The 112641-nt window shown below is 65.0% G+C and carries 107 protein-coding genes, 1 tRNA gene, 2 pseudogenes and 1 riboswitch (2 of these 111 running past the window's edge); of the genes and pseudogenes, 62 read left to right on the top strand and 48 right to left on the bottom strand.

Annotation, left to right across the window (positions count from 1 at the left end; genetic code table 11):
- The 4 genes from AXW83_RS00785 to AXW83_RS00770 form a co-directional block, all read right to left on the bottom strand.
- Positions 1 to 324, bottom strand: the 5' portion of a protein-coding gene (locus tag AXW83_RS00785; protein WP_066609788.1) for a chemotaxis protein CheW. The gene continues 2256 nt to the left of window position 1, outside the view; the window shows 324 of its 2580 coding nt (coding positions 1-324); its start codon is at positions 322 to 324; its stop codon lies off the left edge, out of view.
- 394 nt (positions 325 to 718) lie between these two features.
- Entirely contained in the window at positions 719 to 1450 is a 732-nt protein-coding gene (locus tag AXW83_RS00780; protein ID WP_210179632.1) for an aldolase, read from the bottom strand.
- Positions 1451 to 1565: 115 nt separating this feature from the next.
- Complete coding sequence (gene infC, locus AXW83_RS00775) at positions 1566 to 2108, bottom strand: translation initiation factor IF-3 (protein WP_066619582.1); 543 nt, start codon at positions 2106 to 2108, stop codon at positions 1566 to 1568.
- Positions 2109 to 2260: 152 nt separating this feature from the next.
- Positions 2261 to 3478 (bottom strand): glycosyltransferase family 4 protein, encoded by a 1218-nt coding sequence (locus AXW83_RS00770; RefSeq protein ID WP_066609787.1) that lies wholly within the window; start codon positions 3476 to 3478, stop codon positions 2261 to 2263.
- Between the two features lie 109 nt (positions 3479 to 3587).
- Here AXW83_RS00770 and AXW83_RS00765 point away from each other — a divergent pair, with 109 nt between their 5' ends.
- The gene (locus AXW83_RS00765) at positions 3588 to 4364 is read left to right on the top strand and encodes an alpha/beta hydrolase (RefSeq protein ID WP_066609785.1); all 777 of its coding nucleotides are present in this window, start codon (positions 3588 to 3590) and stop codon (positions 4362 to 4364) included.
- 7 nt (positions 4365 to 4371) lie between these two features.
- Here the strand turns inward: AXW83_RS00765 and AXW83_RS00760 are convergent, their stop codons facing one another.
- Both AXW83_RS00760 and AXW83_RS00755 read right to left on the bottom strand, forming a co-directional pair.
- Positions 4372 to 4638, bottom strand: coding sequence for a BQ00720 family protein (locus AXW83_RS00760; protein ID WP_156639658.1), 267 nt, complete (start codon positions 4636 to 4638; stop codon positions 4372 to 4374).
- Between the two features lie 97 nt (positions 4639 to 4735).
- Positions 4736 to 5164, bottom strand: coding sequence for an Hsp20 family protein (locus AXW83_RS00755; RefSeq protein WP_066609783.1), 429 nt, complete (start codon positions 5162 to 5164; stop codon positions 4736 to 4738).
- Positions 5165 to 5557: 393 nt separating this feature from the next.
- On the opposite strand from AXW83_RS00755, the gene AXW83_RS00750 reads away from it, so the two are divergent.
- The 5 genes from AXW83_RS00750 to AXW83_RS00735 all read left to right on the top strand — a co-directional run bounded on the left by AXW83_RS00750 (position 5558) and on the right by AXW83_RS00735 (position 10605).
- Entirely contained in the window at positions 5558 to 6808 is a 1251-nt protein-coding gene (locus AXW83_RS00750) for a tyrosine-type recombinase/integrase (protein WP_066609781.1), read from the top strand.
- Between the two features lie 407 nt (positions 6809 to 7215).
- Positions 7216 to 7443, top strand: a complete 228-nt coding sequence (locus AXW83_RS26880) for a hypothetical protein (RefSeq protein ID WP_156639654.1) — start codon at positions 7216 to 7218, stop codon at positions 7441 to 7443.
- A gap of 73 nt (positions 7444 to 7516) precedes the next feature.
- Positions 7517 to 7777: a helix-turn-helix transcriptional regulator gene (locus AXW83_RS28185; protein ID WP_082766871.1), complete on the top strand. Its 261-nt coding sequence runs from the start codon at positions 7517 to 7519 to the stop codon at positions 7775 to 7777.
- Positions 7778 to 7888: 111 nt separating this feature from the next.
- Positions 7889 to 8320, top strand: a complete 432-nt coding sequence (locus tag AXW83_RS00740; RefSeq protein ID WP_066609779.1) for a hypothetical protein — start codon at positions 7889 to 7891, stop codon at positions 8318 to 8320.
- On the top strand, positions 8317 to 10605 hold the full coding sequence (locus AXW83_RS00735) for a VapE domain-containing protein (protein ID WP_066609778.1): 2289 nt from the start codon (positions 8317 to 8319) through the stop codon (positions 10603 to 10605). The genes AXW83_RS00740 and AXW83_RS00735 overlap by 4 nt, the downstream gene beginning before the upstream one ends.
- Before the next feature lie 834 nt (positions 10606 to 11439).
- On the opposite strand, the gene AXW83_RS26335 is transcribed toward AXW83_RS00735, so the two are convergent.
- Positions 11440 to 12039 (bottom strand): ATP-dependent Clp protease proteolytic subunit, encoded by a 600-nt coding sequence (locus AXW83_RS26335; protein WP_082766870.1) that lies wholly within the window; start codon positions 12037 to 12039, stop codon positions 11440 to 11442.
- A gap of 860 nt (positions 12040 to 12899) precedes the next feature.
- Between AXW83_RS26335 and AXW83_RS26330 the strand changes: the two genes are divergently transcribed.
- The 6 genes from AXW83_RS26330 to AXW83_RS00700 all read left to right on the top strand — a co-directional run bounded on the left by AXW83_RS26330 (position 12900) and on the right by AXW83_RS00700 (position 23086).
- Positions 12900 to 13781: an HNH endonuclease gene (locus AXW83_RS26330; protein ID WP_082766869.1), complete on the top strand. Its 882-nt coding sequence runs from the start codon at positions 12900 to 12902 to the stop codon at positions 13779 to 13781.
- Positions 13782 to 13854: 73 nt separating this feature from the next.
- A complete protein-coding gene (locus tag AXW83_RS00730; protein WP_066609777.1) occupies positions 13855 to 16470 on the top strand; it encodes a Z1 domain-containing protein in 2616 nt (871 codons plus the stop codon).
- Entirely contained in the window at positions 16463 to 17473 is a 1011-nt protein-coding gene (locus AXW83_RS28180; protein ID WP_082766868.1) for a PD-(D/E)XK motif protein, read from the top strand. Before AXW83_RS00730 ends, AXW83_RS28180 begins: the two co-directional genes overlap by 8 nt.
- A gap of 3000 nt (positions 17474 to 20473) precedes the next feature.
- Positions 20474 to 21019, top strand: coding sequence for a DUF6339 family protein (locus AXW83_RS00710; RefSeq protein ID WP_066609770.1), 546 nt, complete (start codon positions 20474 to 20476; stop codon positions 21017 to 21019).
- A gap of 356 nt (positions 21020 to 21375) precedes the next feature.
- On the top strand, positions 21376 to 22626 hold the full coding sequence (gene dcm / locus AXW83_RS00705) for a DNA (cytosine-5-)-methyltransferase (RefSeq protein ID WP_066609768.1): 1251 nt from the start codon (positions 21376 to 21378) through the stop codon (positions 22624 to 22626).
- A gap of 28 nt (positions 22627 to 22654) precedes the next feature.
- On the top strand, positions 22655 to 23086 hold the full coding sequence (locus AXW83_RS00700) for a very short patch repair endonuclease (RefSeq protein ID WP_335339332.1): 432 nt from the start codon (positions 22655 to 22657) through the stop codon (positions 23084 to 23086).
- Between the two features lie 883 nt (positions 23087 to 23969).
- On the opposite strand, the gene AXW83_RS00695 is transcribed toward AXW83_RS00700, so the two are convergent.
- From AXW83_RS00695 to AXW83_RS00685, 3 genes are all read right to left on the bottom strand, one after another.
- A tRNA-His gene (locus AXW83_RS00695) sits at positions 23970 to 24046 on the bottom strand.
- A 135-nt stretch (positions 24047 to 24181) separates the two neighbouring features.
- Positions 24182 to 25300, bottom strand: a complete 1119-nt coding sequence (locus AXW83_RS00690; RefSeq protein ID WP_066609764.1) for a phasin family protein — start codon at positions 25298 to 25300, stop codon at positions 24182 to 24184.
- Between the two features lie 109 nt (positions 25301 to 25409).
- Positions 25410 to 25805 (bottom strand): phasin, encoded by a 396-nt coding sequence (locus tag AXW83_RS00685; protein WP_066609763.1) that lies wholly within the window; start codon positions 25803 to 25805, stop codon positions 25410 to 25412.
- A gap of 222 nt (positions 25806 to 26027) precedes the next feature.
- On the opposite strand from AXW83_RS00685, the gene AXW83_RS00680 reads away from it, so the two are divergent.
- Positions 26028 to 29030: a PAS domain-containing sensor histidine kinase gene (locus tag AXW83_RS00680; protein ID WP_066609762.1), complete on the top strand. Its 3003-nt coding sequence runs from the start codon at positions 26028 to 26030 to the stop codon at positions 29028 to 29030.
- A gap of 63 nt (positions 29031 to 29093) precedes the next feature.
- On the opposite strand, the gene AXW83_RS00675 is transcribed toward AXW83_RS00680, so the two are convergent.
- The gene (locus AXW83_RS00675) at positions 29094 to 29954 is read right to left on the bottom strand and encodes a LysR substrate-binding domain-containing protein (protein WP_168166038.1); all 861 of its coding nucleotides are present in this window, start codon (positions 29952 to 29954) and stop codon (positions 29094 to 29096) included.
- A 152-nt stretch (positions 29955 to 30106) separates the two neighbouring features.
- On the opposite strand from AXW83_RS00675, the gene AXW83_RS00670 reads away from it, so the two are divergent.
- From AXW83_RS00670 to AXW83_RS00635, 8 genes are all read left to right on the top strand, one after another.
- Complete coding sequence (locus AXW83_RS00670) at positions 30107 to 31495, top strand: MFS transporter (RefSeq protein WP_066609760.1); 1389 nt, start codon at positions 30107 to 30109, stop codon at positions 31493 to 31495.
- 144 nt (positions 31496 to 31639) lie between these two features.
- Positions 31640 to 32302 carry a glutathione S-transferase family protein gene (locus AXW83_RS00665; protein WP_066609758.1) on the top strand — a complete coding sequence of 221 codons (663 nt, stop codon included), beginning with the start codon at positions 31640 to 31642 and terminating at the stop codon, positions 32300 to 32302.
- Positions 32303 to 32387: 85 nt separating this feature from the next.
- The gene (locus tag AXW83_RS00660) at positions 32388 to 33323 is read left to right on the top strand and encodes a DMT family transporter (RefSeq protein ID WP_066609757.1); all 936 of its coding nucleotides are present in this window, start codon (positions 32388 to 32390) and stop codon (positions 33321 to 33323) included.
- 137 nt (positions 33324 to 33460) lie between these two features.
- On the top strand, positions 33461 to 34468 hold the full coding sequence (locus tag AXW83_RS00655) for a LysR family transcriptional regulator (RefSeq protein WP_066609756.1): 1008 nt from the start codon (positions 33461 to 33463) through the stop codon (positions 34466 to 34468).
- Positions 34468 to 34986 carry a tripartite tricarboxylate transporter TctB family protein gene (locus tag AXW83_RS00650; protein ID WP_082766866.1) on the top strand — a complete coding sequence of 173 codons (519 nt, stop codon included), beginning with the start codon at positions 34468 to 34470 and terminating at the stop codon, positions 34984 to 34986. Before AXW83_RS00655 ends, AXW83_RS00650 begins: the two co-directional genes overlap by 1 nt.
- Before the next feature lie 4 nt (positions 34987 to 34990).
- The gene (locus AXW83_RS00645) at positions 34991 to 36490 is read left to right on the top strand and encodes a tripartite tricarboxylate transporter permease (protein WP_066609747.1); all 1500 of its coding nucleotides are present in this window, start codon (positions 34991 to 34993) and stop codon (positions 36488 to 36490) included.
- Between the two features lie 64 nt (positions 36491 to 36554).
- Positions 36555 to 37526 carry a tripartite tricarboxylate transporter substrate-binding protein gene (locus tag AXW83_RS00640; RefSeq protein ID WP_066609745.1) on the top strand — a complete coding sequence of 324 codons (972 nt, stop codon included), beginning with the start codon at positions 36555 to 36557 and terminating at the stop codon, positions 37524 to 37526.
- 222 nt (positions 37527 to 37748) lie between these two features.
- Complete coding sequence (locus tag AXW83_RS00635) at positions 37749 to 38171, top strand: DUF1236 domain-containing protein (RefSeq protein WP_066609743.1); 423 nt, start codon at positions 37749 to 37751, stop codon at positions 38169 to 38171.
- An 85-nt stretch (positions 38172 to 38256) separates the two neighbouring features.
- Here AXW83_RS00635 and upp read toward each other — a convergent pair whose 3' ends face one another.
- The 8 genes and pseudogenes from upp to AXW83_RS00610 form a co-directional block, all read right to left on the bottom strand.
- Positions 38257 to 38898 carry a uracil phosphoribosyltransferase gene (upp, locus tag AXW83_RS00630; RefSeq protein WP_066609741.1) on the bottom strand — a complete coding sequence of 214 codons (642 nt, stop codon included), beginning with the start codon at positions 38896 to 38898 and terminating at the stop codon, positions 38257 to 38259.
- A 192-nt stretch (positions 38899 to 39090) separates the two neighbouring features.
- Complete coding sequence (locus AXW83_RS00625) at positions 39091 to 40308, bottom strand: URC4/urg3 family protein (RefSeq protein WP_066619579.1); 1218 nt, start codon at positions 40306 to 40308, stop codon at positions 39091 to 39093.
- Positions 40309 to 40317: 9 nt separating this feature from the next.
- Positions 40318 to 41580 (bottom strand): GTP cyclohydrolase II, encoded by a 1263-nt coding sequence (locus tag AXW83_RS00620; protein ID WP_066609739.1) that lies wholly within the window; start codon positions 41578 to 41580, stop codon positions 40318 to 40320.
- A gap of 129 nt (positions 41581 to 41709) precedes the next feature.
- Positions 41710 to 41871 (bottom strand): Thivi_2564 family membrane protein, encoded by a 162-nt coding sequence (locus AXW83_RS27455; protein ID WP_168166037.1) that lies wholly within the window; start codon positions 41869 to 41871, stop codon positions 41710 to 41712.
- Positions 41872 to 42020: 149 nt separating this feature from the next.
- Positions 42021 to 42353: a DALR anticodon-binding domain-containing protein gene (locus AXW83_RS28175; RefSeq protein WP_442855237.1), complete on the bottom strand. Its 333-nt coding sequence runs from the start codon at positions 42351 to 42353 to the stop codon at positions 42021 to 42023.
- 257 nt (positions 42354 to 42610) lie between these two features.
- A pseudogene (locus AXW83_RS28170) lies at positions 42611 to 43586 on the bottom strand (glycine--tRNA ligase subunit beta); the annotation flags it as partial.
- 165 nt (positions 43587 to 43751) lie between these two features.
- Positions 43752 to 44627 (bottom strand): annotated as a pseudogene (locus AXW83_RS28165) (glycine--tRNA ligase subunit beta); the annotation flags it as partial.
- Entirely contained in the window at positions 44627 to 45544 is a 918-nt protein-coding gene (locus AXW83_RS00610) for a glycine--tRNA ligase subunit alpha (protein WP_066609735.1), read from the bottom strand. The pseudogene AXW83_RS28165 and the gene AXW83_RS00610, both read right to left, overlap by 1 nt.
- A gap of 414 nt (positions 45545 to 45958) precedes the next feature.
- Between AXW83_RS00610 and AXW83_RS26325 the strand changes: the two genes are divergently transcribed.
- Positions 45959 to 46258: a hypothetical protein gene (locus AXW83_RS26325; protein WP_082766865.1), complete on the top strand. Its 300-nt coding sequence runs from the start codon at positions 45959 to 45961 to the stop codon at positions 46256 to 46258.
- Here the strand turns inward: AXW83_RS26325 and AXW83_RS00605 are convergent.
- A complete protein-coding gene (locus AXW83_RS00605) occupies positions 46252 to 47055 on the bottom strand; it encodes a tRNA1(Val) (adenine(37)-N6)-methyltransferase (protein ID WP_066609733.1) in 804 nt (267 codons plus the stop codon). The genes AXW83_RS26325 and AXW83_RS00605 overlap by 7 nt on opposite strands.
- Positions 47048 to 47374: a putative signal transducing protein gene (locus AXW83_RS00600; RefSeq protein WP_442855212.1), complete on the bottom strand. Its 327-nt coding sequence runs from the start codon at positions 47372 to 47374 to the stop codon at positions 47048 to 47050. The genes AXW83_RS00605 and AXW83_RS00600 overlap by 8 nt, the downstream gene beginning before the upstream one ends.
- A 62-nt stretch (positions 47375 to 47436) precedes the next feature.
- Here AXW83_RS00600 and AXW83_RS00595 point away from each other — a divergent pair, with 62 nt between their 5' ends.
- Both AXW83_RS00595 and AXW83_RS00590 read left to right on the top strand, forming a co-directional pair.
- Positions 47437 to 48453 (top strand): polyprenyl synthetase family protein, encoded by a 1017-nt coding sequence (locus tag AXW83_RS00595; RefSeq protein WP_066609731.1) that lies wholly within the window; start codon positions 47437 to 47439, stop codon positions 48451 to 48453.
- Between the two features lie 57 nt (positions 48454 to 48510).
- Entirely contained in the window at positions 48511 to 48714 is a 204-nt protein-coding gene (locus AXW83_RS00590; protein ID WP_066609730.1) for a hypothetical protein, read from the top strand.
- A gap of 36 nt (positions 48715 to 48750) precedes the next feature.
- Here AXW83_RS00590 and AXW83_RS00585 read toward each other — a convergent pair whose 3' ends face one another.
- Both AXW83_RS00585 and AXW83_RS00580 read right to left on the bottom strand, forming a co-directional pair.
- Positions 48751 to 49626 (bottom strand): 4-(cytidine 5'-diphospho)-2-C-methyl-D-erythritol kinase, encoded by an 876-nt coding sequence (locus AXW83_RS00585; RefSeq protein ID WP_156639651.1) that lies wholly within the window; start codon positions 49624 to 49626, stop codon positions 48751 to 48753.
- Positions 49627 to 49659: 33 nt separating this feature from the next.
- The gene (locus AXW83_RS00580) at positions 49660 to 51435 is read right to left on the bottom strand and encodes a tetratricopeptide repeat protein (RefSeq protein ID WP_082766864.1); all 1776 of its coding nucleotides are present in this window, start codon (positions 51433 to 51435) and stop codon (positions 49660 to 49662) included.
- Positions 51436 to 51482: 47 nt separating this feature from the next.
- Here AXW83_RS00580 and AXW83_RS00575 point away from each other — a divergent pair, with 47 nt between their 5' ends.
- Positions 51483 to 51818: a hypothetical protein gene (locus AXW83_RS00575; protein WP_066609728.1), complete on the top strand. Its 336-nt coding sequence runs from the start codon at positions 51483 to 51485 to the stop codon at positions 51816 to 51818.
- Between the two features lie 137 nt (positions 51819 to 51955).
- On the opposite strand, the gene AXW83_RS00570 is transcribed toward AXW83_RS00575, so the two are convergent.
- A complete protein-coding gene (locus AXW83_RS00570; protein WP_236841784.1) occupies positions 51956 to 53635 on the bottom strand; it encodes an electron transfer flavoprotein-ubiquinone oxidoreductase in 1680 nt (559 codons plus the stop codon).
- Positions 53636 to 53813: 178 nt separating this feature from the next.
- Here AXW83_RS00570 and AXW83_RS00565 point away from each other — a divergent pair, with 178 nt between their 5' ends.
- The 3 genes from AXW83_RS00565 (at position 53814) to cydB (ending at position 57192) form a co-directional block, all read left to right on the top strand.
- A complete protein-coding gene (locus AXW83_RS00565; RefSeq protein WP_066609727.1) occupies positions 53814 to 54632 on the top strand; it encodes a uracil-DNA glycosylase in 819 nt (272 codons plus the stop codon).
- 112 nt (positions 54633 to 54744) lie between these two features.
- Positions 54745 to 56175, top strand: coding sequence for a cytochrome ubiquinol oxidase subunit I (locus AXW83_RS00560; protein ID WP_066609725.1), 1431 nt, complete (start codon positions 54745 to 54747; stop codon positions 56173 to 56175).
- Between the two features lie 12 nt (positions 56176 to 56187).
- Positions 56188 to 57192 carry a cytochrome d ubiquinol oxidase subunit II gene (cydB, locus tag AXW83_RS00555; RefSeq protein WP_066609723.1) on the top strand — a complete coding sequence of 335 codons (1005 nt, stop codon included), beginning with the start codon at positions 56188 to 56190 and terminating at the stop codon, positions 57190 to 57192.
- On the opposite strand, the gene AXW83_RS00550 is transcribed toward cydB, so the two are convergent.
- Positions 57186 to 57521 carry a type II toxin-antitoxin system RelE/ParE family toxin gene (locus AXW83_RS00550; RefSeq protein WP_442855211.1) on the bottom strand — a complete coding sequence of 112 codons (336 nt, stop codon included), beginning with the start codon at positions 57519 to 57521 and terminating at the stop codon, positions 57186 to 57188. The genes cydB and AXW83_RS00550 overlap by 7 nt on opposite strands.
- On the bottom strand, positions 57518 to 57823 hold the full coding sequence (locus tag AXW83_RS00545) for a type II toxin-antitoxin system RelB/DinJ family antitoxin (RefSeq protein WP_066609721.1): 306 nt from the start codon (positions 57821 to 57823) through the stop codon (positions 57518 to 57520). Before AXW83_RS00545 ends, AXW83_RS00550 begins: the two co-directional genes overlap by 4 nt.
- A gap of 194 nt (positions 57824 to 58017) precedes the next feature.
- Between AXW83_RS00545 and ypfJ the strand changes: the two genes are divergently transcribed.
- On the top strand, positions 58018 to 58905 hold the full coding sequence (gene ypfJ / locus AXW83_RS00540; RefSeq protein ID WP_066609719.1) for a KPN_02809 family neutral zinc metallopeptidase: 888 nt from the start codon (positions 58018 to 58020) through the stop codon (positions 58903 to 58905).
- On the opposite strand, the gene AXW83_RS00535 is transcribed toward ypfJ, so the two are convergent.
- Positions 58902 to 59390 (bottom strand): glycosyltransferase family A protein, encoded by a 489-nt coding sequence (locus AXW83_RS00535; protein ID WP_066609714.1) that lies wholly within the window; start codon positions 59388 to 59390, stop codon positions 58902 to 58904. The genes ypfJ and AXW83_RS00535 overlap by 4 nt on opposite strands.
- A 122-nt stretch (positions 59391 to 59512) precedes the next feature.
- On the opposite strand from AXW83_RS00535, the gene AXW83_RS00530 reads away from it, so the two are divergent.
- The 3 genes from AXW83_RS00530 (at position 59513) to AXW83_RS00520 (ending at position 62851) form a co-directional block, all read left to right on the top strand.
- Positions 59513 to 60715 (top strand): PA0069 family radical SAM protein, encoded by a 1203-nt coding sequence (locus AXW83_RS00530; protein ID WP_082766863.1) that lies wholly within the window; start codon positions 59513 to 59515, stop codon positions 60713 to 60715.
- Between the two features lie 132 nt (positions 60716 to 60847).
- The gene (gene rnhB, locus AXW83_RS00525) at positions 60848 to 61459 is read left to right on the top strand and encodes a ribonuclease HII (RefSeq protein ID WP_066619563.1); all 612 of its coding nucleotides are present in this window, start codon (positions 60848 to 60850) and stop codon (positions 61457 to 61459) included.
- 183 nt (positions 61460 to 61642) lie between these two features.
- Positions 61643 to 62851, top strand: a complete 1209-nt coding sequence (locus tag AXW83_RS00520; RefSeq protein WP_082766862.1) for a site-specific DNA-methyltransferase — start codon at positions 61643 to 61645, stop codon at positions 62849 to 62851.
- Here AXW83_RS00520 and mutY read toward each other — a convergent pair.
- On the bottom strand, positions 62826 to 63893 hold the full coding sequence (mutY, locus tag AXW83_RS00515) for an A/G-specific adenine glycosylase (protein WP_066609711.1): 1068 nt from the start codon (positions 63891 to 63893) through the stop codon (positions 62826 to 62828). The two genes, AXW83_RS00520 and mutY, sit on opposite strands and share 26 nt — an antisense overlap.
- 100 nt (positions 63894 to 63993) lie before the next feature.
- Entirely contained in the window at positions 63994 to 64908 is a 915-nt protein-coding gene (locus AXW83_RS00510) for a cell wall hydrolase (RefSeq protein ID WP_066609709.1), read from the bottom strand.
- A gap of 225 nt (positions 64909 to 65133) precedes the next feature.
- On the opposite strand from AXW83_RS00510, the gene AXW83_RS00505 reads away from it, so the two are divergent.
- The 8 genes from AXW83_RS00505 (at position 65134) to AXW83_RS00470 (ending at position 72840) form a co-directional block, all read left to right on the top strand.
- On the top strand, positions 65134 to 65631 hold the full coding sequence (locus AXW83_RS00505; protein ID WP_066609708.1) for a DUF721 domain-containing protein: 498 nt from the start codon (positions 65134 to 65136) through the stop codon (positions 65629 to 65631).
- Between the two features lie 109 nt (positions 65632 to 65740).
- Complete coding sequence (locus tag AXW83_RS00500; RefSeq protein WP_066609706.1) at positions 65741 to 66361, top strand: DsbA family protein; 621 nt, start codon at positions 65741 to 65743, stop codon at positions 66359 to 66361.
- Between the two features lie 159 nt (positions 66362 to 66520).
- Positions 66521 to 69976: a chromosome segregation SMC family protein gene (locus tag AXW83_RS00495; protein ID WP_066609704.1), complete on the top strand. Its 3456-nt coding sequence runs from the start codon at positions 66521 to 66523 to the stop codon at positions 69974 to 69976.
- A gap of 232 nt (positions 69977 to 70208) precedes the next feature.
- Positions 70209 to 70559, top strand: coding sequence for an AtpZ/AtpI family protein (locus AXW83_RS00490; RefSeq protein WP_066609703.1), 351 nt, complete (start codon positions 70209 to 70211; stop codon positions 70557 to 70559).
- A 45-nt stretch (positions 70560 to 70604) separates the two neighbouring features.
- Positions 70605 to 71366 (top strand): F0F1 ATP synthase subunit A, encoded by a 762-nt coding sequence (locus AXW83_RS00485; protein ID WP_066609702.1) that lies wholly within the window; start codon positions 70605 to 70607, stop codon positions 71364 to 71366.
- 63 nt (positions 71367 to 71429) lie between these two features.
- Positions 71430 to 71657 carry a F0F1 ATP synthase subunit C gene (locus AXW83_RS00480; protein ID WP_066609701.1) on the top strand — a complete coding sequence of 76 codons (228 nt, stop codon included), beginning with the start codon at positions 71430 to 71432 and terminating at the stop codon, positions 71655 to 71657.
- A 95-nt stretch (positions 71658 to 71752) separates the two neighbouring features.
- Positions 71753 to 72352 (top strand): F0F1 ATP synthase subunit B family protein, encoded by a 600-nt coding sequence (locus AXW83_RS00475; RefSeq protein WP_082766861.1) that lies wholly within the window; start codon positions 71753 to 71755, stop codon positions 72350 to 72352.
- Positions 72353 to 72363: 11 nt separating this feature from the next.
- Positions 72364 to 72840, top strand: coding sequence for a F0F1 ATP synthase subunit B family protein (locus AXW83_RS00470; protein WP_066609699.1), 477 nt, complete (start codon positions 72364 to 72366; stop codon positions 72838 to 72840).
- A 299-nt stretch (positions 72841 to 73139) separates the two neighbouring features.
- On the opposite strand, the gene AXW83_RS00465 is transcribed toward AXW83_RS00470, so the two are convergent.
- Positions 73140 to 74381 (bottom strand): L,D-transpeptidase family protein, encoded by a 1242-nt coding sequence (locus AXW83_RS00465; RefSeq protein ID WP_066609698.1) that lies wholly within the window; start codon positions 74379 to 74381, stop codon positions 73140 to 73142.
- A gap of 173 nt (positions 74382 to 74554) precedes the next feature.
- Here AXW83_RS00465 and AXW83_RS00460 point away from each other — a divergent pair, with 173 nt between their 5' ends.
- A complete protein-coding gene (locus tag AXW83_RS00460) occupies positions 74555 to 74818 on the top strand; it encodes a type II toxin-antitoxin system Phd/YefM family antitoxin (protein ID WP_066609693.1) in 264 nt (87 codons plus the stop codon).
- Positions 74815 to 75240, top strand: coding sequence for a type II toxin-antitoxin system VapC family toxin (locus AXW83_RS00455; RefSeq protein ID WP_066609692.1), 426 nt, complete (start codon positions 74815 to 74817; stop codon positions 75238 to 75240). The genes AXW83_RS00460 and AXW83_RS00455 overlap by 4 nt, the downstream gene beginning before the upstream one ends.
- Before the next feature lie 7 nt (positions 75241 to 75247).
- Here AXW83_RS00455 and gcvPB read toward each other — a convergent pair whose 3' ends face one another.
- From gcvPB to AXW83_RS00425, 6 genes are all read right to left on the bottom strand, one after another.
- Complete coding sequence (gcvPB, locus tag AXW83_RS00450; protein WP_066609690.1) at positions 75248 to 76822, bottom strand: aminomethyl-transferring glycine dehydrogenase subunit GcvPB; 1575 nt, start codon at positions 76820 to 76822, stop codon at positions 75248 to 75250.
- Positions 76816 to 78162, bottom strand: a complete 1347-nt coding sequence (gene gcvPA, locus AXW83_RS00445) for an aminomethyl-transferring glycine dehydrogenase subunit GcvPA (RefSeq protein WP_066609686.1) — start codon at positions 78160 to 78162, stop codon at positions 76816 to 76818. The genes gcvPB and gcvPA overlap by 7 nt, the downstream gene beginning before the upstream one ends.
- Positions 78163 to 78322: 160 nt before the next feature.
- The gene (gcvH, locus tag AXW83_RS00440) at positions 78323 to 78697 is read right to left on the bottom strand and encodes a glycine cleavage system protein GcvH (RefSeq protein WP_066609684.1); all 375 of its coding nucleotides are present in this window, start codon (positions 78695 to 78697) and stop codon (positions 78323 to 78325) included.
- A gap of 37 nt (positions 78698 to 78734) precedes the next feature.
- Complete coding sequence (gene gcvT / locus AXW83_RS00435) at positions 78735 to 79910, bottom strand: glycine cleavage system aminomethyltransferase GcvT (RefSeq protein WP_066609682.1); 1176 nt, start codon at positions 79908 to 79910, stop codon at positions 78735 to 78737.
- Between the two features lie 161 nt (positions 79911 to 80071).
- A riboswitch (glycine riboswitch) is annotated at positions 80072 to 80171 on the bottom strand.
- 76 nt (positions 80172 to 80247) lie between these two features.
- Positions 80248 to 80862: a hypothetical protein gene (locus AXW83_RS00430; RefSeq protein WP_066609679.1), complete on the bottom strand. Its 615-nt coding sequence runs from the start codon at positions 80860 to 80862 to the stop codon at positions 80248 to 80250.
- Positions 80859 to 81338 (bottom strand): invasion associated locus B family protein, encoded by a 480-nt coding sequence (locus tag AXW83_RS00425; protein WP_236841997.1) that lies wholly within the window; start codon positions 81336 to 81338, stop codon positions 80859 to 80861. The genes AXW83_RS00430 and AXW83_RS00425 overlap by 4 nt, the downstream gene beginning before the upstream one ends.
- 426 nt (positions 81339 to 81764) lie before the next feature.
- On the opposite strand from AXW83_RS00425, the gene coxB reads away from it, so the two are divergent.
- The 12 genes from coxB to AXW83_RS00370 all read left to right on the top strand — a co-directional run bounded on the left by coxB (position 81765) and on the right by AXW83_RS00370 (position 94823).
- Positions 81765 to 82646 (top strand): cytochrome c oxidase subunit II, encoded by an 882-nt coding sequence (gene coxB / locus AXW83_RS00420; RefSeq protein ID WP_066619556.1) that lies wholly within the window; start codon positions 81765 to 81767, stop codon positions 82644 to 82646.
- An 89-nt stretch (positions 82647 to 82735) separates the two neighbouring features.
- Positions 82736 to 84367 carry a cytochrome c oxidase subunit I gene (ctaD, locus tag AXW83_RS00415; RefSeq protein ID WP_066609673.1) on the top strand — a complete coding sequence of 544 codons (1632 nt, stop codon included), beginning with the start codon at positions 82736 to 82738 and terminating at the stop codon, positions 84365 to 84367.
- A gap of 147 nt (positions 84368 to 84514) precedes the next feature.
- Entirely contained in the window at positions 84515 to 85471 is a 957-nt protein-coding gene (locus AXW83_RS00410; protein ID WP_066609672.1) for a heme o synthase, read from the top strand.
- On the top strand, positions 85468 to 85635 hold the full coding sequence (locus AXW83_RS27450) for a hypothetical protein (RefSeq protein ID WP_168166036.1): 168 nt from the start codon (positions 85468 to 85470) through the stop codon (positions 85633 to 85635). Before AXW83_RS00410 ends, AXW83_RS27450 begins: the two co-directional genes overlap by 4 nt.
- Entirely contained in the window at positions 85635 to 86240 is a 606-nt protein-coding gene (locus AXW83_RS00405; protein WP_066609669.1) for a cytochrome c oxidase assembly protein, read from the top strand. Before AXW83_RS27450 ends, AXW83_RS00405 begins: the two co-directional genes overlap by 1 nt.
- Positions 86241 to 86297: 57 nt before the next feature.
- Entirely contained in the window at positions 86298 to 87164 is an 867-nt protein-coding gene (locus AXW83_RS00400; protein ID WP_066609667.1) for a cytochrome c oxidase subunit 3, read from the top strand.
- A gap of 81 nt (positions 87165 to 87245) precedes the next feature.
- A complete protein-coding gene (locus AXW83_RS00395) occupies positions 87246 to 87620 on the top strand; it encodes a DUF983 domain-containing protein (RefSeq protein WP_066609664.1) in 375 nt (124 codons plus the stop codon).
- A complete protein-coding gene (locus tag AXW83_RS00390; protein WP_066609662.1) occupies positions 87617 to 88384 on the top strand; it encodes an SURF1 family protein in 768 nt (255 codons plus the stop codon). Before AXW83_RS00395 ends, AXW83_RS00390 begins: the two co-directional genes overlap by 4 nt.
- Positions 88385 to 88453: 69 nt before the next feature.
- Positions 88454 to 89869 (top strand): threonine synthase, encoded by a 1416-nt coding sequence (gene thrC / locus AXW83_RS00385; RefSeq protein WP_066609660.1) that lies wholly within the window; start codon positions 88454 to 88456, stop codon positions 89867 to 89869.
- Positions 89866 to 91206 carry a M16 family metallopeptidase gene (locus AXW83_RS00380; RefSeq protein WP_066609659.1) on the top strand — a complete coding sequence of 447 codons (1341 nt, stop codon included), beginning with the start codon at positions 89866 to 89868 and terminating at the stop codon, positions 91204 to 91206. The genes thrC and AXW83_RS00380 overlap by 4 nt, the downstream gene beginning before the upstream one ends.
- A gap of 6 nt (positions 91207 to 91212) precedes the next feature.
- Complete coding sequence (locus AXW83_RS00375; RefSeq protein ID WP_066609657.1) at positions 91213 to 91818, top strand: GNAT family N-acetyltransferase; 606 nt, start codon at positions 91213 to 91215, stop codon at positions 91816 to 91818.
- A gap of 62 nt (positions 91819 to 91880) precedes the next feature.
- The gene (locus AXW83_RS00370; RefSeq protein ID WP_082766860.1) at positions 91881 to 94823 is read left to right on the top strand and encodes an EAL domain-containing protein; all 2943 of its coding nucleotides are present in this window, start codon (positions 91881 to 91883) and stop codon (positions 94821 to 94823) included.
- Between the two features lie 3 nt (positions 94824 to 94826).
- On the opposite strand, the gene AXW83_RS00365 is transcribed toward AXW83_RS00370, so the two are convergent.
- The gene (locus AXW83_RS00365; RefSeq protein ID WP_066609656.1) at positions 94827 to 95438 is read right to left on the bottom strand and encodes a YqgE/AlgH family protein; all 612 of its coding nucleotides are present in this window, start codon (positions 95436 to 95438) and stop codon (positions 94827 to 94829) included.
- Positions 95439 to 95617: 179 nt separating this feature from the next.
- Between AXW83_RS00365 and AXW83_RS00360 the strand changes: the two genes are divergently transcribed.
- The 4 genes from AXW83_RS00360 to AXW83_RS00345 all read left to right on the top strand — a co-directional run bounded on the left by AXW83_RS00360 (position 95618) and on the right by AXW83_RS00345 (position 98193).
- Complete coding sequence (locus tag AXW83_RS00360) at positions 95618 to 96469, top strand: protein-disulfide reductase DsbD domain-containing protein (RefSeq protein ID WP_168166035.1); 852 nt, start codon at positions 95618 to 95620, stop codon at positions 96467 to 96469.
- A gap of 50 nt (positions 96470 to 96519) precedes the next feature.
- Entirely contained in the window at positions 96520 to 97005 is a 486-nt protein-coding gene (locus AXW83_RS00355) for a peroxiredoxin (RefSeq protein ID WP_066609654.1), read from the top strand.
- A gap of 145 nt (positions 97006 to 97150) precedes the next feature.
- Entirely contained in the window at positions 97151 to 97600 is a 450-nt protein-coding gene (locus AXW83_RS00350) for a GNAT family N-acetyltransferase (protein ID WP_066609652.1), read from the top strand.
- A gap of 113 nt (positions 97601 to 97713) precedes the next feature.
- Positions 97714 to 98193 (top strand): YqhA family protein, encoded by a 480-nt coding sequence (locus AXW83_RS00345; protein WP_156639648.1) that lies wholly within the window; start codon positions 97714 to 97716, stop codon positions 98191 to 98193.
- Between the two features lie 14 nt (positions 98194 to 98207).
- Here the strand turns inward: AXW83_RS00345 and rnhA are convergent, their stop codons facing one another.
- Genes rnhA through ispH form a run of 3 tightly spaced genes read right to left on the bottom strand, consistent with a single transcriptional unit; the run spans position 98208 to position 100588 of the window.
- Positions 98208 to 98654, bottom strand: a complete 447-nt coding sequence (gene rnhA, locus AXW83_RS00340; RefSeq protein WP_066609649.1) for a ribonuclease HI — start codon at positions 98652 to 98654, stop codon at positions 98208 to 98210.
- Entirely contained in the window at positions 98651 to 99616 is a 966-nt protein-coding gene (locus tag AXW83_RS00335; RefSeq protein WP_066609647.1) for a homoserine kinase, read from the bottom strand. Before AXW83_RS00335 ends, rnhA begins: the two co-directional genes overlap by 4 nt.
- A gap of 9 nt (positions 99617 to 99625) precedes the next feature.
- Positions 99626 to 100588: a 4-hydroxy-3-methylbut-2-enyl diphosphate reductase gene (gene ispH / locus AXW83_RS00330; RefSeq protein WP_082766858.1), complete on the bottom strand. Its 963-nt coding sequence runs from the start codon at positions 100586 to 100588 to the stop codon at positions 99626 to 99628.
- A 204-nt stretch (positions 100589 to 100792) separates the two neighbouring features.
- Between ispH and AXW83_RS00325 the strand changes: the two genes are divergently transcribed.
- Genes AXW83_RS00325 through AXW83_RS00315 form a run of 3 tightly spaced genes read left to right on the top strand, consistent with a single transcriptional unit; the run spans position 100793 to position 104999 of the window.
- A complete protein-coding gene (locus AXW83_RS00325; RefSeq protein ID WP_066609645.1) occupies positions 100793 to 102655 on the top strand; it encodes a monovalent cation:proton antiporter-2 (CPA2) family protein in 1863 nt (620 codons plus the stop codon).
- Positions 102652 to 104091 (top strand): MATE family efflux transporter, encoded by a 1440-nt coding sequence (locus tag AXW83_RS00320; RefSeq protein ID WP_236841782.1) that lies wholly within the window; start codon positions 102652 to 102654, stop codon positions 104089 to 104091. The genes AXW83_RS00325 and AXW83_RS00320 overlap by 4 nt, the downstream gene beginning before the upstream one ends.
- Positions 104088 to 104999, top strand: coding sequence for a DUF937 domain-containing protein (locus tag AXW83_RS00315; protein WP_066609643.1), 912 nt, complete (start codon positions 104088 to 104090; stop codon positions 104997 to 104999). The genes AXW83_RS00320 and AXW83_RS00315 overlap by 4 nt, the downstream gene beginning before the upstream one ends.
- 65 nt (positions 105000 to 105064) lie before the next feature.
- Here AXW83_RS00315 and AXW83_RS00310 read toward each other — a convergent pair whose 3' ends face one another.
- Positions 105065 to 105577 carry a YjiS-like domain-containing protein gene (locus AXW83_RS00310; RefSeq protein ID WP_168166034.1) on the bottom strand — a complete coding sequence of 171 codons (513 nt, stop codon included), beginning with the start codon at positions 105575 to 105577 and terminating at the stop codon, positions 105065 to 105067.
- A gap of 64 nt (positions 105578 to 105641) precedes the next feature.
- On the opposite strand from AXW83_RS00310, the gene AXW83_RS00305 reads away from it, so the two are divergent.
- Complete coding sequence (locus AXW83_RS00305; RefSeq protein ID WP_066609641.1) at positions 105642 to 106523, top strand: LysR substrate-binding domain-containing protein; 882 nt, start codon at positions 105642 to 105644, stop codon at positions 106521 to 106523.
- A 12-nt stretch (positions 106524 to 106535) separates the two neighbouring features.
- Here AXW83_RS00305 and AXW83_RS00300 read toward each other — a convergent pair whose 3' ends face one another.
- The 7 genes from AXW83_RS00300 to AXW83_RS00270 form a co-directional block, all read right to left on the bottom strand.
- Complete coding sequence (locus AXW83_RS00300) at positions 106536 to 107072, bottom strand: TadE/TadG family type IV pilus assembly protein (RefSeq protein ID WP_082766857.1); 537 nt, start codon at positions 107070 to 107072, stop codon at positions 106536 to 106538.
- Positions 107069 to 107560 carry a TadE/TadG family type IV pilus assembly protein gene (locus AXW83_RS00295; RefSeq protein ID WP_066609639.1) on the bottom strand — a complete coding sequence of 164 codons (492 nt, stop codon included), beginning with the start codon at positions 107558 to 107560 and terminating at the stop codon, positions 107069 to 107071. Before AXW83_RS00295 ends, AXW83_RS00300 begins: the two co-directional genes overlap by 4 nt.
- Positions 107561 to 107567: 7 nt before the next feature.
- On the bottom strand, positions 107568 to 108611 hold the full coding sequence (locus AXW83_RS00290; RefSeq protein WP_066609637.1) for a TadE/TadG family type IV pilus assembly protein: 1044 nt from the start codon (positions 108609 to 108611) through the stop codon (positions 107568 to 107570).
- 301 nt (positions 108612 to 108912) lie between these two features.
- Positions 108913 to 109098 carry a Flp family type IVb pilin gene (locus AXW83_RS00285; RefSeq protein ID WP_066609632.1) on the bottom strand — a complete coding sequence of 62 codons (186 nt, stop codon included), beginning with the start codon at positions 109096 to 109098 and terminating at the stop codon, positions 108913 to 108915.
- A 102-nt stretch (positions 109099 to 109200) separates the two neighbouring features.
- Complete coding sequence (locus AXW83_RS00280) at positions 109201 to 110586, bottom strand: glutamate--cysteine ligase (protein WP_066609630.1); 1386 nt, start codon at positions 110584 to 110586, stop codon at positions 109201 to 109203.
- 189 nt (positions 110587 to 110775) lie between these two features.
- On the bottom strand, positions 110776 to 111948 hold the full coding sequence (locus tag AXW83_RS00275) for a carboxylate-amine ligase (protein WP_066609628.1): 1173 nt from the start codon (positions 111946 to 111948) through the stop codon (positions 110776 to 110778).
- Positions 111949 to 112153: 205 nt separating this feature from the next.
- A protein-coding gene (locus AXW83_RS00270) for a 16S rRNA (uracil(1498)-N(3))-methyltransferase (protein WP_066619550.1) crosses the window boundary here: on the bottom strand, positions 112154 to 112641 show its 3' portion. It continues 259 nt past the right edge of the window; 488 of the gene's 747 nt are visible here — the last part of the coding sequence; its start codon lies beyond the right edge, outside the window; the stop codon is at positions 112154 to 112156.

The following is a 112641-nucleotide window of genomic DNA, read 5'->3' as shown; positions in this document are numbered from 1 at the left end:
GAAGCCGATATCGGCGGTCCGTTCGAACAGGTTGCGCACGAGTACGTCGATGGTGTTCTGCGCCTTGGTGCGCAGGTCGGTCACCACCTTGTCGCGCGTCTCCATCGCCAGGTGGTTGAGCAGGCTGCCGGTCAGGTCCTCGAAGGCCGAGCGGGTGCCCGACATCTCGGTGGCATTGCCGGAGAGCTGCCCGAGCAGGGTCAGGGTGTCCCATGAACCCTGAAGGCGGTCGAAAACCTGCCGGTAGTCGTCGATCGCGTGCATGTGACGGATCAAGCCGGCCAGAGAGGGGTCGATCTCGATGCCCTTGTGTAAGGTTGCCAAGGCTTGTGCTCTTTCGGTCGAGACATCGCCGCACCGGCGATACCGGCCCGTCAATCAGAATGATGCGTATGGACGCTACTTCAGCCAACTCGAACCAAATCATCAGACGTCGTGATTCGCATCACGGCAAAGCTTCCCGTATCGAATAAATTTACGCCAGATGCAGGAATGGACTGGGAAGCTGTCCTCGACCTTGCGCAACGTCACAGGTGCCGCCGCGCGCGCTGAAGAGGATGTCACCCTACGACGAAGAACCTCTTCCGAAAGGATAGAGAGGGAGGTGAAGGCCGCACCGGCAGAATTACAAACCTGAGCGCTCTGTTTCTGCCTTGGTGGATCGCGGGCCGTCCCTGCCCTCTCCTCTCGCAGAGATCCCATGCCTGGCCGGCGGGCTTCAAACGCCCTCCATCCGCCGCAGCGCCTCAAAATGCTTCTCCGACTGGAAGACCAGCACCTGGCTCCAGTCGCGCGCCGTGGCCTCGATCGCCGGCTGCGAGATGAGCTTGAGGGGCCTGCCGGTCGACATCGCCAGCACCTGCTGCCTGCAGGCGCGTTCGAGGAAATACAGATCGTCGAAGGCGACCGCGACCGAGGGGCCGCCGATGGTGACGCCATGATGGGCGAGGAAGATGATGTCGGCGCCAGCTTCGGCCTTGTTGGCGGCGACGATCGCCTCGCCCTCGGTCTCGTCGAGCGCAAGGCCGCCGAAATGATCGACATAGAGCGTGCGGCCATAGAAGCGGCAGGCGGTCTGATGCGCCATTTCCAGACGGCCGCCCTCGACCATGGTCAGCGCGGTGGCATAGGGCATGTGGACATGCAGTACCGCGACATGGCGTGGATTGGCCTTGTGCGCGGCGACATGGATGTTTCGGGCTGTCGCCTCGACCTCGCCCTCCCCTTCCAGAACCTGGCCGCGCTCGTCGATCAGCAGCAGGTCGGAGGGCTTCATCTCTGACCAGTGCACGCCATAGGGGTTGATCAGGTAGCGCGGGCCGCCGTCCGGGCAATCGGGGAGCGCGACCGAGAAATGGTTGCAGATGCCCTCGTTCAGTTCGAACTTCGCGGCGAGGCGCAGGGCGGCAGCAAGGTCGCGGCGCTGGTGGGTGATGCTGGGCTGGGTCACGAAACGACTCTCGACGGATTGGAACAGGCCGGATCGAAGCATTGCGAGGCCCGACATGACAAGGCCCGGCGCAGGGGCCGGGCCTTCAGTCGAATCGCATGACGCAGCGATGCGATTATTTCGGCGCCAGCACCATGACCATCTGACGGCCTTCGAGCTGCCAGTCGCTCTCGACCTTGGCGACGTCGACGAGGTCGACCTTGACGCGTTCCAGCACCTTCACGCCGAGATCCTGGTGGGCCATCTCGCGGCCGCGGAAGCGCAGGGTCACCTTGACCTTGTCGCCCTCATCGAAGAAGCCGTGCATGGCCTTCATCTTGACGTCGTAGTCATGCTTGTCGATGCCCGGACGGAGCTTGATCTCCTTGATCTCGATGGTGCGCTGCTTCTTGCGCGCCTCCGCAGCCTTCTTCTGCTCCAGAAAGCGGAAGCGGCCGTAATCGAGAATCTTGCAGACCGGCGGTTCGGAATTGGGGGAGATCTCGACAAGATCGAGACCAGCATCCTCGGCAATCTTCAACGCCTCGAAGAACGAGACCACGCCACGGTTGGCGCCGGTATCGTCGATGAGCTGTACATCGCGGACGCCGCGAATGTCGCGGTTGGAGCGCGGGCCGTCTTTGGTCGGGGTCGGGGCAGCACGGAAAGGACGACGAATGGGGGTATTCTCCTGTTTCAGGCGCCAGCAGCGCCGCTGAGCAGACACATTGCACAAAGATGCGCGATGTCAATGGAAACCGGGCAATGAGGCAGTAGGCAGTAGGCAGTAGGCAATCGATGAATAAACCCTACTGGCGACTGCCTATTGCCCTATCGCCCTAGAAGCGCACAATAGACGTCGAGCGTATCAGTCACCATCGTATCGAGCGAGAAATGCCGCTCGACATGCAGTCTGGCCCGTTGGGCCAGCGCATCGCGGGCCGAAGGGCGGAGCGCCAGCGCCTCGGTCAGGCTCGCAGCCAATGCCGGCGCATCTCCCGGCGGCACGCGCCAGCCGGTGCGCTGACCGGGGTCGACCTGCGGCGGGGCCAGCACGGTTTCCGGCACCGCGCCGAGATCGGAGACCACCACGGGCGCACCCATCGCCTGCGCCTCGACTGCGACACGGCCGAAGGCCTCCGGCTCGGTCGAGGGCATGGTGACGACGGCCGCGCAAAGCAGGGCTGCGGGCATGTCGCTGCAATGGCCGACGCGCCTGACGCGGCCCTCGAGCCCCGCCTTGGCGACGAGCTGGTCGAGTTCCCTAACATAGCCGTCGCGACCCTGGGCATCGCCGGCGAGGATGAAAGCCGTGTCGGTGTCGCCGGCGTCGCGCATGATGCGGGCGGCCTCGATCAGCACGCGCTGGCCCTTCCAGCCGGTGAGCCGGCCGGGCAGGAGCACGATGCGCTGATGCGGCTCGACGCCCCAGGCCTTGCGCAGGGCCTGCACGCGCTCCGAACCGACGGCGGCAGGTGCGAAGGCGGAAAAGTTGGTGCCGCGATGAACGACGCGAATCCGTTCGCGTGCGAAGGCGTGCTTCGCCAGGATCAGATCGGCGGTGTAGGCGGAGTTGGCGATGACCACGTCGCCGCGCGCCATGACCGAGTTGTAGAGCGTCTTGACGGCCGAGCGGCTGGCATAGGAGCCGTGATAGGTCGTGACGAAGGGCAGCTTGAGCGACCGCGACGCCGCAAGCGCCACCCAGGCTGGCGCACGCGAGCGGGCATGGACCAGTTCGACACCCTCGTGGCGGCACAGCTTCACCAGCTTGCGCACGTTGATCAGCATCGCCAGCGGGTTCTTGGCGGCAGCTGGAAAAGGCAGCCAGACGCCGCCCTTGGCCTGAAGTTCGGCAACGAGGCGGCCGCCTTCCGTGGCGACGAGTGCGCGCGCGCCGACATCCGTCAGGCCCCTGGCGATATCCACCGCGGTGCGCTCGGCGCCGCCGGCTTCGAGCTCCGGGATGATCTGCAGGATGGTGCGCCCGCTGAGCGGGTGGTTCTCGGTGGAGGGCAGCGCCAGAGGCGCGCCTGGCTGCAAGGACATGCTCACCGCTTCAAACGATTCCGTTTCGACCGGTCATTATGACCACGTGCGCCGGCCGACCGCAGCCTGTAATGGCCTCGTCAGGCCGATTCGTCACAGGAGATTTCAGGTGGAGCCAGTCGCCCCGCAATGTTTCGAGCTCGGCGAAGGCGCCGACCGACGCCGGCTCGCCTTCCTGGCGCAGGAGGGCAAGGGGCCGCCTGTGGTCTGGCTCGGCGGCTTCCGGTCCGACATGCGGGCCACCAAGGCGGAGGCGCTCGCAGCCTGGGCCGAGACGAACGGACGCGGCTTCCTGCGCTTCGACTATGCCGGCCACGGTGAATCCGGCAGCGACTTTTCGCGCTGGACCCTGTCGCACTGGCTGGAGGACGCGCTGGCCATCATCGCGGCTCATTGCAAGGAGCCGCCGATCCTCGTCGGCTCGTCCATGGGCGGATGGATCGCACTGCTGGCCGCCCGGCATCTGCTCGGAACGAAACATGCGCCGATCGGGCTCGTGCTGATCGCGCCGGCCGTCGATTTTTCCGAAGAGCTGATGTGGGCGCAGATGCCGGCCGCGATCCAGGAGACGATCATGCGCGACGGCGTCTGGATGCGGCCTTCCGCCTATGCGCCCGAGCCGACGCCGATCACGCGGGCGCTCATCGAGGACGGGCGCCGGCATCTGATGTTCGGATCGGAGATCAGGATCGGTTGCCCCGTCCATATCCTGCAGGGAATGGCCGACCCGGACGTGCCATGGCGGCAGGCGGTCAAGCTGGTCGAGCATCTGAGCAGCGACCCGGTCGTGCTGACGCTCGTGAAGGACGGCGATCACCGGCTGTCGACGCCGGCCGACATCGCCAGGCTGGAGGCGGCCGTCGCGGGTGTCGCGACAGCCGCCTGAGCCAGCTTCAATGCACGCTCACCATCCGGAGATCATGTTCCCAGGCATTGGCCGTCGCGGCCTCGCGGGAATCGGTCACCAGGATCGGTGCGCCATCGGCCGACAGCAGCGCGAAGAGCTGCAGGCCGGGCTTGATCTGCGGCGCCTGCGGGAAAATCCGCACGAGTTCTTCCGAGCTCATCGGCTTCAGATAGGCGACCTCGCCGGTGCCCAGCGCCGCGAATTCGGCGGGGGTCAGGGGGTTGGCCTGAATCATCATCTTGTTCTCGTGCATCGCGCCCTCCTTCAGAGCAGTGCGAGTAGCGGTTCGAAGTCTGCCACCACGAAGGCGACCGGATGCAAGAACCGCGCTGCATCCGTTTTTCGTGTCGTCAGTCCCGATTGACGATATCGATACGCCGGATGAGACGTTCCGGTTCCGGCCTGACGAGATCTATCGCAAGAAGACCATTGGAAAGATCGGCGCCCATCACCTGCATGCCTTCCGCGAGCAGGAAGCTGCGCTGGAACTGCCGCGCGGCGATGCCGCGATGCAGGAACTGCCGGCTCTTGTCGTCGGTCTGCCGGCCGCGGATGGTGAGCTGGTTTTCCTCCAGCGTGATTTCGAGCTGGTCGCGCGCAAAGCCCGCAACGGCCAATGTGATCCTCAGGCGATCCGGCTCGTCATCGGTGCGTGGCATCCGCTCGATATTGTAGGGCGGATAGCCCTCGCTCGCGCCTTTGGTGACCCGGTCCAGCGCCCGTTCGATATCGTCGAAACCGAGCAGGAACGGATGGGACAAACTTGGCATACGCGTCATTCGAAGCCCCCGAAAGGCGCCTCCTCGTCGTTCGAAGCCCGCCGGTCGCAGCACCCCGAAGGCGGGAAGCGGACCCTCTCGCCTGTCGTCGATATGGCGAGCGGAACGACGCGGTTCAAGGGTGGCCGATTGGGGCGGACCGGTCGAGGGGGTGCGGGTGGTACAGCCACCCCGGCTTGAACGGGGGACCTCTAGATCCACAATCTAGGTGCCGGTTGCTTCAAGGTTGGATCACATTGTCTTATAATGTTCCAATATGGTCTTAAAATACATTGGCTTAGTTCCTATGTTCCACTCATGGCATCTTACAAATATCCACCGTGACTCGCTGACGGTGGAACCCCAGTGGAGCCCAAATAGCCCTAAAACAGGATAGAGGACATTGAGCGATCGATGGCAAAAGAGATACCACCACTCAACGCCCGGCAGATCGAGGCTTGGAAACCAGCGGGCCATCGGCAGGAACTCGCTGATGGCAAGGTTCCCGGCTTACGGGCCCGGCTATCGCCAGCGGGGAAAATAAGTTGGTCACTGTCGGTCAACCTAAACGGGGTCCGCCGGCGCTTCGACATTGGCTCTGGCCATGGACTTGCCGAAGCGCGGCGGCGGGCCGAGGTGGCAAGACGGCAGGTTAGCGACGGGGTAGACCCAGCAGCGGCCAAGCATGCGGCACGGCAGCGCGCCCGGGACGCTGCCGCAGGTTTGGGGACGCTTGGCAGTGTCGTCAGGGCCTATTTTGAGAATGGCCCGGGGGCAGCCCTTAAATCCGGCGCTGCGCAGCGGGCGCACATCGAGGTCGTATTTCGCGCCCACCTCGAGCGTGCCAGTAACGATGCGACGCCCGGGTCGCTGCAGTTGGCCATCGACGCATGGCCCTCGCGGTCATCAGGGGCCCATGCTGCGGCTTATATCCGCCCGCTGGCACGGTGGGCTAGTAAACGCGGCCTGATGGCGCCGGGATTCGAGGCGCTTGAAGCACCAGCGCTGGCGGCTGATGGGGCCACGGGGCAGCGCGTACTTGATCGGGAGGAGACAGGCCGGCTGCTGGCAGCCCTCGACAGCCAAGGCCACGACGGCGCAGCGCGCTTCATGTTGCTCACCGGCGCAAGGCGTGGGGAGGTCTGCGGAGCGACATGGGGCGAGATCGATCTCACAACCCGCCAATGGACGATTACGGCTGCGCGGCGCAAGGACACCCGTCCGGTGGTGCGCCGCCGGCGGCGTGCTGAACAGGACCATGTGATTGGCCTGTCCCGGCAGGCTGTGGCGTTGCTGCAGGGGATGGACTGCGGCGATGCCATGTCACTGGTCTTTCCCGGTGACCGTGGAGCGACGCTGGTGAATTGGCCACGCTGGACGACGCGGCAGAAGGCGAAACTGGGTATCAGTGGGGTCACCCCGCACACGCTGCGTCGCACTTGTGCCACGTTGGCAGGCGACTGCGGTGCGCCGCCCCATGTAATCTCCGCCCTGCTGGGCCACAGGGCCATTGGCGGATCACTGGTCGCAGGCTACTCGGCAGCGCGCTACACTGGCGAGGTGGCCGGGGCGCTGCAGCGGGTCGGTGACCTGACTGAGGCGCTTGCGGCTGGACGCGAAAATGTATCGGCCATGGTTAGCTCTATAGGTAACGGGCGGGCCTGATGGTTATGGATATCCGGAGAAGTAAGCGCGGCAGGCCACATGTGCAGCTGGCGGTACACCCAGACAGGTTCAGAGTCGCATGGGTGCATTCGCGAATGACTATGCTGTCTACCGGGCCAGCCCTCAGGCAGACCGTGCGGCAGATACTGGCTGCTGGCCCAGCCTATGTAAGCGAGCCTGGGCAGGACCGCGTTGAGCCTGTCCTGCTTGCCGGTAGCTATGCCGGCAGGGGCCAGAGGCGGAGCGCGACTCTTGAAGGCCAGCCAGCTGGCTATAACGAGGTCGTCTTCGCACCAGTCAAAAGGGGGGAGCAGGGTCATGACCCTCGGCGGCAGTCCTTAAACGCGGATGTGAAACGACTTGAGAGACTTTACAACCATGCCATGGCCACCGCGGAGGGCAAGGCTATGCTCGGTATACTGGCGGAAACTTGGCGCCTTTTGGCCGACGCTGGCGCGGCTGAGCTAAAATATGAACAACCGGTCAAAAAAACTATCGACGACTTACTGCGTTCAGCCGGTGAAACGGACGAAGGTGTCAGGGAGTTCTGGCATCAATTTATTAGTCTTCCAACGACCGCTAATTTGGCAGAGAGCCGCGTGCGCCGCAGTCAAAGTGAATTGAGGCGCAGTTAACGATTTAATGTCCCCAGCGAAGCTGGTGATTGGGTGACTACTAGGGCGCTTCTGAACATAACAGGAGCGCGACATGCACACCTCACCCACAATCACATCACCTTTGGGCACACCACCCGCAACTGTGCTGCGTCTGAAGCAGGTCATCGCCATGACCGGGCTGAGTGGCCCTACAATCTACCGACTGACAGGCACGGGCATGTTCCCGCGCCCATTCAAGCTCACGCACACGGGATCGACAATGCGCTCGGCCAGCGGGTGGCTGTTGAGCGAAATTCAAGACTGGATTTGCGAGCGCGTTTCATCCCGCGATGAGGACAGCCACTCCGCTTAACGAAATGCGCCCGCCCGGTTGAGGCGAGCGTGCGCCGTGGTTTGCAGGTGCTGTCAACCCGTTAACCACAGTCACTCTGCCTCGTCGGGACCCTCGAATTGGAGAGCCACGATGATCATGAAAATGAACTTTCTAGAACCCTCGGCTGAGCTGCACGCGCTGATTGAGACTCTTTGCCCGGCCCCCTGTCCTCGGTTGCAGGTGGGCGGGCTGTTGGTGCTTTCTGGTGAGCCAATGCAGCTCCTTCTTGCAGCGTCAGCGGCGCACGACGCTGTTGGCAAGGTGCTGGCCAATTCCGGAGCGTCGCTGGAGGAACAAGGTCAGGCAATCAGATTGGCTCACCAGTTTCGCAACGAGGATGTTGATGGGTTTCCCACCGTTAGCGGCACTGACCGGCAGAGCCAGTGCATCAAGCTGGCCATGGACGTACTCCGCGCCGCGCACTCGGCCGTGCCGGAATATCCGGGTCTTATAGGCCGCTTGTTCGACTGGCACATGGCTAGGGCAGAGACAAGGGAAGAAGCAGGCGAGTTGTCGTCATGAGCAACGCACAACACGCGCAATTCATCGCAGCAGCGGGGCTCCGCCCCTTCCCTTGCAAGCCGGACAAGTCTCCCATGTGCAAGTGGACGACGGACGGACTACCGGACCACTGGCTCTATATGTGGGACGACAACCCCGACGCCATGCCGGGATTAGGTTGCGGCCCCGCCGGGCTGGTCGTGGTGGACTGCGACGTCAAGAGGGGTGTGGACGGTATTACGGCCTTCAAAGATCTCTGTTGTCACCATGGCGTGGCGCTGGACAGCGTTCCTTGCGTGACGACCCCTTCGGGCGGATGTCACTACTATTTCCGGCAGCCGACGGGCGCTGCCATCGGCAACAGTGCCGGCATGCTGGCGCCGGGAGTCGACGTACGTGGTAAGCAGGGTTACGTCATCGCGCCCGGGGCCATCAATGTAACCGGTGGGGCTTACGGCCCGCTGGCGCTATCACAAATCATTGGGGCACCAGTCCTGCCCGACGCTCTGGCTCAACTGATGCGCCAGCACGCAGCTCCCGCCACTCTACCTCAGGTAGCAGACGTCCGTCTGCCTCAATCCTTGGTAGCAGACGCGATTCCGCTCTTAGAGGGCAAATTGCCGGCCGCCCTGCGGCTCGTCACTGGCGCCGGGCACGACGAACTGTCGGCGGGCATCCCCATGCGCTGGACGCTGGATGACGCCCTGGAGCGCATCGCCACAGCCCCTCCGGGGACTAGGAACCACACACTAAATCGCGAGGCCTTTATTGCCTTGAGGAGGGTAGGTGCTGGCGTCCTTTTCGAGGCGAAAACTGTCGAAGCGCTCAAGCGTGCTGCGCTGACTGCCGGGCTGGACACGATCGAGATCGACCAGACACTTGCGTCAGCGTACAAAGCTGCCGTGAAGGCACCTGCTGCCTCGGCACCGACGGGTGTGGCTCAGATTGCTGGAGCCTCTGCCGCGAGTAGGGGTGCGACAGGAAAAAACGTCACCCCGCTGGCCCAGCCGGCCGCACCGGCCAGTACTGCCGCAAAGACGGGCTCGCTCGCCAATGCCCTATCTATGCTTGGCTCGCTGGGCATCGTGGCAAGGCACGATACATTCGCGGACAAGTTCACGCTGGGCAACGAGAACGGCCACGCTGCCTTGCCGCAGGAGCATTGTGGGGACATCAGCGACAACGCCTTGATCGCCCTCCGGGCGGCATGCCTGCGCGTGTTCAAAACCGACCCCGGGAAAGAATCTCTGCAGGATGCAGCCAATACACTTGCCGTTGCGGGACGATACAACCCCGTCACCGACTGGCTGAACGAGTTGGCATGGGATGGCACGCCACGACTGGCGAAGTGGCTGCCGCGGTTGACTGGAGCTCAAGCTACCCGGTTGAACTACGCCGCAGGGGTGCTGTTGCTCATGGCCATGTGCGCCCGGGCCCGCTATCCCGGTACTAAATTTGACGTGTGTATCGTGCTGGAGGGGAAGCAGGGCGTTGGCAAGTCTTCGCTTGTGGCCACTTTGGCGGGCGGACCGGGGATGGGCTACGTTGCCGACACCCCCGGGCTGATCGGCATGGAGCCCAAGCAGTTGGGCGAGTTGTTGGCAGGCAAGTGGATAGCCGAGCTGTCCGAGCTGTCGGGACTTCGCCAGCGCGACGCCGAACATGTGAAAACTGCCCTGACGGTCACGGCAGATAAATATCGCGCCGCCTACAACAGGCACGTGACCGAGCGGCAACGGACGTGCGTTTTTGTAGGCACGACAAACGACACGACATATCTCCCTGACACCACTGGCAACCGGCGTTTCCTGCCTGTGGCTTGCGGTGTGATCGACCTCCCTGGACTGGCGGCGGAGCGCGGCCAGCTCTTCGCCGAGGCCGAGATGCTCCTCCAGAAGTGTATCAACATGGCGAAGGGAAAGGGGATAAGTATTGTAGAAGGCAAGCCCCTGCCCCCCGAGGTGGCATCAATCTTAGCTTTACCAACATCTCTCTGGGATGCAGCGAAGTCACATACCGAGAGCCGCCGTGCCGTCAGTCTTTTAGAGGTGTACTTGGACGCTATGCTCGCTGACGCCAAGATGTATGGTGCTCTGGAGACCCTGCCCGATGGCAGGCAGGCGCTGCGCACGCTCAGGATATCTGAAATACTGCACCCACGTCTGCCGGCAGGACATCGCATCAACCTGCGTGAAGTGGCGGCGCTTATGGCGGCGCGTGGCTGGATCGAAGACAGGTTTGGGGCGCGCGACGCCCGGTGTCGGGGCTACACCAAGACGCCACCGCGGGGGGTAACAGAGCCCTGAGGAGCGACGAGTGCGGCCATTCACAATCGCCCTTTTTTCTGCCCCATAGGGGATGAAAGAACCACGGGTGGGCGCAGCCCGTGGCTCTACACAAGAAGCCGCTTTCAATTGTTTCGTTAGTTTTCTCTGTTCCGTTCGTATGCTCGATGTTTTGCAGCCTGATACGATTGGCGCTGCTTCTGTCCACCGCTGTCCACGAGAAACGATGTATTTATCCCCACAGCGCCAAAAAAGCCCCTTTTTTTACCGGTGGCCACGTGGCCAGATGGACAGATGTTTTTATAATGACTGGGTAGATATCAGGACGTACCCCCAGAGATAGTAGATTATATAGGGTAAATCCTCCACATCTGGCCACGTGTCCCCGGACGCCCAGTCGCTGGCCAGAATGGTTGGGCATAGCTGCCACTAGTGCCTGCAACGATCCTCCAAGGGCCATACTCGGCCTAGCGTCAACTTCTCTCAGACAGCCGAGAATGTCGTCGAGGGGCAGCAGCGTGCGACGTCGAACTCAACGACTGTCGCTTCCTCAGCGAAGGTGAGAACCGCGCTGCGTGGATCGCCGGGCACATCCAAGCATCTGACGTCGACATCCGCTCACGTCATTTCGCAAATAGTGGTTTGGCCCAGACCATCTCGAACACTGGGCGTCTCTTGAGACGCTTGGAGCTCGGCTCGAACTCGCGGCGTTGTGCGGGCGCTGCCATGAAGAAGTACTGTTATAACGCATCCCCGCCTCCGGCTCAGGTAGCGTCTCGTCCCTCCGAGGTCAAACATCTAGTTGAGGAAGACTGCAACAATCTGCGCTGCGAAGTCAGAAATTATTAGCTCGTTTTAATTATCGAAATGATGTCTACTTGCATCGTTCGACATAAGCCTAATTTCAAACCTATTTAATAATTTAATTTCTTCGCCGGTAAATATTAATTTATCAACAACACTTTCTGGCACACCCCATCGCATGAACTCTTCGATCATTTTACCTGTTGCACTAACACCTGGCTTCCAGTCGCCGTTGACTGAAGCCCAGTGAACACCTAGTTTAGCACTAGGTTCCGCAAATCGTCTTTTTGATCCCGCAAAAATCAAAAAGCAAGCTGAGTGACATTCGTTCATTGATCTAACAACAACACGAATGTTGTTTTTGTTTATCATTTCTATTATTTGATATGCTGCACGAACACTTCCGCCCGGCGATTTCAAATAAATAGTATCAACTTTGGTACCGGCACGTTCTGCGAGATAGAGTCCGCGCTCCATATTATCGACAGTGTCTTCGTTTATTTCACCATATTGATAGATATATTTCCAGTTTTTTCCCATAATCCAACCTGAATCAGCATGGGAGGCGGTAGCGCATATAACCAAAACTAGAAGAATCGATATTGCCTTTAAAGCAATGAACCTAATTGTTGTTTGTAACTGTTCGATCATGTTTTTTCGCCTATTTAGTGCACTGTCCACCTGCGAGCACGGACTCAGAGATTATCTTACATTGCATATCAAAAAAAGCCATATTTGGAGATATGAACAGGTGGACACATGGACGTCAATTTTGGTATCTTGAACTCTATTGGCTAGTCATGGGATTTGGAAGATGGCGTGACTGCCCGTCCCGCCGTCTACCGCATTTTACAGCTAGTCACGGTACGCTCTCCTCGCGGAAGCTAATACGTCAACACTTGCGGTCATTGTCAAATGTCTTTCCTTTCAGAACTTCACTCTATTCGTCAGAGGGTAAATGCTGAAGAACGGGCCCCTCCCGCTCCGGACCCGTGGCGCTCTCAAGTCAGAGTACTGCTTGAAACCGTAAAGGTCGACTCAGATGGTATCGCGTTCCTCAGTGGAAAAGTGATTTTTAATTATCTTGGCATACCGCATCAACGCCGGAGAAGTGCAGCGCGGAGATTAGCACGCCTCATGCGTGACCTAGGCTGGGTCCGTAGCAGACACGGCGGTCGAACCGATCGCATACGTGGATATACTCGCCATGTAATATCTATGGAGCCTGAACTAGGCGTGCAATTAGAACATCGGACTCCAGTTACTTTCAGGGGTAACTAATGCGCTTGAACGGGCATGTCGTTTCACTCAGTATCTCAGACTTATAGCAATCTACCTTCCCGATAGGCGGCACTGTCCAACGCTGATATGCAAAATCAGATCGCTCTGTAGCTTCCAGTCATAAATAATGGAATGGGTGTTATTCGGTCCGTTGGGGTAGCAGCCTGCACCAGCACAATAACTGGACCGCAGCCTGACCGAGCCGCCAACTCAGGGGACCGTAAGAGATCATGAAGGTCGAGGAACTGTTCGAGCTTTCGAAGGGCAAAAGGATTTCTAAGGGAACGCTGTTCGATCTCATCCAGTATTCGAAACAGCCAGGCTCAGAGCATTGGAGTGGCACTTATGGTCGGATCGGGAACACACCGCAGCAAGGCATCAACTGGATTGGACTTCCGCCTCACGTCAGGGGTGTGATCATTAAGACCAGTCTAGGCTTGTATGCGCATGACGGATGGTCTGACGACGACCACGTTAGCTATCGTTATTCCTTCAAAGCCAGAAAGTCCGTGATCAACCATGGCGAACTCGCAAACCGAGTCCTCATCGACCAGCCGCTGGGGCTCTACCCGCTCTTGCTCTTTACTGATGTTGGATCAGAATGGCAGTTCGAAGGTCGTTTCGACGTCTCCGAGGTTGCAGATAGCCATGTTGTGCTGCGTCACCAATCGCCGGTCTCTGATCAAAGCCCGGAGTCCACGAGTATTGTATGGCGCGAAGGACATAAACGATATGTCACGCACCTCCTAACCGAACGCAGCGGGTCGTTAGTTGCTTGGCTTAAACGCGTTATGTCGCCCGCTTGCGACGTTTGCTGTGACAATCCAGGGGAGCGCTATGGGGTGGCCGTGATAGAGGCGCACCATACGACGCCGCTTTCTACCTCGCTGGGTGACCACGAGGTGACCCCAGATGACATCGCCCTAGTCTGCCCGAACTGCCATCGGGCGGTCCACGCATGTATGCGCCAAGGAATGGCCTCGTACGATGCTATCCGCGAGCATCTTCGCGAGCGTCTTTCGCTCTCGGGCTGGTCGTCAACGGTGCAAGACGGACGGCCTCCGACGGAAAGCCAAAAGCGGCGCTCGTCGTCTCTAAAATCCGACGAATGATTGAGTGCGCTTCTCGTTGTCGCGAATCGGTCCATACAGACGGACCGACATCCTAAAACGAGGAGTCCACGCATTGCCGTCCCCTCAAGCCCTGAAGTTTTTGACGCTCATTAGAGGCGCCCTACCCGGCTCAGGTGATGTCGACGCGGCCGCACTCGTCGTACGCAGTAGTCTAGAAAATGTTCTGCCACCTGATGCCTCTGCTTGGGCCGACCTTGAGGAGGCGACACAACTCCTGCGACAGGAGTTCCGCATCACCATCCTGCGCCGCAACTCCATCCTGCGGGAGCGAGCAGAATGGTACAAAGGCCCGCTGCCAGGTGACCATCATTGGCCAGCGTTGAAGACCTACCTCACTGGGCCCAAAGGCTGGGACGGCGCCGCCGTAGATGCCATCGATGAGGCGTCAAACGAGGTGGTGTCGCTGCTTGAGAACCCGACTCAGCAGACCTTCTCATCGCGCGGGCTGGTCGTGGGATATGTCCAGTCGGGCAAAACCGCCAACATGGCGGCTGTGATCTCGAAGGCCGTCGATCGCGGCTACAGCCTGATCCTCGTACTTGCGGGCCTCACTGACAAGCTGCGCCAGCAGACCCAGCGGCGGATGGAAGCTGATATCGTAAACCGTCATTCGAACCTTTGGCAGAAGCTCACCACTACCAACATTAAAGGGGAGTTTCACACGCCGGCCCAAGGCCATTTGATTGGGATGAAAGAACGTGCCCAGATCGCCGTGATGAAAAAAAACGTTGCGCCGCTTCAACGTCTTCTCGACGTGATCGAGAAGACGCCAGCGTCAGACATGCGCCGCCTCAAGGTGCTTTTGATTGACGACGAATGCGATCAGGCGACGGTAAACTCGGCCTCCCGCGAGATGGACATGTCCGCGATCAATGAGAAGATACGGCTTATCCTTAAGGCACTGCCGTCAGTCTCATATGTTGGCTACACCGCCACACCCTTCGCTAACGTGCTGATCAATCCCTACGCGGACCAATCAGGAACCTTGGACGATTTGTATCCGAGGGATTTTATCACGGCCTTGCCGCTCCCCGACAGCTACTTTGGCACACAAAAACTGTTCGGTCGCACGCCGGCGGACCCGGCTGACCCACAGCCGGACGAAGAAGGCCTGGATGTCATCCGCGAGGTGACCTCGAAGGATGAAGCCAAGCTCCAAGCACCGAACCAGAAAGCTCAAACAGGTTTTGTGGTGCAAATGACTCCGAGCCTTCAAGAGGCCATCCTCTACTTCATCGCATCATGCGCCGCGCGTCGTTCGCGCGGACAGGCTCAAGAACACATGACGATGCTGGTTCACACCTCGTCCGCCATCATCATGCACGAGAAGGTCGCAGCGACGATCGAAGAATGGCTTACGGCTAACTCAAAATCCCTCATCGCCGGCGATGGCCCGATGTGGGCCGAGTTGGAGAAGACTTGGAATACCGAGCGCGTCCGTGCACCGGTCACCGCAACCCCCGAGACATTTGCCCAGATTAGCGGGTTCGTGGCCGATGTGATCCAAGCTTTGCACGTGCCCGTTGAAAACGGCGCCAGCGACGACCGCATCGACTATACAGCCTCTCCCATGACGTACATTGTTGTAGGCGGCAGTATCCTCGCTCGCGGCCTGACCCTCGAAGGGCTCTGCGTCAGCTACTTCCTCCGAACCTCCAGCCAGTATGACACCCTGCTTCAGATGGGCCGCTGGTTCGGATATCGTCATGGCTACGAGGATCTGCCGCGGCTTTGGATGCCGGAGATCATGCGGGTGCGGTTCCAGTCGCTGGCGGCGATAGAAGCAGAGATCCGCGAGGATATCGGAAACTATAGCCGAAGGCCGACGGTAACGCCTATGGATTTCGCCGTCCGTATCCGTAACATCCCGGGTATGGCGATTGTTGCTCGAAGCAAGATGCGGCATGCCCGGCGGTCCAGCATCGGCTACTGGGGACGCCATCTGCAGACGATACGCTTCGCTCGCAAAGACCGGGCACTTCTTGAAGCGAATTGGAATGCGGCCAGCCAGCTCATCAACGCCGCCCAAGCGGAAGGAATTAAAGATGAGACCCGCCTAATATTCCGCGATGTGCCCCGTACTGCTGTTATCCGTTTTTTTAGAGAATATACGATTCATCACACGCATCAAGACTTGGACAAAGGGCTTCTATTGCAGTTTCTGGAACAAGATCATCCCGCGTTATTGAAATGGAATGTAGGGATTGTCACAACGGACAGTGGAACCTCTGAGATGGACCTTGGATCTCTCGGAAAGGTCCATATGGTACGACGCTCGCGCCTTCGCGGGGTCGATGACCTTGCGGACATCAAGGCACTGATGTCGCGAGCTGATATCTCTCTTGACACTTCGGCAGCCCCCAGCGATGGCGACTGGGAAGAGCTCAAGAAGGCACGTCGCGATGAGCTGGGCGAGCGCCCGCTCCTGCTGCTTTATCCCATCGACCGCACGTCGTCGGCACGCTGTGGCAGTGCGTCGCGCGTCGCGCTCGACGCCGCAGCCGACATACTCGGGGTCGGTCTGGTTATACCGCTTTCGAAAGATCATGGTGGAGACTTTGTTAGCGTCGAACTCGCGCCGCCATCACCCGAGGAACTCGAAGCGATGGAGCAGGAAGATATGGACGCGATGGTAGCCGCGGGCTTGGAGGAACTGGTCAGTGTCTAGCCTCGTTGCAGAGATCCAGTCGCGCTGGACCTCATTACGGGGACGCGAGGCGCTTGGCGCAGAAGCGCTTGAGGTTAGCAATCTAAGCGTGGGCACAGGTCATGGCCCCGCGGCCCTCGCACTAGATCCGCTGGGACATGTACAGCTGTTGTTACCGGTCGCCCCCGGCGAACGTCGTCCCGCCATGGACGTTCCGCCGGCGCTGGAGATTTCTGCCACCTCACTTACAGAGGGCGAAAGCCGCCGCGCCTATATAGTCGTGACGTGTCTCGAACCCGCCCTAGACAGGGGGTTCGCTGATCTAGTGGAGGCCGTGTTAACGCGCATAAGCGCGGGGGCACCAGCGAAGGAAGCTTTGGCCACATCCCTCTCGGATCTAGCTGCCCTGTTCGCCCGTGTTTCGGTGGGCAGTGTCGATGACGGTGTGATCCGAGGATTGGTGGCAGAGCTCATCGTACTACGCCGCCTCGCAGCGCGTCACACTGGCGCTCCCGCGCTTTGGTTTGGCCCGATCCCCGAACGTCATGACTTCCGCGGAGGGCATCACGCAATCGAGGTAAAATCAGTGAGCCGGAAGACCGGGCGGGTTATTATCTCATCGGTCGATCAACTGGACCCCCCCGTGGGCGGCACGCTGCAGCTTTGGAGGGTAGCGCTTGAGCGTACCCAAGGTGGAACCGCAAGCGTGGCCCGCCTCGTGAGCGACATCGAAGCTCTAACGGGTCCATCCCGAGAGCTGCGCCGAGGGCTTGCAGCGCTTGGCTGTTCCGATCCGCAGGAAACGGAATGGAACAGACTGTCCTTCAACTGCGAAGCGATTGACGCATGGGCCGTGGAGCCAGGCTTTCCGAGGATCGTGCCGTCCATATTCCCTGATGGCGTCCTACCGGCTGGCATCCACTCGCTCACTTACGAGCTCGATCCCGCGGTCGCCGCTTCATTCCAAGCTAATGAGACCGCCATGACAGATGCCGAAACTAGGCTTCTGGCGGCTCTGACATGACTCCACTCGGTCTTTATTCTGAACCTTATGCGCCCAGTGGCAACATGGGCGACGGCGGCTTCGAGCGCTTGCTGGGCGCGCCGGGCTTGGACGGCCTTCAGCTAGTGCTGCGTGAGGCCATTCAGAACAGCTGCGATGCGGCCAAGCTTGGAAGCGGTCCGCGAATCCTGATCCGTCTACGCACGTTGACCGCAGGCCAGATCGCAATCTTCCGGGACGTTGTGCTGAAGGCGAGACCCTTTGTTGCGTCCTCGGCCGCGGCTCTGGAAACTTTCTTGGCATCGGACGGGCCGAAGGTTCTGGAAATCTGTGACTTCGGAACGACAGGTCTGGGCGGCCCTACACGGGCAGACCGCGTACTGCCAGGCGGCGGGCGGACCGACTTTATTGATTTCATGCGCAATGTTGGAACGCGCAGGAAAACTGATCTAGGCGGCGGGACTTACGGCTTTGGCAAGGCCTCACTGTACCGTATGAGCCGATGCTCTACGGTCATAGTCGATACCTTGGCCCACGAGCCCGGCAACGGCACGGAGGCGCGCAGACTTATCGGATGTCATCTGGGAAACTCCGGAGAACAAGACGGAGGCGACGGGTATCTCCGGCGTTACACCGGCCGACACTGGTGGGGAGCGAACAGCGGGGCTGACGATGGTGCGGGCGAACCGCTCACTGGAAACGATGCCGCGACGCTCTGGGAAGCGTTGGGCGGGCCAAGCCGAAACTGCGCAGGCGAGACCGGTACTACGATTATGATCTTGGATCCTGAGCTACGAATGGACACTGCAGGTCAGGAGCCGGAGGGCGAAGTTCGGGGCGGAAATTTTTCTGACTTTGGGATCCAAATCTTGGAGCGGGTGCTCTGGAACTTTTGGCCACGGATGCTGACGACTACCCCAGACGACAGGCGCATCGACCTGACCGTCGAGGTTGAAGGTGTGAAACTCGAGACCCCCCGTCCAGAGAACTGTCCCCCTCTAGACCTCTTTGCGAGAGCGATTAACACGATCCGGAGCGGGAACTGCAACAAGATACTCTGTCATAGGCCCTTCGCCACGCTCGGAGCGCTAGCCATCAATCGTGGCATAAGGGCGGATCGTTTGCCGGCCTTTCGGGGGTCAAGCCTCTTCCCCGCACGCGCCGCTCACATCGCTCTTATGCGCCCGGCTGAAATGGTCGTGTGCTATCTTCCAGGACCGCCCCTTCCGGACGAACGGACCGAATGGGCAGGCGTTTTTGTGACGAGCAATCAGCGGGCTATTGAGGAAGCCTTCGCTAGTGCTGAGCCCGCGGCCCATGAAACTTGGGATCCCACCGCCCTGCCGAAGGGGCACGCCCGGACGTACGTGAATGTCGCAATAACCCGCCTGAAGGAAGCAGCAATCAATGTTACTGCTGCAAGCGGGGCCACAGGAGGCGGCCAAAGCTCGGATCATTCGGTCGCATCGGTGGCCGGAAAGCTGGGCGCTTTTTTGGCCGGGATCGAGGACGACCGCTCCGATCGCGGCAGCAGCAACGAAGGGGGAGGAGGCGGAGGAGGACGAGGTGGAGACCCGCAGCGGCGACGCATCAACAATCCGGTATTCAAGCGACTGGAGACCCATCAGGGTCAGCGAACTGCCCTTTTTGCTATGACGGTCTCAGGGAAGGGTCACTCGCCTTGGCTGAACTTAACGCCCACAATATCTATAGACGGGGGCGGGGTCCCTGCGGCAGCCTTAGATGTGGGCTGGCTGCCTAGGGTTCTCGGAATCGAGGGCCAAAAAGGGCACATTTTCATTCCCGGGACGGCTTCTGACATTGGAGACTACGAGGGAGAGTTGACGGTTCGGCTCACGGTGCCGGACAACTGCGCCGTTGGTCTTCGCGCGTCTCTTCTGCCGGAGACGTCTCAGTGACACGCAGAACCGCCGCCCCCTTCCACCGCCTTGATGCGGCGGTCAGGGCCGAACCCTGGATGATTACGGTCGGCGACTCTGCGCAGGCACCTCTTCAGGACGTCACCCGCGACTGGGACTACGCGACTCCGGTCACTGTCGAACGGGTGATCACTATTAGCAAGGCTGAGGCTGCTGCGGAACTTGGATACGGGCCGACAGAAGCCCTGCGCCTTGACGTAATTGTGGAGGCAGGAACTGGGCCGGGTGATCTCCCGCGAGAAATTATAGTACGGGACCGAGCCGCGCTGGATGACGGCTCTCCTTGCACGATCATACTGCGTCTTGATCCGGCCCGGATGTCGACACAACTCACGCTGAGGACGTCCATCATCCTAGCGACAGGGTCACCACCAGCTGACCCGCTTGCGCCTCGGATACTTGGTGCCCGACTGTGGGATGACCGCATTTCATCGCGGATTGAGGGCGACGACCTCCGCTTCCCGATGGAGATCTTCAGCTTTAGTGAAGCCTTCGCGGGCCGCCCCCATGCAGCCGCGCCTTGGCTGCTTTCATGGAGTACTGACAGCCCCAGCCGGGACTTTCACGGTGCAGCACGACTTTATGTGAATGCCGACGAAAGTGTTTTGGTTGCTCGCCTTAAGGCAGAGGATGAGCTGACGCTGCAGGCACTTATGGGAGATGTTGTATCACAAATGTGCGAGGCAGCCTTGGTCGCGGGATGGGATCATGACTTCAGCAGCGCCGAGCCCGGATCTGTGGCAGGTCGAGTGTCCCACTGGTTAGAACGCGCCTTCTCAGACGTCGCGGTTGCCCGTGCGCTTTTTGAAAGTAGGCCTGGCGAGTTTCGATCCGCCATACTCGCCAGCGCAAAGTTATAACCGTGCCGAGCCCGGTGATTCTCCTTCCACGTCTTAGCGCTGCGGTGGTTGATCAACTTCTGACAACGCCCGGCCCAGCAAGAGACCTAGCTGACGACCTTAATGACCTGCCGGACTCGATCACCTACGGAGCTGTGGGCGGCAGCCGCGTGGGGTCGACAGTGCTCAGAGATTTAAGGGTTGGCGTTGAGGCGGTTGCCCGCGCCGTAGGATATCCTGAGGTGGGTACACTCGCGGCACGTTCCGCTTTCGACGTCAGCTGCGCCCTGCACCTCGCCCAGCTTCCCGTCCTCCAATCGGGTGAAGCTCACAGAAGCGATGTCTGGGCATTTCTAGCGACCTATCTCCTAAGGCCAATCACGCTCTGGCGGTACGGGACGTCGCCCGAGCGTTACCATGGCGGCGTCCGCAACACATTTCAGCGGCTCTGGATGCGAGGGACCACTCTTGATCGCGGCGAAGGCCATCCGGCGCGCTGGGGCTTGGTTGAGGGACTAACAGAAGATGCGTTCGTTGCCATACTTGAGCGGCCGACTGTGGCAGCAGATCGTAGGTTGGCCCTTGCGCTAGCGGAAGGCTGGCTTGCGGCTTCCACATGGTACGGCCAAGCGGCCATGCAACCGGTGATGCGCTCTGCGATCATCCGGATCCGGATGCGCAACGAGATCTTTGCCTTGGCCGAACTGACGCCTGACCAGCTGAAGGCCACGGTCGGCGCGGTGTTTATGGAAGCCGAAGCAGCTATACGCGCAGCGCGCTCGGCTTGACGATTTTCACGCCGGTGGGGCTTTTGAGATGCGCTGGGTGGCCAACGTGGCATGAGCATAAACTTCAGAACTAGAGCGCGAGCAAAGGCAGGGGTCGGTGCCTTTCAGTTTCTCGAGAACGTTGGACCTCTTTTGATAAGGAACACCGGCTTCCGCGGTGATCCTATGAAGTCAGAGTGGCGGATCCGCTGGCTCGGCTCCTGATCGGTGGAGGGAACTACCCAGTTCCCTTGGCCTGTATTTTTGTCTCTTCCGGCTGCCGGCCGGACCTAAACAAAACCGGAACTGGTAATTGCTGTCTGGGTGCGATCGTGTCATCCCGTCCACAAGACTCCCAGTTTTTGAAGTGATCCGATATGAGCGCCGAAAAACCGTTCGCCCTATGGCTCCGGCAGTCCGGCATTACGGCAGAGACCGCTCCGGATGAACTCGGCTACTCTTGGAAACAAATCCGGCGGTACGCCGCTGGGGAAGCGCCGGTGCCTAAGCTGGTGATGGAGCGCGTGCGTACACTCGCACGCGCGCGACTATCGGAACGGCCCGTGGCAAAATTCCGATTTATCGACCTTTTTGCGGGGATTGGCGGTCTGAGGCTGGGGTTCGATTCCATTGGCGGCCGCTGCGTCTTCACCAGTGAGTGGGACCGTTGGTCGAGCCGGACTTATGCAGCTAATTTCTTGGATGGCGATGACCATGTGTTCGCGGGCGACATCCGCCCGTATGGTGATAATCCCTCTTTAGTCCCAGCCCATGACGTTCTTTTGGCGGGCTTCCCCTGCCAGCCGTTCTCATTGGCGGGTGTGTGTAAGAAGAACTCGCTCGGGCGTGCGCACGGCTTTGACGACGAAAAGCAGGGAAACCTGTTTTTTTTCATAAGGGACATCCTAAAGCATCATAAACCGGCGGCATTCCTGCTGGAAAATGTCAAGCATCTCGAGCGCCATAACGGAAGGCGGACGTTCGCCGTGATCCGAGACATTCTCGAAAACGAACTTGGCTACCGGATTGACTTTCGGGTCATCAGCTCCGAGCCATGGGTGCCGCAAAAGCGCGAACGGATTTTCATCGTCGGCTTTCGGGAAGATGTTGGGTTCAGTTTTGGGGGCTTTGACCGGATGATCCCGAAACCAACAACTTGGCCGAAGCTGGACTCGATCCTACAGCCGCACAACGAGGTTGATGACAAGTACACCCTGTCCCCGAAGCTGTGGCAATACCTGCAGGACTATCGCGTGAAGCACAAAAAGGCTGGCAATGGTTTCGGCTATAGCTTATTTGGCCCCGACAGAGTGACCCGTACCCTGTCGGCTCGCTACCACAAGGACGGCTCGGAGATTTTGATTGACCAAAAGCCGCGCCCCCGTCGTCTGACGCCGACGGAATGCGCGCGTTTGATGGGCTTCGAGTACGTAACCGCGGAGGGCGACCATTGCCGGGTTCGAGAGTGGACCATCCCGCCCGAGGTGTCAGATACCCAAGCATACCGGCAGTTCGGTAACGCCGTGGTCGTGCCAGTGATAGAAGCGATTGCCCGCTATATTGAGCCGTCGCTATGCGAGGCTCTAGCTCGTGGGCGGGCTCGGGAGGCAATGAAAGCCGTTGCCTGATGTCGTTAGCCCAAAGGTCCGCAGCCAGATGATGGCTGGCATCAGAGCTCGGGACACTCGCCCGGAGATGATGATCCGGCGGGGGCTGCATCGAATGGGATATCGCTACCGACTCCACGATCAGCGGCTGCCGGGGAGGCCGGACTTGGTGTTTCCATCTCGGCGCGCAATAATTTTCATCCACGGCTGCTTTTGGCATGGTCACGACTGCAAGCTGTTTCGCTGGCCGGGAACGCGGCCGCAATTCTGGCGGGAAAAAATCGGCGGCAACATCGCGCGTGATGCAAAGGTGCGGTTAGCGCTAATGACTGCGGGTTGGCGGGTGATGGACGTGTGGGAATGCACACTGCTGGGCCGCGAGCGGCGGACGACCGAAACTGTGCTGGCCGACTGCACTACGTTCCTAGACGGCGATGCTGCCTTTGCATCTGTCGGAGCTGATCGGAATGTGGTGGCCTAACTGCAGGCTGCTGGCGCGAATTCCGCGCTCGCGAAGGCTCCGTAGGAGAAACTACGCGATAGGCCCAACCTTGGCGCATGCCCGACTAACCGGGACTATAAACCGGCGGAGGCATCACTATTGGCCCCGTACTACGAGCAACCAATAGCGACTAAGTGATTTCAGCTGCCGGATATGCCGTTATGCAACGGCGATGAGCAGATGGGCTCTTCCAGCAGAGCGCAGATGAATTTTAAGATTGGATTCGGGTAACTGTGAACGCGAGTGGCATCCGTTTCCGGAAAAAACCGGACCGCGTTGGCTAAGAGATAGCGCGAGAAGATCACAACAGGGCCGGCTATAACCTTTTTTATTTTATTTTATTTTTGCTGCACGTGAGAGCGGGTCCCATAGACACTACCGCCCCCCTCCCCCCCCCCGATGGTCCCTTACCCCCCAGGGTAATCCAGCCGCCTAGGTGTATGTCTTCCAGAGTGACCTTTGTCGCAGACAACCGCCTCCCCCGTCCAGGTGGTCCGTTACCCCCAGGGTAATCCAACCGCCCAGGTGTATGTCTTCCAGAGTGACCTTTGTCGCAGACAACCGCATCCCCCGTCCAGGTGGTCCGTTACCCCCAAGGTAATCCAACCGCCCACGTGTATGTCTTCCAGAGTGACCTTTGTCGCAGACAACCGCCTCCCCCAGTCCAGCTGTTCCGTTAGCCCCCATGAAAATCTAGCCCCCTAGGTGTTTGTCTCCCAGAGGGGCCTTAATCGCTTACGGTCGGATACCAACAGGCGACGTTGGAACCCTAGTGGAACCCCAGCCCATAACAACGGCAACTGGGTTCCAAAATCCAGCGCCGCATCTGATAAAAATATCAACATTTTCAACGGGGTGCGGGTGGTACAGCCACCCCGGCTTGAACGGGGGACCTCTAGATCCACAATCTAGCGCTCTAACCAACTGAGCTATGGCTGCCCGCACCCGGCGCTGGCGATCGCTTGCGATCGCACGGTCGGCGGCGGCGCGGAACCTAGAACCGACGCCACCTGATTGCAACCGGGGAATTCGCACTGCACCGGATGAAATCCGACAGGGCGTCCCAGTGTTTCCTTACCGCTGACGGAGTGGTGTGCTGGCGATCCGGGCGAGCTCCTTCAGATGCGCCGAATAGGCTTCGTAACCACGGCGGACGGCCTTGGCCTGCAGCGCAACCGCGTCGGCGGCGCTGTCGGAGCGGGCGAGCGTTTCGGCATCGTCCAGCGTCGCCTTGAGCGAAGCGCAGGCGTGATCGAGCATTTTGGCCTGAAGCGCGCCGAAGGTGCGCGCCATGGTCAGTGTCTGCGTTATCAGCGCCGTGGCGCTCAGCTGGGCGAATTCCGGAACGGGCGGCATTGGGGTCGTCAGCGGCGTGGCTTTGGATGGAATCGGCTTGGCTGCCACCTTGGCGCTCTCGATCGTCTTTGCAACTATCTTCCGGGTCGTCTCGGCCGCCTGCTTCGTGAGGGCGGCACCGGCATCGACGACCGGCCTGGCCGCGGGGGCGAGCTTTGCAGGAGCTGTGGACGCGGCTTTTACCACCGCCTCCGCAGAGGACGCAGCCTTGGCCATGCCAGCAGCCGGGGCCGACTTGGTCGCGGGGGATTTCGGCGCAACAGACTGGGCTGCGGCCGATTTGGCTCCAGCAGACTTCGCTGCGGCCGACTTGGCCCCAGCAGACTTGGCTGCTGCCTTGGGTGGCGGCGCCTTTTCGATGCGGGTCTTGAAGGGCGGCACGCGCATCGTCGTGGATTCCGCCTTGGCCTTCTTGGCGGGAGCGGAATGTTTCGCGGGGGCAGCAGCCGCTTTTGGAGTGGCTTTCGCGGGCTCGGGAGCCGAAGCAGCCGCTGGCTTCGCCGATACGGGCGCAGGCGACGGCGCGGCGGGCTTTACCTCTGCAGGCTTGGCTTCCACGGGCTTGGCTTCCGGGATCTTGGCCTCAGGGATTTTGGCCTCAGGGATTTTGGCTTCGGGCATCTTGGCCTCGATAGGCTTGGCCTCGGGGATCTTGGCCTCGACAGGCTTGGCTTCGGCCGCCTTGACCTCGATGGGCTTCGGATCGGGCGTCTTGGCGACGGGCTCGGCGGTCTTGACGGACGCAGGCTGCGCCTTCGTCTCGATCGCCGTGACACCGGACATCGCGGTGACGGGCGCAAGACTGATCGGCATCTTGATCGGAGCGGGCTTGACCATCGCGGTTCTCCTTCAACGATGTAACAGCGGAGGCCGGGCTTGAGGCCCGGCCGATTCGGCTATCGTGCGGTCGCCGGATGCGATGGACCGAGGCCCGCCGGCTACCGACTCATTTCATCTTCGTCGCCTTGGCGGCCGTGTCGGCCGCCTTGCGCGCGACATCCTGAGCAGCCGAACCCATTTCCTTGATCTGGGTCTGGAGCGAAGCCATCTGCGACTTCATGAATTCCGACTGGTGCTGCATGACTTCGGTCAGGTCCTTTGACCGGACCATCTTCTGGGCGAGGTCGAAGGCGGCCGCGACATTGGTCTCCGCATAGGTCATCGCCTTGCGGGTCATGTCCTGGGCGTTGACGCGAGCGGTTTCGGCAGAACCATGGGCGGTATCGACCGCTTTCGTCGCGGCGCCGATGAATCCGTCGAAGGCCTTGCGGGCCTGGTCGACGCTCTTCTCGGCGAACTCACGCATCTCGGTCGGGACTTCGTTGGGAAACTTGGCGTTCATCGGGGCATCCTCCTTGGGTTAGCGACTGGCCGTTCCGGCTATTGTGCACTGCAATATCATTGTTGCGCTGCAATGACAACGCCGGAGCGGACGTCACGTTCCCACGTTAACGCTGTTTTGACGAGACGCGGGACAGCGACGCAAGGTTCCATGGATTTGCAATCGTTTGGAGGCTATTAAGGAGTTGTTAGCCTTAATGGCGCGGACCAGACGAGCGGGCGGATGAACGAAGCCGAAGAGAACTGGGCGCGCCTTGGCGCGGCGGTCGCGAGCGATGCCGCAATGGCGTCTTTCGCGAACGGCGCCCTGCTGCTCTGGGACAACGACACGGCACGGCCGGGCTATCTCGACGCGGCCGCGCGCGCGCTGCTCGGCGCGGACAAGGCCGAGGCCCACCTGCCGCCGGCGACGCTGCAGCGCTTCGCGCTTCTGGCCGCCGGGCTGGCGCCGCGCAATGCCGTGCGGCTCGAACGGCTGAGACTGACCTCAGGCTTTGCCGCGACGATGGTCACCTGCGGCTGCATGCTCGCGACCGGCGCCGATGGCGCGCCGGTGCTGGCCGTGGCAGTGGCTGCGTCCGAATTGCGCCGCCTTGGGATCGTGGTTCCCTCTTCCGAAGTGCCGGCCGCCGCGAGCACCGCCCCGCAGGATGGCGTGCCTGCGCCGGCTGTGGCCGATGTTCCCCAGGCCGCACCGAAGCGCGCCCTTGTCCGTTTCCTTTGGCAAAGCGATGCGGCCGGCCTGCTGACACGGGTCTCGCCCGACATCGCCGAGGTGATCGAACGCGCTCCTGACACCTTAATAGGGCGCAACTGGAGCGATCTCGTCGCCGGCGACGTGCTCGACGAGGACGGCAAGCTCGCCCACCTGCTGGCCACACCCGCGACTTGGAGCGGCCATAGCGTGCTGTGGCGCGTGGGGTCGTCCGACGAGGGCGTGCGGGTCGAGCTCTCCGGCGTGCCGGTTCTGGATGCCGACAGGCAGCTCGCCGGATTTCGCGGCTTCGGCATGGCCCGACCGCAGGAGCGCGAAGCGTTCCCTCTCGCCCAAGCCTCCGATCCAGGGCCGGACGCGATCGCGCCCGAGCCCGATATGACGGTGGTTGTGGCCGAGGACCTTGCGACGGCGGAGATCCGGCCGGAGCCGGCCTTTTCCGAAGCCGAAACGGGCATCGACAGCGACACGATCGAAGCCGCCGGGGACTTCGCCCCCGAGACGGCCGAGATTCTTGATGCGGACGCGCCCCCGGCTTTGCCCGAAGCCGACGAGCTTGCCAACGACGAGGCTCCGCCAGCCGCGCCTGCCGAGGCCCCGTCTCCGGTTGCTGCCAGAACAGGTAGCGAGCGTGTGCCGCCTTCGCCCGGCGCCAACATCGTGCCGCTGCGCAATGGTCATCTGGCGTCGGTCCGGCCGATGCTGGAGCCGTCGAAGCCCAATCTCAGTTCGGCCGAGCGCAATGCCTTTCGCGAAATCGCCAAGGCGCTGGGCGCACGGATCGCTGGCGACGACGAGGTTGCCCCACGCCTGCCGCCGGCTGCCTCGCTGCAGCTGAGGGAGGACCGCCGCCGGCCTGCGCTCCCGGCTCCTGCGGACATCGAGCCCCGGATCCCTGCCGTCGCGACGCCAGGAAGCGAGGTCGTAGCGCCGCCCCCCGCCGCGCCTGTCCCCGAGACGCGCTCGCGGCTGCCAAACTCCCATGCCGACGTGCTCGACCGGCTGCCGGTCGCTGTGCTGGTCAATCGCGGCGACACGGCACTCTATGCCAACCGGACGCTGCTCGACCTGCTCGACTATGCCGATCTCGACGATCTCATCGCTGGCGGCGGCGTCAGCCGCCTGATCAAGGAGGCGACGCGTGCCGATGGCGGCGCAATGATCCTGATCGACCGGCTGAGCCATCTCGTCAGCGTCGATGCGGTGATCTCCACCGTCTCCTGGCAAGGCGAGCCGGCGACGCTGATGGCCTTCCGCCATCCCGGCGGTGGCGGCGAGGTCAAGGCTCTGACACCGGAGGAGGCGGAGGAAGCCGAGCTTGCAGCCGAGTTCGAGGCCGAGGACGCCGAGAGCGCGGCGCGTGTCGAGGCGCTTCGACTTGATGTCGATGCCCGCGAAGGTCGCATCGCCGAACTCGTGGCGATGCTCGACACCGCGACCGACGGCGTCGTCACCGTGGACGAGCGCGGCCGTGTGCTCTCGCTCAACCGGACGGCCGAGGCGCTGTTCGGCTACGACCAGCGCGAGGTCACGGGCGAATTGTTCACGCTGCTGTTCTCGGCGGAGAGCCATGGGCCGGCGCTCGACTATCTCGAAGGGCTGAAGGGCGGCGGCGTCGCCTCGGTGATGAACGACGGTCGCGAGGTTATCGGCCGCGTGCGCCAGGGCGGCAGGATTCCGCTGTTCATGACGATGGGCCAGATCGCCGACGGCGCCGAGCGGCGCTATTGCGCGGTGCTGCGTGACATCACGGCCTGGAAAAAGACCGAGGGCGAACTGGTCGAGGCGCGCAAGGCGGCGGAGAAGGCGAGCGCGCAAAAATCCGACGTGCTCGCCAAGATCAGCCATGAGATCAGGACGCCGCTGAATGCCATTATTGGCTTCGCCGAGGTGATGGCGGAGGAGCGCTTCGGGCCGATCGCCAATGAGCGCTACAAGGAATATCTGCGCGATATCCACCAGTCGGGCGGCTACGTCATCAGCCTCGTCAACGACCTGCTCGACCTCGCCAAGATCGAGGCCGGCAAGCTCGATCTCGATTTCGAGAGCGTCAACCTGAACGAGATCGCGCTCTCGGCCGTCGCTTTGCTCCAGCCCGAGGCCCAGCGCGGCCGGGTGGTGCTGCGCTCGGGGCTTTCGCCGAAACTGCCGCCGGTCGTCGCCGACCAGCGCTCGATCCGGCAGATCGTGATCAACCTGCTCTCGAACGCCGTGAAGTTCACCGACGCAGGCGGGCAGGTCATCGTCTCGACGGCGCTCGGCGATCAGGGCGAGGCGATCCTGCGGGTGCGCGACACCGGCATCGGCATGGACGACAGCGAGATCGCGCTGGCGCTGGAGCCCTTCCGCCAGGTGCCGACGACGCGTCGCAAGGGTGGCACGGGGCTCGGACTGCCGCTGACCAAGGCGCTGGTCGAGGCCAACCGGGCGGCGATGACGATCACCAGCGTCAAGAAGGAAGGCACGCTGGTGGAGATTACATTTCCGCCGCAGCGGGTACTGGCGGGGTAGGAGGTGGGAGTGGCGCCTCAGGGTCAACAGCAGACATAGCGTGCGATGTTCACGACTTGCGGATCAGGGCGCATCAGCCGACATACCTTTCTCTGCCATAACCTCCAGTCTTGCTGACGACACGAGCCACATCGCCATGCGCTCGGCTGTTTTGTCCCGGGGATCCCTCCAACGGGCGACTTGCATCTTGGAGCAGGCGTGCACCTCACCCGGCTCAGCCAGACGCACAAGGCGTTGTTGACGTCGAGCATCGGCGACGAGAAGCGACCGCGCTAGAGCCACACCATTGCCGTCCATCGCCGCCTGGAGGGAGCTACCGATATCGGGAAAGCGCATCGATTCGTGGCCTGCAGCTCCCCGCAGCCAAGTCGCCCAGGACCATTCCCGCCCTGTTTCTTCGCCCCGACGCCCCTTCGCCAGGAGCGGAAGCGCCTGCCAGTCCAGCCCAGGCCGAATTGTTCTGAGGAGCTTCGGTGTGGCAACGGGGAAAACACTCTCCGGTGGAAATGGCAGATCGCAAGCTCCTTCGATCCTGCCCGCGTGCGGCAGCCATAACAGGGCGAGGTCAACCTCGGCGCGCGCAGCCGCGCCCGCCGTGTCCCAGGTACAAACCTCAATGGACAGGTCCGGGAAGGCGCCGCAGAGAGCCGGAAGGCGGGGCGACAGCCACCAAGCCAGCAGTGACGTGCTGAGACCGAGCCGGAAGGCGCGGGGCCCCGACTGGTTGGCGACCCGGCGTCGCATACCTGCGAGTGTGCCTAGCAGCGGAGCGAGTTCGCCGGCGAGTCGCAAGCCGGCCTCGGTCGCGCGCAGGCCGGGGTTGAGCCGCTCAAGCAGAGGGACGCCGAAGAAGCTTTCCAACGCCCGTATCCGGCGACTGACGGCGCTCTGCGTCAGGCCGAGTTCATCGGCGGCGAGCGTCATGCTGCCTAGCCGTAGCACAGCCTCGAAAGTCAGCAGGCCCGCGAAGGGCGGCATCTGGGCTGAGATCGAAAGCACATCGCATGAAATAACTTCATGGCGTGCAAAGCAATGCTCATTTGCCCTGGGGGTGCCTGACAAGCCATGCCGGAACCATGCAGCACTCTCCGGAACACGATGCCTGGAATGCCCGTGGCCGGCTAACCGCGGCCACGCTCGGCCTCGGAGCCTTCCTGGCGAATTTCGACGTGACCTCAGTCGTGGTCGTCATGCCGGCAATCGGGACGGACCTCGGCATCCGCGTGGACGTCTTGGCCTGGATCATCGACGCCTACAGCCTCGCCTTTACCGCGACCTTGCTCGTGGCGGGCGCCCTGGCCGACCGCTTCGGCCGGCGTCGGTCGCTCATCATCGGGAATGCATGGTTCCTCTTGGCATCCCTTGCCTGCGGCCTCGCGTGGAACAGTCCGCTCTTCCTGATGGCCCGCGCGGCGCAGGGCTGCGGTGCGGCCTTTCTGGTGACCGGGGCTTTCGCCTCAATCGCGACCGCGTTTCCGGCTCCGGGAACGCGTGCGCGGGCCTTCGGTATCGTCGGCGTCGTTTCCGGGGTCGCCATGGCTCTGGGGCCCAGCTTGGGCGGCATGATCGGATCCGGGCTGGGATGGCGATGGATCTTCCTGGCCAACCTGCCATTCTGCATCCTGATTGCGCTCGTGGTGCCGCGTGTCGTGGCCGAGATGCGCGACAGTACGGACAAGCCGCTGGACTTGGTCGGGGTCGCTATCCTGACCCTGGCGCTAGGGCTGGTGATCGAAGGTATTCTGGAAGCCCGCTATTCGCTGATCCGCATGGCGATCGGGCTCGCTGGGGGTGCCGGACTTCTCGCGTTGTTCGCCGTCCGCCAACGGCGGCAGCCCCGGCCGATGCTCGATCCGGCCGTTTTCGCGAGCCGACCGATGGCGGGCGTCGCTGCCCTGCTGCTGGCCGTCTCGGCGGGATACTGGGCCGTCCTCGTCTACCTGCCGCTTTTCCTGGGCACTGCCTTCGGCTGGACGGCCAGTTCGGCCGGGCTGGCGCTGCTGGCCGCGACCCTCCCCATGCTTGTCATCCCGCCCTTCGGCGGTCGCCTCGCGTCCCGGCTAGGCTGGCGGCGGCTGTTCGCAACAGCGCTGACGCTGATAGCGATCGGTGGATGCGCCCTCGCCGCAGCGGCGCTCACGGAACCCACGGTGCTGGCCCTCGCGTGGGCCTTCGCCGGGATGATGCTGATCGGCACAGGGGCAGCGCTGTCCCATCCGCAACTCTCCGGGTCCGTGATGGCGCTCGCGCCGCCGGAGGCCAGCGGCATGGCATCGGCCGTCACCGTAGTCGCGAGGCAGGCCGGTTTTGCGATGGGCGTCGCTGCGCTTGGCGCCCTTACGCCCGCCGACCTATCTGCAACCGGCTTCGTTTGGCCCTTCGGGTTTGCGACCGCTGCGTCGGCGTGCGGAGTACTAGCCTGCCTTCTGCTCCCAAACTCACCCAGCCGCAGGGACAGGCGCTGATTCTGGGGTGGCGTGGCGACAAATCTATATCCGGTCAGGGTCGCAAGCGGATGCGCCCTCCTCCCCAGTTCCGGACATGATGCGCGCAAAACAACTCTCCTGTAAGAAGCGTCGTCGCATCCCTCCTCCGAAGGCCTGCTCCACATGTCCCTGACCATCTATGGCTGCTACCGCTCGCGCGCCTCGCGCAATATCTGGTTCGCCCACGAACTTGGCCTGCGCTTCACCCATGTCCCGGTGATCCAGGTCTATCGCCTGCCGGAGCCGGATGCTCCCGATGCGCCGCTGCACACCCAGAACCCGGACTTCCTGAAGATCAATCCCAACGGGCAGATCCCGGCGATCGACGATGACGGCTTCGTCCTGTCGGAATCGCTGGCGATCAATCTCTATCTCGCGCGCAAGCATGGCGGGCCGCTGGCCCCCAAGGATGCGCAGGAGGAGGGTTTGGCGGTGATGTGGTCGCTCTGGGCGGCGACGGCCTGCGAAGGCCATGCGCTGAACCTGCAATATCATCTGGCGGCGTATCCGCCCGAGAAGCGCAAGCCCGAACTGGTCGAGGCCGCGCTGGCCGCCCTTCCCGGTCCCTTCGCCGTTCTGGACAAGGCCATCGCAGCCAATGGCGGCTTCGTCATGGGCGGGCGCTTCACCGTCGCGGACATCAACGTCGCCGAGATCATCCGCTATGCCAAGCCGGGAACGCAGCTGTTCGAGGCGGCACCGCATGTGAAGGCCTGGCTCGATGCCTGCCATGCCCGCCCCGCCTTCAAGGCGATGTGGCAGGCGCGGGATGCCGAGCCGGCCTGACCAGAAAGCGGGTGGTGGCGAACGGCCGAGGGTACTAGCGAAGGCTGCGCGAGCCGAACACGCCGCAACAGCCAGGAACCTCGCGATGGAACCCGCTCCGACCTCTTCCACGCCGTCGATGGGCCTGCGCGAGTGGGTCCTGCTCCTGACTCTCTCGCTTTTGTGGGGCGGCTCGTTCTTCTTCGGCAAGATCGCCGTGGGGGAATGGCCGCCGCTCGTCGTCGTCCTCTCCCGCGTCGGCCTGGCTGCGCTGGTGCTCTATCTCGTTTTGCGTGCTCGGGGCCTGAGCATGGCGGTCGGCCGAACGATGTGGCTCGCCTTCTTCGGCATGGGACTGCTGAACAACCTGATTCCGTTCAGCCTGATTTTCTGGGGCCAGACCCAGCTCCAGAGCGGGGTCTCGGCGATCCTAAACGCGACCACGCCGCTGTTTGGCGTCATCGTCGCGCATCTGTTCGCAACCGATGAGAAGGCGACGCCGCTCAAGATCGCGGGCGTGCTGGCCGGGATCGCCGGTGTGGCGATCCTGATGGGGCCCGATGCGCTCGGCGGCCTGCAAGGTGCGCTGCTGCCGCAGCTCGCCTGCCTCGGGGCGGCCCTGTCCTATGGGTTCGCCGGTCTCTACGGCCGGCGCTTTCGCGGATTGCCGCCGCTGGTCACGGCGGCGGGCCAGCTCACGGCCACGACCATCATGACGCTGCCGCTCGTGCTGATCCTGACGCCGCCCTCGACATTGCCCGTGCCCTCATGGAACGCCGGTATGGCGCTCGTCGCGCTCGCCCTGCTCTCGACAGCGCTCGCCTATGTGATCTTTTTCGAGATCATGCGGCGCGCCGGCGGCAGCAACGCCATGCTCGTCACCTTCCTGATCCCTGTCAGTGCCATCCTGATGGGCGTCGGCCTGCTCGGAGAAGTGCTGCTGCCGCGCCATTTCGCCGGAATGGGCGCGATTTTCCTCGGCCTGGCCCTGATCGATGGCCGCCTTTTCAGGCGCGGTGAAAAAAACGTCCAGCGCGCGTGATTTGCGGCCAGGCTTTATTGCCAAAAAATTATGAATTGCTCTAGGGTCGCTTTCGCGACGGCAATCGCTATGCGCATCACGAGAGCGACTGGAAGATATCGGAAAACGATACGCCAGAGGGGAGCAGACGGACCATCATGGATGTGCGGCAACTGCGATGTTTCATCGCGGTGGCGGAGGAGCTTCATTTCGGCCGGGCGGCCGAACGGCTCGGACTCGCGCCACCAGCCCTTTCCAGACAGATCAGCGCGCTCGAAGACGAGCTCGGTGTCAGCCTTCTGACCCGCACGACGCGGCAGGTGGCGATGACGCGGGCCGGGCTGATCATGCTGGAGGAGGCCAAGAGCATCCTCGTCAAGATGGAGCACGCCTCGCGGGCCGTGCGGCAGGCCTCGCTGGCATCGGGCAAGGTGCTGCGCATCGGTGCGATCGACGCCGCCTCGTCGAGCTTTGTGCCCGAGGCGCTGGCGAGCTTCCGCCGGCTCTATCCCGGCATCGAGATCAAGTTCGTCGAGGCGATGACCGCGGCGCTGATCCAGATGCTGGAAGCAGGCAAACTCGACCTGGCCTTGACCCGTCCGCCGCGCAAGCCGACCGACTGCGCTTTCGAGGTGCTGCGCGTCGAACGGCCGATCGTGGTGCTCAACGAGACACACCCCCTGGCGCAGCGCGAGCACCTGACGATGCTCGATCTGGTCGGCGAGCCTTTCGTCGTTCCCTCAAAGCGGATCCGGCCCTTCGCCTATGATCTGATGATGGCCTATTTTGAAAGCGTCGGCTCGGTTCCCAACGTCATCATCGAGGCAACCGAAAAGCCGGCCATGATGTCGGCCGTGGCGGCCGGGCTCGGCATGGCGCTGGCGCCCGACTGGGTCTCGCGACTGAGCTTTCCCGGCGTGACGATGCGCAAGCTGCGCGGCGCTCTGCTCGACCCGCCACCGCCCGGTGCACTCGTCGGCATCGCCTGGCGCCCGCACCAGAAGCTCGGCGCCCGCGACGACTTCCTCGCCATCCTGCGCGAAAGCGTGACGCTGATCGACGAGCGGCACGTGCTGCCTTTCATCGTGCCACCGAGCGCAAGACGACCAACCCCGAAGATAAAATACCCAGCCCGCATCGCCGGGTCGCAAGCCGGAGGATCCTGATGAGTTTGAACCCGATCGAAAGGTCTCAAGGAGTGCGCATTCGCTCGACGCAGGATCTTGCTGCCGGGCTGTTCATGATATTGCTGGCGGCGATCGCCTTCGTCATGTCGTGGGAGCTGCCGATGGGCACGCTGCGCCAGCTCGGGCCGGGTATGCTGCCGAAGTCGTTTGCGGCGATCTGCGCGGGGCTTGGTGCGCTGCTGGTGCTGTCGAGCCTGCGCTTTCATGGCGAGGCGCTGTCGGGCTGGTCGTGGCGCGGCGTCTTCTTCGTGCTGGGTGCGGCCTGCGTCTTCGGGCTGTGCATCCGCGGCTTCGACATCGGCCCGATCCATGTGCCGCAGCTCGGGCTGGCCGTCGCCGGTCCGCTGGTCATCCTGATCTCGGGCCTGGCCGCCGACGACTACCGGCCCAGGGAACTGGTGATCTTCGCGGTGGTCATGAGCACGGCCTGCGCGCTCCTGTTCAAATACGCGCTGTCGCTGCCGATCCCGCTCGCGCCCTGGCTCCTGGGAATCTGATACGATGGACATGTTCGCCAATCTCTCCCTCGGCTTCGGCGTCGCGCTGTCGCTGCAGAACCTCGCCTTGTGCTTCGCCGGCTGCCTCGTCGGCACGCTCATCGGCGTGCTGCCCGGCGTCGGGCCCATCGCCACCATCGCCATCCTGCTGCCGATCACCTTCGGGCTCGATCCGGTCGGCGCGCTGATCATGCTGGCGGGCATCTATTACGGCGCCCAGTATGGCGGCTCGACCACCGCCATCCTGGTCAACATTCCCGGCGAGGCGACCTCGGTCGTGACCACGCTGGACGGCCACCAGATGGCCAGGCAGGGCCGCGCCGGCGTCGCGCTCGGCACCGCCGCGCTCGGCTCCTTCTTCGCCGGCTGCGTCGCGACCCTGTTCATCGCCGCGCTGGGCGCACCGCTGACCAAGCTCGCCTTGCTGTTTGGGCCGGCGGAGTATTTCTCGCTGATGGTGATGGGCCTGTGCTTCGCGGTCGTGCTGGCGCGCGGCTCGATCCTGAAGGCCTTCTGCATGATCATGCTCGGCCTGCTGCTCTCCACCGTCGGCACCGATCTCGAGACCGGCCAGGAGCGCATGACGATGGGCTTCCCGCCGCTGGCCGACGGCATCGACTTCGCCGTGCTGGCGATGGGCGTGTTCGGCTTCGCCGAGGTGCTGCGCAATCTCGAGAACACCGAAACCCGGGACGTGGTCCGCGCCAAGATCGGGCGCCTTCTGCCCGACTGGAACGACATCAAGCAGTCGACGGCTCCCGTCATCCGCGGCACGCTTCTCGGCGGCATCCTCGGCATCCTGCCGGGCAATGGCGCGGTGCTGGGGCCGTTTGCGAGCTATACGCTCGAAAAGAAACTGGCCAAGGACCCGTCCCGCTTCGGCAAGGGCGCGATCGAGGGCGTCGCGGGGCCTGAATCGGCCAATAATGCCGGCGCGCAGACGGCCTTCATCCCGCTGCTGACGCTCGGCATCCCGCCCAATGCCGTGATGGCGCTGATGGTCGGCGCCATGACGATCCACGGCATCATCCCCGGCCCGCAGGTCATGACCAAGAACCCGGAGCTGTTCTGGGGCATGATCGCCTCGATGTGGATCGGCAACCTGATGCTGCTCGTCATCAACCTGCCGCTGGTCGGCCTCTGGGTGAAGCTGCTGCAGGTGCCCTACCGGCTGATGTTCCCGTCGATCCTGATCTTCTGCTGCATCGGCATCTACTCGGTCAACAACCAGCCGGTCGACGTCGCCTTCACCGCGATGTTCGGGCTGTTCGGCTACCTGCTGATCAAGCTCGGCTTCGAGCCTGCGCCGATGCTGCTCGGCTTCGTCCTCGGCAAGCTGATGGAAGAGAAGCTGCGCCAGGCCCTGATCATCTCGCGCGGCTCCTTCATGACCTTCCTGGAGCGGCCGATCTCCGCCGGCCTCCTCCTCGTCGCCGTCGCCATCCTCGTCGTCGCCCTCCTCCCCTCAATCAATAAAAAACGCGACGAAGTCTTCACCGAATGACGGGGTTGCGACGCCTCGCGCCCTACCCCAACTCTATTCCCAACAATCTCAGGGAGGATACCCAATGAAGAACCGTGCGCTCGGCCTCGCCGCTGCGATCTCGCTTGCCCTGATGGGCGGCGCGCAGGCGCAAGGCTACCCCACCCGTCCGGTCACCATGATCGTACCGTTCGCGGCCGGCGGCCCGACCGATATCGGCGCGCGCATCGTCGGCGACCACATGTCGAAGACGCTCGGCCAGCAGGTCGTGATCGAGAACGTCGCCGGCGCCGGCGGCACCACTGGCATCACCCGCGCGATGAGCGCCCCGGCCGATGGCTACACTATTGCGATGGGGCATCTGGGCACCTTCTCGGCGGCGCCAGCAACCTATCCGGGCCTGAAATATGACCCGATCAACGGTATCCAGCCTATCGGGCTTGCCGGCGGCATCCCGATCGTGATCGTGGCCAAAAAGAATTTTCCAGCCAAGGATCTGAAAGAATTCGTCGCTGCCGTGAAGGGGGCGCCTGACAAGTTCAACGAGGCTCATGCCGGCGTGGGCTCGGTCTCGTGGACGACCTGCACGCTGCTCAAGGGCCAACTTGGCGTGCCGAAGCTCAACGCCGTCGCCTATCGCGGCACGGGACCGGCCCTGAACGATCTCGTCTCCGGCCAGGTCGATTTCATGTGCGACCAGATCGTCAGCGTCGCCGAGCAGGTCAAGGCCGACACGATCCGCGCCTATGCGATTGCCTCGGCCGAGCGCTCTCCCGCACTGCCGAACGTGCCGACCACCAAGGAAGCCGGCCTGCCAGACTACCAGATCGAGGCCTGGAACGGCGTCGTCGCGCCGAAGGGCACGCCCAAGGAGGTCGTCGACAGGCTCGTCGATGCGTTGAACAAGGCGCTGAACGACGAGGCCACGAAGAAGCGCCTGCTCGATCTCGGCACGGTCCTGCCCACCGCCGAGGAACGCACGCCGGCGGGCTTTGCCGCCCTGATCAAGCGTGACGCCGACAAGTTGAGCCCGGTTCTGTCCGCCGCGCCTAAATAGGCGGTTTGCAGCAGGCAGCCGGAGGATGGCGGGCCTTGCGGCCCGCCATTTTTGTATGCCACTGCCGCCTGGCGGTGATGGCCCCAACCTCTGATCGAAGCCGGTAATCGGGACGTTGTCACACATCGTCACATCTCGTGACGGGCGCGGGGGAACAGAGTCACGCGCTGTCGGTTGTGCTTCCAGGCCGCTTCGGTGGCTGAGTTGGAAAGGAAACTGACCATGATCAAGACAATCGTTCTCATCACGGCGCTCGCTGCCGTTCCCGCGACAGCCTTCGCCCAGAACCAGCAGGGTGCAACCGGCGGAGCTGCTGCCGGCGCGACATCCGGCGCTGTTGGCGGCGCCATCGTCGGCGGGCCTGTCGGCGCCGTCGTGGGTGGTGTCGGTGGCGCCGTCGTTGGTGCCATCATCGGCGACCAGACCCCGCGCTTCCGGACCTATGTCGTCGAGCAGCGCCGGCCATCCTATACCTACGCCGAGCCAGTCGCGGTCGGCACCGTGCTGCCGAACGACGGCGTGACCTATTACGAGGTGCCGCGCGAATACGGTCCGAGCGCCAGCGAGTACCGCTATACGGTCATCAACAACCGCCCGGTGATCGTCGAGCCGCAGAGCCGCCGCGTCGTACAGATCATCGAGTGATCCAGTCCGACGAAGACACGCCATCGCCACGATGACCGTAACTCAGATCATAGCCCGCCCCGGCAACGGGGCGGGTTTTGCGTCTTCAGCGCGTCCCGAACATGCGGTCGCCGGCATCGCCGAGGCCGGGCACGATATAGCCATGGTCGTTCAGGCATTCGTCGATGGCCGCCGTCCAGATATGGACGTCGGGATGGGCGGCGCGTAGCCGCGCGATCCCTTCCGGCGCCGCCAGCAGGCAGACGAAGCGCAAATCCTTGGCGCCGCGCTCCTTCAGACGGTCGATCGCCGCCACGGCGGAATTGGCCGTCGCCAGCATTGGGTCCATCACCACGATCATGCGCTCGGCGACATCGGATGGCGCCTTGAAGTAGTATTCGACCGCCTGCAGCGTGTCTGGGTCGCGATACAAGCCGATATGGGCGACGCGGGCGGCCGGAACCAGTTCGAGCATGCCGTCGAGGAAACCGACGCCGGCCCGCAGGATCGGCGCGAAGACCATTTTCTTGCCGGCGATGATCGGTTGCATGGTCTTCGTCAGCGGCGTCTCGATCTCGATCATCTCGATCGGCAGGTCGCGCGTGACCTCGTAGCAGAGCAGCATGCCGATCTCGTTGAGGAGCTGGCGGAAGCTCTTGGTCGAGCGGTCCTTCTCACGCATCAACGTCAGCTTGTGCCGCACCAGCGGGTGATCGACGACGGTGACGCCGTCCGAATGCGTGCTCATGCGACCAAGACCCTTTTCTGTTGCCATGGCGGATCACGCCTCAAGCATATCCGCCGTCATCCCGGACGGAGCGAAGCGCAGATCCGGGATCCATCGTAAGGCATGATCGCGCCCTATGATGGATCCCGGATCGGCGCCGCTGACGCGGCTTGTCCGGGATGACGGGGTGGATCCGAGCGAGCCCACCAAATTTCAGAATACCGTGCCGTCGCTGACGATGGTCAAGGGCGGACCGCCATCCGCGCGCTTCTCGCGGGCGATCCGGCGCCCGGCGGCCCAGGTGCCGCCCTCCAGAACCTTGGCGAGCGGCAGTTCCTCACGCGTGCGGCCCAGCCGCTTGCGGATGATCGCGCCGATCTCGTCGAGCAGGGCGACCGTCAGCGCCCGCCATTCCACCACGAGCGGAGAACCGACCTCATGAGAACGAGCGGCGGCGCTTTCGTCCTTGAGCGCGAGCACGCCGATGTCGAGGAACAGCCCGCCATTGCGGTATTCGGGCAGGCCGGTCAGGTCGTCGATGTCGATGACCGAAATGCCGGCCCATTGCAGCGGTTCGATCAGCGAATAGGAGAGCCATTGCGAGAGCTTGTGGAAAGGTACGAGACCCGCGGTGGATTCGCCCGGTGCGATCAGCGGGTGACGCCAGGTGTCGCCGAGCGCGACGCCCGCGAGCGTCAATCGCGACGGCCAGATGCCGCCGAAGGTGGCCAGCACCTCGCTGAGGATATGGCCGGCCCGGATCGTGCCCGTCTCGGCAACGGAGCGGAAGCGGTCAAACAGGTCGCCCGGACGCGCCAGACCATGGCGCTCGAGTTCCTCGCCGAGCCGGTTCAGCAGCGCCGCGCGGCCCTCGACCGCGAGCAGCGTGTTGCCGGGCCCGACCTGGAAGCCTTCCGCCAGCGCGTCCGCATCGAGGCGCTTGAGAGCGGCCGCATCGGCGCGCAGGTGCTGCTGCGGATCGCTCGAGAACAGTCCGGCCGCGAACATGTCGAGCGAGGCCAGGGCCAGACCCTCCGAACGTCCGATCGACTGGCCGCTGACGGCGTCGCGATAGACCCAGTCCGGTCCCGCGCCGGCATCGAGCAGGACGCTGACCACCGCCAGATCATAGGCGGCGCGGCCGCGCGCATCGGCGTCGGTGAAGCCCGCGCCGCGGTCGAGCACGCTCCAGCGGTCGATGCCGGCGACGTTGAAATGGCGCCAGCGGGCGTGAAAGGGGATGTCGAGTGTCGGGTAGTTAGTGCGGATCACGTCGAGCACATAGTCGGCGCAGGTCTCCAACCGTGCCGGATCGACGGTGAAATGGAGGAGCCGGCCCGCGAGGCCGAGCGCCAGCATCTCCTGGGCGCGGGCGCGGATCGCCGCAGGCTTGAGCAGCAGGCGCAGCGCCTCGGGGTCACGTTCGGGCATCATGCAGCTTCAAAACTTGTCGAGGTCGCGACCCACCGTCGCCTTCAATGCGTTGTCGCCGGGCACGCCGTCGGGCGCATAGTAACCCGCCGCCTTCTTGGCTTCCATCTCGACGGAGGCATCGGGCGGGATCAACTCGGGCGGAATCGCGACGCGTTCGCCGATCTCGATGCCGCTTTCGACCATGGCGTCGTATTTCATGTTCGACATCGACATCAGCCTGTCGATCCTGGTGATACCGAGCCAGTGCAGCACGTCGGGCATCAATTGCTGGAAGCGGGCGTCCTGGACGCCCGCGACGCATTCGGTGCGCTCGAAATAGGTCGCGGCCGAATCGCCGCCCTCCTGGCGCTTGCGGGCGTTGTAAACGAGGAACTTCGTCACCTCGCCAAGCGCCCGGCCCTCCTTGCGGTTGTAGACGATCAGGCCGACGCCGCCGCCCTGCGCCTCCTTCACCGCCTCCTCGATGCCGTGCACGAGGTAGGGCCGGCAAGTGCAGATGTCGGAGCCGAACACGTCGGAGCCGTTGCATTCGTCATGAACGCGGCAGGCGACGCGGCTTTTGCCATCCGACAGCGCCAAAACCTCGCCGATGACATAGGCCGTGATCGAGCCGATCGGCGGCAGGAAGACGCGCAGGTCAGGCCGCGTCACCAGTTCAGGATACATGCCGCCGGTCTGCTCGAAGAGCGTGCGGCGCAGTTCCTGCTCGCTCGTGCCGAAGCGCTCGGCGATGCCCGGCAGATGCCAGACCGGGTCGATCGCGACCTTGGTGACACTGACATCGCCGGATTTGTGCAGGATGTGGTCGTCGGGCGCCAGCCTGTGGGCCGCCATGGCGGCGAGGATCTCGGGCAGGTTGAGCCTTGCCTTGGTGACCGCGATGGTCGGGCGGATATCGATGCCCTCGCCGATCAGCTGCCCGAAATCCTGCGCCACGCGATGGCCGAACGGGTCCATCGAGACGATGCGCCCGGGAGCGAACCATTGCGACTGCGGCGCGATCTCGGCCGTCGGGTGGGTGTTGTGCAGATCGGGGCGCTGCGAGGGGTTCATCGCGCGGGCCGAGATCGCGAGCGCGCGATAGATCGAATAGGAGCCGCCATGGGCGCCGATGACGTTGCGGTCGCCGGGGCTGGTGGTCGAGGCGATGACCGGACCGCGCTCCGCCGCGCTGCCTGCGCCCCAGCGGATCGGGAAGCGCATCGCGGCATTGCCGGGCTCGGGATGCGAGGTCAGGCGGATATGCGTGGTGCGGTTTTGCGAATTCATCGCGGGTTTCGCTCTGCCAACAGGAAAGGCCCCCGGGACGGAAATCGTCCGGGGGCCTCTGGACCTGCGAAAATGTGGCTCAATCAGCGGCTTGCGTCAATCTCGCGCGCGCCGAAGGCTTTGCGGTCCTCAGAAAACGGCGAGGTAGCGCAGCAGCGAGATGATGCCGATCACGATGACGATGATCTGGACGACGTTCTTGATCTGGCTGTCGAGCGGCAGCATCCGCACCAGATAGAGGATCAGACCGATCACCAGGACGGTAATAAGAAGCGAAATCAGCAATGACATAATGGATTCCTTTGTCTCGGCCGGAAGCCGGCCCCCCGGCGCATCCACACAGCGAACCGCTCGCAGCATGTCGGCACCGCTGACAGAACGTCGCAGGGGCAGGATAGGTTCCGGCTCGGCGAAAAGCGAGACGGAATCACGAGACAGGTTCAGCCGGCGATGCGGCCGAAATCGGCGACGGCGCGGGTCGCCTCGCGCAACTGGTTCAGGAGTTTCAGCCGGTTGGCGCGCAGGGCTGCGTCGGCATCATTGACCGTGACCTTGTCGAAGAAGGCATCGACCGCCGGGCGAAGCTCGGCCAGTGCCGCCATCGCGCCCTCATAGTCTTCTGCCGCGACGGCGGCTGCGGCCACGGGCGCGACCTTGTGCAGGCCGACGGCGAGCGCCTTTTCCTCAATCAGCCCGGCCTGCTCGATCAACGGATAGTCGACGGCGCCGGCAAAGGCGCCCTCGCCGTCCTTCTTCTCCTCGGCCTTGAGGATGTTGGCGGCGCGCTTGTAGCCGGCGAGCAGGCTCTTGCCATCCTCCGTTTCGAGGAAGCGCCCGAGCGCCGCGACGCGGCGGGTGATCAGGAGGAGGTCGTCGGCGGCCTCCCCTTCTCCCCTTGCGGGAGAAGGTGGCTGCGCAGCAGACGGATGAGGGGTGGTCGTGCCCTCTCCGGAGATGTGGTGCGACCCCTCATCCGCCCTTCGGGCACCTTCTCCCGCAAGGGGAGAAGGGGAGCCCGCGCTTGCGCCCGCTAGGACGGCATCGACGAGATCATGCCGCGCGCCCGAGTCACGGAGGAGGACTTTCAGGCGGTCGTGGAAGAAGGAGAGGAGGTCAGCAGTAGTGCGAGGAGCGAGTCCAGCTACTTGGTCGAACGCCCAATCAGCGGAGGGCATTCTTTCCATCGCATCGAAAGCCAAAGCGATTGCATTGCGAACTGACATCCCGGCGTCCTTCAAATCTAGGACGCTACTCACCTGCTCGCGCTGGGAACGTGTCACATTCCACGTTACGACGGCACGGAGGTGGTCAAGAAATACACCCGAAAGAGCTAACCGCACCCCATTCTCAACCACCAGCCGAATAACCCCCAGCGCCGCCCGCCGTAGCGCATAGGGATCCTTGCTCCCGGTCGGCTTCTCGTCGATGGCCCAGAAGCCGACCAGCGTGTCGAGCTTGTCGGCGAGCGCGACCGCCACGGAAACCGGGTCGGTCGGCACGCGGTCGGAGGGGCCGAGCGGCTTGTAGTGTTCCTCGATCGCGGCGCAGACCGACGGGTGCTCGCCCTGAAGTTCCGCGTATTTGCGGCCCATCAGGCCTTGCAACTCGGGGAATTCGCCGACCATCTCGGTCGGCAGATCGGCCTTGGCGAGTTTTGCCGCGCGCTCGGCGAGGTCTGGATCGGCCCCGACAATGGGGGCAAGCTCACGCGCCAGCGCCGCGATGCGCTGAACGCGCTCGCCTTGCGTGCCGAGCTTGGCGTGGAAGACGACGCCGAGCTTGTCGAGCTTTGCCATGCGCTGGTCGAGCGGCTTTGCCAGATCGAGCCCGAGCTTCTCGGCGCTCGCCTTCAGCGTATCCAGATCGGGCAGCGAGGCCTTGTCGGTCGCGAAGAAATAGGCCGCGTCGGAGAGCCGGGCGCGCACGACGCGCTCATTGCCGGCGGTGATGGCGCCGCCGCCATCGCTGGCGAGGAGGTTGGAGGTCAGCAGGAACCTATTGGCGAGAGAAGCGCCGCCCTGCCCTTCTCCCCTTGCGGGAGAAGGTGTCTGCGCAGCAGACGGATGAGGGGTCGCGCTGCCGTTTCCGGAGAGTAGGTGCGACCCCTCATCCGTCACGGCGCTGCGCGCCGCGCCACCTTCCCCCGCAAGGGGGGAAGGGAAAGGGTCGCTCAGCACGAAGCATTTCTGGTTCGCCCGGATCGTCGCCCGGATCGCCTCGCCGGGGATGTCGAGGAAGCGCTCCTCGAAGGAGCCCATCAGAACGACCGGCCATTCGACCAGCCCCGCGACCTCCTCCAGAAGACCCTCGTCCTCGACCAGTTCGAGCCCCTGCGCGAAGGCGAGTGTCTTCGCGTCCGCGAGGATGATCTCCTTGCGGCGGTCGGCATCGAGCACGACCCTGGCCTTCTCCAGCGACGCCACATAGTCGTCGAAGCGCCTGACCGTGATCGCCTGGGGCGCGTGGAAGCGGTGGCCATAGGTAACGTTGCCCGAGACGATTCCGTCGACCTCGAAAGATACGATTTCGGGCTCCTCGGTCTCGGCGCCGAAGGTGCAGAGAATCGAATGCAGCGGCCGCACCCAGCGCAGGCTGGCGCCGGCGGCCGATGCCTTGCCCCAGCGCATCGATTTCGGCCAGGGGAAGGCGCGGATGATCGCGGGTACGATCTCGGCGATGGCCGCGACCGTTTCCTGCCCCGGCTTCTCGATGACGGCGATGTAGCTGTCGCCCTTCTTCGGATCGCTGACGATCGTCGCCTTATCGAGCGAGGCCAGGCCCGCCGCCTTCAGGAAACCCTGCACGGCCGCATCGGGCGCGCCGACGCGCGGGCCCTTGCGCTCCTCGCGGACATCGCGCCCCCGCACCGGCAGCCCGGCGACATGGAGCGCCAGCCGGCGCGGTGTGGCGAAGGCTTTTGCGCCCTCGTAGACGAGGCCACGCTCGACCAGCGCATCGGTGACGAGCTTCTTCAGATCGTCGGCCGCCTTACGCTGCATGCGGGCGGGGATCTCTTCGGAGAAGAGTTCGAGAAGGAGATCAGGCATCAGTTCGCTCCCCCGCCCGCCGTCTTCAGCCAGGCGGCCCCGCACGCCTTCGCCAGTTCGCGCACGCGCAGGATGTAGCTCTGGCGTTCGGTGACCGAGATCACGCCGCGGGCGTCGAGCAGGTTGAACATGTGGCTCGCCTTGATGCACTGGTCGTAGGCCGGCAGCGCGAGCTTGTGTCTGGGATCGTTGGCGCCCTCGCCCGCTTCGCCCGCCGCGAGCAGCGCCTTGCACTCGCCCTCGGCGTCGGCGAAGTGACGGAACAGCATCTCGGTATTGGCGTATTCGAAGTTATGCCGCGAGAATTCTTGCTCAGCCTGCAGGAAGACGTCGCCATAGGCGATGCGGTCTTCGCCATCGAGACCGTTGAAGTTGAGGTCGTAGACGTTCTCGACGCCCTGCACATACATCGCCAGTCGCTCGAGGCCGTAGGTCAATTCGCCCGCGACCGGCGCGCATTCGACACCGGCGACCTGCTGGAAATAGGTGAACTGGCTGACCTCCATGCCGTCGCACCAGCATTCCCAGCCGAGACCCCAGGCTCCCAGCGTCGGGCTCTCCCAATCGTCCTCGACGAAGCGGACATCGTGCAAAGCGAGATCGACGCCGATCGCCTGGAGAGAGTCGAGATAGAGTTGCTGCAGGTCCGGCGGCGAGGGCTTCAGGATGACCTGGAACTGGTAGTAATGCTGCAGCCGGTTGGGGTTCTCGCCATAGCGACCGTCCTTGGGTCGGCGCGAAGGCTGGACATAGGCCGCCTTCCAGGGCTTCGGCCCAAGCGCGCGCAGGGTGGTCGCCGGATGGAAGGTGCCGGCGCCGACCTCCATGTCGTAAGGCTGCAGCACGACACAGCCGCGCTCGGCCCAGAAGCGCTGCAGGGTCAGCAGCAGGGCCTGGAAGGAGCGGGTCGGGTCCATCGAGGGTGATGGCGCGGCGGCGATTTGCGTTGCGATAGCGGCCAAGGGAACGGGCCTTCCAGACTGTCTCGGATGACGGCGTGCTTATGGGCTGCCACGCGCCGAGGTCAAGCATCGCGCGCTGAGCGCTCCGTCGCAAAGGGAACCTGGACGATCGATTCTTGTTGATCTGGCGATTTGTCGGTCGAGGGGAAGCCATGCCACCACGTTTCTCGTCACGAACGCAGCCGGTGCGCATTGTGGGGTATGCCGCCGAGATGCCCGAATGCGGCCCTGATGTGGCCGCGTCATGAAGGCCACCTGAACGGCACGGTCTCGATCGGTTCAGGTTCGGGTCGCTAGGTTTCAGACAGTCTTCGGCGATCGGGCCTGTGGCACACGCCGCCGATGTCACACTCAGGAAGGATCGGGTTCATGTTCCGCAAACTGGTTCTTGGTTTCGCCACCGCCGCCACTCTAGCAGGCGCATCGCTTCTTGCCGCCCCCGCCACTGCCGCCCCTGTTGGAGCGGGCAAGATGCAAGAGACTGCCGCATCCGGTGACCTACTGCAGCAGGCGCAGTATTATTACGGCCCAAGGCGCTACTACGGTCCGAGACGCTATTACGGGCCGCCGCGCTTTTATGGTCCGCGACCCTATTACGGCCCCCGGCGCTATTATGGGCCGCCGCGCTTTTACGGACCGCCGGTCTACGGTCCGCGCTATTTCTACTGAGATCGGGGCGGCAAGTCGCCGAGATCGGCGAATGTCGCCTGACCGCGATGGATGGCCTCGCTCTCCGGGGTGAAGCGGCCATCCTGGTGATGAAGAACGAAAGCCGGCAGCAAGACTGCCGGCTTTTTGCTGCCGCGTGACGCCGCGACCAGGACACGGATCGCCGGACGGTCGGCGGTCGGTTGGATCGGCCGGATTTCGACCGCACCAAATCCCTTGGCGAGTCCGGCCAGGATTTCTGCCAGCGCCTCTGCCCGATGGATGATGCAGATGCGGCCGTCAGGCTTCAGCAGGCGGCGCGCCGCCTTCAGCCAGCCTTCCAGAGTGCCGTCGGCGACGTGGGCCGCGCGGCGGTTGGGCACGGGAGACGGCCGCGTCGTCCGGGCTGCGAAGAAGGGCGGGTTCATCGCGATGCAGGCGAACTGTCCCGTGCAAAGGCCGGCCGTGGTCAACGCGGCGCTCGAACCCTCGATATCGGCGCCGAAGACTGCGACGCGTTCCGTGCACCCGTTGGCGGCAATGTTCGCCTGCGCCAGCGCGACCAGATCGGGATCGCGCTCGACCAGGACGACCCTAAGGGCAGGCTGCGCCAGCGCCACAGCGAGTCCAACGGTTCCGACACCGGCGCCCATATCAAGCAACGGCCCCTCGCCCAGCGCGGGGATCGCAGCAGCGAGCAGGATCGCGTCGCTTCCGGCGCGGTGACCCTTCCTAGGCTGGCGCAGCAGCAGGCGTCCGTCGAGGAGCCTGTCCTCGACGATCTCGCCGAGCGCCGATTCGGCTGTCGCCTCAACCATCGCGCAGTTCGGGGCCGAAGCCGGCCTCCACCAGCAGGGCGCGCGCCCGCATCCGGTCGGCCTCGCGCACCAGCAGCCGGCGGGGAAAGGCACCGATCATACCTTCCAGCGCGCTGATGTGCTGGTCGGCGATCAGGCAGTCCAGATTGGCCGAGGCCAGAAGCGCCTCGATGGCGCCGAGCAGGACGATGTCGTTGGTGCGGACGAGTTCGTGCATGAGCGTCATGGAGACGCAGGCCGGGCCGTGGCGCAAGCCCGAAAGCAGCCTGGGCGCGCGGGGTGCGGCGTCAGGCGTCGTTTGCAGGGGCTGGTCACCCATGCGACGGTTGTGGCAAGGCAATCCCGCGCCGGCGAGGCGCAAAACCGGCCGGAGCTTAGAGCGTGGGCGTCGTCGTACCCTTTGAAGACAAGGACCCGGGTCAAGCGACCATCGACAATCTCGTCGCCCTGACGCGCGGCGACATGGAGCGCGTCAATGCGATGATCCTGTCGCGCACCGGCTCCGACGTGACCATGATCCCGGAGGTCGCCAACCATCTGATCTCGTCAGGCGGCAAGCGGCTGCGGCCGATGCTGACGCTGGCGACGGCGGCGCTGTCGGGCTATGGCGGCGCGGGGCACGTCAAGCTCGCGGCCTCGGTCGAGTTCATGCACACCGCGACGCTGCTGCATGACGATGTCGTCGACCAGAGCGACATGCGCCGCGGCAAGCTCGCCGCCCGGATGCTCTGGGGCAACGAGGCGAGCGTGCTGGTCGGCGATTTCCTCCTTGGCCAGGCCTTCAAGATGATGGTCGAAGTCGGCTCGCTCAGGGCCCTCGACATCCTCTCTACGGCTGCGGCCGTGATCGCCGAGGGCGAAGTGATGCAGCTCGCAGTCGCCAAGAACACCGAGACGACCGAGGACGAATATCTCGCGGTGATTCGCGGCAAGACGGCGGAGCTGTTCGCGGCGGCCTGCGAGGTCGGCCCGGTGATCGCCGAGGCGCCGAAGGCTGCGGCCGCCGCCTGCCGCAGCTACGGCCTCAATCTCGGCATCGCCTTCCAGCTGATCGACGACGCGCTGGACTATGGCGGCGTCGCGGCCAGGCTCGGCAAGAACACCGGCGACGATTTTCGCGAGGGCAAGATCACGCTGCCGGTCGTGCTTTCGTTCCGGCGCGGCTCCGAATCCGAGCGCGCCTTCTGGCAGCGCACCTTGCAGGACGGCACGATCGGGGACGGCGATCTGGAGGAGGCGCAGAGCATCATGCGCCGCCATCGCGCGCTCGACGACACGATCGAGCGGGCCGAGCATTACGCCAAGATGGCCAAGGACGCGCTCGGCCTGTTCCCCACCTCGCCGATGAAGCAGGCGCTGAACGAGGCGGTCGATTTCTGCGTGGCAAGGGCGCATTGAGTCGGCCAATATCGACGGCAGCCATGCTTACTGCCTTCTACACGGAGAAGAGCTTCGATGGCCGACAGCGAGAAATTCAGCGCTTCCGTCTGCTCGCAAGCACCAACGGAATTGCAGAGACTATGGGATGAAGGCATCGCCAGCGGCGAGCCGGTGCGGGCGGAAGATGCCTTCGCGAGGATCAAGACAAAGATCGATCAAGCGGCTCGCAATCCCGCCAGACTGACCAATAGCCAGGTCGGCAAGCATCTCGAAAGGTAAAGGCCAACGAGGCTGGCATGTGCAGCCAGCCCTCAATCACCGCAGCACCGTCGCCTTCACCCACCAGCCGGGCTCGTCCCGCGCCAGCGTCTTCGCCGCCGCTGCACTCGTCCGGCAATCGTCGAACAGCGCCAGACAGGTCGCACCCGAGCCCGACATGCGGGCGAGCCGGCAGCCCGGGAGTTCCGCGAGCCGATGCAGAAGCGGTTCGAGAACCGGCGCGACACGCGTGGCCGGCGCTTGGAGGTCGTTGGTGCAGGAGCGGAGCGCCGCAATCAGACCGTCCCGATCCATGACATGGGCGGCCCAGTCCGTCGGCGCGTGATCGCGCGCACTCCCGAGCGGGAGGGCCAATTCGCGAAAGACGGCCATCGTCGCGACCGGGACGCCGGGATTGACCAGCACGGCAAAGAGCGGCGGCAGGCGCAAGGGCGGCCCCAGCTGCTCTCCGATGCCGGACATGATTCGTGCCCGCGATTCGAGGCAGACCGGCACGTCGGCGCCGACCTTCAGCGCAACGCGCTGCAAGACGGAATCGGCCAGGGACAACCCGTTCAGCCGCGCCAGCAGCCGCAATGCGCCGGCCGCATCGGCAGAGCCGCCGCCGATTCCGGAGGCCACCGGCAGGCGCTTGACGAGATGGAAACGGCCCCACTGGAGCGGGCCTAACTCGTCGGCGAGCGCGCGGGCGGCGCGCAGGACGAGATTGCCCTCGTCGCTTTCAAGCCCCTGCCCTTTCGGGCCGCCGATTGTCAGGCCAAGCTCCGGGCCGGGTTCGAGCGTCAGCGTGTCGCCGGTTCCGGCGAAGACGACGAGGCTTTCGAGATCATGGTAGCCGTCGGCGCGACGGCCGCGCACCGCCAGGGTCAAATTGACCTTGGCGCGGGCGCGGGTGGTCAGCGAAGCGGTCACGCGAAGTCCCGAACATTCAGCAGCGACAGCGTGTCAGCCGCCATCCTTCTTCGGCTCCGCCGCGTTGGCTGACGGGGGCTCGTCCAGCCCGCGCTCGATCTTGCGCAGGATCCTGGCGAGGTCCTCCGGCTCGGGATTGAGGTCGCGGGCGGCGTTCCACTGGAAGGTCGCCTCCAGCCGGCGGCCGACGCGCCAGTAGACATCGCCGAGATGGTCGTTGATCACCGGGTCGGAGGGGCGCAGCTCCATGGCGCGTTCAAGTTCGCGCGCGGCCTCCTCGTAGCGGCCGAGCCGGTAATAGGCCCAGCCTAGCGAATCGGTGATGTAGCCGTCGCGCGGCCGCAGTTCGACGGCACGACGCAGCATGGACAGCGCCTCGTCGAGCTTGAGATGCTGATCGACCAGCGAATAGCCGAGATAGTTCAGCACCAGCGCCCGCTCGCGGCCGAGCGGCTCGGGCATCAGTTCAAGCGCCTTGCGCAGGTCGGCCTCGCCTTCCGGCCAGCGCTTGGTGCGTTCGCGCGCGATGCCGCGGAAGTAGAACAGATCCCAGTTCGAACGCCCCGGCGAGGCGAGCTTGGAGATCGCCTTGTCGTAGGTCTCGCCGGCCTCCTCGAAACGCTTGCGCGAACGGTAGATGTTGCCCAGCGCCGAGAGGGCGTCGATGTCGTCGGGGCGGAGCGCGATCAGCTTTTCGAGATGCTTCACGGCCTCGTTGGATTTGCCCAGCGTCTCCAGCGCGAGCCCGGACTGGATCTCGGCATTGGGCAGCAGCGGGGAGCCTTCCGGCATCTTCTCGTAAACGGCGACCGCATCCTCGAACTGGCGAGCGCGTTCGAGGATATCGCCGAGCGTCAGGATGGCGAGGTCATGGGCGGGGTCGAGATAGATCGCGAGCCGCAGATAAAGCAGGGCCGCAGCCTCGTCCCCCTGGCGGTTTCCGGCGCTGGCGAGGCCATAGAGCACCTCGGCCGCGCCCTGCTGCGCCGTGCCGACCTGGCGCGGCAGCGCTTCCTTCGTGGCGAGGCGAGCGAGCCCGTCGCGGACGATGGGGTGGTTGGGCAGCAGCCGGTCGAATTCGCTATAGGTCGCGGCGGCGGCCTCGAAATCGCCGTTGCGTGCCTGGAAGCGGGCCCAGAGATCGACCAGGCGCAGCGTCGTCTTCTCGGCGTCGTAGGCACTCTTGAGCCGCTTCTCGGCATCGGCCTTGCGGCCGGCGGCATCAAGTATCAGGCCGGCATGGTAATCGCGGAAGAGATTGTAGGACGCCTCGCCCTTCAGCCGCTCCAGTGTCTCGATGGCACTCTTGGTCTGGCCGGCGCCGGCATAAGCCCAGGCCGAGAGCAGCGTCGCGGTGATATCGGCAGCCCGGCCGCGCCCGCCGCGCTGAAGGTGGTTGCGTGCGGTCTGGTAGGATTTCAGCTTGATCGAACGGATGCCGATCGCCAGCTGGGCCAGCCCGTTGCTGGGGTCGCGCTGGATCAGCTTTTCGGCGGCACGGAAGGCATCGTTCATCGCGCCGTCGGCGAGGAAGGCAACGAAGCCGCGCTCCAGCAAATCGTTGTTCTGCGGATCGCCCTTGATCGCTTCGCGCAGATAGACGGACGCCGCCCCGAGATCGCGGCCGGCCCCCGCCACGATCGCAGCCAGATAATTGCCTTCGAGGCTGTCGGCAGGCTCGATCTGCTCCGTGGTGCGCGTCGCAGTTTCGCCTTGCGCGGCTGCGCCGACCTGCAGGGCAAGCAGCAACGTCAAGGCGACGGCCGTGCGCGACCCACGGCTTCTGATTCCAAACCTCACGACTGCCATTCTCCTTCGGTCCGCCGCCTCGCTCGCCGCGTGGCGCGTGGTCCTTCATGCGCGACCGTGACCATTTCGCATATGCGGTCAAGATGGCCCTTTCCAGGCGGGCCGGCAAGCACCCGTCAAGCGCCGTCGGCGATGCTTGCCCTGACGCAACAGTCGCGCTCGGCATGAAGGCCCGCGCAACAAAATCTCTCGACCGCAACGGAAACTCAAGCTTTTCGAGCTATACCCCCGAGGTTCGCAGCTTTCGCGACGATTCGTTCAGGATCATTCCAGTGAAAAAGATCGTTCTCAGCGTTGCCACCGTCGTCCTGCTCGCCGGCTTTGCTGCCGGCTGCGCCAAGACAGAGAAGCCGACGCCTGCCCCGGTGGTCCGCAAGGGCTGAACTTCACCGGCAATCGACGACAAAGGGTGCGCCGAGCGATCGGCGCGCCCTTTTCTGTTTTCAGGCATTGCGCAGCCCGCAACACAGAATTCCGACGGCGCGATAGCCATGGGAACGCCGAATCGGCTTCTGCGCGATCACATGTTCGCGTAGCCCGGTCCGCCGCCACCCTCGGGCACGGTCCAGGTGATGTTCTGCGCCGGATCCTTGATGTCGCAGGTCTTGCAGTGGACGCAGTTCTGCGCGTTGATCACGAAGCGCGGCTCGGTCTTGGCCTCGGCGTCCTTGTAGACGACCTCGTAGACACCCGCCGGGCAATAGAGCCGCGCCGGCTCGCCATAAACAGGCAGGTTCTTTTCGACCGGGATCGACGGGTCGGTCAGCTTCAGATGGGCCGGCTGGTCTTCCTCGTGATTGGTCGAGGACAGGAAGACCGATGAGAGCTTGTCGAAGGATAGCTTGCCGTCGGGCCGCGGATAGACGATCGGCTTGACCTCGCTGATCGGCTTCAATGTCGCGTAGTCGGGCTTGCCATGCTTGAGCGTGCCGAAGGGCGACCAGCCGAAGAGCTGGTTCAGCCACATGTCGATGCCGCCGAGCGCGATGCCCGCGAGCGTGCCGTATTTCGACCAGAGCGGCTTGACGTTGCGGACCGGCTTCAGGTCGCGGCCGATCTCGGAGTCGCGCCAGCTGTTCTCGATCTCGACGACTTCGTCATGCGAGCGGCCGGCCTGCAGCGCGGGCACCAGCCCTTCCGCCGCCAGCATGCCCGACAGGATGGCGTTGTGGCTGCCCTTGATGCGCGGCACGTTGACGAAGCCGGCCGAGCAGCCGATCAGCGCGCCGCCCGGGAAGGTCAGCTTCGGCACCGACTGCCAGCCGCCCTCGGTGATGGCGCGCGAGCCATAGGACAGGCGCTTGCCGCCTTCGAACACGTCGCGGATCAGCGGATGGGTCTTGAAGCGCTGGAACTCGTCGAAGGGCGAGAGCGTCGGGTTCGTGTAATTCAGGTGCACGACGAAGCCGACAGAGACCAGATTGTCGTCGAAATGATAGAGGAAGGAGCCACCGCCGGTGGTGCCGTCGAGCGGCCATCCGAAGGAATGCTGGACGCGGCCCTTGTGGAACTTCTCCGGCTTGACCTGCCAGATCTCCTTCAGGCCGATGCCGTATTTCTGCGGCTCGCGGTCCTTGTCGAGACCGAATTTGCGGATGGCGATCTTCGAGAGCGAGCCGCGCACGCCCTCGCTCAGCAACGTATAGCGGCCGCGCAATTCCATGCCGCGCGTGTAGCGCTCGGAGACCTCGCCGTTCTTGGCGATGCCCATATCGCCAGTGGCGATGCCGAGCACCGCGCCATTTTCGTCGAAGAGCAGTTCGGCCGCGGCGAAGCCCGGATAGATCTCGACGCCCAGCGCCTCGGCGCGAGCGGCAAGAAATCGTGCCACGAGACCGAGCGAGCCGACGAAATTGCCGTGGTTGTTCATCAGCTTCGGCATACCGAAATTGGGCAGGCGAAGGCCGTTGGGCTCGGTCAGGAAATAGAAGATGTCCTCGCTGACTTCCGTGGTCAGCGGACGGTCTGGGTCGTCGCGCCAATCCGGCAGGAGCTTGTCGAGGCCGATCGGATCGATGACCGCGCCCGAGAGGATATGCGCTCCGACTTCGGCGCCCTTCTCGACCACGACCACCGTGATGTTTTCGTCGAGTTGTTTCAGGCGGATCGCCGCCGCCAGTCCGGCAGGGCCGGCGCCGACGATGACGACATCGTAGTCCATGCTCTCGCGGGGTTCGCGCTGCGCTTCCTCGAGATCCATTCCGCCCTCCGCCGGCCCGCTGCGGGCCCGACATCAATTAGTTTATATATGAACTACCGTAGAGCCGAGTTCAACCGCAGGCTTTGCCCAGTCTGGAAACCCTCTATCCAAGGGCACGTTCCATTTTGCAACTGCGCGCGGCTCGCGAAAACCTCCGCGGAGGTGTAGCCTGACCCTCATGATCCCGAGCACCGCGCCAGATCCCGCCGAGCTTGTCGCCTGGTATGCCGAGATGGGCGTGACCGAGGCGCTCGACGAGACGCCGCGCAATCATTTCGCCGAGGCCCCGCCTGCACCCGCCGCGAGGCAGCCCGCACTTCAGCGGCCCGCTTTACTGGAACGGGCTCTGGCACCAGCGCCGCGCGCGATGCCGGCGGCGGCGACCGCGCCCGACGATGCGGCGATCAGCGCCCGGGCGCTGGCGCAGGGGGCGAACACGCTTGACGAGCTGAAGGCGGCGCTCGGCCGCTTCGACGGCTGTGCGCTCAAGGCGACGGCCAAGAACCTCGTCTTCTCCGACGGCAATCCCGAAGGCCGCGTGATGCTGGTCGGCGAGGCGCCGGGCGCCGACGAGGACCGGTTCGGGCTGCCCTTCGTCGGGCGCTCGGGACAGTTGCTCGACCGGATGCTCGCTGCGATCGGCCTGAACCGCAAAGAGCATGTCTATATCGCCAATCTCCTGCCCTGGCGGCCGCCGGGCAACCGCACGCCGACGCCGCAGGAGGTGGCGATCTGCCTGCCCTTCATCCAGCGCCAGATCCAGCTTGCCGATCCCGATATCCTGATCTGCGTCGGGGCGCCCTCGACGCAAGGGCTGCTCGGCTTGTCGGGTATTCTGGCCTCACGCGGCAAATGGATGGAATACGACACCGGCCTGAGGCGCATCCGCGCGATGGCGACGCTGCATCCGGCCTATCTGCTGCGGCAGCCCTTGCAGAAGCGCCTGGCCTGGCGCGACATGCGCGCGCTGAAGGCTGCGCTCGAACAGGCTGCGTAACCGCCTGCGACACTGCGTCATCGCCTTCTGGCCTACGTCGAAGGACAAACCGTAGCTGCCGTGCAAGGGTCTCGACCAATAACGGTGGCGCGAACGCCGCGGGAGCCAGACGATGACCATCGACGCCTTTCTGTTGTCGCGGATCCAGTTTGCTTTCACGATCTCGTTCCACATCGTCTTCCCGGCCTTCACGATCGGGCTTTCGGCCTATATCGCGACGCTGCTGGGCATGTGGCTCAAGACCGACGATCTGAAATACCGGGTGCTGGCGCGGTTCTGGACCAAGATCTTCGCGGTTTCCTTCGCCATGGGCGTGGTCTCGGGCATCGTGCTGTCCTACCAGTTCGGCACCAACTGGAGCCGCTTCTCGAGCACGGTCGGCAACGTCATCGGTCCGCTGATCGGCTACGAGGTTCTCACCGCTTTCTTCCTGGAGGCCTCCTTCCTCGGCGTGATGCTGTTCGGGTGGAAGCGCGTGCCGCCCTGGCTGCATTTCATGTCGGCCTGCATCGTCGCCGGCGGCACGGCGCTGTCGGGCTTCTGGATCCTCTCGGCCAATAGCTGGATGCAGTATCCGACCGGCCACGAGATGCGCGACGGCATCGCCTACCCCGTCGACTGGATGAAGATCATCTTTAATCCGACCTTCCCGCTGCGCTTCATGCACATGATGACGGCGGCCTATCTCACGACCGCCTTCGTCGTGCTGGCGACGGGCGCGCGCCATCTGATGGCCGGGCACCGGACCGAATCGGCCAAGACCATGGTGCGCATGGCGATCCTGATGATCGCGATCACCGCGCCGGCGCAGGCGCTGATCGGCGACTTCCATGGCAAGGATACGGCCAAGTACCAGCCGGCGAAGCTCGCGGCGATCGAGGCGCATTGGGACTCCTCAAAGCCCGCGCCGCTCGTGCTCTTCGCCTGGCCCGACGAAGTCGCCGGCGTCAACCGTTTCGAGATCTCGATACCCGGATTGGCCAGCCTCCTGACCCATGGCAGCATGGACGCGCTGTTTCCGAGCCTGAACGATTTCGCCATACAGGACCGGCCGCCGGTCAAGATCCCGTTCTTCGCCTTCCGGATCATGGTCGGGATTGGCGTCTTGATGATCGGCTTCGGCTGGCTCGGCGCCTTTCTATGGTGGCGGGGCAAGGTCTTCGAGGAGCGGCGCTGGCTCTGGGTCGCACAATGGACCTGGCCGGCCGGCTTCGTCGCCATTCTCTCCGGCTGGTTCGTCACCGAGGTCGGTCGGCAGCCCTGGCTCGCGACGGGCGTGATCCGTTCGGTCGACGCGGTTTCGCCGGTAACCACCGCGCAGGTCGCGATCTCGCTCGCACTCTTCGTCTGCGTCTATTGCGTGGTGTTCTCCGCCGGGGTGGTGCTGATCAACCGCCTGATCGACAAGGGGCCCGACGAGATCACCAGCGAGGACCCGCCCGAGCAGCCGTCGAGCCGGCCGCTCAAGGCGGCGCAGGCGCCGGCGTCCGACCTGTTCGGCGACGGCCGCCCCGGCGACGACCGCATCCAGCCCCAGACCTGAGGAGAAGCCGCGATGGAATGGTATCTCCCCGTGATCTGGGCCGTGCTGATCGGCACCGCCGTGATGCTCTATGTCGTGCTCGACGGTTTCGACCTCGGCATCGCGATCCTCTTCCCGACGACGAAGGACGAGGGCGAGCGCGACCAGATGATGAATTCGGTCGCGCCGTTCTGGGACGGCAACGAGACCTGGCTGGTGCTCGGCGGCGGCGGGCTGTGGGTCGCGTTCCCGACCGCCTACGCCATCATCATGCCGGCTTTCTACCTGCCGGTCACCCTGATGTTGCTGGCCCTGATCTTCCGCGGGGTTGCCTTCGAATTCCGCTGGGTCGCCAAACCGAAGCATCAGATCTGGGACCTCGCCTTCTGGCTCGGCTCGACGCTCGCCGCGTTCTCGCAGGGGCTGATCCTGGGCGGGATGATCCAGGGCATCACCGTCGTCGACCGGCAGTTCGCCGGCGGGCCGTTCGACTGGTTCACGCCGTTCACGCTGATGTGCGGGGCGGGCGTCGTCGTCGGCTATGCGCTGCTGGGCGCGACCTGGCTGATCTACAAGACGGAAGGGCCGGTCGCGGAGCGGGCGCGCGGCCAGGCCAAGGCGCTGCTGATCGGCCTGCTCGCCTTCGCCGTCCTCGTCTCGCTATGGACGCCCTATGCCCATCCGCGCATCGCCGAGCGCTGGTTCTCGCTCTCCAACCTGGTCTGGCTCTGGCCGTTCCCGTTGCTGACGGCGTTCTGCGGTTGGATGGCGTGGAAGCGGCTGCACGGCAAGCACGAGTTCACGCCGTTCGCCTTCACGATCGCGATCTTCGTGCTGTGCTTCCTGGGGCTCGCGATCTCGAACTACCCCTATCTCGTACCGCCGAGCCTGACGATCTGGGACGTCGCCGCAACCCCGGCCTCGCATATCTTCGTGCTGATCGGGGTGAGCTTCCTGCTGCCGATGATCCTGTTCTACACCGCCTTCGTCTACTGGACCTTCCGCGGCAAGGTGAAGGCCGATAGCGGATATCATTGAGGTTCGGACGGTCGGTGTCGGCAACGCACGGCCTTGCCGGACCTACGGCAGATCCTCCGGCCATAACTGCGACATATGCAGGACACGCAGGATTCGAACGTGCCGGTATCTGCCCGATAGGCGGCGATGTAGGATGTGCCTGCAATCACCAGTTCGCGGGTGCCGTCGATCCGACCGGGGCGCCCGCTTTCCGGAAAATCGGCCAGAGTTTCGACACGGCTTTCGATCCGCTCATCCAGCATGACCGCCGCGCGCGCACTATCGGCCGCAACGTAGTCGAAGATCGCCTCGCGGTCCGCTAACGCATAGGCCGACCATTCGAGTTTCACGCCTCGGGCTCGGATTGTACCTTCAGCGCCGCCGCGCGGCGTTTGGCGAAATGCGCCTTGACCTCGTCATGCGGTATCCCCGGGCGAGGGTCGGCGATGGCCTCCAGCACTTTCGCGCGAAACCAGGCGTCGCGCTCTGCGGGATCGACAAGCTCGAAAGGCAGCGCACCTTCATTGGCTGTCCGCGTCAACAGGATGCGGACCGCGTCCGAAACCGTGAGGCCGACGCCTTCCAGCACCGCAGTCGCGCGTTCTTTCAGGATCGGATCGATTCGGGTCTGGACAAGGGCGGTCGCAGCCATGTGGTTCTCCAGTGAGTATCGACGATGTAATACGATTGACTGACAATGCCGACCTCGGCGCAATTGGCTGCCGCCCCCCTCGCTTGGCCAAACCCACTCAGGAACATGTTTAAGCCGTCCGGGTTGACCGATCTCTTCTTGAGTTCCAGCGCCCTCTCGCAGAGATTGCTCGCAACTGGATCAGAGGCCGCGCCATGCAGTGGGAAGATTACCGCCAATCCGACAATCTCGAGGACCGGCGCGGCGGAGGCGGCACCTTCGCCGGGCTGCCGGGCGGTCGTGGCGGCATGGGCATCGGCACCATGGTCGTGCTCGGCCTGCTCGGCTGGGCTCTCGGCATCGATCCGCGCATTCTGATCGGCGGGGCGGAAATGATCGGCGGCATCGGTGGGCGGCAGGCGCCGACGCAGGAGACGCGCAAGTCGTCGGGCCCACCCTCCGACGAGATGGGCCGCTTCGTCTCGGCCGTGCTGGCGCAGAACGAGGACGTCTGGACCAAGGTGCTGCCGCAGCAGGCGAATACCCGCTATCAGGCGCCGCGCCTCGTCCTGTTCAGCAATGTCGACCGCTCCGGCTGCGGCACGGCACAGGCGGCGATGGGCCCGTTCTATTGCCCGGAGGACAAGCGGGTCTATCTCGACCTGTCGTTCTTCCAGGAGATGCAGCGCAAGCTCGGCGGCGGCGGCGATTTCGCCTACGCCTATGTCATCGGCCACGAGATCGGCCACCACATCCAAAACCTGATCGGCATTCTGCCCAAGGCCAACCAGTTGCGCGAGCGCTCCTCCGAGCGCGAGGCCAACGCCATCTCGGTGCGAATCGAATTGCAGGCCGACTGCTTCGCTGGGGTCTGGGCCAACAACGTCCAAGCGATGGGCCGCATCGATGCCAGCGACATCGACGAAGCTCTCAAGACTGCCTCGGCCATCGGCGACGACCGGCTGCAAAAGGCTTCGCGGGGCCAGGTCGTGCCCGATTCCTTCACCCACGGCTCGTCGGCCCAGCGCACGCGCTGGTTCAACACCGGGTTGAAAAGCGGCTCGATGCAGAGCTGCGATACGTTCCGGACGAACCAGCTTTAGGTCGCCGCCCGCTCACGCCTGACCGACAGGCGCCGCGGCACGCTGCTGAGACGGCCGGCCAGCACCGCGCTCTTGGGCAGGATCAGCCCGGCCCGCAAACGGCGGGCGCCGAAGGAAATCGCGGCGCGCTCGCGCAGCGAGCCGGCGACGCCGCGCAGCGGGATCAGCCCCGCGGTTTCCGGCGCCAGCATGAGATGGCGTTCCACGGCCTGCGACCAGTGCGGCTGCGGCACGTCGCCGGCATCGAGCAGAATGAGCCAGTCGCCGCGCGCTTCGGCCGCCCCGAGGTGCCAGCCCTCTGCGCCGCCGACGCGCAGATAGCTCGCGCCTGTCGCATCGGCCAGGCGCTCGACATCGTCGTCGCTGCCGGCATCGACGACGACGGCGTGGCCGAGGAAGCCATCCGCGACCGCGGGAATGAGCACGGAGAATGTCGCGGCAAGCGCGTTGGCCGAGCCATCGGCCCGGATCACAGCAGTGAGCATGGCAAGTCCTTATGCCCCAGCGCGGCAGGCCGCAATCGCCCCTTGCAATTCGTTCCTGTTATGTTCACATGGCGCCATAGGAATTTGCCGATTCCCGGCGGTTTTCAGGATGGTTCAGTGCCATGGCCCAGGCCAACCCCGCTGTCAGGCTGTCTTCGCGGCCGATTTCGACGCAAGCATTGCGGCGCCACGACAGCGAACCGGCGTCCGTTTCGGCGCGCGTGGCACCGCTCGATCCGCTGGCCTATGCCGGCCACCGAATCGACCCCGAACGTCGGCGCGGACGCGGCGCAACGATCAATCCGGGCGGCCGCTTCGAGGCCGAGCAGCGCATCAGCGAGGATGATGGCTGGGGGACGCTCGGCGAATTGCCGGCCTTCAGGACCGAGGTCTCGATCGAGAAGCCGCGCACCATCATCACGAAGAACGACTCGCCGGACATTTCCTTCGACCGCTCGATCAATCCTTATCGTGGCTGCGAGCATGGCTGCGTCTACTGCTTCGCACGGCCGAGCCATGCCTATCTCGGCCTCTCGCCGGGGCTCGACTTCGAGAGCAAGCTGACGGCCAAGCCCGATGCCGCGATCCTGCTGGAGAAGGAGCTGTCGGCGGCGTCCTACCAGCCGCGGACCATCGCGATCGGCACCAACACCGACGCCTACCAGCCGATCGAGAAGAAGCTGCGCATCATGCGCTCGATCCTGGAGGTTCTGGCGAAGTTCAACCACCCGGTCGGCATCGTGACGAAATCGGCGCTGGTCCAGCGCGACATCGACATCTTGGCGCCGATGGCGGCCAAGGGGCTGGCCAAGGTCGCGATCTCGCTGACGACGCTCGACCCGAAGATCGCCCGGACGATGGAGCCGCGCGCCGCCTCGCCGGCCAAACGGCTGGAGACGATAAAAGCTCTTTCTGAGGCTGGCATTCCGGTAACGGTGCTGGTCGCGCCGATCATTCCGGCGATCAACGAGCACGAGATCGAGCGCATTCTCGACGCGGCGAAGGCGGCTGGAGCGCGCGAGGCCGGCTATGTGCTGCTGCGCCTGCCGCTGGAGGTGAAAGACCTCGTGCAGGACTGGTTGCTGACGCACCATCCCGACAAGCTGCGCCATGTCGTCTCGCTGATCCGCTCGACGCGCGGCGGCAAAGACTACGACGCTGCCTGGGGCCAGCGCCAGGTCGGCTCGGGGCCCTATGCCTGGATGATCGGCCGGCGCTTCGAGATGGCGGCCGAGCGGCTGGGCTTCAACGGCACGCGGACAAGACTGCGCAGCGACCTGTTTTTGAAGCCGGAGAAGGAGAAGGCGCAGTTGAGCTTGTTTTGAAGCGCTTTCCGTCATTGCGAGCGCAGCGAAGCAATCCAGCGTCTCGCTCTATTGCTTCGCTGCGCTCGCAATGACGGGGATGGCGGGCCGATCGGGCTGGTCTGGACGGACAGGCTTCGGCATAAGCCGCTCATGAGCGCCGATTTCAGCCGGGAACATCATGCCATCGCCAGGGGCCTGTGGCCGCTTGCCGGGGTCGACGAGGTCGGGCGCGGGCCGCTGGCAGGGCCTGTCGTGGCGGCGGCCGTGATCCTCGATCCGCGCGCGGTTCCCGCCGGGCTGGACGATTCGAAGAGGCTGAGCGCGGCGCGGCGCGAGGCGCTGTTCAAGGAGATCGCCGAGACGGCGCTTGCGGTCGGCATCGCCAGCGCCACGGCCGCCGAGATCGATGCGATCAACATCCGGCAGGCGACCCTGCTGGCGATGCGGCGCGGGGTCGCGGCGCTTGCGGTGACGCCGCTCTGCGTCTTGGTCGATGGCAACGACCCGCCGGCGCTGGCCTGCGTCTGCGAGGCGATCGTGCAGGGCGACGGTCAGGTCGCCTCGATCGCCGCGGCCTCGATCGTCGCCAAGGTGACGCGGGACGCGATGATGGCACGGCTGTGCCGACGCTTTCCGGCCTATGGCTTCTCGGCCCATGTCGGCTACGCCACGGCGCAGCATCGCGAGGCCATCGCCAGGCACGGCCCCTGCCCCGAGCACCGCTACTCCTTCGCCCCCGTCAAGGGCGTCTGGCAGCGCTGACAGGGCCGGCAAGGGCGGCCGTCGCGTTAACCACGCCTTAACGGATTCGCCTTGTCTGCCAAGGGGCTAGGCAAAAGCTGCAGCCCCAAAACGGGACGCTTTTTTTTCATCTTGGAAACCCGGCTTTTACCCTGACCCGGCAATATCGCGACTGTTGAAGTTGCGTAACGGTCTTGGGGCGTCATGGGTATTTTGCGTACCGGGACCACCAGCGCCGCCGTCCGGATTCAGGTTTCGCGTACCGGACGGCCCGCGCTGCAGTCACCGATAAAGACTGCATCGATCAAGGCTGCGCGGATTGCCGGCCTGCCCCTCGAACTCCCGCTCGATCAGGTTCTCGTCGGAGACTGCGTCGCCGCGATCGACCGCCTGCCGGCGGCGAGCGTCGATCTCGTCTTCGCCGACCCGCCCTACAACCTCCAGCTCGGCGGCGACCTGCGCCGTCCCGACGACAGCCTCGTCGATGCGGTCGACGACGACTGGGACAAGTTTTCCTCCTTCGCCGATTACGACAGCTTCACCCGCGCCTGGCTGACCGCCTGCCGGCGCGTGCTGAAGCCCGACGGCGCGCTCTGGGTGATCGGCTCCTATCACAACATCTTCCGCGTCGGCTCGATCCTGCAGGATCTCGGCTTCTGGATGCTGAACGACATCGTCTGGCGCAAGGCCAACCCGATGCCGAATTTCCGCGGCCGGCGCTTCACCAATGCCCATGAGACGCTGATCTGGGCGGCGCGCAGCGAGCGCTCGAAATACACCTTCCATTACGAGGCGCTGAAGGGCGGCAACGACGATCTGCAGATGCGTTCGGACTGGTATCTGCCGCTGTGCACAGGCGAGGAACGGCTTAAGGATGGCGCGGGCGTCAAGGTCCATCCGACGCAGAAGCCCGAGGCGCTGCTCGCCCGCGTCATGCTGTCTGCCAGCAATCCCGGCGACGTGATCCTCGATCCGTTTTTCGGCACGGGCACGACCGGCGCTGTCGCCAAGGCGCTCGGGCGGCATTTCATCGGCGTCGAGCGGGAGTCTGTCTACGCCGAAGCCGCCCGCAAGCGCATTGCGGCGATCGAACCGTTGCCGCCCGAAGCGTTCTCGACTGCGCCGTCGAAGCGCAGCGAGCCGCGCGTGCCGTTCCTCAGCCTGGTCGAGGCCGGTCTGGTGAAGCCGGGCGAAAGCGTCCTTGACGAGAAGCGGCGCCACAAGGCGACCATCCGGGCCGACGGCACGCTGGCGCTGGGACCGGCCGTGGGCTCGATCCACAAGGTCGGCGCGCTGGCGCAGGGCCTGCCTGCCTGCAATGGCTGGACGTTCTGGCATGTCGAACGGCCGGGCGGGCTGATGCTGCTCGACGTGCTGCGCAGCGAGATCAGGACGCAGATGGCCGCGGCTTGAGGGCTTCCAGCCCCATCTCCAGCACCTTCAGCATCAGGCTCGAGAACGGTTCGTCCCGCAGCTTTGCCAGCGGGGTAAAACGCATACCTTCCGGGGCCCGCGTCGTTGCGGCAGCGCTGCCGACGAAGACCGCGAGCTCCAGCGGGAAATGCGTGAAGACGTGGCGCACGGGTATCGGCAGCTTGCGCCAGCGCATCGGCACTGGCGCATCCTGCGCCGCGCCTTCGATCTCGTAGTCGCTGCGCCATTCGCTGGTCGGCACTTCGGCCATGCCGCCGAGCAGGCCTTTCGGCGGCCGGGTCCGGACCAGAACTGCGCCATCCTCGCGCTGCAGGACGAAGGCTGCGCCGTGGCGGGTCGCGCCGGTCTTCTTCGCCGCCTTGCGCGGAAAGGTCTCCTGCGTGCCCTGACTTCGCGCGCGGCAGGGCTCGCGCCAGGGACAGAGCGCGCAGGCCGGCGAACGCGGCGTGCAGATCGTCGCTCCGAGATCCATCAGGGCCTGGGCGAAATCACCGGGCCGCGCCTTCGGCAGGAGGGCGAGAACATGCTCGCGGATCAGCGGCTTTGCGCCCGGGAGCAGATCTTCCATGGCGAAAAGACGCGTCACGACGCGCTCGACATTGCCGTCGACGGCGGCGGCCGGCCGATCGAAGGCGATCGCGGCGACCGCGCCTGCGGTATAGGCGCCGATGCCGGGCAGACTGCGCAGACCGTCCTCTGTGTCCGGAAAGCGCCCAGCATGGAGTTCGACGACCGCTCTCGCGCAGGCGTGGAGATTGCGGGCGCGGGAGTAATAGCCGAGCCCGGCCCAGGCCTGCATGACATCTTCGGAGGGAGCCGCCGCCAAAGCCGCGACGGTCGGAAACCGCGCCATGAAGCGCTCGAAATAGGGTTTAACCGCTGCAATCGTGGTCTGCTGCAGCATGATCTCGGAGGCCCAGACGCGATAGGGATCCGCATGCTCGCCCGGCAGGGCACGCCATGGCAGCGCACGGCGATGCCGGTCATACCAGGCGAGGAGGTCGGAGGCTTGGGGCGTCATCGACCGGTCTATAAGCCGTCCGCCGGGCCCGGCAAGCCGGTCATGCCTACGGGCGGTCTTGGGGTCGTCATACCGTCATGGCTATCGACGCGCGCCGGCTTTACCGCAGTCGCTCCAGCGGCAGGCTGCCGCGCAGGCCGGGGGTGTCGGGCATCAGGGCAGCCAGGCGGGCGTCACCCTTCGGCGGCGCGACGAAGGCTCGTATGGTCTTCCTGGGCAGGTCGAGATCGAGTGGCCGGCCGGGCGGAAGCGGCACATTGTCAACGAGCCTCGACGCCGGACTTGCAGGCGCAGCAGCTGCCGCTGCGGGCGTTTCCGGCGCGAAGGCGAGCGGCGCGGTCGCGAAGGATGTCGGCACCATGGAGGGGTCGGAGGCGGGAGATTCAGGTGCAGCGAGCGCGGCCAGCTGATAGTTCGGCTCCTCGATGCGACGCCGCTCGGGCCGTTCGCCCTTCAGATAGAAGGCGTTCCCGCCTGCCACCGTCATGTAGTGCATGTCGGCATAGGAAAAGCGCATCCCGGCCATATGAAAGTGCTTGGCCGTCCCGACAGCTTCGTTGCGCCGACCGTCGAGGATGTCTTCCGCGATGGCCTCGACCTTCGGCAGGTCGCGCGCGGCCATCTGACGCGTCAGCACTCCCGAAGCGAACTGACGCGGTGCGCCGACGACGCCGCAGATCGTCCCAGGATATCGCGGCGACTCCACCCGGTTCATCACGACCGTGCCGACGCCGAGCAACCCGGTTTCGCTGGATCGGTTCGATTCGAAATACATCGCGCGGATAAGGCATTCCTTCTCGCGCGGGTCGGCCTTCGCCAGGGCGACGGCGCGCTTGCGAGCCTCGTGGGGCTGCTTTGCCGCGGGAGCAGCCGTCGAAGCGATCTCGACAGGCGACGTGCTGCAGGCGCCCAGAGCGGGAGCAGCCAGCACAATCAGAAGCGGGATCGCTTTGCGACCATAGCGGCCCATACCGATGGAACGGGCAGCATTCGCTGCGATCATGGCCCGCTTCATGCGGCAACCTCCTGATTACGGGCTCTGGACTGCCGGGGGCGGGCCGTCATCACCGGAAAGGAATCCGGAAACCCTTACCAGAAAGTTAAGTTCGGAAGGAAGAGCAAAAGCTGCCCTGCGGCGGACGGGCCTCGACGTGGCCAGGCTGCCAGCCCGTTCCTGCTCCCCGACGCTCGTTGCACAGCCGGCGCTTGCAGCCCGATCCCGCCGCCGGCACAATGCCTCATGGCTCCTAAACCCCTCGCAGACCTGATCGACGACTGCCTTGCGCCCGCGCTTGCCGCGCAGGGGTTTGCGGGGCGCGCCATCGTGTCGCTGTGGCCCGAGATCGTCGGCGAGCGGTTGAGCGAACGCACGCGACCGCTCAAGATCGACTGGCCGCGGCGGCGCCCGGCGCCGGGCGAGGCATCGCAGCCCGCGACCATGGTGGTGCGGGTCGAGGGCGCCTTCGCGCTGGAGATGCAGCAACTCGCACCGTTGGTGCTGGAGCGGGTCAACACGCATCTGGGTTGGCGCGCCGTTGGCAAGATCGTGCTCAAGCAGGGGCCGGTAGCGGCGCCGGTCGCGCCGAAGCGTCCCGAGCCGCCCGGACCCGAGATCGTCGCGGCGGTGGCGCGACAGGTGTCGGGCATCGCCGACCCCGATCTGCGGGCCGCGCTGGAGCGTCTGGGCCGCTCGGTGGCGCAGCGCGCGGTCCAGGCCAGAGGCGACACGGCTTCGTGAGCGGCGGCGGAACCGGCCGAACCGATCTTGCCACAATCCTGATGGTCTCTATGGTCCGCAGCGGATTCCAAGGTCCGCATCTGATTTTAGAACTTCGGGGATTTCGGCAATGACGAACAGGCGACAGCTTCTCACCGGCACGGCCGGGATCGCAGCCGCCGCGATACTGGGCGCGCGCCCGGCCCAGGCGCAGGCCGACCTGACGGCGGCCGGTCCGCTCGGGGACGTCTGGGTCGGCAATGCCGACGCCAAGGTGACGATCATCGAATACGCCTCGCTGACCTGCGGCCATTGCGCCGCCTTCCACAACGATACCTGGCCGGCGCTGAAGGCGAAATACATCGATACCGGCAAGGTGCGCTTCACGCTGCGCGAATTCCCGCTCGATCCGCTGGCGACGGCGGGCTTCATGCTGGCGCGCTGCAACGGCAACGACAAATACATGGCGATGACGGACCTGCTGTTTTCGCAGCAGCGGACCTGGGCCTTCACCGAAAAACCGGTCGATGCGCTGTCCTTGATGGTGAAACAGGCTGGTTTCACACAGGATTCGTTCGAGGCCTGCTTGAAAAGGCAGGATATCTATGACGCCGTCACAGTCGTGAAGGATCGTGGGGCCAAGGCTGGCGTCGACTCCACGCCGACCTTCTTCATCAATGGGACGAAGCGTTCTGGTGCGCTCTCGATCGCCGAATTCGACAAGATCCTGGAGCCGCTTCTGGCGGGCTGAGAGCGGCTGCCTTTTTTCCTTCTCCCCTTGGGGGAGAAGGTGGCCCGGCGTAGCCGGGTCGGATGAGGGAAGGATGACGGGCCGTCGCATGACCTCCCTCATCCGTCAGCGCTTCGCGCTGCCACCTTCTCCCCCGAGGGGAGAAGGGGAAGCGCGCCGATGCAGCTGACGCGCCTCAAGCTCACCGGCTTCAAGACCTTCGTCGAGCCGACCGACTTTCTGATCGAGCCGGGGCTGACCGGCGTCGTCGGGCCAAATGGCTGCGGCAAGTCCAATCTCGTCGAGGCCCTGCGGTGGGTGATGGGCGAAAGCTCGTTCAAGAACATGCGCGGCTCGGGGATGGACGATGTCATCTTCGCCGGCTCGAACGAGCGCCCGGGCCGCAATATGGCCGAGGTCGCGCTCACCCTCGACAATGCCGACCGGATGGCGCCGGCCGCCTTCAACGAAAGCGACGTCCTCGAAGTCACGCGCCGGATCGAGCGCGAGGAGGGCTCGACCTATCGTGTCAACGGCAAGGAGGTGCGCGCCCGCGACGTGCAGTTGCTCTTCGCGGACGCCGCCACCGGTGCGCGCTCGCCGGCGCTGGTGCGGCAGGGGCAGATCGCCGAGATCATCAGCGCCAAGCCGCAATCGCGCCGGCGCATTCTCGAGGACGCCGCCGGGATCGCCGGGCTGCACAGCCGCCGGCACGAGGCGGAGCTGCGGCTTAAGGGCGCCGAAGACAATCTGATGCGGCTGGAAGACGTGCTCGGCGAGATCGACGGGCAGATCGAGGCGCTACAGCGGCAGGCGCGGCAGGCCGGGCGCTATCGCAGCCTCGCCGCCGACATCCGGCGTGCCGAGGGCACGCTGGCGCTGATCGCCCATCACGAGGCGCGCGCGCAGGAGGCTTTGGCCGAGCGGGCGCTGGAGGCGGCGGTACGCGCCGTTGCGGATCAGACCGGTATTCAGGCGGAAGCGGCGAAACGGCAGGCGATCGCGGCGCATGCCCTGCCGGCCCTGCGCGAGAGCGAAGCGTCGGCGGCCGCCGGGCTGGTGCGGCTAAAGCGCGGGCTCGACGAACTGGAGGCGGAGAACCGCCGAGCGAAGCAGCGCGGCGAGGAACTCGGCCGGCGGCTTCTCGAATTGCAGGGCGATCTTTCGCGCCAGGACGGCGTGGCGCGGGATGCCGCCGAGAGCCTTGCCCGCCTCGGCCGCGAGGATGACGGGCTGAAAAGCGACAGCGACGCGGCGGCGTCCACGGGCGCCAGCGCGGCGAGCGCGCTGAGCGAGGCCGAAGCTGCACTGGCTGCGGCAGAGGCCGAGCACGCCGCCGTGCAGGCGCAGTTGTCCGAACTCGCAGCGCGGCGCGGTGCGATCGAGCGGGCGCTGCGCGAGACGCGCGAGCGGGAGGCCAAGGCAGCGAATGAACGCGAGCGTCTGACACGCGAGCAGGCAGCGCTCGACGCCAGCAGCGCGGCGACGCCGCTCGAAGGGTTGCGGCAGGCTGTCATTGCCGCCGAGACAAGGATGCGCGAGACCGAGGCTGCGGCGACGGCTGCGCGGACGGCGCTGGCTGCTGCCCGGGAGCGCGAAACGCAAATGCGCAGCCCGCTGGCGGAAGCCGACCGTCAGGCGCAGCGGCTGGAGACCGAAATCCGGACGCTGCGGAAGCTGCTGGCGCCGGCGACCGGCGACCTCTGGCCGGCGGTGATCGAGGCGATCACCGTCGCCAAGGGGTTCGAGACGGCGCTTGGTGCGGCACTCGGGGACGATCTCGACGCAGCCGCCGATGCCTCCGCGCCGACGCATTGGCGCGACAGCGGCGATGGCGCGGGCGATCCTGCCCTCCCCGCCGGCGTCGAGGCACTGGCGCGACAGGTGCGCGCGCCGGATGTGCTGCGCCGCCGGCTTGCGCAGATCGGCATCGTCTCGCGCGGCGACGGCCCAGGGCTGCGCGCACAACTGCAGCCGGGGCAGATGCTGGTGTCCCGCGAGGGCGATGTCTGGCGCTGGGACGGGTTCACCAGCGCGGCCGAAGCGCCCTCCCCGGCCGCGCGACGACTCGCGGAAAAGAACCGGCTCGGCGATCTGGAACGCAGCGCACAGGCCGCGCGCGAGGCGGCCGAAGCGGCGCGCGACAGACTCGATGCGGCGATGGCCGAGGCGAAGCTCGCCGCGCAGGCCGAGACGGCCGCGCTCGATGCCGCGCGCCTGTCGCGACGCACGCTCGACGAGGCCCGGGGGCACCTGGGCGGGGCCGAGCGCAAGGCCGGCGAGGCGGCGGCGCGACGCTCGGCGCTGACGGAGGCGATCGGGCGGCTCGGCCAGACGCTTGCCGAGACTTCGGCGCAGGTGCAGGTGCATCAGGAGGGTTTTGCCGCGCTGGCGCCGACCGCCGAGGTCGAGACCGTTCTACTCAAGGCGCGCGTGGCGTTGGGCGAGCGGCGTGTCGGCGCTTCGGATGCGCGGGCGCAGGTCCAGACTTTGGCGCGCGAGGCCGATCTGCGCCAGCGGCGGCGCGACGCGATCGCGACCGAGGTCGAGGCCTGGCGCAAGCGGGCGGCGGCGGGCGGCCAGACCGCCGACGAGACGCGCCGTCGCATCGAGGCCGTGCAGGCCGAGCAGGCCGAATTGCTGGCGGCGCCCGACACCTTTCTCGTCGAGCGTCGCCGGCTGGTCGCCGAGATCGAGACGGCGGAAGCCGCACGGCGCGCTGCCGCCGACGCGCTGGCCAAGGGCGAAACCACGCTCGCCGAAGCCGACCGGCAGGCACGCGCCGCGCTGGAAGGGCTTTCGGGCGCCCGCGAGCAGCGCGCTTCGGCTGAAGCGCGGCTGGAGGCTGCGCGGCAGCGCGCCGGCGATGTGGCGCGGCAGATCGAGGATGGGCTGGAGACGACCCTGGCGGGCCTGCAGGAACTGACCGGCCTGAAGCCCGGCGCCGACCTGCCGCAGGCCGGCACGGTGGAGAACCGGCTCGCGGGGCTCAAGGCCGAACGCGAGCGGTTGGGTGCGGTCAATCTGCGCGCCGAGGACGAACTCGCCGAGATCAAGGGCAAGCGCGAGGGGATGACGGCCGAGCGCGATGACCTCAGCGAGGCGATCCGCCGGCTGCGCCAGGCGATCGGCGCGCTCAACCGCGAGGGGCGCGAGCGGCTGCTGGCCGCTTTCGAGATCGTCAACGGCCATTTCCAGCGGCTCTTCGGCGTGCTGTTCGGCGGCGGAACGGCCGAGTTGACGCTGGTCGATTCCGATGATCCGCTCGAGGCGGGGCTGGAGATCGTGGCGCGCCCGCCCGGCAAGAAGCCGCAGGTGATGACGCTGCTCTCGGGCGGCGAGCAGGCCCTGACCGCGACCGCGCTGATCTTCGCCGTATTCCTGACCAACCCCTCGCCGATCTGCGTGCTCGACGAGGTCGACGCGCCGCTCGACGACGCCAATGTCGAGCGCTATTGCGACCTGCTCGACGAGATGTCCCGCGACACGCAGACGCGCTTCATCCTGATCACCCACAACCCGATTACCATGGCGCGGATGGACCGGCTCTTCGGCGTCACCATGGCCGAGCGCGGCATCAGTCAGATGGTCTCGGTCGACCTCGCGACGGCCGAACGCATCCGCGAGGCCGTCTGAGGACTGCTGAAAAAAGGCCACAATCGCCTTCGCAATGCGGCGCGAATGTCGCAGTTTGCCTGAATTTCCAAGCATTCCAATGTGTTAAGCCCAGCTGGTCTGCCTTGACAGCACGGGAGGCGGGCAATAAAGGAGGCCGTGCTGACGACGGCTCGATGCGCGGGTTTGGACAGGGATTAAGTGGTTTTTTGCTGGATCGTGGCCATTTCACGATCCGAAAGGAGCCAACGCCATGTCGGAACCTGACAAAAACGCCTCAGACTCGGAGTTGCGCGCAAGACTGGGCTCCCTGAAGACCGCGATCAAGCGGGCCGAAGAGAGCGAAAAGCCGGGCGCGAGCCGGGCTGGGAAGGACGGAGCCCTGGCAGGCGCCATGTCCTCCGGTTTCCGCGCCGCAACCGATCTCGCAGGCGGCATCATCGCGGGTGCCCTTATCGGGGTGCTGGCGGACCGGTGGCTGGGAACCTCTCCGTTCCTGCTGATCGCCTTCCTGGCGATCGGTACCATCGCCGGTTTTCGCTCCGTCTATCGGCTCGGCGCACGTCCGACCTCCGGGTCGGGACCGGCTGCGCCGAAAGAATGACCGAGGCAGGCGGCCGTCAGGCCGCGCGACGAGGGTAACGGAACCATGGCGGCTGGCGGCGGAATCGATCCGATCCACCAATTCGAAATCCGACCGATCGTGCCGCTGCGCCCGTTCGGCCTCGATCTGTCCTTCACCAATGCATCGCTGTTCATGGTCCTGACGGTCGCCGCCGTGTCGGTGATCATGATCTACGGCTCGAGCCAGCGCGCCACCGTTCCCGGCCGCCTGCAGTCGCTCGCCGAGATCATCTACGAATTCGTCGCCTCGACCGTCACTGGCGTGATGGGCAAGGACGGCATGCGCTTCTTCCCCTTCGTGTTCTCGCTGTTCATGTTCGTGCTGATGGCGAACATGCTGGGCATGGTGCCGGGCTCCTTTACCGTCACCAGCCACATCATCGTCACTGCCGCCTTCGCCTTCCTCGTGATCGGCGTCGTGCTGGTCTATGGCATCATGAAGCATGGCAGCCATTTCTTCGGCCTGTTCGTGCCGTCGGGCGTGCCAGGCTGGCTGCTGCCGTTCATGGTGCTTATCGAGGCCGTTTCCTTCGTCTCGCGGCCGATTTCGCTGTCCCTTCGCCTGTTCGGCAACATGCTGGCCGGCCATATCGCGCTCAAGGTCTTCGGCGGCTTCGTCGTCGCGCTGCTGGCGAGCGGGGGCGTCGGCCTGATCATCGCGCCGCTGCCGCTGCTGCTGGCGATCGCGCTCACCGCGCTCGAATTCCTCGTCGCCTTCCTGCAGGCCTATGTCTTCGCGATCCTGACCTGCGTCTATCTCAACGATGCGCTGCATCCGGGCCACTGAGGCCCGACCAGAGCTCGCGAGACGTCCACCCACCACTCACGCTTTTCACACCGGAGAAAGACCATGGATCCCGTTGCAGCCAAGTATCTCGGCGCTGGCCTCGCCTGCCTCGGAATGGGCCTCGCCGCCATCGGCGTCGGCACCATCTTCGGCAACTTCCTCTCGGGCGCCCTGCGCAATCCGTCGGCCGCCGACGGCCAGTTCGGTCGCGCGTTCATCGGCGCGGCGCTGGCGGAAGGCCTCGGCATCTTCTGCTTCGTCGTCGCGCTCGTCCTGATGTTCGTGCTCTGACGCTCGCGTCAGACGCCGACACCATTGAACTCCGGCGCCTCTCGATGCGCCGGAGTCGAGAAACCACCGCAACAGCCCGGCTGAAAGGCGTCTCCATGCCGCTTCGATCTGCAACTGCCTTCGGACGAGGACTGGTCGCTTGCGCCACCCTGCTCGTGGCCGCTGCCGCTCAGGCCGCGACGCCGCTCAGCGGCGAAAAGGCGGCGTTCCCGCCCTTCGATGCCAGGACCTTCGCCGGGCAGTTGTTCTGGCTCGCGATCACCTTCGGCCTGCTCTACTGGCTGATGTCGAAGGTCGCACTGCCGCGCGTCGGCGCCATCCTGGCAGACCGGGCGAGCGCGATCTCGCGCGATCTCGACGAGGCCGCCCAGATGCAGGCCAAGGCCGAGGACACCGCCAAGGCTTATGAGACGGCCCTGACCGAAGCCCGCAAGAACGCGCAGTCGATCGCGCAGGCCTCACGCGATGCCGGCGCCAAGGCTTCCGACGAGCGGCGCAAGACGGTCGAGGCGGAGCTCTCGGCCAAGCTCGACGCGGCCGAAGCCAGCATCGCCGGCACCAAGTCGGCGGCGATGTCGAATGTGCGCAGCCTCGGCAGCGAGGTCGCGATCGCGATCGTGACCAAGTTGACCGGCGAGGCCCCGAGCGCAGCCGAGGTTTCGAATGCGGTCGATCAGGCCATGGCGCGGGGCTGAGGAGACATCACATGGATACCTTCTGGGTCGGCGTCGCCTTCGTCATCTTCATGGGCATTCTCGCCAAGTTCGGCGTGCACAAGAAAATCACCGGTGCGCTCGATGCGCGTGGCGAGATGGTGGCGCGCGAACTCGCCGAAGCCCGCCGCCTGCGGCAGGACGCGGAGAAGCTGCTCGCCGAATACGAGGCCAAGCGCAAGGCCGCCGAGTCGGAGGCTGCCAGCATCATCGCCGCGGCCAATGAGGAGGCCAAGCGCCTCGCAGCGGAGGCCGAGACGAAGCTGAACGAGTTCGTCGTCCGCCGCACGAAGTCGGCCGAGGACAAGATCGCTCAGGCCGAGATCCAGGCCGAGGCCGAGGTCCGGGCCGCGGCCGCCGAGGCTGCGACACGCGCCGCCGAGACGATCCTGCGCAGCCAGATGGGCGGCAAGGCCGGCGACGCCGCTTTCAGCGCCGGGCTGCAAGAAATCAAGGCCAAGCTGAACTGAGGTCTGCGGCTTTCGCTACGAGATTGGCGCCGTGTTCCCAGAGGGGAGCACGGCGTTTTCATTACAGGCTGTCGCGCGCTTGAGAACGGCCCGGGCCCAAACGTTCCCCCTCCAAATCCAGCAGAGCGCTACGTCATCCCGGACAAGCCGCGTAGCGGCGCCGATCCGGGATCCATCGTAAGACTCCGCGGCGCTCTATGATGGATCCCGGATCTCCGCTTCGCTGCGTCCGGGATGACGGCGTGTGTGTTGGGAATGCGAGAAAGATCGAACGGACGGCGGTTGCGAAATGATCGCCTTCAGTTGATTGCCGTAACCGTCCTGGACTCGGCGGGCGAGTGCACCGCCGGCTTCTGCTCGCCCTGCGCCGCCTTCGGCCTGGGCTTGCGCGGCTGGATCGTCGAGGTGACGATGCCGTGGGGGGTGTCGAGGCCGTAGATGTCCTCGCGGAACTGGACGAGGCCGTCGGCGCCCTGCCAGCCAGTGAGATAGACCCAGGCGACCGGAACCGACTTCTTCAGCCTGATGTCCTTGCGCTCGTTCTTCGCAATCTCGGCCTCCAGCGCCGGCAGCGTCCACTCCGTTCCTTCGAGCAGCCAGGCAGCAAGATCGCGCACACCCTCGATGCGAGCGCAGCCCGATGAGTTGAAGCGAACATCGTTGCGGAACAGCGTCTGCTTGGGCGTGTCGTGCATGTAGACCGCCTCAGTGTTGGGCATGTCGATCTTGAGCTGGCCGAGCGCATTGAGGGGGCCCGGATCCTGCCTCACCGTGAAATAGGGCGAGGTCAGGCTCGCCCATTTGACCGTCGCCGGATCTATCTCGCGGTTCTCGGCGCCGAGCAGCTTCATGTGCGATTTCGTGACGAAGTCGGGCTCCCGGCGCATATGCGGGATGATGTCGGCCTTCACGATGGAGGTCGGCACCGTCCAGTAGGGGTTCAGATTGACCGAGGTGATATTGGCCTGCAGCACCGGCGAGGGCCGATCGGGCCTGCCGACGATCGCCAGATGCCGGCGCTGGACGACGCCGTTCTGCACGGCCTCGACGCTGGCGCCGGGAATGTTGACCACGACATAGCGCTCGGCAAACGGAAAGGCGGTGCTCTTCAGCCGCTCCAGGCTCGCGGTGAGCTGGTTCAGCCGCGTCTCGACAGGGGTGTTCATCGCCTTCAGCGTCAGGCGTCCGACCGTACCGAGTTCGGAGAGGCCGTGGCGACGCTGGAAGCGCTTCACCGCTGCGACCACTTCGGCATCGTAGATATCGCCGGGTAGCAACGCGGGCGGCAGGTCGCCGCTGAGCATCAGCCGCTGCTTCAGCGCCGCGACATCGGGGCCCTGTGCATCGGGCTTCAGCGCCGTGACCGCTGACGGCACCTTCGGCCATCCGCCACGGCCGGCTATGTCCTCATGTGCGATCAGCGCCTCGAGCGTGCGGTCATAGGTGTTGGGGCCGTAGCTCGGCTCATTGGCGCGCGCGGCTGCGCCGCCCAGCACGAGGGCGACGACGACGAGGGTGGCTCGGGCGGAACGCAGAGACATGAAACGATCCCAAAATGCGCCATGGACGCATCTGGAAGCTTCGGTCGCACATGGTCAAGGAAGGCTTAAGGCGGAGGGGAATTGCGTGTCAGAATGTTTCGCGTTGGACGAGCTTGCCCATCATCGTCATCGTGACTAGAATGACCATAACCGCTTAACGAAGCAGGTGAAGCATGAGCGCAGTTTCAAAGGAAACTTGGACAGTCGCCAGCGCCAAGGCTCGCTTTTCCGAGTTCATCGAGAGCGCGCGGTCGGATGGACCGCAGATCGTAACCCGGAACGGCAAACCCGCTGCGGTTCTGGTATCGTCCGAGGACTGGGAGCGAACAGCGTCTCGCGAGGAGAACCTGTTCGATTTCCTGCGGAATTCGCCGTTGCGTGGCGCCGATCTCGATCTGGAGCGGCTAGACGAAAAGCCGCGCGACCTCGACCTATGACGTTCCTGCTCGATACAAACGTCGTCTCGGAACCGCAGAAACCGCGTCCAGCTGCGGCAGTAGAGCGTTTTTTCCGAGAAACGCCGGAGCGCAACCTCTATGTCAGCGTGGTCACAACCGCAGAACTTTACCGCGGACTTGCGTTGATGACACCGGGCCATCGCCATTTCGCATTGTCGCGGTGGATTACCGAAGCGCTTCCGCGACGCTTCGGTGGACGGCTCCTGCCCGTCACGGTTTCAATTGCCGCCCGCTGGGGCGATATCATGGCCCATTCTCACCGCACCGGGCTGAACATGTCCATCATGGACGGATTCCTGGCGGCAACGGCGGCGGAACACGACCTCACGCTCGCTACCCGCAACGTCCGACATTTCGCTGATCTCGGCGTGCCCGTCTTCAACCCCTGGGACGAAGCCTGACTTCGCCCTACTCCGCTGCCTCCGATATCGGCCGGGGCGCAACCCATTTCAGCACCGGCTGTCGCGCGGCCCTCGTCTCGTCGAGACGGCGGATCGGGGCGTGGTGGGGCGCTCCGGTGAAGCGGGCCTTGTCGTTGCCCTTCGCCGCCATCGCAAGATCGCGCAGGGTCGCGATGAAGAGATCGAGCGAGGCCTTCGATTCCGATTCGGTCGGCTCGACCAGCATGGCGCCGTGGACCACGAGCGGGAAATACACCGTCATCGGGTGATAGCCCTCGTCGATCATCGCCTTGGCGAAATCGAGCGTGGTGACGCCGGTGCCCTTCAGCCATTCGTCGTCGAACAGCGCCTCGTGCATCGAGGGGTGGTCGGGATAAGGCAGCGACATCAGATCCTGCAGACCGGCGCGGATGTAATTGGCGTTCAGTACGGCATCCTCGGAGGCCTGCTTCATGCCGTCGGAGCCGTGGCTGAGCATATAGGTCAGGGCGCGGACATACATGCCCATCTGGCCGTGGAAGGCGGTGATGCGGCCGAAGGGCGCGTTGCCCTGCGGAGCATCTCCCTTGTGCTCGACGAGGCGCGGGGCATCGCCGTCGAGATGGATGAACGGCACCGGCGCGTAGGGCGCGAGCCTCGCCGACAGCACCACGGGCCCGGAGCCGGGCCCGCCGCCGCCATGGGGCGTCGAGAAGGTCTTGTGCAGATTGATGTGCATGGCGTCGACGCCGAGATCGCCGGGCCTCGCCTTGCCGACGATGGCGTTGAAGTTGGCGCCGTCGCAATAGAAATACGCGCCGGCCTCATGCATCGCGGCGGCGATCTCGACGATCTGCGGCTCGAAGATGCCGCAGGTGTTGGGGTTGGTCAGCATGATCGCGGCAATGTCGGGACCGAGCAGCGCCTTGACGTCCTCGACCGCGACCGTGCCGTCCGCGCGGGCCGGGACGGAGCGCACCGAGAAGCCGATCAGCGCGGCCGTCGCCGGGTTGGTGCCATGGGCCGATTCGGGCACGAGCACGACATTGCGGCTGGCGCCCTCGCCCTTGGCGGCGATGGCGGCCTTGATCGCCATCATGCCGCAGGCCTCGCCATGGGCGCCGGCCTTGGGCGAGAGCGCGACGGCGGGCATGGCTGTCAGCGTCATCAGGTAATGCGAGAGCTGCAGCATCACGTCGAGCGCGCCCGGCACAGTCGAGACCGGCTGGAGCGGGTGGACGTCGGAGAAGCCCGGCAGCCGCGCCATCTTCTCGTTCAGGCGGGCATTGTGCTTCATCGTGCAGGAGCCGAGCGGAAAGAGCCCGGTGTCGATGCCGTAGTTCTTCTGGCTGAGGCGGACGTAGTGGCGCATCGCCTCGGGCTCGGAGAGGCCCGGCAGGCCGATCTCGCCCTTGCGGGCGTGTGCGCCGAGGCGACTCTTGAAGGGCGCCGGCGGGTCAATGTCAACGCCGGTCGTCTCGTGATGGCCGATCTCGAAGATCAGCGGTTCGATCTGCTGCAGCGCGCGGTTGCCGGTGAAGGTGGGGTGGGATTCGGCAGCGGATTCGCCGGACTGGGTGGGACGTCCCTGACGGTTCAGCATGACAGCACCTCCGCGAGCGCTGCCACGAAGGCCGCCCGGTCCTCATCCGTATTCACTTCGGTGTTCGCCACGATCAGCAGGTCGTCGAGGCCTGCGCCCGGCAGCAGGCGCGAGACCGGGACGCCGCCGAGGATGCCCTTTCGCGCCAGCGCCTCGACGATGTCCGCGGCGGGCTTGGCGAGCTTGACCGTGAACTCGTTGAAGAAGCTCTCGTTGAGCACCGACGCGCCCTTCACCCCGGCGAGCAGGTCGGCGAGCTTGACTGCGTTGGCGTGGTTGACCTGCGCGACGCGCTCCAGACCCGCTTGCCCGAGAAGCGTCATGTGGATGGTGAAGGCGAGGCAGCAGAGCCCGGAGTTGGTGCAGATGTTGGATGTCGCCTTGTCGCGGCGGATGTGCTGCTCGCGGGTCGAGAGCGTCAGGACGAAGCCGCGCTGGCCTTCGCTGTCGACCGTCTCGCCACAAAGGCGTCCCGGCATCTGGCGGATATATTTCGATTTCGCGGCGAAGAGGCCGACATAGGGGCCGCCGAAATTCAGGGCGTTGCCGATCGACTGGCCCTCGCCGACGACGATGTCGGCGCCCATCTCGCCGGGCGCGGTGATCGCGCCCAGCGACATCACCTCGGTGAAGACCGCGATCAGCAGCGCGCCATGGGCGTGAGCCTTCTCGGCGATCGGCGCCAAGTCGCGCAGATTGCCGAAGACGTCGGGATTCTGGACGACGACGCAAGAGGTCTCGTCGTCGATCTGCGCGAGGATGTCCTCGTTTGCAGCGACATCGGCGGGAAGCGACACGACATCGTCGCTCGCCATCTCCGAGAGCGTCCTGACCACGTCGGCATAGTGCGGGTGTAGGCCTCCCGACAGCACGGCCTTGCGTCGCCTGGTGACGCGGTGGGCCATCAGCACGGCCTCGGCGGTCCCGGTCGAGCCGTCATACATCGAGGCGTTGGCGACCTCCATGCCGGTCAGCGCGGCGACCTGGGTCTGGAACTCGAAGAGATATTGCAGCGTGCCCTGCGCGATCTCGGGCTGGTAGGGCGTGTAGCTGGTGAGGAATTCCGAACGCTGGATCAGATGGTCCACGGTCGCGGGAACATGGTGCTTGTAGGCGCCGGCCCCGACGAAGAAGGGCACAGAGGAGGCCGCGACGTTGCGCGCCGCCATCCTGCCCATGATGCGCTCGACCTCAAGTTCGCCCTTGGTGCGAGGAAGATCGAGCGGCGCTTTCAGCAGCTTGTCGGCCGGCACGTCGGAGAACAGCGCGTCGATATCGGGCACGCCGACGCGCGCGAGCATGTCGAGCCGGTCGGTGTCGGTCAGGGGGAGGTAGCGCATGGGAATCCCTTGGTCATTCCGGGGCCGAGCGCAGCGAGGAGCCCGGAACCCATAAACTCGGGTGGTCGGAGGTGTGGCAAAACCGTTCGGCTTCAATCGGCATATGACAACGGATATGGGTTCCGGGCTCAGCGCTGCGCGCTGCCCCGGAATGACGGCGTCACAGCGTCTTGAGGTAGTTCTCGTACTCGGCCTCGCTCATCAAGCCTTCCAGCTCACCGGCATCTGTGAGCTTGAGCTTCAAGAACCAACCCTTGCCGGCCGGGTCCTCGTTGACGGTGCCGGGCGCCGCCTCGAGCGCGCTGTTGACCTCGACGACCTCGCCGGAGACCGGCGCATAGACCTCGGAGGCCGCCTTGACGCTCTCCACCACGGCGGCCTCGCCGCCCTTGGCGACAGCCTTGCCGAGAGCGGGAAGCTCGACGAAGACGACGTCGCCGAGCTGGCCCTGGGCATAATCGGTGATGCCGATCGTGCCGGTGTCGCCCTCGATGCGGATGTATTCGTGGTCCTTGGTGTAGCGGGTCTCGGACATGGGACTTTGGTCTCCAGGAGCAAAAACGGGGGTCGGTTCAGCGCTTGTAGCCGTTGGGGACGAAGGGCATTGCCGCAACGACCGCCGGCAGCGGCTTGCCGCGCACCAGGAGGTCGAGCCGCGTGCCCGGCGCGCTATGGGCCTTGGCGACGTAGCCCATGGCGCAGGGCGCGTTCAGCGTCGGGCCGAAGCCGCCAGAGGTGACCTTGCCGACGATCTCGCCCTCGGGTGTGACGATCTCGGCGCCCTCGCGGGCCGGCGCCCGGCCCTCGGGCAGGAGGCCTACGCGGACGCGCGCAACACCGTCAGCGAATTCGCGCTGGATGCGCGCCGCTCCCGGAAAGCCGCCCTCTTCGCGCCGACGCTTCTGGATCGACCAGGTCAGCGCGGCCTCGACCGGCGAGGTCGCAGTGTCGATATCATGGCCATAGAGGCAAAGCCCGGCTTCGAGGCGCAGCGAATCGCGGGCGCCCAGACCGATGGGCTTGACGGTCGCGTCGAGCAGCAGCGTGTCCCAGATCTCGCCGATCTTGGTGGCGGCGGCGGAAATCTCGTAGCCGTCCTCGCCGGTGTAGCCGGAGCGGCTGAGATTGGCCTTGATGCCTGCAACCTTCATGGTGCGCGAGGTCATGAAGGCCATTTCGGCAGCCTCGGGCGCGAGCTTGGCGAGCGCCGCCTCGGCGGCGGGACCCTGGATCGCGATCAGGCCGCGATGCTCGGCCTTGAGGAGCTTCACGTTCGCCGGCAGGCGCGCCTCGATATGGGCGTAGTCATCCGTCTTGCAGCCGGCGTTGACGACGAGGTAGAGCGCGCCGTCCTCGTCGGGATCGACTGAGCGCGTCACCATCAGATCATCGAGGATGCCGCCCTCCTCGTTCAGCAGCTGCGAATAGCGCTGCTTGCCGGGCGTGAGGTTGAGAATGTCGGCGGGAATCAGTGCTTCGAGCGCGCGCGCCGTGGTTTCGTGGTCGGGGCCGATCAGGAAGGCCTGGCCCATATGAGAGACGTCGAACAGGCCGGCCTTTTCGCGGGTCCAGTTGTGCTCGGTCAGGATGCCCATCGGGTACTGCACCGGCATGTCGTAGCCGGCGAAGGGCACCATGCGGGCGCCGAGCGAGACATGGCGCGCATGGAGCGGGGTCTTGAGCGGGGGAGCGGCCGGCGGCGCAGCAGCGCTCGCAGCAGTATCGGCTTCAGCGGCCTCGGCAGTCATGGACGGCCCCTTCCAGAGTCAAGCGCAAGCCCCGGACGGATGTGTCCGGAACGCGCCCCCTCTGTCTTGGAACCTGAGAGATTTCCCCATGCCGGCAAGACGAGCCGGACAGGTTACACCCGTCGGTGGACGGATTCGCATCCGCCGCTTTCCAGAGTGCCAGTTCCCACGCGGTCCGTTTGCCTGAGCGTTTCCGGGGCGGTTGCGCCTTCGGCGCCGGTGGCCAGCAGGGCTGGCTCCGGACTCTCCCGCGGGGATGTTGCGGCTGTCGGCAGAGATACAAGAGCGCTGCCTTAAGTCAATCGCACCGCTGCCTCGTTTCACGGCAATCGGCGGGCTACCTGCGGCGCGAACGGGCAGGCGCTGCTCCGCCTCCGGAACTCAGGCTGATGATGATCTCGATCTCCCCGCGACCCGGCGGAACGACGATGCCGTCCTCGACATGGGAGAAGTCGGTGCCGCCCTGGCCGGACGAAACCGTGCCGCCGACCCGCGAGGCGCGGCGGGCGACCACGGTGGTGCCGCGCAGAACCTGCGTCGTTAGCGTCCCGTAATAGGCCCCGGGTGTGCCGGCCGGTCCGAGCAGGACGCGCCCCTCGACGCCGACCTTCAGGTTGAAGCCGCCGGCGGGCGTCGGCGCGATGCATTCGCGCGCGAAATTCAGGATCGAGATCTGGTTGCGCAGGCTGCTGCTGTCGGGCCCGCCCTGGGCGCGGATCGCCGCGCCGCCATCGGCGATGATCACTTCGGGACAGATGAAGGTGTTGTCCTCGTCCTTCGGCAACTGCTCGGCCGGCGGGGGCGTCGTCGACTGGAACATCACGACATTCGCGAAGGTCCGCATCGTGCTCGGCTGTCCGGACGAGGAACTCGAGGAGCCGCAGCCCGCCAGGCCGAGGCACAGGAACGGCAAAGCGAGCAGCGGGCTTCTGCGGAACGATGCATCAATCACGGCAAGGTCTCCACGCCGGGGCCAAACCCGTTGAGCGAGACGGGAATGCCCACGCCCTCTTCGGGGGTCTGAAACACGATGAATGTGGCGCTTTTGCCGGTCTTGAGCTGGCCGAGCAACGCGTCGTCCATCACCACCTCGGCGACGCAGCCCGTCGTCAGACAGCGCACGAAACCGGCGCGGCCGATATCCTTGTCGTCGATCTTGAGACCCAGCCCCGACGGCAGCAGCACGCCGAGCGGCGCGACGACGCGCAGGAGCCGGCTCTTCTGGTCGGCGGTCTTCAGCACGATGACGAGCAATGTGAGGTTCGGCCGGTCCTCGGCCGCGACGTTCTGCACCAGCGCGCATTGCTCGGTCTTGGCACCGGGCGGCACCTCGCAGCGCATCTGCCAGTCGCCATGGGTCGACTTGACCGCCCCCTGCGCGCGAGCAGGGGCGACGCCGAGACAGGCGCCCGCGACAGCAAGGCCCATACCCAGGGCAGCCGCAAAGACAGGTCCGATGATCTTGCCCATCCCTGCCGTTCCTCCAGACCAAGGCCCGATTCCGGGCTCCAGAACTTCAATGCGTGGAATCCGGCGGATGCCGACATGCACCTTCGCGCAGGCTCGTTTCCACCACCGCATGTGCCCGTTGGGACCATGCAGGCCCGGTCCTGTCAAGGCGAGAGCCGCCGCGAGGCCGCCTCGTCATGTGTCCAGAGACCATGCCTCGCGTGATTATGCCGCACGGGCTGTGTTGAAGGCCCGCATTGCCCCTCTGGCGCAAGCGTGATCTTTGATTTATCGCAATGCCGAAGAAGGAGGCGGGCCCCGGCGGCCCGACTCGTTCACGCATGGACCGCCCTGAAGACAAGACGCGGGACGATGCGGGCATTCATGAGGAGCTATGTCGAACCGATGCGACTTCTGAGCAGGACATTCGCGACCGTCGCCGCCACGGCCCTCGCCATCGGCACGACGATGATCCCCGACAGCGTCTTGGCCGGAACCGGAATGCCGACGCCCTGGCAGTTGAACCTGCAGGGTCCGGTGACCGAGGTCGCCGAATATATCCACTGGTTCCACGACTGGCTCAACGTCATCATCTTCACGATCACGCTCTTCGTGCTGGGCCTACTGCTTTATGTGGCCTGGCGCTTCAACGAGAAGGCCAACCCGACCCCCTCCAAGACGACCCACAACGCACTGCTGGAAGTCGCCTGGACGGTGATCCCGGTCCTGATCCTGGTCGTGATCGCCATTCCCTCCTTCCGCCTGCTCAAGCTGCAGCTCGAGATTCCGCAGGCCGACGTCACCGTGAAGGTGACCGGCAAGCAATGGTACTGGTCCTATGAGTACCCGCAGGATGCCGGCGCCTTCGGCTTCGATTCGCTGATGCTGGACGAAAAGCAGCGCGCCGAGGCGATCTCCGGCAACAAGATCACCGCCGCCGAGGCGCCGCGTCTGCTCGCCGTCGACAACGAGGCGGTGGTGCCGGTCGGCAAGATCGTTCGCATCCAGGTGACCGGCGCCGACGTCATTCACAAGTTCACTGTACCGTCCTTCGGCATCAAGATCGACGCCATCCCGGGCCGGCTGAACGAAACCTGGTTCAAGGCCGATCGCGAAGGCATCTATTACGGCCAGTGCTCGTTCATCTGCGGGCAGAACCACGCCTATATGCCGATCGCGTTCCGGGTCGTCAGCGCCGAGCGCTATGCCACCTGGCTGACCGAATCGAAACAGAAATTCGCCAATGCCGACGACGCGGCCAGCAAGGTCGCGGCCGCCTCGCAGTAAGGCGACGTCCCATTCTTCGGCACGGGCTTTTCCGCGCCGCCCTCGATCGACCGACCGTGCGAAGCCTTTTCGCAAAAGGAGACCAACCCATGGCAACAGCGGCTCACGACGCCCACGGCCACGGACATGACGAGGCCCACCACGCCAACCCGACCGGGTGGCGCCGCTGGCTGCTGTCGACCAATCACAAGGACATCGGCACGCTCTATCTGTGCTTCTCGATCATGGCGGGACTGGTCGGCGGCTTCCTGTCGATCATGATGCGGATCGAGCTGCAGCAGCCGGGCCTCCAGATCTTCGCCAACGGCCAGAGCTACAACGTCTTCGTTACCGGCCACGGCCTGATCATGATCTTCTTCATGGTCATGCCCGCCGTCATCGGCGGCTTCGGCAACTGGTTCGTGCCGCTGATGATCGGCGCGCCGGACATGGCCTTCCCGCGCATGAACAACATCTCGTTCTGGCTGACGGTGGCGGGCTTCATCCTGCTGGTCACCTCGATGTTCATGGAAGGCGCACCCGGCGCCCATGGCGTCGGCACGGGCTGGACGATCTACCCGCCCTTCTCCTCGGCCGGCCACCCCGGCCCGTCGGTCGATTTCGGCATCCTGTCGCTGCATCTTGCAGGCGCGGCCTCGATCCTGGGCGCGATCAACTTCATCACCACGATCCTGAACATGCGCGCGCCCGGCATGACCATGCACAAGATGCCGCTGTTCGCCTGGGGCGTGCTGGTGACGGCCTTCCTGCTGCTGCTGGCGCTGCCGGTGCTGGCGGGCGCCATCACCATGCTGCTGACCGACCGCAATTTCGGCACGACCTTCTACGACCCGGCCGGTGGCGGCGATCCGATCCTGTACCAGCACCTGTTCTGGTTCTTCGGACACCCGGAAGTCTACATCATGATCCTGCCGGCCTTCGGCATCGTCAGCCACATTATCTCGACCTTCTCGAAGAAGCCGATCTTCGGTTATCTCGGCATGGCCTACGCCATGGTCGCGATCGGCGTCGTCGGCTTCATCGTGTGGGCGCACCACATGTACACCGCCGGCCTGTCGCTCAACACGCAGCGCTATTTCGTGTTCGCGACGATGGTGATCGCGGTGCCGACCGGCATCAAGATCTTCTCCTGGATCGCCACGATGTGGGGCGGCTCGATCCGCTTCACGGCGCCGATGGTCTGGGCGATCGGCTTTATCTTCCTGTTCACGGTCGGGGGCGTCACCGGCGTCGTGCTGGCCAATGCCGGCGTCGACCGCTCGCTGCACGCGACCTATTACGTGGTGGCGCATTTCCACTACGTGCTGTCGCTTGGCGCCGTGTTCGGCATCTTCGCGGGCTTCTACTACTGGTTCCCGAAGATGAGCGGCTATGTGATCCCCGACTGGATCGGCAAGCTGCATTTCTGGGTCGCCTTCTTCGGCGCCAACCTGCTGTTCTTCCCGCAGCACTTCCTCGGGCTTGCCGGTATGCCGCGCCATTATGCGGATTATCCGGACGCCTTCGCCGGCTGGCATTTCTGGTCGTCGATCGGCTCCTACATCTTCGCGGCCGGGCTGCTGATCTTCTTCTACGGCCTCTTCGTCGCCTTCTCCCGTAAGGAACTGGCCGGCGACAATCCGTGGGGCGAAGGCGCCACCACGCTGGAATGGACGCTGCCCTCGCCGCCGCCCTTCCACCAGTTCGAGACCCTGCCGCGCATCACCGGCTCGGACCACTGAGACAACAGGCGGCGGGCCCGACAAAGGCCCGCCGCCGCCCCTCTCCCGAGCGCCTCGACGGGCGTTCCGGAGACGGGCGGCCAGGCCGCTCCTCAAGACCACAGCGCGGCGATACCGCGTTCCAAGAAGCGAAACGGTCGTCAGTTCATGTCCGCAGCGTTCGACACCATCGAGACCCGTTCCGAAGGCGTCGCCCTGACCTCGACGGGTGAGGCGCGCGACTTCTTCGCCCTGCTCAAGCCGCGCGTGATGGTCCTGGTCATCGTCACGGCGCTGGGCGGCATGGCGACCGCTCCCGGCCACATCCACCCTGTTCTGGGTCTCGCCGCGCTGCTGGCGATCGCGGTCGGCGCCGGAGCGTCGGGCTGCCTCAACATGTGGTACGACGCCGATATCGACGCGCTGATGACGCGCACCGCCAAGCGGCCGATCCCCGCGGGACGGGTGTTGCCCTCGGAGGCGCTGGCCTTCGGGCTGACGCTGTCGGCCGGCTCGGTCATCGTGCTGGGGCTCGTCGCCAACATGCTGGCGGCGGCCATGCTGGCCTTCACGATCTTCTTCTACGCCGTGGTCTACTCGATGTGGCTGAAGCGCTCGACGCCGCAGAACATCGTCATCGGCGGCGCCGCCGGGGCCTTCCCACCGATGATCGGCGAAGCCGTGGTGACGGGCGATTTCGGCCTGCACTCGCTCGTGCTCTTCGCCATCATCTTCCTGTGGACACCGCCGCATTTCTGGGCACTGGCGCTGGTCAAGGCGCAGGACTATGCGCGCGCCGGCATTCCGATGCTGCCCAACGTCGCCGGCCCGGCCGCGACGCGCCGCCAGATCGTCGCCTATTCGCTGGTGATGGCGCCAGTCGCCGTGCTGCCGGCCCTGATGGGCTTCGGCGGGCTGGTCTATCTCGTGGTCTCGATCGCGACCGGAGCGGTCATGGTCGGCCTGTCGATCCGCGTGCTGCGGACGACCGAGGGTGAGGCCGCGAACAAGGCCGCCTATTCGCTGTTCGGCTTCTCGATCCTCTATCTGTTCCTGCTGTTTGCCGTCCTGCTGGCCGAGAACAGCCTCGGGTTGATGTGGGCGCTGCCCAAGGTGATCGGATGAACGAGCCGCGCAAGGTGCCGGTCGCCGCCTTCTCGCCGGAGGACATGGCAAGGCGTCGGCGACGTTCGGTGGCGCTCGCCCTCGTGCTCGCCGGGCTGGTCGTATTCTTCTTCGTGGTAACGCTGGTCAAGACCGGGCCCGCCATCATGAACAGGCCGCTGTGATGGCGACCGTGTCCGGGAAAACCGCCAATCTCCAGCGCACGGCGCTGGTCTGCGCGGGCGTGGCCATGGGCATGACCGGCCTCTCCTTCGCGGCCGTGCCGCTCTACGACATGTTCTGCAAGGCGACCGGCTTCGGCGGCACGCCGATGGTCGGTACGGCGGGCGCCGGGCGCATTCTCGACCGGACCATGTCCGTGCGCTTCGATGCCAATGTCGCGCCGGGGCTGGGCTGGCGCTTCGAACCGGAAAGCCCCGAGATCAACCTGCGCGTCGGGCAGACGCAGACGGTGTTCTACAAGATCACCAACCGCTCGGACAGGACCTCGACGGGTATCGCGACGTTCAACGTCACACCCGACAAGGGCGCGGCCTATTTCGTCAAGATCCAGTGCTTCTGCTTCACCGAGCACACGCTGCAGCCGGGCGAGACGCTGGAGGCGCCGGTGGTGTTCTATATCGACCCCGAGATCGCGGATAATCGCGATCTCAACGGCGTCAATTCGCTGACCCTGTCCTACACCTATTTTCCCTCGCGAGCGGGCCAGCCCGTCGCCGAGGGCAAATCAGGCGCCGTGGCGGGTGACGCGGCCAAGTCGAACCTGTAATACGAGCGAAGCCTGAGCGCTGCGCTTTTTAGAAGTCGGACGCGGAGACTGATCACGATGGCCGGGGCCCATACCAAGAACCACGACTACCACCTCGTCGATCCGAGCCCGTGGCCGATCGTCGGCGCGGGCAGCGCCACGATCATGGCCATCGGGGCCGTGATGTGGATGAAGGCGCTGATGCTGGGCGGGATGAAGCTCGGCCCGCTGGTTTTCGGCATCGGCACGCTCGGCGTGCTCTACACCATGCTGGCCTGGTGGATGGACGTGGTCCGCGAGGCTGAGCACGAGGGCCACCACACCCGCGTCGTCCAGATGCATCACCGCTACGGGATGCTGATGTTCATCGCCTCGGAGGTGATGTTCTTCGTCGCCTGGTTCTGGGCCTTCTTCGATGCGAGCCTGTATTCCAGCGAGGCGATAAACTTCACCCGCCAGGAGTTCACCGGCGGCGTCTGGCCGCCCAAGGGCATCGCAACCTTCGACCCCTGGCACCTGCCGCTGCTGAACACGCTGATCCTGCTGACCTCGGGCACCACCGTGACCTGGGCGCATCACGCGCTGATCCATGGCGATCGCGCCGGGTTGAAGCAGGGCCTGTGGCTGACGGTGATCCTCGGCATCCTGTTCACGGCCTGCCAGATCTACGAGTACTCGCATGCCAGCTTCGCTTTCAGCGGCCACATCTACGGCGCGACCTTCTTCATGGCGACCGGCTTCCACGGTTTCCATGTCTTCATCGGCACGATCTTCCTCGCGATCTGCCTGTACCGGGCCTATCTCGGCCACTTCAAGCCGGACCAGCATCTCGGCTTTGAGTTTGCCGCCTGGTACTGGCATTTCGTCGACGTGGTCTGGCTGTTCCTGTTCGCCGCGATCTATGTCTGGGCGTCCGGCTCGGGCGTGGCTGCCGCGGCCCACTGACCACGCCGCCGCATTGGGATACGGCAAAGGCGGCCGCAAGGCCGCCTTTGCGCTTTTACACGATGCCGGAAGGAGGCCGCCATGGCCGAAGACACCCCGATCCTGCCCTCGCCCTACAAGACAGGCCTGGCAGGCCGCTGCCCGCGCTGCGGGGAGGGCAAGCTGTTCGACGGCTTCCTGAAGGTGCGCCCGCGCTGCGCCGCTTGCGGGCTCGACTTTTCCTTCGCGGATTCGGCCGACGGGCCGGCGGTGTTCATCATGCTGATCGCAGGCTTCGCGGTGCTGGGCGCGGCGCTCTATGTCGAGATCGCCTATGAACCGCCGATCTGGCTGCACATGGCGATCTGGCTTCCGCTTTCGGTGATCGTGTGCCTGGCGATGCTGCGGCCGATGAAGGGCCTCGCGGTCGCGCTGCAATATGCCAACAAGGCCGAGGAAGGCAGGCTCGAGAAGTGAGCGAAGCGCTGTCCACGGCGCCTCAGCCGCGACTGCTCTGGCCGGCGATCCTGACGGTGGCAGGGACGCTGGTGCTGTGTGCGCTCGGCGGCTGGCAGTTGATGCGGATGGGTGAGAAGCGTGCCTTCATCGAGCGACTGGATTCACAGGCTTCAGGCGCACCGGCCGGAATGCCCGCGGCCTCGACATGGGCGGGTCTCGATCCCACGACGCTCGACCTCACGCGGGTGGCAGCCAGCGGGACGTTCCTCGACACCGGCTTCGCCGGCGTGCGCACGACGATCGCCTCGGGCGGCCCCGGCACGCGCCAGCTGACCGGGTTCGGGCGCTGGATCTTCCAGGGCTTCAAGCTGCAGGATGGCGGCGTCATCCTGGTCAATCGCGGCTTCGTTCCGGAGAGCCGGTTCGGCGAGATCAGGCCGGCGGCAGGGCCTGCGACCGTGACCGGCTATCTTCGCGCCGCCGAGATGCGCGGCTCGTTTACGCCTGACGATCTGCCGGCCAAGCGCGAATTCTATACGCGCGATCCAAGCGCCATCGCGGCCTCGCTGGGTCTCGGCCCGGCCGCGCCGTTCTATCTGGAGGCCGAGCGCCAGGGCGACGGGCTGACGCCGCCCGCCGGCATCGATGCGAAGGAGTTGATCGCGCGCATCCCCGACAACCACCTGCAATATGCGCTGACCTGGTTCGGGCTGGCCCTGACGCTGATCGGGGTGTTCGCGGCCTATGCCTGGCCCAGCCTGAAGGCGGCCCGTCAGGGCTGAGCCGCCATTGATTTTGCCGAATCCGGCGGACCGGCCTATAGCAACATCACGCTCATCGAGACCCAGACCGTGCTGCATGTTTCCACCCGCGGTGAAGCCCCCGCGCTCTCCTTCTCCGACGCTCTGCTGACCGGCCTCGCACGCGATGGCGGGCTCTATGTCCCCAAGGCCTGGCCGGTCCTGCCGCAGGACGAGATCGCCGGATTTTCGGGCAGGCCCTATGCCGACGTTGCCGAACGTGTCATCGGCGCGCTGACCGATGGAGACATCGACGGCAAGGCGCTGGGGGCGATGATCCGGGACGCCTATGCGACCTTCCGGCACCCGGCCGTGTGCCCGCTGACGCAGCTCGGCGACAACCTTTTCGTGCTGGAACTCTTCCATGGCCCGACGCTCGCCTTCAAGGACGTGGCGATGCAGCTGCTCGGGCGGCTGATGGACCATGTTCTGGCGCTGCGCGGCGAGCGCGCCACCATCGTCGGGGCGACCTCGGGCGACACCGGCGGGGCGGCGATCGACGCGTTCAAGGGCCTGTCGCGGGTCGACGTCTTCATCCTGTATCCGCAGGGCCGCGTCTCCGACGTGCAGCGCCGGCAGATGACCACGGTCGATGCCGACAACGTCCACGCCATCGCGGTCGAGGGCACCTTCGACGATTGCCAGAACCTGGTGAAGGCGATGTTCAACCATCATGCCTTCCGCGACGGGATCGGGCTCTCGGGCGTCAACTCGATCAACTGGGCCCGGATCGCGGCGCAGGTGGTCTACTACTTCACCTCGGCCGTGGCGCTGGGCGGCCCTGCCCGCAAGGTTTCCTTCGCGGTTCCGACCGGCAATTTCGGCGACGTGCTGGCGGGCTATGTCGCCAAGCGCATGGGTCTGCCGATCGAGCGGCTGATGATCGGGACCAACAGCAACGACATCCTGGCGCGCACGCTGGCGAGCGGCGCCTACGAGACGAAGGGCGTGCATGCGACGACCTCGCCCTCGATGGATATCCAGATCTCGTCGAACTTCGAGCGCCTGCTGTTCGAGGTTCATGGCCGCGACGGGGCCGCCGTCAGGCGGCTGATGCAGTCGCTGCAGCAATCGGGCCGCTTCGAGATCGCGCCCGGGCCGCTGGCGGCGATCCGCAGCGAGTTCGACGCCACGACTGTGGACGAGCGCGAGGTCGCAGCCGAGATCGGCGCGACGCAGCGCGAGGCCGGCTATCTGCTCGATCCGCATTCCGCCATCGGCATCGTCGCGGCGCGGCGCGCCCTGCTGGCGGACCCTGCCACGCCGGTGATCGCGCTGGGCACCGCGCATCCGGCAAAGTTCCCGGTCGCTGTCGCTGCCGCCAGCGGGATCACCCCGAAGCTGCCCGCGCATCTCGGTGATCTGATGGAGCGCCGGGAGCGCTTCACCCTGCTGCCGAACAACCAGGCTGATATCGAGGATTTCATTCGCGAGACCGCGCGCGCCGTCAAGGGAGCCGCCGCATGAGCGCCACCGGCCCCGCCGAGACGCCCGAGATTGCCGCGCCCAGCGCGACCGCCGGACTTCATGATCCAGATGTCGGCCTGACCACCCTGCCCTCGGGCCTGCGCATCGTTTCGCAGCGCATGGACCATGCCGCGACCGTTTCGCTCGGCATCTGGATCGGGGCGGGCTCACGCGACGAACTTCCCCATGAGCACGGGCTGGCGCATCTGCTGGAGCACATGGCCTTCAAGGGCACGACGCGGCGCAGTGCACTCGACATTGCCGAAGAGATCGAAAGCGTCGGCGGCGATCTCAATGCCGCGACCTCAGTCGAATACACCTGCTATACGGCGCGCGTGCTCGGCAGCGACCTGCCGCTCGCCGTGGACATCCTCAGCGACATCCTGACCTCGCCTTCGCTCACCGAAGAGGAGCTGAAGCGCGAGAAGGGCGTGATCCTGCAGGAGATCAGCGCCGTCCAGGATACGCCCGACGACCTCGTCTACGACCGCTTCCTGCAGGCGGCCTTCCCGGACCAGCCGCTCGGCCGGCCGATCCTGGGCACCGCCAAGACCGTCAAGAGCTTCACCCCCGATGCCATCCGCAGCTATCTGGCGCGGCACTACCATGCCGGGAACATGGTGCTGGCGGCATCGGGCGCCGTCGATCATGACGAATTGGTGGCTCTGGCGCGCGCGCATCTGGCGGCGCTGCCGCCGGCGCCCAACGCCCCGCCCGAGCGTGAAGAGGGGCGCTATCGCGGCGGCGAAGCCCGGGTCAAGGGCGACGAGGAGCAGGTGCATCTGGTGCTGGGTTTTCCCGGCACCGCCTTCAAGGACGGCGCGCACTACCCGCTGCAGATCTTCTCCTCGGTGCTCGGCGGCGGGTTGTCGTCGCGGCTGTTCCAGGAGGTGCGCGAGAAGCGCGGCCTCGCCTATGCGGTCGACGCCTTTCACTGGCCCTTCTCCGATTGCGGCGTGTTCGGCATCAGTGCCGGCACCTCCCCCGACGATGCCGGCGAGTTGATCGAGGTCGCGCTGGCCTGCCTGCGCCAGGCGGCCGAGGACGTCAGCGAAATCGAGGTCGCCCGCGCCCGGGCGCAGATGAAGGTCGGGCTGCTGGCCTCGCTCGAAAGTCCGGGCGGCAAGCTCGAACAGATGGCGAGGCAAGTGCTTATTTTCGGCCGGGCGATCCCGCGCGACGAGCTCGCGGCGCGGCTCGACGCCGTGACGCTGGAGAGCGTGAGGGACGCGGGCCGTTCGCTTCTCGGCCATCAGCCGACGATCGCGGCGGTCGGGCCCCTGCACGGCCTGCCGCCGGCAGCCCGGCTGCGGCAAGCAGCCCGGGCGCGGGACTGACGCGGGATGGCGCTGTTTCGCTTCTCGACCGACCCACCGGCCCGTGCGCTAATCCGCACGCGAAACCTGATCCTGCGCGCACCGCAAGCGACCGACTATGCCGCCTGGGCCGTTCTGCGGGTCGAGAGCCGGGAGTTCCTGACGCCGTGGGAGCCGGTCTGGAACGACGACGACCTGACGCGAACCTCGTTCCGCCTGCGCGTCAAGCGTGCGACGCGCGAAATCGCCAGCGACGAGGCCTATTCGGTTTTCATCACCGACGCGCATAGCGGCCTGCTACTGGGCGGGCTGACGCTGGGTCTGGTGCGCCGGGGCGTCGCGCAGGCCTGCACGCTCGGCTACTGGATGGGGCAACGCCATGCCGGCCAGGGCCACATGACCGAAGCGGTGCTGGGGGCGTTGCGCTTCGCCTTTTCCGAACTCGCGCTGCATCGCGTCGAGGCGGCCTGCCTGCCCAACAACATGCCGTCGCGGCGGCTGCTGGAGCGCGTCGGTTTCCAGCAGGAAGGTCTCGCGCGGGCCTATCTGCGCATCAACGGCGTCTGGGCCGATCATCTGCTCTACGGCATCCTGTCTTCGGACCCCCTGCCGACGATCGAAAAGCGCCGGTGATAGCGCGACGCATCGCCTTGCCCTTGCCACGAGCCGCCGATACGACTGACTCAATTGTCGCAATGACCGCATCCCGCCCCAGAGCCGAGCAGCGCTTGTCCATCCCCGACCGTCTCGTCCGGCTTGGCCTCACCAGCGCCGGCCTCGTTTTCCTGTTCGTGATTGCGCTGCTTGGCCCGGCCCATGCCGTGGACGCGGTGCGGGTTCCGGTGGATGCGCCGGTGCTCGATTTGACCAATGTTGTCGAGCGCAACAAATCCGACGGCGACGTGATCCAGATTTCGACCGCGCCCGGGCCGGACGGCATCGTGCGGCGCATCGCGGTGCGCGCGCGGGAATCGGGCGCGCGGCCCGACTGGATCGTTTTCGCGCTTACCAATGATTCCGACGAGCAGATCGACCGGCTGCTGGTGGCGCCGTTTCACCGGCTGATCGGTTCGGGCGTGGTCTGGCCCGATCTCGGCGATACCCGCATCGAGGCGGTGACGGCGAGCCAGGGCCTGAGGCCGGAGCGCGAAGAAAGCCCCGACGCCGACATCTTCATGATCACGCTCGATCCCGGCGCGACCGTGACCTTCGTCGCCGAGTTGAAATCGCCGAACCTGCCGCAGCTCTATCTGTTCGAGCAGGACGCCTACCGCCAGAAGACCAACGGGCTGACGCTCTACAAGGGCATCATCATCGGCATCGCCGGCCTGCTGGCCCTGTTCCTGACGATCATCTTCGTGGTCAAGGGCGCCGTGATCTTCCCCGCGGCGGCGGCGCTCGCCTGGGCGGTCCTGGCCTATGCGGGGCTGGATTTCGGCTTCTTCCAGCGCATCTTCCCGCTGACGCCGGCGATCGAGCGGATCTACCGCGCCGGCGCCGAGGTGGTGCTGGCGGCGACGCTTCTCGTCTTCCTGTTCGCCTATCTCAACCTGTCGCGGTGGCATGTGCGCTACAGCCACGTCACCATCGTCTGGATGCTGGGTCTCGCCGGGCTCGTGGGTCTTGCCGTCTTCGACGCGCCGATGGCGGCGGGCATCGCGCGGATCTCGATCGCGGCCGTGGCGGCGATCGGCTTCGTCCTGATCCTGCATCTGGCGACGCATGGCTACGAGCGCGCGGTGATGCTGATCCCGACCTGGTTCCTGCTCGCAGTGTGGGTCACGGCGGCGGGCTTCACCGTCACGGGGCAGTTCTCGCGCGATCTGGTGGCGCCGGCGCTGATCGGCGGGCTGGTTCTGATCGTACTCCTGATCGGCTTCACGGTGATCCAGCACGCCTTCGCCGGCGGAGCGCTGTCGCAGGGGCTCGTTTCCGATACCGAGCGGCGCGCACTCGCTTTGTCGGGCTCGGGCGACCTCGTCTTCGACTGGGACGTGACGGCCGACAAGATCTTCGTCTCGCCCCAGGTCGAGACGCTGCTCAATTTGTCGAAGGGCACGCTCGAAGGCTCGGCGGCGCGCTGGCTCGAATACATGCATGTCGCCGATCGGGACCGCTATCGCGTCACGCTCGATGCGGTGATCGAGCAGCGGCGCGGCAAGCTCAATCTCGACATCCGCCTGCGCGCGGCGACCGGCGCCTATCACTGGTTTAATCTGAAGGCGCGGCCGGTCATCGGCTCCGACGGCGAGGTCATCCGCGTCATCGGCACGCTGTCCGACGTGACCGAGCAGCGCACGGCTCAGGAGCGGCTGCTGCACGACGCCGTTCACGACAACCTGACCGGGCTGCCCAACCGCAAGCTGTTCCAGGACCGGCTCTCGGCCGTGTTCGGCTTCTGCCGCGCCGATGACAATATCCGCCCAACCGTGATCGTGATCGACATCGACCGCTTCAAGCAGGTCAACGAATCCGTCGGCTTCTCGGCCGGGGATTCGATCCTGCTGACGCTGGCGCGTCGGCTCGGACGGCTGCTGCGCGCGCAGGACACGCTGGCACGCATCGGCGGCGACACCTTCGCGATGATCCTGGTCTCCGAGCGCGATCCGGAACGCATCCTGGCGCTGGCGGAACTCGTGCGCCGCGCCGTCTCGACGCCTGTGACGTTCTCCGAGCGCGAGATCTTCCTGACGCCCTCGGTGGGCCTGGCCCTGTTCGACCCGGCGCCGGCCGCGCGCAAGGACGATGCGCTGAAAAACGCCGAGCTCGCCATGGCCCACGCCAAGCGGCAGGGCGGCAACAAGATCGAGGTCTTCGTGCCGACGATGCGGACCGACCGCAACGACCGGCTGGCGCTAGAGAGCGATCTGCGCCGTGCCATCGAACGCGGCGAGATCCAGGTGATGTACCAGCCGATCGTCAGGCTGGAGGACCGCACCATCGCGGGTTTCGAGGCGCTGGTGCGCTGGGACCATCCGCGCGAGGGGCGGCTGATGCCGCAGGACTTCCTCGCCATCGCCGAGGAGACGGGGCTGATCGTCGATCTCGGCGTCTATGTGATGGACCGCACGGCGCGCGAGCTCGAAGCCTGGCAGGCGGCACTCGAGGTCGATCCGCCGATCTTCGCCAGCGTCAACGTCTCCAGCCGGCAATTGCTGCGCCACGACCTGCTGCATGATGTGAAGACCGTGCTGGCGCGGCGGCGCGTGCTGCCGGGCACGCTGAAGCTCGAGATCACCGAGAGCCTGGTGATGGAAAACCCGGAATATGCCGCCCAGATGCTGAGCCGCATCCGCGAGTTGGGCGCCGGCCTGTCGCTCGACGATTTCGGTACGGGCTATTCCTCGCTGTCCTATCTGCAGCGCTTCCCCTTCGACACGATCAAGGTCGACCAGAGCTTCGTGCGCGCCATGGGCAACGGCAAGCCGCCGGTGATCCTGCGCTCGATCGTGCAGCTTGCGGCGGACCTGAACATGGATGTCGTCGCGGAAGGGGCAGAGAGCGAGTCCGATGCGATCGAACTCTACCAGCTCGGCTGCCAGTATGCGCAGGGCTATATCTTCGGCCAGCCGATGAGTGCGATGGAAGCGCGCCGGTTGGTGGGGGCGAGCGCGCCGTCGTCGAGCGAGGCGGCCTGAGGCTCAGGCGTGCCCCGCTTCGCTCGACAGGAAGGCCGGGTCGATGCCGATCTTGCCTAGTGCTCGGTGGTATTTCGTCTCGATACCGTCGTCGAAGAGCAGCGCCTGATCGGCTGCGCAGTGCAGCCAGCCATTCGACTGGATTTCCGCCTCAAGCTGGCCGGCAGCCCAGCCGGCATAGCCCAGGGCCAAGATGGCGTTCTCCGGCCCGCTGCCGATGGCGATGGCGCGCAGGATGTCCAGCGTCGCGGTCAGGCAGATGCCGTCGTCGATCGGCAGCGTCGCCGACTCCAGAAAGAAATCGGCGGAGTGAAGAACGAAGCCTCGTTTGGTCTCGACGGGGCCGCCGCGCAGCACCTGCATACGCTCGGCCTGGCTCGGCAGCCGAATCAGCTCCTCGGACGGGATCACGTCGAGCTGGACCAGAAGATCGGGAAATTTCGTGTCGGGGGCCGGCTTGTTGACGATGATGCCCATCGCGCCGTCCTCGGAATGGGCGCAGACATAGACGACGCTGCGGCTGAAACGGCTGTCGGACATGCCCGGCATCGCGATCAGGCACTGCCCGTCGAGATAGCTACGGCCGCCGATCCGCTGGTTCGATCCGATCTTCATCGGCACATGCTAGATCAAATCATGCGGTGCTGGAAACAGGGCCGGCAGCGAAAATGCGGCATCGCGAACGCTCCCCGAGCCCGCAGCATAACCATATCCGTTCATCCAATCACATGATCGTTGGCGGTCAGGCATCGGTTTCGTTCGCAATTCCGGCCCGAAACACCTATGTCAGGGCAGTGAAACGCATCATATCCATATTTCTGTTCAGCCTTCTCGCTTTCGCGGCGCCCGCCGGCGCGCAGGAGGCGGCGACGTCTTTATGGTCGAAGGGCGACTACTCGTCGCTGCGCCTGATCGCGGGCCCGACCGCCCCGTCGGGCAAGCAGCGCGTCGGCGTCGAGATCGTGATGGCGCCCGGCTACAAGACCTATTGGCGAAGCCCCGGCGATTTCGGCGTACCGCCGGTCTTCGACTGGAGCGGCTCGGCCAATGTCGGGGGGCTCGACGTGCGTTGGCCTGCGCCTGAACGCTTCGAGGACGCAAGTGGATATTCGGTCGGCTATATCGGCGAGGTCGTCATCCCGATTTCGGTCAAACCCGCCGATCCGGCCAAGCCGGTCACGCTCGTGCTGAAGCTGGACTACGCCGTCTGCGAGAAGATTTGCATTCCCGCCAAGGGCGAGGCGAGGCTGTGGCTGGAGCCCGGCGTGACCGCGGTGTCCTCGCCGCGGCTGGAGCGCTTCGAGGAGCAGGTTCCCAACGCGGTCAAGATCGGGCCGAACAAGGACAAGCCGTCGATCCTGGACGCGAAGATCGCCGAAGGCAGCGGCGACCCCGTTCTCAAACTCGTCCTGCGCGCCTCACCCGACGGCAGCGTCGACGACGTCTTCGTCGAGGGACCGGGCAGCTGGTCCTTCGGCAAGCCAGTGCTGCGACCGCAACCGGACGGCACGATCATTGCCACGGTCAAGATGAGCGAACGACCCAAAAGCGCGGCGGGGCCGGTGCCGTTCATCATCACGGTGCGCGGCAAACCCGCAGCGGTCGAGACGCGTCTCGAACTCGACATTCCGGCCGCCAAGCCCTAATCCGTCAGCCCGAGCGGCGAACCGCCGCGGGCTTCACGGAGACAGGCGCGATGACCATCAAGGTTGGTGACAAGCTTCCGCAGGCGACGTTCCGGGTCATGACCGCGGATGGACCTGCTCCCAAGACGACCGACGACCTGTTCGCCGGGAAGAAGATCGTCCTGTTCGCCGTGCCCGGCGCCTTCACGCCGACCTGCCACAAGAACCACCTGCCCGGCTATCTGGCCAAGGCCGACGAAATCAAGGCCAAGGGCGTCGAATCGATCATGGTGACGGGCGTCAACGACGTCTTCGTCATGGACGCATGGTCGAAGGCGACCGGCGGCGCAGGCGTGATCGAGTTCCTCTCCGACGGCAATGCCGATTTCGCCAAGGAGATCGGCCTGTCGCTCGACGGCTCGGGCTTCGGTCTCGGCACGCGCTCGCAGCGCTATTCGATGATCATCGAGGACGGCGTCGTGACCGCGCTCAACGTCGAGGACGCCCCTGGCAAGGCGGATGTTTCCGGCGCCGAGGCATTGCTGAAGCAGCTCTGAGACCAACGCATCCAGACGAGCCCGCGCCGGCTTCTGCCGCGCGGGCTTTTTTGCGCCTGCTCGCGCTGATGGATGCGATTGCGCCTTGTCATGAGACAAGCGGCCGGCCTACCGCTAGCTTTCGGCCACTTGCCTGGAGGCTGCCATGTCCGCGATCACGATTCACCCGCTCGCCCCATCCGACCGCTCGTCGTGGGAGCCGCTCTGGCATGGCTACCTGACATTCTACGAGGCAACACTGCCGGCCGGGACCGACGACGTGACCTTCGCGCGATTGACGGGCGGCTCCGAGCCGATGGGCGGCTTCGTCGCCGAGCAGAACGGCAAGCTCGTCGGCATGGTGCATTGGGTGATCCACCGCACCACCTGGCGCGAAGCCGACATCTGCTATCTGCAGGACCTCTTCACCGCACCCGAAGCGCGCGGCACCGGCGCAGGGCGCAGGCTGATCGAGGCGGTCAGGCAGATGGCGCAGGAAAAGGGCTGCTTCCGCGTCTACTGGCAGACGCATGAGAGCAATCTCCAGGCGCAGGCGCTCTACGACAAGGTGGCCGACAAGTCGGGCTTCATCGTGTATCGGCAGGCGCTCGGCTGAGAGGCTCGTCGCCGGCCGATCGCTCGGCACAGGCATGGACAGCGCGACCCATCTGTCTTTAAGCCGGCGGCGAGGATCGTCACGGAGGTGACGGCGACAGCGAGGGCATCAAGGTGCGTACAGCGAGCCTGACATTTCGTGCGGTCATCGCGGTCGCCGCCTTGGGGATGATGGCCAGCGCTCTCATCCTCCTGGCGGAAGCGGGCGAGAACATCGCCACCGCAGCGCGCGCCGCGATCAGCCACAGCGACGCCCACAGCGCCATCTCGCTGGTGATGAAGGCGATCGACGAATGCCTGTTCGCGATCATCCTCATCCTGCTCGGCGCGAAGGTGGCCGCGACATTCGTCATCAGCGAGCACGCCTTCGAGCCGGACCGCGTGCCGAAATGGATCAGGCCGAGCGATGTCGGCGAGCTGAAAAGCACGTTCTGCCAGGCGATCCTGGTCTATCTGATCGTGGACTTCGCGACCGACATGGCGACTGTCGAGAGCAAGCTCGATCCGGGTTATCTGGTGCTGCCGCTGGCCATCCTGATCATCGCGGCCGCGCTGCGGCTGATGCCGCATGGCGGAGGATCAGGCCCGCATTAGGCTGACACACCGGTTCAGCGGCGCGGCTTGAACGGCGCCATTCCGGCCCGCGCGAGCACGTCGGCGCGCTCGTTCATCGTATCGCCGGCATGGCCCTTGACCCATTTCCACTCGATCTTGTGACGGCCGAGCGCGGCGTCGAGGCGCTTCCAGAGCTCCTCGTTCTTTACCGGCTTCCTGTCGGCGGTCTTCCAGCCATTCTTCTTCCAGCCATGGATCCAGCTGGTGATGCCCTGGCGCAGGTATTGGCTGTCGGTGTTGAGCGCGACGGTGCAGGGCCGGGTCAGCGTTTCCAGCGCGGCGATCGCGCCCATCAGTTCCATGCGGTTGTTGGTGGTCATGGCCTCGCCGCCAGAGAGTTCGCGCTCCGTGCCCTTGAAGGACAAGATCGCGCCCCAGCCGCCTGGGCCGGGGTTTCCCGAACATGCGCCGTCGGTCCAGATCTCGACAGAATCGCTCATCGCCTCAGCCCATAATCGCGCGCGTCCGCCACACGCTGGTGGAAGACCAGCTTGCGGTCGTATTCCAGTGGATCGAGCGGCTTGACCAGCGCACCCGGCGGCACATTGAGCCAGTCGACCAGCCGGGTCAGCAGGAAGCGCAGGGCAGAGCCGCGACACAGCGTCGGCAACGCCGCGGCCTCGGCGGGCTCAAGCGGCCGCACGCTCTCATAGCCGGCGAGCAAAGCCTGGCCCTTGGTCAGGTTGAAAGAGGAATCGGCCTCGAAGCACCAGGAATTCAGGCAGATGGCGAGGTCGTAGGCGAAGGCGTCGGTGCAGGCGAAATAGAAGTCGATCAGCCCCGAGAGCCGGTCCTTGATGAAGAAGACGTTGTTGGGGAAGAGATCGGCGTGGACTATGCCGCGCGGCAGGCCTTGCGGCCAGTGCCGCTCATGCGTTTCGATCTCGGCCATGATGCGGTGGCTAAGACCCGGCGAAACCGTATCGGCCGCAGCGCCCGCCTGCTCGGCCAAAGGCCGCCAGTCGCACACCGATAGCGAATTGGCCCGCTCCATGCCGTAGTCCGCGCCCGCCCGGTGGAGCAGAGCCAGCCCCCGGCCGACTTCGGCACAGTGGGCGGCGTTGGGCCGGCGCACCGACAGCCCATCGAGAAAGGTGACGATCGCGGCGGGACGGCCCGCGAGCCGGCCGACGGCCGAGCCGTTCAGCGCCTTCACCGGCTGCGGGCAGATCAGCCCACGCACGGCCAGATGCTCCATCAGGCCGATGAAGAAGGGCAGGTCGGCAGCGTCGACGCGCTCCTCGTAGAGCGTCAGGATGTAGAAGGCCTGCGTCGTGTGCAGCAGGAAATTCGAGTTGGAGACGCCCTCGGCGATGCCCTTCACGGCCAGCAGATCGCCGATGCCGTAGCTCGCCACGAAGGCAGCCATCTCGTCGTCGGGAACTTCGGTATAGACGGCCAAGGCGTTCTCTCACTCGGCCGCGGTCGGCTCGCGCAATTCGCGCGGCAGCGGGAAGAAGACGTTCTCATCGGCGGTCGAGACCGTCTCCACGCGGACCTCGTAGCGATCGGCGAAGGCGTCGATGATCTCCTCGACCAGCACCTCCGGGGCGCTGGCGCCCGCCGTGATGCCGAGGCTGCGGATGTTCCCGAACACAGACCAGTCAATCTCATCCGTGCGCAGCACGAGCCGCGCCACAGGGCAGCCGGCTCGCTCGGCTACTTCGCGCAAGCGCTGCGAATTGGAAGAGTTCGGCGAGCCGACGACGATCAGGCCGTCGACCAGAGGGGCGACACGCTTGACCGCCTCCTGCCGGTTCGTGGTGGCGTAGCAGATGTCTTCCTTGTGCGGCGCGATCAGGTCCGGGAAACGGGCCTGCAGGGCTGCGACGATCTCGCGGGTGTCGTCGACCGAAAGCGTCGTCTGCGTGACATAGGCGAGCGTCCTGTCCGCCGGGGGAGCAAGCGTCGCGACATCGTCGAGCGTCTCGATCAGCGTGATCGCGCCCGGCGGCAATTGTCCCATGGTCCCGATCACCTCGGGATGGCCGGCATGGCCGACGAGCAGGATGTGGCGGCCGCGCTTGTGATGGACCTCGGCCTCGCGATGGACCTTGGTGACCAGCGGGCAGGTCGCGTCGATGGCGAAGAGATGGCGCGAGTTCGCCTCGGCCGGCACGGATTTGGCGACGCCATGGGCGGAAAAGATCACCGGACGTGTCGCATCGGGCACCTGGGACAGCTCCGAGACGAAGACCGCGCCCTTACGCTTCAGCGATTCGACGACGTATTTGTTGTGCACGATCTCGTGGCGGACATAGACCGGCGCGCCATGCAGCATCAGCGCCTTCTCGACCGCGTCGATGGCGCGCACGACGCCGGCGCAGAAGCCGCGCGGCGCGCAGAGCAGAATGTCGAGCGGCGGCTTGGTCACGCGCGAAGGGGCTCCAGAAAATACTGCGCCTTCTTTCGGCGTGAGGCGTTTGATGTCAAGGAAACCCGGCGATTTCTGAGACGGAGCCGACCCGCGTTCCGCATCTGCATTCAAACCCTCGCAGGATTGCGCGCCAGCCCCTAGATTGCAGCCTCGCGGGGGTCACGCCGCCGCGCCGACCCTGCCCTCCGGACAGATGACACCATGGCCGACGTCTCACATACCAGCTACCTGCCGCCGATCCTGACGTTCTGCGCGGGTGCCGTGATCGCGGTGCCGCTATTCAGGCGTGTGGGGCTGTCGGCGGTGCTGGGCTATCTCGCGGCGGGTGTCGTCATCGGGCCATCTGTGCTCGCGGTCATCAAGGACCCGGACGCGATCCGCGGCACGGCCGAGATCGGCGTCGTGCTGCTGCTGTTCCTGGTCGGGCTCGAACTGCAGCCGTCCCGGCTCTATTCGATGCGCAAGGACATTCTCGGCGCGGGACTGTCGCAGATGGCGCTGAGCGCCGGCGCGATCGGCTGGATCGCCTGGTGGTTCGGGCTCTCGGCCGGCGGTGCCGTCGCGGTGGGGCTCGCGCTCGCCCTGTCGGCGACTTCGATCGCGCTGCAACTGCTGGAGGAGCGCGGCGACGGCAACGAGCCCTATGGGCGGCGCACCTTCTCGATTCTGCTGTTCCAGGACATCTCTATCGCGCCCGCGCTCGCCATACTGCCGCTGCTCGCGACGACGACCGAGGCGAAATCGGGCGGTGCGGGACAGGCGCTGGCGGGCCTTGGAATCGCTTTTGCCGCGATCGCGATCATCGTCGTGGCCGGGCGCTATGTGCTGAATCCGTTCTTCCGCATCCTGGCCAAGAGCGGCGCCAAGGAGGTGATGACGGCAGCCGCGCTGCTGATCGTGCTGGGCGCCGCACTGATGATGGAGCATGTCGGGCTGTCGATGGCGATGGGCGCCTTCCTGGCCGGCGTGCTGCTGGCGGATTCGCATTTCCGGCATGAGCTCGAAGCCGATATCGAGCCGTTCCGCGGCGTGCTGCTCGGCCTGTTCTTCATGGCCGTAGGCATGTCGCTCGACCTGCAACTGGTGCTCGACAACTGGCTGCTGCTGGCGCTGGCGGCTCCCGCGCTCGTGCTGTTCAAGATCGTCGTCGCGGCATCGATCCTGCGTGCCTCCTGCTCCTCGCTGACGGAAGCCGTGCGCGCCGGTGCGCTGCTGTCGCCCGCCGGCGAATTCGCCTTCGTGCTGCTGCCGCTGGGCATTTCGCTCGGCCTGCTCGACGACCGGCAGGGTGCAATCGCCACCGCGCTGGCTGCGATCTCGATGCTGATCGGTCCCGTGGTCGCCAAGCTGATCGACATGTGGCTGCTGGCGCGCATCGAGCCCGAGACGATCGACGAAGATTTCAGCGATGCCACACAGGCATCCGTCGTGGTCGTGGGCTTCGGGCGCTTCGGACAGATCGTCACGCAGGCGCTGCTGCTCCAGCATATCGACGTCACGATCATCGATTCGGACGTGGAGCGCATCCGCTCGGCCGCGAAATTCGGCTTCAAGATCTATTACGGCGACGGCACGCGGCTCGACGTGCTGCGCGCGGCCGGGGTCGGCAAGGCCCGCGTGCTGTGCATCTGCATCGACGACAAGGATGCGGCACTGCGCATCGTCGAGATGGTCAAGGCCGAGTTCCCGAAAATTAGGCTCAATGCGCGTGCCTATGACCGCATCCACGCCATCGACCTGATGAAGGCGGGCGTCGACTACCAGATGCGAGAGACCTTCGAATCCGCGCTCGGCTTCGGCCGCGTCACGCTGGAGAGCCTCGGCCTCAATTACGACGAGGCCAGCCTGGTGATCGACAATGTCCGCGACCGGGATGCGCAGCGCATGGAGATCCAGTTCACGGAGGGGATCGCGGCGGCATTGAACAAGGTTCCGCGCGTCACGCCGGAGCCGCTGGTCAGGCCGAAGGCCAAGTCCAAGGCGCTCACGCCGGAAACGCAGGAAGTGATCGAGGATGGCGGGGCCGAGGTCGCGGTCGGCGGCGTCGGCGAGCCGGAACGGTGAAAGCTCCGGCCGGCACCTCGCAGGCGGTCTTCGTCACCGGCTCGACCTTCCGTCATGTCGCGGTGATGACCGCGACCGGCTCGATCGGCCTGATGGCGATCTTCGTCGTCGATCTGCTCTCGCTGCTCTACGTCTCCTGGCTCGGAAGGCCGGAGGCCACGGCCGGGGTCGGCTACGCCACGATCGTCCTCTACCTGATGGTTTCGATCAATATCGGCCTGATGATCGCGGTGACGGCGATGACCGCGCGCGCGCTCGGCGCAGGCGACAGGCCCGGCGCGAGGCGGATCGCGGGCTCGACCATCGCCCTGATGGCTGCCGCCTCGATCGCGCTGTCCGTCGTCGCCCTGCCCTGCCTGCCGTGGTTGCTGCGTCTGCTCGGCGCTCACGGCGAATCCTACGATGTCGCGCTGTCCTTCCTCTGGATCGTGCTGCCCTCCAATGTGCTGATGGCCGTCGGCATGGGCTTCTCGGGCATCCTGCGCGCGGTCGGCGACGCCAGGCGCGCGATGTTCGTGACGCTCGGCGGCGGGCTGGCGACGGCTGTGCTCGATCCGCTCTTCATCTTCGGGCTCGGGCTCGGTCCCAACGGCGCGGCTATCGCCATCGTGCTGTCGCGTTTCATGTTCGTCGGCGTCGGCTTCCATGGTGCGGTCAAGGTCCACGACATCGTCTCCCGGCCCTCGCTCGCCGACATCCGCACCGATGCGGCCGGCACAATGACGATTGCGGGGCCGGCGATCCTGACCAATCTCTCGACGCCGATCGCCAATGCCGTCTTTGCCAGCGTGATGGCACGCTTCGGCGATGCGGCGATCGCGGCGCTCGCGATCATGGACCGGCTGGTGCCGGTCGCCTTCGGCGTCCTGTTTGCGCTGTCGGGCGCGGTCGGGCCGATCCTGGGCCAGAACTGGGGCGCGGGCCGCTTCGACCGGATGCGGCGGGGCCTGACAGATTCGGCGATTTTCGCGGTCTCCTGCGTCGTCGTGGCCTGGCTCGCGCTGGTGCTGCTGCGCGGGCAGATTGTCTCCGTCTTCGGCGCGACGGGGCTGACCGCCGAACTGGTCGCGTTCTTCTGCCTGATCTCGGGACCGATGTGGATCTTCGTCGGGCTGCTCTTCGTCGCCAATGCCGCCTTCAACAATCTGGGGATGCCGATCCTGTCGACGGTCTTCAGCTGGGGCCGGGCGACGCTGGGGACCATGCCGTTCTCCTTCCTCGGCGCGCACTATGCCGGCCCGAAGGGTGCGCTCGTCGGCTCGGCGCTGGGCGCTGTCGTCTTCGGCATCGTCGCGCTGATCTTCGCCTATCGCGGGATCGACCGGCTGGAGCGTGAAGCTGCGGCCAGGGCTGAGGCGCTTGCCTCGGGTTCGCGCCCTGTTATCGTCCCGGTGCAGGCGGCAGCAGACCGCGAGATAGCCGGAGGTGTGCCATGATGAACCTGTTCGAGATGATGCAGTCGGCCCAGAACGGCCAGGCGATGCAGAATCTCGCCCGGCAATACGGCCTGAGCCAGCAACAGACGCAATCGGCGATCGAGGCGCTGCTGCCGGCTTTCTCGATGGGGCTACAGCGCCAGACGCAGGATCCCTATGCCTTCGGCAATCTGGCGCAGATGATGACGGCGACGCCGTTCGCCAAGATGTTCGAAACGCCTTCCACCGGCATTCCGGGCAATGCCACAGCCATGGGCAACGACGTGCTGAGTCAGCTCTTCGGCTCGAAAGAGGTCAGCCAGGCCGTGGCGGCGCAGGCGGCCGCGACCAGCGGCGTCAGTCAGGCGATCCTGAAGCAGATGCTGCCCGTGATCGCCTCGATGGTGATGGGCGGACTGTTCAAATCCACCAGCAGCCAGGGCATGGGCGGCATCCTGGGCCAGTTCGCCGAGATGATGCGCGGGCAGATGCCGGGTGGGCAGCCGACGCCGCCAGCCCCGCAGCCACAGACGCCGGCGAACCCGCTGGAGGCCATCCTCGGCCAGATGTTCGGCAACGGCCAGGTGCAGCCCCCGGGCCAGACGCAGGGCGGCGGGCCCTTCGGCGGCGGCCAGATGCCGGGCGGGCAGATGGGCAGCGACCAGATGGGCGGCGGCATCCTGGGCCAGATCCTGACCGGAATGCTCGGTGGCGCCCAGCAGCCGGAGCCCCCTGCCCCGACGGAGCGTCAATCAAGGCCGGAGCCTGCGGCCGACGAGCCGCCGCCGTCATCCGGAACGGGCCCGGGTTCGATCGGTCTCGATGCGCTGAACCAGATGTTCGAGCATGGTCGGCAGGTGCAGGACAGCCATCAGGACGCGTTGAAATCGATCTTCGAGGGCATGTTCGGCGGCTCGCAGCGGCGCTGAGCCCGCGCACGAAAAAGGGCGGAAGCACGAAGCTTCCGCCCTCAGGAACGTGCAACCCCAAGGGGTCAGGCGTTGCACGCAATCTTTGCTTCCGTAGCGGCCGGCTTACGGCGGGCTCTTGCAGGCAGCGCGACAATCGCGGCGCGCGGGGCAGCCGTCGATTTCACCTGTGCCTGTCGAAGGCCTTCTTCGCGGCGAGCCGAAGCGACACCGGAGCGCGCGCTCGACCGGGCGGCGAGAATGGCGGAGGGATCGCTCAGCCAGGAGGTGGCGAGTGCACCTTCGACGTCCGAGCGAACCAGGCCAAGGTCCTTGAGACCACGCTCGTCGAGTTCCGTGAGGCGCAGCACGTCGCGTCGATGGATGATCGCTTTGATCACATTCGCCACCGTGATGAACCCTCGGGCAGCGACACGCGTGACAACGTCCGAAACGGACGAGAACGACTTCGTGGCAAAGGTCATGATCAGCATGACGGCCTCCTCAGGGTCAAAAGCGGCGGGATTCTCGAAGCTCTGCCTGGACGCACCGCTGGCAAGGCCTTGAGAGTGACCAAAGGATAGCTTTGCGCTGGTCATAAGCCAAACGAATGCTTATGATGCTTCACAACACGGATATTGATGAACCGATCGGGAGACCGCGATGGCGCATGTGCTCGACGCCGACCAGCTCAAGACCTTCGTCGCGATCGCCGATACGGGATCGTTCACCCGCGCATCCGAGATCGTGTTCAAGACGCAATCGGCCGTCTCGATGCAGATGAAGCGGCTGGAGGAGCGGGTCGGGCGTCCGCTGTTCGGGCGCGACGGACGCCACGCCAAACTGACAGAGGATGGCGAGCGGCTGCTCGACTATGCGCGCCGGATCGTGCGGCTGAATCTCGAATGCGTCGCGAGCTTCGCCGACGCCGACCTGAAGGGCCGCATCCGGCTCGGCGTGCCCGACGACTATGCCGACCGCTATCTGCCGGAAATTCTCGCGCGCTTCGCCCGCTCGAATCCGCGCGCGGAAGTGACGGTCGTCTGCGAGCCGACGCCGATGCTGGCGGACCGCATCGCCACCGGCGACATCGACCTCGCGATCATCACGCATGTCGAGAACCGCGGCCAGGGCGAGATCATTCGCATCGAGCCCCTGCTCTGGGTGACCTCGGCGCGCCACGGTGTTCACGAGGAGGACCCGCTGCCACTCGCGCTGGGCCGGCCGACCTGCAACTGGCGCCAGGCCGCCGTCGAGGCGCTGGAGGGCAAGGGGCGCCGCTTCCGCGTGCTCTATGCAAGCTGGAACTCGACCGCCGTCGGCGCTGCCGTCGTCGCAGGGCTGGCGGTCTCGGTGCTGCCGGAAAGCGCGGTGAGGCCGGGGATGAAGATCCTGGGGCCGGCGGAGGGCTTCATGACGCTGCCCTCCTGCAAGATCGGCCTGCTGCGCACCCGCTTCGACCCGTCCGTGCTGTCGAACGCGCTGGCCGAGCACATCATCCAGAGCCTGGACAATTTGCAGAGCTTCAAGACGGCGGCGGAGTAGGGGGGCGGGCGATCAGGCCTTCGTTCGTAGCATGACGTTATAGCTGCGGAAATTCGCGAGGTTGAAGCCCCAATCCTTGGCGAAGCTGAGCAGGATCGGCGTGTGCGTGTAGGTGATCAGGGTGGCAACTCCCCAGTCCTTGTCAGCCGGTAACACGGACTTGGCGAGAGTGGTCATATCTGCCGGCAGATAGGTCATGTTGCCGCCCTGAGCTACGATCGCATCACTGATGCGCTGGACATTGGCGAAGCCGACCGCAATTCCATCAAGGCCGGGAGCGATGTTGCTGAGTCTGGCGTTGATGTCGGAACCGTTCTTGATCACGCAGCTTTCGTCGCCGCAGCCGACCAAGGCCTGCGCAAGCTCGTTGGACAGGCGATCCACATCGCGTTGAACGATCAGAGCATTGGTCAGGTCGACGCCGCCCGCCAGAAGCGTGAGGAGCAGCGTCGCTAGAAGAGCAAACTCGACCGCCGCGACGCCGCTTTCGTCCGTGGCGACGGACGATGATTTCGTTCCGATAAAGCGCCTCAAACGATTCAGCATCATGGGCTCGCGAACAGAGTGGTGCCGCTCACGCTCAGCGCCGGCAATCCGGGAACGAAGGTCACGATATTCGCCGTCGCGCGGATCAGCATGGCATCGCCTTTTGTGCCGGCAGCGAATGTGGCGCCTGCTATCGGCTGCGGGCCAGTTGAGAATGTCTTGACGGGAGCTTTCTCGAGCAGAAGCGTCCCGGCACAGTTATCGACTAGTATCAGATTGTCGCAGATCAGGACCCGCAACCCGGCCTTATCCGCCAACAATGCCGTATTCGCCCCGGTCGCGACATCCGACAACGTGTCGTGTAGGCGCATCTGGCACAGCAGCATCATCGAGAACTGGATCGTGGCAAGCAGGATCGTGACCAGCATCAGCCCGACCACGCCGAATTCGATCGCGGTCGATCCGCTGCGATCACGCCCGAATGCTGCCATTGATTTGGCTACAGCCATCAATATGGCGTTCGGCCTGGACATATCGGGATCGTCGGTCATCGCTCGATCACGGGCAGGTGTTGCTGCAGAAGCGCAGGTAGTCGATCAGCCCGCCATAGGTGTCCTGACGCCCTGCTGCCCGCCAAGAAATGCGATACTTGGCATTGCTGGTGACGACGATCGGTATCTTTCGCTCGGTCCATTGATCAGTATGGACGCAGACATCGACCATGTCCTTGGCCGCGAAATTATACGACCCCTGCTTCTCGAAAAAGACTTCGATCCTGTTGGTCTGCCCTTCCCATGTCGCCCAGGCGACATCCGCGTCCGTACCGCAGATGACCTTGCCTACGTAATTCGCAGCAGGATTGCGGACCCGCGAAATGTACCAGTAGCGGAGTTCGTATTTTCCAGGCGCCAGCGTCAATTCGCGCGACATCGTCGAATTGGCCTGACAGTTCGACGCACCCAGGCAATCGGAATCGAGCTCTGCGAAGAAATTGCCGAAGCGGATCGTGTTGCCTGAGAGCTGCGGCATGCCGTTGATCTCGATGCCGGCGTCCTTCGTCGTCCAGCCGTTCCAGTTCTTCAGCACCGTCCAGTCGTTCGAGGCGACGTTGTGATTGACCTCGAACGATTCCGAAAACAGCACGGTTCCCTGCACGGGCGGCGGTGTCGAACTGCGTGCGCATTCGCGCGTCAGCGAGATCGGAACGGTGTCGAAATTCAGAACCTTGGCAAACACGTTCGGGCTGACAGTCGAAGCGGTAATCGAGATCTTCTTGGTGTCGACCACGCTGGAGGCTGCGACGCCCGTCAGGCTCGCCGACGTCAGGCGAGCCTGGATCAACTGATCGACGAAAGGCTTGTAGTTGTCCTTGTCGGGGGTCGCGGATTTGCTCGCCTTGTAATCGACTTCGATGGCGGATTGCTTGCACGCCAACTCGATCGCGCTTGCGACCTGCTGGCGCAATGCGATCGCTCGCGTCATGTCGATGCCGCCGCCGACGCTGAGCACGATCACCGGAAGGCTGACTGCGAGCATGACAGAGCTCACGCCCCGTTGGTCGGCGATCAAAGCTCTCAGCGGATTCAGGACAGTGTTCAGCATGATCCGACCTCCCGCCACTGCAGCAGCACTTTCGGCGCCATCGTTGCAGGACGAATTCAATGTGCTGAGATCACGCCTGGAACCTTGCGGAACCCTTTATTCGACTGCCGAATCTATGGGGATTCGGGAGATACGAGCCGAATTTCGGTCGATAGCTGCAATGTCCGTAAACAAGCTTTTAACGAGATTGCAGAGCCATAAGGGTGTGCGCGGCTCCCTGACAACCGCGAGCGGGCGCATTCGATACCGTCGAAACGACATGTTCAAGGACGAGGCCGAAGCCAGACTTGCCCCCGCCGGGTTACGGCTTGACGCTCGCAACCTTCCCCGCGACGAACTCGAAGAACGGTACGATCGCCTGGCCGAGTTGCGTCGCCGCAGTGATGATGCTGACCGAGATCAGCAACCCGACGAGACCGTATTCGATCGCGGTGGCACCGCGTTCGTCTCGTGCGAAAGTCCGAAGGCGGGCAGCGAGCTTGTCCATGGCGGCCGACTTTGGGACATAGAGTCGACCAAATCGTTAATCTGGCCCCTCAACTTGGTCGAGATCGCAATTTCCGGCGGCAGAACGAGCTGTTTTCTTGCGTTACAGCATCATCGCCAGGAAAACCGGCGCGACCTTTCCGCCCCACTCGCCACGACAGCGGCTTTCGAGCACCTGTGCCAGGGTCCGCCCTTCCGCGACGATGGCGTGCAGAGGCGTCAGATAAACGGTTTCATCCTGCCCGGCTGCGTTTTTCAGCGCGCGGCGTGCAAGGCCGGCGCGTGACAGTTCCAGCGCGTCGCGGGCGATGTCGCGAACGGTACGTCCGGCGACCGTCGCGTCGAGTCCCTGCTTCGGCACCGCGTCACGCAGCGCCTGACGCTGCTCAGCGCTCCAGCCCTTGACGAGATCCCAGGCGGCATCGAGCGCGGCCTGATCGTAGAGCAGGCCGACCCAGAAGGCCGGCAGCGCATTCAGCATCTCGGGCGGGCCGGCATCGGCGCCGCGCATTTCGAGGAAGCGCTTGAGGCGGACCTCCGGAAAGAGTGTGCCGAGATGGTTCGCCCAGTCGGACATGGTCGCCCGCTCGCCCGGCAGTTGCGGCAGCGTCCCGGCCATCAGGTCGCGGAAGGAGGCGCCAGCGACGTCGTGATAAACCGAGCCGCGCTTGACGAAGTACATCGGCACGTCGAGCGCCCAGTCGACATAGGCTTCATAGGACATGCCCTCGTCGAAGGCGAAGGCGAGCATGCCGGAACGGGCCCTGTCGGTGTCGCGCCAGATCTCGGAGCGCATCGACTGGAAGCCGTTGAGCGCCCCTTCGGTAAAGGGCGAGGCGGCGAAGAGAGCGGTCGCGACCGGCTGCAAAGCTAACGAAACCCTGAGCTTCCTGACCATGTCGGCCTCGGTCGCGAAGTCGAGATTGACCTGCACGGTGCAGGTGCGAAACATCATGTCGAGGCCGCGCGAACCGACCTTCGGCATGTAATCGGCCATGATCCTGTAGCGACTCTTGGGCATCGCCGGCGTCTGGGCGCGCGTCCAGAGCGGCGAATGGCCGAGCGAGAGGAAGCCGATGCCGTGCGGTTCGGCGACGGCCTTCACATCGGAGAGATGGCCGGCGAGTTCGCTTGCGGTCTCGTGCAGCGTCTCGACCGGCGCACCCGACAATTCGAACTGGCCGCCCGGCTCGAGCGAGATCGCGCCGCCGCCGTCGGGACCGGCAAGGCCGATGATATGGCCGTCATCGACGATGGGTTCCCAGTCGAGCCGCTGCGCCATGCCTTCGAGAAGATGGCGTATGCCGCCGGCATTGCCGCCCGCCCGCCCTTCGTAAGGCACCGGCGAAAGGTCGTCGCGATAGAACGGGAATTTCTCGTGCTCGGTTCCGATCCGGAAGGCGGAAGCGGGCTTCTCGCCCTCGGCGATCCAGCCGACCATTTCGGCCTTGGAACTGATCGGGGTCGAATCGGACACATCGCGAGCCATGGGCGCTCCGGCAAAACCACAGGACCGCCGAAACTCCGGCCAGGCCGGGACGGCGGGGTCGGATCAGGCTTCCGGGCGCAGACATAGGCGAGCGCCGAACGCTCGACAACGACCTGTGTCCCGCAATGATGGAAGGGTCAGGGTCGCGTCAACGCAAGGCAGCAGTCCAGATGAGGGCCACTCCAGCGATCAGGCGGCGCCGCGCATCGGCCGCGACGCCTCGGCGAGCCAGGTCACGCCGTCGATCCTCGTCTCGGAGGCGATCCAGTCGACGACGGCGTTGAGACCCGCCGCAGGCCCGCCGGATCGGCCCCGCGCCTCCTCGAAGACCGCGAGCTGGATGTCGGCGCTGGTGCCAGCGGCAACGATATCGCGGCACGCGGCGAGGTCGGCCTGGCAACCGAGCGCGGCCGCATCCTCCGCGAGCTGATCGACCAGTTCGTCGATCAGCTCAGGTACGGTGCGCATGGTCCGGCTCTGCGCGCAGATCAGGCCGCCATGGACACCGTAGCGCTGGGCCCGCCAGACATTTTCGGCCGCGATGCCGCGTGAGGCCGCCGTCAGGCCGGTATTGAGCTTCGGCCGGCGCAAAAGATGGTGCACGAGACAGCGATAGAGCGCCGCGATCGCCAGCGTATCGTTCAGGCGCGTGCAGCTGTCGGCGATCCTGAGTTCCAGCGTCGGATGCTTGTCGGACGGGCGTAGCGCCCACCAGATGAAGCTCGCATCCTTGATCGCACCCGCGGCGATCAAAGTGTCGATATAGGCGCGATAGTCCGCCGGGTCGTCGAAGAGCTCGGGTAGGCCGGTGCGCGGCAGTTCGGCATAGGCGGACAGCCTGTAGCCCATCAGACCGGTGCGCTGGCCCTGCCAGAACGGCGAGGAGGTCGAGAGCGCCAGCAGCAACGGCAGATAGGGGAGCATCCGGCCCATCAGCCGGATGCGCTCGTCCTCGTCCTCGACCTCGACATGAATATGCAGACCGCAGAGCTGGTTGCGGCTGCCGAGCATCTGCAGGTCGCGCATCAGCCTGTCGTAGCGCGACTCATCGGTAGCCCGCTGGCGTGTCCAGACGGCACTGGGATGCGTGCCGCAGGCGAGCAGCAGCAGCTCATGTTCCAGGGCGATGCTGGCAAGCCCGGCGCGCAGGGTGGCCAGCGAGCGCCTGGCCTCGGCCATCGATTCGCAGACGGGGGTCGCGACCTCGATCTGCGACTGCAGCATCTCGCGCTGGACCTCGTCGGGAAAGGCGCCCTGGATCGCTGCAATGAATTTGGGGGAAACCCGCCTGACGATGCCGCGGCTGGCCGCGTCCGACAGAAAATACTCTTCTTCGATACCGAAGCGGCAGGCTTCGCTCATGGCGTCATCCTCGTTGGGCGATTCGTGTCCGGCCTTGGCGCAAAAAGAGATGTCAGCGCAGCTGCAGGCAGGCGCGCCCAGACTGGCCGAAAATGAGTCGAGAGTGCGGCCCTCCTCCGGCTCCGCGAGAACGTCCGACGTGCCCGTGCGTTCCGCCCCCTCCGAACTCCAAAAGCATAGCGGGGCGCGCCGCTGCCTGCAGCCCTTAAAGCCGGGGCCAATCGCCGAGGCTGGCCTGGACCAGCGCCAAGGCGGCGACGGCTGCGGTGTCTGCACGCAGGATCCGCGGTCCAAGCGAGAGGACCAGCGTTCCCGGCCTGGCGCGAATCAACGTACGCTCCGCCTCGTCGAAGCCGCCCTCGGGGCCGATCAGCACCGCCAGCGGGCCAGGTTTTGCGCCAGCAAGCACCGCGAGCGGGCTTTGTCGATCGGCAGCCTCGTCGCAGAAGACGAGCATACGGTCGGGTTCCAGCGCATCCAGGGCGGCGGCAAGCGCAGCCTCGGGCCTGATCTGCGGCAGGCTCAGGATGCCGCATTGTTCGGCCGCCTCGACGGCGTTCGCCCGGAGGCGGTCGAGATTGAGCCGTGAGACCTGGGTATGCCGGGTCAGCACCGGCTGGAGGACGCCGGCGCCCATCTCGACAGCCTTCTGGGCAATGTAGTCGAGCCGGGCATGTTTCAGCGGGGCGAACA

Origin of the sequence: Bosea sp. PAMC 26642 (assembly GCF_001562255.1) — a bacterium.
Classification (GTDB): Bacteria; Pseudomonadota; Alphaproteobacteria; order Rhizobiales; family Beijerinckiaceae; genus Allobosea.
Note: the sequence above shows the minus strand (reverse complement) of the source record. Positions and strands in the feature narration are given on the sequence as shown.

What these genes read in the sequence shown, in the direction of transcription:
- ctaD (WP_066609673.1), top strand. Translation starts at nt 82,736, where the DNA reads ATGGCAACAGCGGCTCACGACGCCCACGGCCACGGACATGACGAGGCC.
- AXW83_RS00295 (WP_066609639.1), bottom strand. Translation starts at nt 107,560, where the DNA reads ATGACCGACGATCCCGATATGTCCAGGCCGAACGCCATATTGATGGCT.
- AXW83_RS00490 (WP_066609703.1), top strand. Translation starts at nt 70,209, where the DNA reads ATGTCGGAACCTGACAAAAACGCCTCAGACTCGGAGTTGCGCGCAAGA.
- AXW83_RS00495 (WP_066609704.1), top strand. Translation starts at nt 66,521, where the DNA reads ATGCAGCTGACGCGCCTCAAGCTCACCGGCTTCAAGACCTTCGTCGAG.
- dcm (WP_066609768.1), top strand. Translation starts at nt 21,376, where the DNA reads ATGAGCGCCGAAAAACCGTTCGCCCTATGGCTCCGGCAGTCCGGCATT.
- AXW83_RS26325 (WP_082766865.1), top strand. Translation starts at nt 45,959, where the DNA reads ATGTTCCGCAAACTGGTTCTTGGTTTCGCCACCGCCGCCACTCTAGCA.
- AXW83_RS00325 (WP_066609645.1), top strand. Translation starts at nt 100,793, where the DNA reads ATGGCCGACGTCTCACATACCAGCTACCTGCCGCCGATCCTGACGTTC.
- AXW83_RS00465 (WP_066609698.1), bottom strand. Translation starts at nt 74,381, where the DNA reads ATGTCTCTGCGTTCCGCCCGAGCCACCCTCGTCGTCGTCGCCCTCGTG.
- AXW83_RS00750 (WP_066609781.1), top strand. Translation starts at nt 5,558, where the DNA reads ATGGCAAAAGAGATACCACCACTCAACGCCCGGCAGATCGAGGCTTGG.
- AXW83_RS00370 (WP_082766860.1), top strand. Translation starts at nt 91,881, where the DNA reads ATGACCGCATCCCGCCCCAGAGCCGAGCAGCGCTTGTCCATCCCCGAC.
- AXW83_RS00760 (WP_156639658.1), bottom strand. Translation starts at nt 4,638, where the DNA reads ATGCACGAGAACAAGATGATGATTCAGGCCAACCCCCTGACCCCCGCC.
- AXW83_RS00685 (WP_066609763.1), bottom strand. Translation starts at nt 25,805, where the DNA reads ATGAACGCCAAGTTTCCCAACGAAGTCCCGACCGAGATGCGTGAGTTC.
- AXW83_RS00275 (WP_066609628.1), bottom strand. Translation starts at nt 111,948, where the DNA reads ATGAGCGAAGCCTGCCGCTTCGGTATCGAAGAAGAGTATTTTCTGTCG.
- AXW83_RS00460 (WP_066609693.1), top strand. Translation starts at nt 74,555, where the DNA reads ATGAGCGCAGTTTCAAAGGAAACTTGGACAGTCGCCAGCGCCAAGGCT.
- AXW83_RS00625 (WP_066619579.1), bottom strand. Translation starts at nt 40,308, where the DNA reads ATGCCCGAACGTGACCCCGAGGCGCTGCGCCTGCTGCTCAAGCCTGCG.
- AXW83_RS00645 (WP_066609747.1), top strand. Translation starts at nt 34,991, where the DNA reads ATGGACATGTTCGCCAATCTCTCCCTCGGCTTCGGCGTCGCGCTGTCG.
- AXW83_RS00610 (WP_066609735.1), bottom strand. Translation starts at nt 45,544, where the DNA reads ATGGACCCGACCCGCTCCTTCCAGGCCCTGCTGCTGACCCTGCAGCGC.
- AXW83_RS00560 (WP_066609725.1), top strand. Translation starts at nt 54,745, where the DNA reads ATGACCATCGACGCCTTTCTGTTGTCGCGGATCCAGTTTGCTTTCACG.
- AXW83_RS00755 (WP_066609783.1), bottom strand. Translation starts at nt 5,164, where the DNA reads ATGACGCGTATGCCAAGTTTGTCCCATCCGTTCCTGCTCGGTTTCGAC.
- AXW83_RS00640 (WP_066609745.1), top strand. Translation starts at nt 36,555, where the DNA reads ATGAAGAACCGTGCGCTCGGCCTCGCCGCTGCGATCTCGCTTGCCCTG.
- AXW83_RS00665 (WP_066609758.1), top strand. Translation starts at nt 31,640, where the DNA reads ATGTCCCTGACCATCTATGGCTGCTACCGCTCGCGCGCCTCGCGCAAT.
- AXW83_RS00575 (WP_066609728.1), top strand. Translation starts at nt 51,483, where the DNA reads ATGCGCGACCGTGACCATTTCGCATATGCGGTCAAGATGGCCCTTTCC.
- AXW83_RS00455 (WP_066609692.1), top strand. Translation starts at nt 74,815, where the DNA reads ATGACGTTCCTGCTCGATACAAACGTCGTCTCGGAACCGCAGAAACCG.
- AXW83_RS00605 (WP_066609733.1), bottom strand. Translation starts at nt 47,055, where the DNA reads ATGGTTGAGGCGACAGCCGAATCGGCGCTCGGCGAGATCGTCGAGGAC.
- AXW83_RS00380 (WP_066609659.1), top strand. Translation starts at nt 89,866, where the DNA reads ATGAGCGCCACCGGCCCCGCCGAGACGCCCGAGATTGCCGCGCCCAGC.
- AXW83_RS00500 (WP_066609706.1), top strand. Translation starts at nt 65,741, where the DNA reads ATGACGAACAGGCGACAGCTTCTCACCGGCACGGCCGGGATCGCAGCC.
- AXW83_RS00280 (WP_066609630.1), bottom strand. Translation starts at nt 110,586, where the DNA reads ATGGCTCGCGATGTGTCCGATTCGACCCCGATCAGTTCCAAGGCCGAA.
- AXW83_RS00740 (WP_066609779.1), top strand. Translation starts at nt 7,889, where the DNA reads ATGATCATGAAAATGAACTTTCTAGAACCCTCGGCTGAGCTGCACGCG.
- AXW83_RS00350 (WP_066609652.1), top strand. Translation starts at nt 97,151, where the DNA reads ATGTCCGCGATCACGATTCACCCGCTCGCCCCATCCGACCGCTCGTCG.
- AXW83_RS00475 (WP_082766861.1), top strand. Translation starts at nt 71,753, where the DNA reads ATGCCGCTTCGATCTGCAACTGCCTTCGGACGAGGACTGGTCGCTTGC.
- AXW83_RS00470 (WP_066609699.1), top strand. Translation starts at nt 72,364, where the DNA reads ATGGATACCTTCTGGGTCGGCGTCGCCTTCGTCATCTTCATGGGCATT.
- rnhB (WP_066619563.1), top strand. Translation starts at nt 60,848, where the DNA reads ATGAGCGCCGATTTCAGCCGGGAACATCATGCCATCGCCAGGGGCCTG.
- AXW83_RS27450 (WP_168166036.1), top strand. Translation starts at nt 85,468, where the DNA reads ATGAACGAGCCGCGCAAGGTGCCGGTCGCCGCCTTCTCGCCGGAGGAC.
- AXW83_RS00590 (WP_066609730.1), top strand. Translation starts at nt 48,511, where the DNA reads ATGGCCGACAGCGAGAAATTCAGCGCTTCCGTCTGCTCGCAAGCACCA.
- upp (WP_066609741.1), bottom strand. Translation starts at nt 38,898, where the DNA reads ATGAGCACGCATTCGGACGGCGTCACCGTCGTCGATCACCCGCTGGTG.
- AXW83_RS00300 (WP_082766857.1), bottom strand. Translation starts at nt 107,072, where the DNA reads ATGATGCTGAATCGTTTGAGGCGCTTTATCGGAACGAAATCATCGTCC.
- gcvH (WP_066609684.1), bottom strand. Translation starts at nt 78,697, where the DNA reads ATGTCCGAGACCCGCTACACCAAGGACCACGAATACATCCGCATCGAG.
- gcvPA (WP_066609686.1), bottom strand. Translation starts at nt 78,162, where the DNA reads ATGCGCTACCTCCCCCTGACCGACACCGACCGGCTCGACATGCTCGCG.
- ypfJ (WP_066609719.1), top strand. Translation starts at nt 58,018, where the DNA reads ATGCAGTGGGAAGATTACCGCCAATCCGACAATCTCGAGGACCGGCGC.
- AXW83_RS00315 (WP_066609643.1), top strand. Translation starts at nt 104,088, where the DNA reads ATGATGAACCTGTTCGAGATGATGCAGTCGGCCCAGAACGGCCAGGCG.
- AXW83_RS00770 (WP_066609787.1), bottom strand. Translation starts at nt 3,478, where the DNA reads ATGTCCTTGCAGCCAGGCGCGCCTCTGGCGCTGCCCTCCACCGAGAAC.
- AXW83_RS00510 (WP_066609709.1), bottom strand. Translation starts at nt 64,908, where the DNA reads ATGAAGCGGGCCATGATCGCAGCGAATGCTGCCCGTTCCATCGGTATG.
- coxB (WP_066619556.1), top strand. Translation starts at nt 81,765, where the DNA reads ATGCGACTTCTGAGCAGGACATTCGCGACCGTCGCCGCCACGGCCCTC.
- gcvPB (WP_066609690.1), bottom strand. Translation starts at nt 76,822, where the DNA reads ATGCTGAACCGTCAGGGACGTCCCACCCAGTCCGGCGAATCCGCTGCC.
- AXW83_RS00650 (WP_082766866.1), top strand. Translation starts at nt 34,468, where the DNA reads ATGAGTTTGAACCCGATCGAAAGGTCTCAAGGAGTGCGCATTCGCTCG.
- AXW83_RS00480 (WP_066609701.1), top strand. Translation starts at nt 71,430, where the DNA reads ATGGATCCCGTTGCAGCCAAGTATCTCGGCGCTGGCCTCGCCTGCCTC.
- AXW83_RS00565 (WP_066609727.1), top strand. Translation starts at nt 53,814, where the DNA reads ATGATCCCGAGCACCGCGCCAGATCCCGCCGAGCTTGTCGCCTGGTAT.
- rnhA (WP_066609649.1), bottom strand. Translation starts at nt 98,654, where the DNA reads ATGAGCGATTCTGTCGAGATCTGGACCGACGGCGCATGTTCGGGAAAC.
- AXW83_RS00735 (WP_066609778.1), top strand. Translation starts at nt 8,317, where the DNA reads ATGAGCAACGCACAACACGCGCAATTCATCGCAGCAGCGGGGCTCCGC.
- AXW83_RS28185 (WP_082766871.1), top strand. Translation starts at nt 7,517, where the DNA reads ATGCACACCTCACCCACAATCACATCACCTTTGGGCACACCACCCGCA.
- gcvT (WP_066609682.1), bottom strand. Translation starts at nt 79,910, where the DNA reads ATGACTGCCGAGGCCGCTGAAGCCGATACTGCTGCGAGCGCTGCTGCG.
- AXW83_RS00530 (WP_082766863.1), top strand. Translation starts at nt 59,513, where the DNA reads ATGGCCCAGGCCAACCCCGCTGTCAGGCTGTCTTCGCGGCCGATTTCG.
- AXW83_RS00655 (WP_066609756.1), top strand. Translation starts at nt 33,461, where the DNA reads ATGGATGTGCGGCAACTGCGATGTTTCATCGCGGTGGCGGAGGAGCTT.
- AXW83_RS00670 (WP_066609760.1), top strand. Translation starts at nt 30,107, where the DNA reads ATGCAGCACTCTCCGGAACACGATGCCTGGAATGCCCGTGGCCGGCTA.
- AXW83_RS27455 (WP_168166037.1), bottom strand. Translation starts at nt 41,871, where the DNA reads ATGTCATTGCTGATTTCGCTTCTTATTACCGTCCTGGTGATCGGTCTG.
- AXW83_RS00700 (WP_335339332.1), top strand. Translation starts at nt 22,655, where the DNA reads ATGATGGCTGGCATCAGAGCTCGGGACACTCGCCCGGAGATGATGATC.
- AXW83_RS00505 (WP_066609708.1), top strand. Translation starts at nt 65,134, where the DNA reads ATGGCTCCTAAACCCCTCGCAGACCTGATCGACGACTGCCTTGCGCCC.
- AXW83_RS00620 (WP_066609739.1), bottom strand. Translation starts at nt 41,580, where the DNA reads ATGAATTCGCAAAACCGCACCACGCATATCCGCCTGACCTCGCATCCC.
- AXW83_RS00570 (WP_236841784.1), bottom strand. Translation starts at nt 53,635, where the DNA reads ATGGATCTCGAGGAAGCGCAGCGCGAACCCCGCGAGAGCATGGACTAC.
- AXW83_RS00310 (WP_168166034.1), bottom strand. Translation starts at nt 105,577, where the DNA reads ATGACCAGCGCAAAGCTATCCTTTGGTCACTCTCAAGGCCTTGCCAGC.
- AXW83_RS00690 (WP_066609764.1), bottom strand. Translation starts at nt 25,300, where the DNA reads ATGGTCAAGCCCGCTCCGATCAAGATGCCGATCAGTCTTGCGCCCGTC.
- AXW83_RS00545 (WP_066609721.1), bottom strand. Translation starts at nt 57,823, where the DNA reads ATGGCTGCGACCGCCCTTGTCCAGACCCGAATCGATCCGATCCTGAAA.
- AXW83_RS00290 (WP_066609637.1), bottom strand. Translation starts at nt 108,611, where the DNA reads ATGCTGAACACTGTCCTGAATCCGCTGAGAGCTTTGATCGCCGACCAA.
- mutY (WP_066609711.1), bottom strand. Translation starts at nt 63,893, where the DNA reads ATGACGCCCCAAGCCTCCGACCTCCTCGCCTGGTATGACCGGCATCGC.
- AXW83_RS00535 (WP_066609714.1), bottom strand. Translation starts at nt 59,390, where the DNA reads ATGCTCACTGCTGTGATCCGGGCCGATGGCTCGGCCAACGCGCTTGCC.
- AXW83_RS00485 (WP_066609702.1), top strand. Translation starts at nt 70,605, where the DNA reads ATGGCGGCTGGCGGCGGAATCGATCCGATCCACCAATTCGAAATCCGA.
- AXW83_RS00425 (WP_236841997.1), bottom strand. Translation starts at nt 81,338, where the DNA reads ATGGGCCTTGCTGTCGCGGGCGCCTGTCTCGGCGTCGCCCCTGCTCGC.
- AXW83_RS00285 (WP_066609632.1), bottom strand. Translation starts at nt 109,098, where the DNA reads ATGGACAAGCTCGCTGCCCGCCTTCGGACTTTCGCACGAGACGAACGC.
- AXW83_RS00305 (WP_066609641.1), top strand. Translation starts at nt 105,642, where the DNA reads ATGGCGCATGTGCTCGACGCCGACCAGCTCAAGACCTTCGTCGCGATC.
- AXW83_RS00520 (WP_082766862.1), top strand. Translation starts at nt 61,643, where the DNA reads ATGGGTATTTTGCGTACCGGGACCACCAGCGCCGCCGTCCGGATTCAG.
- AXW83_RS00375 (WP_066609657.1), top strand. Translation starts at nt 91,213, where the DNA reads ATGGCGCTGTTTCGCTTCTCGACCGACCCACCGGCCCGTGCGCTAATC.
- AXW83_RS00680 (WP_066609762.1), top strand. Translation starts at nt 26,028, where the DNA reads ATGAACGAAGCCGAAGAGAACTGGGCGCGCCTTGGCGCGGCGGTCGCG.
- AXW83_RS26330 (WP_082766869.1), top strand. Translation starts at nt 12,900, where the DNA reads ATGAAGGTCGAGGAACTGTTCGAGCTTTCGAAGGGCAAAAGGATTTCT.
- AXW83_RS00395 (WP_066609664.1), top strand. Translation starts at nt 87,246, where the DNA reads ATGGCCGAAGACACCCCGATCCTGCCCTCGCCCTACAAGACAGGCCTG.
- AXW83_RS26880 (WP_156639654.1), top strand. Translation starts at nt 7,216, where the DNA reads ATGCTCGGTATACTGGCGGAAACTTGGCGCCTTTTGGCCGACGCTGGC.
- AXW83_RS00635 (WP_066609743.1), top strand. Translation starts at nt 37,749, where the DNA reads ATGATCAAGACAATCGTTCTCATCACGGCGCTCGCTGCCGTTCCCGCG.
- AXW83_RS00660 (WP_066609757.1), top strand. Translation starts at nt 32,388, where the DNA reads ATGGAACCCGCTCCGACCTCTTCCACGCCGTCGATGGGCCTGCGCGAG.
- AXW83_RS00600 (WP_442855212.1), bottom strand. Translation starts at nt 47,374, where the DNA reads ATGGGTGACCAGCCCCTGCAAACGACGCCTGACGCCGCACCCCGCGCG.
- AXW83_RS00405 (WP_066609669.1), top strand. Translation starts at nt 85,635, where the DNA reads ATGGCGACCGTGTCCGGGAAAACCGCCAATCTCCAGCGCACGGCGCTG.
- AXW83_RS00400 (WP_066609667.1), top strand. Translation starts at nt 86,298, where the DNA reads ATGGCCGGGGCCCATACCAAGAACCACGACTACCACCTCGTCGATCCG.
- AXW83_RS00365 (WP_066609656.1), bottom strand. Translation starts at nt 95,438, where the DNA reads ATGAAGATCGGATCGAACCAGCGGATCGGCGGCCGTAGCTATCTCGAC.
- AXW83_RS00410 (WP_066609672.1), top strand. Translation starts at nt 84,515, where the DNA reads ATGTCCGCAGCGTTCGACACCATCGAGACCCGTTCCGAAGGCGTCGCC.
- AXW83_RS00580 (WP_082766864.1), bottom strand. Translation starts at nt 51,435, where the DNA reads ATGGCAGTCGTGAGGTTTGGAATCAGAAGCCGTGGGTCGCGCACGGCC.
- AXW83_RS26335 (WP_082766870.1), bottom strand. Translation starts at nt 12,039, where the DNA reads ATGATCGAACAGTTACAAACAACAATTAGGTTCATTGCTTTAAAGGCA.
- cydB (WP_066609723.1), top strand. Translation starts at nt 56,188, where the DNA reads ATGGAATGGTATCTCCCCGTGATCTGGGCCGTGCTGATCGGCACCGCC.
- AXW83_RS00355 (WP_066609654.1), top strand. Translation starts at nt 96,520, where the DNA reads ATGACCATCAAGGTTGGTGACAAGCTTCCGCAGGCGACGTTCCGGGTC.
- AXW83_RS00675 (WP_168166038.1), bottom strand. Translation starts at nt 29,954, where the DNA reads ATGACGCTCGCCGCCGATGAACTCGGCCTGACGCAGAGCGCCGTCAGT.